The sequence below is a fragment of the Maribacter sp. ACAM166 genome, assembly GCF_005771495.1.
In the GTDB taxonomy this organism is placed as follows: domain Bacteria; phylum Bacteroidota; class Bacteroidia; order Flavobacteriales; family Flavobacteriaceae; genus Maribacter.
On record NZ_VAUW01000008.1, the window covers coordinates 1 to 115,343 of the forward strand.

The window sequence follows — 115,343 nt, forward strand, 5'->3', positions numbered from 1 at the left end:
GTGGTAGATCAACGAAAAAGAATAGGGGATATAGAAGTTGACCTAATGATAGGAAGCAACCATAAATCGGCCTTATTGGTCATGACCGATCGAGCAACGCTTGTAACAATGATAGAGAAACTTACAAGTAAAAATGCGGATGAAGTATATGACAAAATGAACGAGAGGCTCACAAACTTCAGTTCATCTTGGATCAAGACCATAACCTTTGACAACGGAAAAGAATTTGCGTATCATCGTAAAATCGCCAAAGATCTAAAGGCGAAAACCTATTTCACCAGACCATATACTTCTCAGGACAAGGGTACCGTTGAAAATAGAATAGGCGTCATCAGAAGGTTTTTTCCTAAGAAAACGGACCTGAGAAACATTACTGAAAAAAGAATAAAGGAAGTAGAAAGATTATTAAATTACAGACCTATTAGAAAGTTTAATTATAATAACCCAATTGAAGTCCTAAAAAATAAGTGTGTTGCACTTATGGGTTGAACTCAGCCATAATTCGAATACTAATTTAATTACTTTCTTGCAGCTCTGAATTCGCTACCGTCATACCATTTTGGAAAATTAGCTTCATTAGATAATTTCAATCCAACATCATAAAACAGTTGTAAATCTAATTGCACTCCACTTAATTCAGTTGTTTCAGAATTGTATTCATCTGAAGGTTGATGGTATGTATTGGCATTATAATAATCATTATGTTTTTTTACCTCATCAATACTTATATCAAACCCTTCATAAGCGCCACTTGCATACAAGGCAGGAATACCAATTTTCGCAAAATTAAAATGATCTGATCTAAAGAAATATCCCTTTTCAGCTACTGGATCTGGGATTATATACCTGTTTTGTTTAATAGCCGCTTCTTCGGCATATTCATCCATTTCAGATTGGCCATAACCAGTAATGGTTAGATCTTTCATTTTCCCAGGACTATCTAGCGCATCGATATTAATGTTTGCTACTGTTTTCTTAGGATTAAAAATTGGATTTTCAGCGTAATATGCTGAACCTAGTAAACCTTGCTCTTCTCCTGTAAGGGCTATAAATACGATAGACCGTTCAGATGCACCACTTTTCTTGAACGCTTCTGCGATAGCCAATAAGCCCGCAGTTCCGGAAGCATTATCTACAGAACCATTATATATTGAATCACCTTTAATTGCTTTACCGATACCAAAATGGTCCCAATGTGCTGAGTAAATAATAAATTCATCTTTTCTGGTTGTACCGGGTATCGTTGCTACCACATTTTTAGAGACGTCTTTTTTGATATTGTTTTTAATTTCCACAGAAACTTTTACATCTAATGGAATTGGTTCAAAGTTTTTATCCCTGGCTATAGTTTTAAAATCTTGACCTTTCATAGCAGAAGCATCAAATAGTTTATTTGCGCTCTCACCACTTATCCAAGATTCAACATTTAAAAGCGGTAAATCACTTTCAATTGTTAATCGAGCACCCGTCCAACCTGATTCAATTACATTCCAACCATAAGAAGCTGGTTCCGTATCATGAATAATTAGAAGTCCGTCAGCACCCTGTCTTGCAGCTTCTTCGTACTTATATGTCCAACGTCCATAATAGGTCATTTCATTTCCTTTGAATAACGTTGAATCCCCAGATTTAAAACCTGGGTCATTAATTAAGACTACAGCGGTTTTACCTTTCCAATCGACACCTTCATAATCATTCCATCCATATTCTGGAGCAACTATTCCATACCCTGCAAAAACAAGTTCAGAACTTTTAAGGCTAACCTCTGTTTCTGCTTTGTTTGTTGTGGCCACAAAATCTTTTAAATAGTCTAAATTGAAACTTCCCTTTTTTCCGGAAATTACCATATGTTTAGAAGGCGTTCCTGTAATTTCAACCATCGGAACATCTTGAAAATAGCTGTCTTCATTACCTGGTGAAAGGCCTAGTTTTTCAAACTCGTCTTTTAAATAGTTTACTGTGATTACCTCACCCTCTGTAAATGGTTTTCTTCCAAGAAATTCATCTGAGGCTAAACGTTTAATATGATTGGCAATCGTTGTTTGGTCAACTTCAACTACTTCTGTGGTTGTTTTTTTGTCGTTCCCACAACCAATAAATAGTACGATTACTAAAAATTTCAGGTAATTATTCATAATTAATATTTTGATTACGTGTTCGTTAAGGTACCTAGATTACAAATCAAAGAGACATAAATCGTAACAAATTTTTAGGGATACATCTTGATTTTGATTGCTGTATTTTCCTCAAATCAAATAAATTCAAATAGACTTTATTCGCAAACACACTTTAAGAAAATTTAGACAATTAACTTAATCTCGTTCCTTATCGAGTTGAATTTTTCTGTTCTTGGCAATTTGTAGCATCGCATCTAATTCGGCTCTATCAAAATATTCTCCGTCATTGATAACAGCATAAATATCTTGAGTTGCCTTAATATCCAATAGTGGATTACTGCTCAAAATCACCAAATCTGCTTGCTTTTCTGGTTCAATAGTGGCCATTGTACTCAAAGTTCCCATTAATTCTGCCCCGTTTATGGTGGCACTTTGCAAGATTTGGAGCGGAGTCAACCCAGCTTCTTGAAACAACACTAATTCTTCATGAAGCGATTGCGCAGGATACACATAGGTATTTAATGCAGCAGCATCGCTACCTGCCAATATTTTAATACCTGCTTTTTGAATATAGGGTAGTTGTTTTGCTATCAATTCATAACGATCTTTACGTGCCTGCTTGTCCTCGGGTGTATCGTTTGCCATTCTACCAATTCTCCATTGATAATTTGCCGTAAAACGATTGGTCAAATAGTTTGAAAACGCATCATTTTCATGATTGTCTTCATCTAAATAGGCAAGTTGCTTTCCTCCAATCAATGTCGGGGTAATGGCAATACCAGTTTTGCCTAATTTTTGGTACGCTCGATTTGCAATATCTTGATTAAAATTAGCCGTATACAATTCATTTGCTTGCGCTTTTGTAATCTCACCAGATTTCAACTTCTCTACAATACTTTGTTCATCACTCCCTAATCGTAATAGATAACTGGCATGCTCTATACTTGTAAAACCTTCATCCACTACTTCCTGAATGGTAAGGTCTATTGGAATGTGGCCCGACACCATAAAGCCTCGCTTTTTAGCTTCTTGTACACTCTTTAAAAATAACGGGCCTGGTAACGTATTCTCAGTAATTTTGACCAAATCAACGTTATAGTATTCAAGTTTATCTAGCATCTGCGCCAATTCTTCTTCATTGGCTATTTCTAAATCTCGTTTCCAGATAGAATTGATACCTTCTAGTTTTCTACCCGCAGTAAATAGTTGAGGCCCTAGAATTTTATCTTGTTCAATATCATCTCTCCAAGCAAGAACCTGTTCCCCTAAATCACTTGCCATATCACGAACTGTAGTTACGCCATAAGCAATAAACACGGGAAGCAACGCCAAGTTATCCTCAACCAAGTCTTCCCCTTCAATATGAACATGCATATCCCACAGGCCTGGGATAATGAATTTACCTGTAGCATCAAACTGATGTTTAACATTTACTCCAGATTTTAAGGCATCGTAATTTCCAATGGACTTTATCATACCACTATCAATAAGAATGGCCTTGTCTTTTAAGACATCGCCATTTTTGACGTTAATGATAGTACCATTGTGTACCAAGATGGCTTGATCAGATAGTTTGTATTTGGGTTTGTTTTCGGTAGTACAGGATGTTAGTACTAAAGCGATAATTAACGATAGTATAAAAATTGTTTTTTTCATTGCAGTGATTTTTGGTTTGGGTATTATTATTATCAAAGGAAACTTTTATGTATAACAATAATGCGGTTTTGTATGAGAAAATTTACAGCAGTTAAATCAGAATAGTACTAACCTTTGATTAAGCATTAACTATTGAATTATTTTAGGAGTTATTGTACTTTTTCTTTGCTCTATTTTTAATTCAGTTTCTTGTGTCCATAGCAATTCTCTCCATTCGATTACAATTCCTTTTATTTTTAATAAATCCCAATCCTTATCCATTATTGTTAAACCTTGAAAAATCGGGGATTTGTCGAGGTGTTTGATGTTTTTATAACTTAATTCAAAGCTGTCTAAAATATCTTTTGTCCCTTTATGTGGTATACCTTCTTCCTTATATTTTGAATAATTTGCTAATCCAATTATCAATTCAATTGTTGATTTTGAATATTTACTTTTAATATGCTCTAATTTATATAATTTTTGTTTGTCTTCAAGATCACCTTTAAAGTCCTTTATACTTCTATTAATATAGCTTTGAAAAGCTATAAATGCTAAACCGTAAATTGGTTCGCTCTCTTCCATAAACCAAACTCCGTCGTACCAATGAATTTAATCTATTTGATTTTATAAAACAACAATCGCATCTTTTAAACCATTGATTATTATTCCCAAACTTACTACTCGATAATCAACTTTTAAATAATGGATAAACTCAGTCATAATTGAATAATTGTCAAGTTCAATTCTGCTCAATTTTCCCAAAATGAAACAGAACAATTGAATTATTTTATTGATGATATCCAACTTACAATACTCCAAATTAATAAAGTAAGAATTGAAATACACTAATATTCAAAAAATTAGAGTACTTCTAATTCCCCTCTTTTCGCAATACCTGTAACGGCGGACTATTTAAAACTCCTTTACTATTTAATAATCCTATAGAAAGCACTAACAATGTTATACCCGGCAAAACGACCAAAAATGGCACTAATGAGGGTACAAAAGGCGTGTCAAAAATAAAATAGGCGAGCAAAAAACTACTTACTAATGAAAGAAGTACGCCTACCCCGCTGCCTAATACTCCTAAAAATAAATACTCCAAGGCATTTATTTTTAGAATTTGTTTGCTTTGAGCTCCTAATGTTCTTAATAATACGCTTTCGCGAATACGTTGGTATTTGCTATTTCGTACCGAGCCTATCAATACAATAATCCCCGTAAGAATACTGAAAAACGCCATAAAGGTGATCACCCATGAAATCTTATCGAGAATATTTTCAACCAGTGTAACCACTTGTCGTAAATCTATGATGGACACATTCGGAAACTTGCTAACCAATTCTCGTTGTAGATTTGCTGAAGATTTTTTGTCAGGCGCATTGGTAGTCAACACATGAAACTGCGGCGCATTTTCCAATACCCCTTTTGGAAACACAACAGAAAAATTAAGCTGCATACGTGCCCAATCTACCTGTCGAATATTACCCACAACAGTGGTCATCAATTTACCTTGTACATTAAACAGCAGTGTATCACCAACGGTAACAAGCGCATCATTAGCCACATTATCTGCTAACGAAATAGGAATAACTTCGTTGTTTGGATCTACACGTTCTAACCATTCCCCTTCTAATAATTTTTCAGACCCAATCATAGCGTCTCGGTAGGTAGTTCTAAACTCGTGGCTCAAAATCCATTTATTGACTCGCGTTGTGGAATCTAATCGAATATCATTTACACTTCGGTCTTTAATACGTTCTAATCGCATAGTAACAATAGGAATATTATCAATTACCGATAATCCTTTTGGTGTGATTGTCCCTTCTACGGCATCGCGTTGTTCGGTCTGCACATCAAAAAGAATCAAATTGGGACTTTCGGTACTCGATTCAAAAGAGGCCTTGGCGAGTAGAAAGTCCTTCGTAAAATATAAGGTGCTTATCAAAAAGGTTCCAATACCTATTGCCAATATTAATACTACCGTTTGGTTGTTAGGTCGGAATAAATTCAACAAGCTCTGCCGTGCAGGAAAACTCCACGATTTTGGAAAGTAGCGTTTAATCAAGTGCATAAATACAATGGAAACTCCGGCTAGAATGGAGAAAGTCACCAAAATACCCGCTACAAAACTTGCGGCAAATCCCCACCTGCCCAACAGCCAATATGCAAATAGGAACACAAATAATATAATCGCTACTACCACCCATATTTGATACGGGCGTGATTTCTTACCGGTGTCTTCTTGCACGCGCAATACTTGTAAGGGTGATACGAACCACGTATTTATCAGAGGCGAAAGTGCAAATAACACAGACATACATACGCCCAATAATAATCCGACAAAAATTGCTTGAAACGATGTGGAAATCTCTACTTGAAACGGTAGAAATTCTTGTAAAATAAGCGGAAATGATTGTTGTAATAGCAATCCGATAATCGTACCAATGAATCCGCCCAACAAGCCCATTCCGGTAATTTGCAGTAAATAAATCAAAAAAGTTTGTTTACGGGTAGCACCCAAACATTTGAGTACAGCAACTGATTTTAATTTCTCTTTAATGTAAATATGAACTGAACTCGCAATACCAACACAGCCTAATAACAAAGCGATGAATGCTACCAAGTTCAAAAAACGGCCTACATTTTCATACCGCCTGCCCAATCGCTGACTGGTATCGGTATGAGTATCCATGTCCGCATTTTCTGCATCCAACAAAGGATCTACTCGTTTGTTAAGCGCTTTTAAATCTACCTTGGCATTCTTGAAATAATAGTTATATCCTAAACGGCTTCCTTTTTGCAGGAGTCCGCTTTCTTCCATAAATCGAAATGGCACAATAATCAGTGGTGCTGCAGTAGCACCAATACCCGTACTACCGGGAGCAGTAATTAACGAGCCAATAATTGGAAAGGTTGTTGTACCTAATTTTACACTATCGCCCGCTTTAAGGTTGTACTGTAACATAGCGGTAGCATCAACTAAAGCACCGCCCTTTTCTTGGTATTCATTCGCAGCACTAGTGGGTTCGGTTTCTAGTTCGCCATAAAAAGGAAAGCTCCCCTCTATGCCACGTACCTGTACTAGTTTGGTAGCTCCGTTCTTGGGAAAAGCTGCCATAGAGGCAAAGTTGACCTCCCGGGCATCGGCACCACCTAAAGAATCCATTAATTGAGTTACCCGTTCATTGGCAGGTTGATTACTGTCTATTAGAAAATCGGCACCCATTAAGGCCTTGGATTGTAATCCTATATTTTCTTTAAGGTTTTCACTGAAGGATTGAATGGATACCACTGCCGCAATACCCAATATAATGGAGGCCATAAACAAGAATAAGCGTTTACCGCTGGCCTTGCCATCGCGCCAAGCCATTTTCACCAACCAATTAAAGCCTGCTTTTGAAGTTCGTCGTAGGTCGCTCAAGATATCGCCATGGTTTCATCGATTACTATTTTACCACCTTTAAGTCGTAATACATGTTGGTTTAAGTTTGCCAAATCAAGATCATGGGTCACAATAACCAATGTTGTCCCCATTTCTTTATTCAAATCGAACAATAATTTGATTACTTTTTCTCCGGTTTCTTCATCCAAGTTCCCTGTAGGTTCATCTGCGAAAAGTATGGAAGGTTTATTGGAAAATGCCCTTGCAAGTGCGACCCGTTGCTGTTCACCACCCGATAATTGAGAAGGATAATGATCATGCCGGTTGCCAAGACCTACTTTTTCAAGTAAGTCCATCGCATCTTTGGCTGCATTTTTTGCTCCTTGTAATTCTAGAGGTACACTTACGTTTTCTAAAGCAGTCAATGTAGGTAGCAATTGAAAATCCTGAAAAATAAAACCTACTTTTTCATTTCTAAGAAGCGCACGCTGATCTTCGTTCAAGGTGCTTACATCTTCTCCACAAAGGCTTATGGTGCCTTCATCTATTTGGTCTAATCCAGCGCAAAGCCCCAATAAGGTGGTCTTTCCACTACCAGAAGGTCCTACAATGGCAAAACTTGAGCCTGCCTCAATGGAAAAGGAAATATCGTCGAGTACAGTCAAATTTTTTGATCCGCTCGTATAGGTCTTCCTTAGGTTGTGAACGTTTAATATCTTTGTCATAAATCATTTTCTACAAGAGAACAAAATAGGCAAATGATTTGGATTCTAATTAGATAAAGCTATGCTGAAAGTATTAAAGTTTCGTTATTTTTTATGTGCATTATTGCTTGTAGGCTGCGGCGAAAATCAGGAAAAGAAGCATCAAGAAACCAATAATAGTACTACCACAGTTGTAGACAATGAGGTCGTAGCTACCGATGAAAAGGTCATCTTATTTTATGGCAATAGCCTTACGGCCGCATATGGCTTAGATACAAAGGAAGGTTTTCCTAATAGGATACAACAACGATTAGATTCTTTAGGATTAGAATATAGGGTCATTAATTCCGGATTGAGCGGAGAAACCACTTCTGGCGGATTGAATCGGTTAAACTGGGTATTGAATCAACCCGTAGATATTTTTGTTTTGGAGTTGGGTGCCAATGACGGACTAAGGGGTATACCTATTTCAGAATCCATGAATAATCTGCAGACCATGATTGATATGGTGAAGGAAAAAAATCCGGAGACTCAAATCATTCTTGCCGGTATGCAAATACCTCCAAATATGGGCGCTGATTATTCGACTCAATTTAGAGAGATGTATCCCGTTTTGGCCGAATCGAACAAAATTCTTTTAATACCTTTTTTATTGGAAGGTGTTGCAGGCATACCAACATTAAACTTGGAGGATGGTATTCACCCCACCGCAGAGGGACAAAAAATAGTAACTAATAACGTGTGGGAAATTTTGGAAGCGGTAGTATTACCCTCCATAGAGACGGATGTAACTACAGGTGCCGAGGTTGAGGAAGTCAATTAAGCGAAAAGGATTCTTCTAGATCTTGACTTAAAGAGTAAGGCTCTTTTCACCCTAGCATTTTTCACTTTGAAAAATCTTGCCGCTGTTTCGAAACTTTGATGGTTAGTTTCAGACTGTTCTATTTTCTCCGTCAAAGGCATAACAATAGCTTGTACTTTGGTAACCAGTAATTTTTCTTGGGCTTGGGACTGAGTTCCCAAACAGATAACAAGGAATAAAAAAAGAATGGTACGCATACATAGGTGAATTTGGTTTGTAGATAACCCCAATTTGTGGGATGGGGTATTTCGCATTCGACAAGATGTACTTTTTTTACGATGAAAGGATAGCTTTTCGATGTATCACCATTTTTTGTAGTCCCTCTTCCTACAAATACATATACCGATAATCGATATAAAAATACTGTTAATCGGCTCCGTAAACACTTTCCTACAAAATAGATCTGTTTTTTAATTAGCCACCCTATATAGGTTCTTTTGATACTTGAATATATATTATAGCTACTAGTATAAGTTATCAAATAGGTTCTAGATAGTTCTGGTGAGCTTTGCCGAAGTGAACTTTAAATTTAGTCTGCCTACCGAAAAGGAAAGTATCGAGAAGTATTTTGTGTACCAAAAGGGTTGTCCGGAGTGCAACCGAAAGGTTCTCAATACACTTGATTTCAAAAAGAAAAATTTAAACATCAAGTACTCTAACTGACAGTACGTTTAAATGGCTTCCTTTAACTTCGAATGAATTTTTGAGGTACGAGAAAATTCATTCGAGAAGTATTCGTATTCAAAAATGTTATCGATAATACTGCTGAGCTTGCCGAAGTATAGCGGCTTTAAAATTAAAGGATGGAAAATCAAGCACTCGAACTATCTTGGAATCTTAAATCATTAAAAATTGCTTTCAGTCTTAAATAGTAACTGTGAACTGAATACCAAGAATTAAAACTAATAACTGAATATTAAGCCATTTTAGCTTTGTTAGCCTTGGTAATGAAATTCAACTCTCTTTTTATTTTAGAACTTTTTGATTTGTATAAACGTGCAACTTCCGTTTTTGTCTCAAGGTTCAACTCATATGTTGATTCGATTACAATAGTTATTTCAATAGTTTCAACGTTAACATCGCTAGTAGCTGTTTGTGCTTGAGCAGTGATTCCTAAGAAGATGATAAAGATGATGGTGGCTATTGTTTTCATGACTTGCTTTGTTACACTTATATAACGCAGCAGGCCTTGTTTCACTAGGTCGTGAATCGCCAAAAAACACGTATTACTCGTTACGTTGCACGTACTCCGTTTAAGTGTAAAATCTTGTCGATAAACGACATACCGGCAAAAAACACCTTAGCGATTAAAGGTGTCGATAATCGATGTGGGTAAGTTCTTTTCCAATTACTATAGGGCATTAAGATAGATTTGTCATCAATTAAGGTTCTCGATACACTTGATTTCCAAAAAAAAATTTGAACATCAAGCACTCGAACTGACATTGAAACTTAAATGCATCAAAAATTACTTTCAGTCTTAAAATAGTAACTGTGAACTGAATACCAAGAATTAAAACTGATAACTGAATATTATGCCATTTTAGCTTTGTTAGCCTTGGTGATGAAATTCAATTCTCTTTTTATTTTAGAACTTTTTGATTTGTATAAACGTGCAACTTCCGTTTTTGTCTCAAGGTTCAACTCATATGTTGATTCGGTTACAATAGTCATTTCAATAGTTTCAACGTTAACATCGCTAGTAGCTGTTTGTGCTTGAGCAGTGATTCCTAAGAAGATGATAAAGATGATGGTAGCTATTGTTTTCATGACTTGCTTTGTTACACTTATATAACGCAGCAGGCCTTGTTTCACTAGGTCGTGAATCGCCAAAAAACACGTATTACTCGTTACGTTGCACGTACTCCGTTTAAGTGCAAAATCTTGTCGATAAACGACATACCAGCAAAAAACACCTTAGCGATTAAAGGTGTCGTTAATCGAGCTGGATTTAGTCTAACTTCAATAACAGATTAGGGTCTGGGCAGTTTTTACGATAGAAAGGTAATTGAGCCTTGGCACATACCCCTGGGTAATCACCTTGGTTACCTTCTAAATTCCGTATCATCTGAAAATGTAAATGCGGGGCATAATTCACATTAATATCTGGTGTGCCCAATCTACCTACTATTTCGCCAGCTTTGAATTCCTTACCTACGAATAATCCATCCAAAGAATCTAATGACAAGTGACCATATAATGTGTAAAAGGTATGAGTACCTAAAACATGTTTCAATATTATAGTCGGACCATAATCCCCAACTACATTATTATAGTCGAAACTATGTACCGTTCCATTTAAGGGTACGTTTACTATCGTTCCCGCAGCACACCAAAAATCAATTCCTAAATGAATGTTTCTAATAGGGCTACTAGTAGCCGTGAAACTTTCCGTATCATTATAAAGGTTACGTTCTTCTAAATATCCTCCATAAGCAACAATGCCCTGCTTTCGCTTTAAAACGGTATCAATGTAATTCTGGCATATGCTAAAATCCGTAATATTAATTCCTATTAACTCTCCATTATCTTTAGAAAGATCTAAGGGTACATATGTATGAATGGGAATGATAGTATCTAAAATAGGAATGGCATTTTTAGAAATAGAATGTAGATCGTTAAGTAGTCTGTTCATCATCCAAAAATAAATCATCCTTTGTTGTTGTTAACATTTTTTAACCCTTTAAAAAGTAAGGTCTTTGTAAATTACCTACAAACTGCAAAAAGAAAATTACTATGAGACTATTACAGCTAACGTTATTGGCCTGTGCTACATTGCTAGCTACAAGTTGCCAGTCTAAAGTCAAGAAAAATGCGCTATCAGAAAATGCTGAACATATAGAAGCTGAGCATGAAGAGGTCGAGGAAGTAATTAAACTAAGTCCACAACAATTAAGCAGGTACGAAACTGCATATTTTGCGAGTGGCTGCTTTTGGTGTGTAGAAGCTATTTTCGAAAGTGTAAAAGGCGTTAAAGAAGTAGTTTCTGGCTATGCAGGTGGAATACAAAAAAATCCAACGTACGAAGATGTAGGGTATGGAAATACCGATCATGCCGAAGCGGTTGAGGTGTATTATGACCCAAATGAAATTTCTTTCACCCAATTGGTTCAAGTTTTCTTTGGCTCACATGACCCTACTCAATTAAATAGACAAGGTCCTGATCGTGGTAAACAGTACCGTTCAATTGCTTTTTACAAAACTGACGAACAAAAGAAAATAATTGAAGGATATATGCAAGCCCTTACGGATCAAAATGTATATGGTGACGCCCTAATAACGACAGAGGTTAGCCCTTATACCGTTTTTTATAAGGCAGAGGCCTATCATCAAGATTATGAAAAAAATAATCCTACTAATTCATACATACGTAACGTTTCTATTCCTCGGTTAAATCGATTTAAAGAAAACTTTGGAGAATATCTAAAGAAGAGTGCCCATTAAAAGATCTCCCAAAATTTAGTATATTCAAGCGCCCAAAATAGGGCGCTTTTTTTATAAATTATAATTTACCATAACCAATGAATTTAAAAATTAATTATTTGCTTTTTACCCTAGCCTTAGCAACCCTACTAGGCGGTTGTCAACAAGAACCGAAAGATAATACCCCTTGGGTAACTCTTTTTGATGGAGAATCACTAAACGGATGGACGCAACTTGGTGGTGAAGCCACATATACTGTTAAAGATAATGCCATCGTGGGAACGACTGTACACAAAACACCTAATTCATTTATGACATCAGATAAAATGTATGGTGATTTTATTTTAGAATTAGATTACAAAGTAGACCCTAGTATGAATTCTGGTATTCAAATTAGAAGCAATAGTTTAGCACATTATATGGATGGTCGGGTACATGGATATCAAATAGAAATAGACCCTTCTGAACGTGCTTGGAGCGCTGGCATTTATGATGAAGCGAGAAGAGGTTGGTTAAACCCAATAACCGATAATCAAGAAGCTCAAAAGGCATTTAAGCAGAATGAATGGAACCATTATAGAATAGAGGCAATAGGTGACACCTTAAAAACATGGATCAATGAAGTACCTGCCGCATACCTAATAGACGATAAAACAGACAAAGGCTTTATAGCACTTCAAGTACATAGCATTTCTGATGAGCAGAAAGATGGAACCGATATTATCTGGAAAAACATTAAAATACTAACCGATAACCTTTCTAAATACTCAAAAAAGAGTCCGTTAAAACCAATTATCACAAACAACGCCTTAGGTGTTGACGAAGCAAAAAAAGGCTGGAAAATGTTATGGGACGGCGAAACTACTAAGGGTTGGCGAGGAGCTCGTTTAGAAGAATTTCCTTCTACGGGTTGGGATGTAAAAGACGGTATTTTGACCGTTTTATCTTCTGGTGGTGAAGAGTCTGCGGCTGGTGGAGATATTGTCACCAAAGAAATCTATGGTGATTTTGAGCTTATGCTAGATTTTAAAATTACCGAAGGTGCAAATAGCGGAATCAAATATTATGTAGATACCGATATTAATAAAGGCCCAGGTTCTTCAATAGGATTGGAATATCAAATTTTGGACGATGCCAAGCACCCAGATGCTAAATTAGGGAATCATGATGGTAGCCGTACAATAGCTTCTCTTTACGATTTGATACAAGCGGACGTTAACAAACCGATGAATCCACCGGGTGAATGGAATACGGCACATATCGTTTCTAAAGACAACCATGTAGAACATTGGTTAAACGGAATGAAAGTTTTGGAATATGAGCGTAAAAGTGATGACTATCGAAAATTGGTATCTGAAAGCAAATATGCAAAATGGCCAAAATTTGGCGAATCTGACAAAGGACATATCCTTTTGCAAGATCATGGGGACAGCGTCTCATTTAAAAACATTAAAATAAAATCAATCATAAAAGAATAACCTATGACCACTAGAAGAAATTTTATTAAAAAAACCTCAGCAGGAACAGCTGCCGTAACTTTAGGCGGGTTAGTATTCCCTAGTAGTTCTTATGCAAATATTCTTGGAGCCAATGATCATATTAATTGTGCCATTATCGGAGTACGTAGTAGGGCAAAAGCACATGTAAAAGCTATTAATAGAGACAAAAATGCTAAAATTATATATTCGTGTGATGTAGATGATGTCATTTTGAAAGAACATAATGGGTGGTGCCAAGAAAATATTGGGTATATACCAAAAGTAGAAAACGACTTTAGAAAGGTATTAGAAGATAAGGATGTAGATGCTGTATTCATTGCAACACCAGAACACTGGCACGCTCCCATGGCTATTATGGCACTACAAGCTGGTAAGCATGTTTACGTAGAAAAGCCTTGTAGTCATAACCCGTTTGAAAATGACCTATTGGTAGAAGCGCATAAGAAATATGGTAAAAAGGTGCAAATGGGTAACCAACAGCGTTCTGCCAAAACTTCGATCATGGCTATTAAAGACATTAAAGAAGGTGTTATTGGCGATGTTTATAAAGGAGAAGCTTACTATTCAAATAACCGAGGTTCAATTGGTACAGGAAAGGTTATCGATGTTCCATCTACCTTGAACTGGGATCTTTGGCAAGGACCGGCACCAAGAGAAGACTATAAAAATAATATTCACCCTTACAACTGGCATTGGTTCCGCACGTATGGTACCGGCGAAATACACAATAATGGTACACATGAAATTGATATTTGTCGTTGGGCATTAGGAGTAGATTTACCGAAAACCGTAACTTCATTTGGTGGAAAATATACCTTTCAAGATGATTGGGAGTTTGTGGACAACCAACAGATAACATACACGTTTGACAATGATAAATTTTTAACCTGGACCGGACATAGCCGAGGTATAATGAAACCAGAGCGACCTGGCCGTGGTAGCACCATGTATGGTACCAAAGGGACCATTATGTTAGACCGAAATTTCTATAAGCTTTTTGATTTAGATGGAAATCTGATTAAAGAGGAACTAGAAGGTGGTTCAAGTGAAACAACCAATACACGAGGAGAAGGACAATTGGATGTGAACCATATTGCAAATTTCTTTGCAGGAATCAGGGAAGATAAAAGTCTTCATTCTGACATTCGAGATGCAAGTGTATCTACTATGTTATGTCATTTGGGAAATATGGCTCAAGATGCTGGTGAAACCTTAAAAATCGATACTACCACTGGTAAAGTGCTTAACAACAAAAAATCAATGGAATCATGGAAACGTACCTATGCAGAAGGATGGGAACCTAAACTATAAAATACTTCCATTCGAACAAATATATTTAGACCACTTGATTCTGTTTATATCAAGTGGTCTAATCATTTTACCTGTGCTAAAATTAAGTATTTAAAAACAATGAATGACCGATCCGATTATAAACAAGCTCTCTAACTTACTATCTATTAAATATTTACCAAACTAATACGTACGGCTTAATTTTTTCCATACCTTAAAAGAATACGTAAACGTTCTATTGATATGAAAAAATTAAGTTCTATCGTTATCATTGGGTTGCTGAGTTTGCTATCGATTGTTTCGTTTACGAGCCTCCCACAAGAATACCTACTCTTGAAAAAAGTAAAGTCCAAACTTTTGGACTACAGCCGTAATCAGACTCCTGAAAAAACATACCTACATACAAATAAAGATTTCTATACCAATGGCGAGACCATTTGGTTTAAAACCTATTTGGTCAATGGTATTTCCCATAACGGTTCCGAAAAAAGCAATGTTGTGTATGTAGAGTTGGTTGACAAACAAGGCATTGTGGTGGCCCAACGTAAATTATTCGTCGATGAAGTTGGGGCCTCTGGTGATATTGAAATTGATCAAAACATAGCACAAGGCGATTATAGCCTTCGTTCATATACCAAGTATATGCTCAACGAACAGGAATCCGTCATTTATGAGAAAAATATACCCATCTTCGTACAGCAGATAGGTAATACCATAAGCCGTGACCAGATTCCCGTAACGCAATATTTGCAAGGTTTTGAGGAAAATATGGGCAAGGCGGTCTCCGGAAGACCAAGCATCAAATTCTTCCCAGAGGGGGGCCACCTCGTCAAAGGTTTGCCCGCCACAATGGGGTTTGAGGTACTTGACGAAAAGGGTAATGGACTGGCCCTGAAGGGCTTTATTAAAGATTCTAAAAAAAATACCGTAGAGCCTTTCGAAAGTCTAGCGTTTGGCTTAGGCAGTGTAGGGTTCACCCCTTTGCCAGGTGTGCAGTACCATGCCAGTGTCATTCTCAACGGTATCGAAGAAAAGTTTCCCCTTCCCGAAGCATTGCCAAACGGTTACGTGCTTAGCCTGAAAAATAGGGAAGACCATGTTTTGGTACAGGTGGCCAGTACCACCCAAAATGGACTTGAGGGGACCCTGTTAATAGGACACTTGCGGGGCGATATGATTTTTAAGCGCATTGGGAGCGCTGATGACCAAGCAGCCTATGCTACAAAAATCTATACCAAAGAGCTTCAAGATGGTGTGGCACAGTTCACCCTATTCAACCCTAACGGAGAACCCATAAGTGAACGCTTGATCTTTATAGACAACCCTGAAAACGATACCCATTTAACGATTTCCTCTCCCACGACAACCTATGGCATGCGAGAGAAAGTAGAGCTTAATATGCTTTTAGTAGATGGAAACGGCGCTCCCCTTAATGGTGACTTCTCTATGGGAGTCGTGTCCAAGAACAGAAGCAAGGGCTCAGCATCGACCAACAATATAAAGAGTTGGCTCTTGTTAGATTCCGATTTGGGCGGTACCGTTCAAAACCCCGATTATTTCTTTGCCGATGATGCTAAATACCGTAAATTATTATTAGATGCACTTATGCTCACCCATGGTTGGAGAAGGTTCGTCTGGAAAGATATGCTTTCCGAAAAAGTAGACAAGATCCCTGACTACGCCCCTGAAAAAGGGATCATGATCACAGGGAAAACTACTAGGTTTGGCAACCCCAACAAGGCAAAAGAGACCGTTGCTACACTAAACCTGTATGATTGGCCCGATCTCATCAACTCAAAGCAAGAGACCGATGCCCAAGGGGAATTCAGCTTTGGCCCATTTTATTTTAATGACAGTATTGAGGCTACCGTTGAGGCGTATGATTCTGTGCCCAAATGGGCATACAAACAAAAAAACCTCTCCATTCTGGTTTATGAGCAATCTCCCAAATTGGTCTCAAAACCTAGAAAGACAGTGCATACCGACCGCCAGACCATTGAACTGAGCCAAAAATATCTTAGGGATGAATATCTGAAAAAAGTGACCGATTTTAACTACGACCCAAAAAAAGTGACCCGTTTGGATGAGGTTGTTGTCAAGGAAAAAAAGAGAACGAGGGAGACAGTTTTAAGACAGCTTAATTCTACCTCTGTTATGACTACCGACGCATTTACCACATCCGTGTATAAAAATTCTATTTCAGGTGCCGAGGCCATGAGCGCCTTGGATTTGGTTGGGCGTTTGCCTGGAGTATCAGTTTCTGGTCCATATCCCAATCAAAATGTGGTCATACTGGGTATAGGAGTGAATACCTTTATGGGTTCAGACCCTTTATTTTTAGTGGATGGCAACCCGACCGATCTTAGTTTTGTCCAAGCTATGCGGGCAAACGAAGTTTCTTTCATTGATTTGCCGCGTGGTCCAGGGCTCACAATTTTTGGGTCTAGGGGCGGTAATGGTGTAATTGCCCTTTATACCAATGGCGTTTATGATCCAAACAAACAGAACACAGAGGAATATCCCGGTATTGTCAACTTCAAAATTCCCGGTTTCTACAAGGCACGGGAATTCTACAAACCTGACTATATCAAGGAAAACCCTGAAAAACCAGATTACCGCACTACCTTGTTTTGGAAGCCAGAAATTACTTTGGACGAGGAGGGGAAATCAGCGATCGATTTTTTTACAGGGGACAAGACCGGTGAGTACTGGGTAAAAGTTGAAGGTATTACCAAAGACGGAAGGCCAGTCAACGGCTTTTACGATTTAGCGGTAGTCGAATCAAATTGACAAGCCTATGATAAGATAAAGACACACTTGAAAAGACTACACCGCCTTTTGGGTCTTAAAATTCACAAAGTAAATTCGTGAAGAATATTTTTTTCGTAATGCTAAAGGGCATTTAACGATTCAATTAGTATAAAAAAAGGAAGTTCTATCGTTGTCGTTACCGTGCTCTTTAGTGAAAAAATTGTAACAAAACAATCACCAAGCTAAAAGCAAAGACCACTACAATTTTATAGGATAATAAGGTATTCATGGGAAGGTTATATCAAAAGTAGAGGTGCGAAAATATTTTTGGGACATTGAAATTGGCAAAATAATTAGTGAATAACTACTTCACTATAGTCTGAAGTTATAACCACGGATCGGTTACTATTTTCATTTAAATGAAAGCCCTTGCTTATAGTTGTAGTGCCATTTTTAGCTTGTTCTAACTTTAGACTAGCAGGTACTTTCAACGTAGAAGAATTTCCTTTAACATATAGCTTCGTTGCTACTTTTGGTAGCGTTATGTTTAACGCTCCATTCTTAACGCTTACATCGAGTTCTTCAAAATTCGTTCCCATTTCAAGTATATGTACTGCTCCGAAACTGTTTTTTACTAAAGCATTTTTAAGCAATTTATCTATAGTAACTTCAGAAGATGTTGCTTGCAATTGTAACTGAACTACTTCTGACAAAGAAATTTCTTCTGAATACGACGTACTTAATTGACCATAGTTCCACTTCTGAACACTAACGGGTGTATAAGAAGCAGATACATGAGTATCGGCACCATCTATAGTAGACGCCCAAAGGCTTGAATGCGAAAGGTTCGCATTCAAGTTTTTGGTATTCTCGGCCAGTTTAACTTCACCATGGCGTACATCCATTTTTATACGGGTAGACTTAGGTAGTTTAATTTTAATTGTCTTTTTAATCTTATAATTCTTTTGTTCTCCATCTGTAGCGTAATAGAAAATATGTGGTGCGTTAATTAAACTATCGCGACGTATAAAAACCTGTTCCCTAACTGAATCTCTTTCTGCCATACGTTGTTCTCTTTGCTCCGCTCTCTTTTCTAGCCGTTGCTCCATCAATTCAGCGCGTTCTTCCATCTGTTTTACACGTTCTTCATTCTGTTCCTCCATACGTTTTTCCATTTCATCAGCCTGCTCCTCCATTTTTGAAGCCCATTCTTCTAAACGTTTTTGATGCTCCTTATCAAAACTTTTTTCGAAATTCTTTTGCCATTTCTTCATGTACTTGTCCCCATCTTTTTGATATGCCTCATAATCAAAGGAAAAGGCCTCAGTTTTTGGCAACGGCGGCATAGTAGGGAACGGAGCTATTTGAGGCATATTCATTACAAATGATGCAATTTCAGGTATTTCAATACGTAAATCGTTATGGTCAAAATCAAAATGTGAATCATGACTTGTAAACAATCTATTGTTCATAGATTTAGATGTTATTGTAATTTCTTTACTGTTACCTAAGATTTCAAACGGGCTATTTTTAAAGTAATCTTCCGCTTCTTCTTTTGTAGCTCCTTCTAAGGTGATGGTGGCCGTAATGGCCACCTCATCCTTGTCCCACGTTTCAAATTCAATATCAGCATAACTGGTATTGATGTCTAATACGGCATTTTCTGCCACGATAAAACGTTCTTGAAATGTTTTGCTTTCCTTCTGGCCAAAAAGCCCTCCGGTCATTAAAAGTCCTAATGCAATGATGAGCTGCTTAGATACTATTCTCCTTGATCTGTTCATTTTTTGATAATTTTAATTCGTTTAACTTCTTTTTTAATTTCTGTAATAATTGTAATCGTAATTGTAAATTCTCTATAAGAGCCGTTATTGTTTGGTCATTGGGTCCCAACTCTTTTAGCTCTAGGTTTAGGGTTTTATATTCCAGGTTCAGGTTATTAAGCTGTTCCATAAAACTGTCTATCAAATCTTTTGTATCTGGTGACACCTCTAATTTTGATAATTCTATATTTATATTGGCTACATAATAATTCTCTACTTTTTTAAGATCAGGTGAAAGGTCTCCAAAGGTGAATTCCGTTTGTTTCTCATCAACGGAGCCTCTATCTACTACACTAGTCTCAACATCATTAGTACCATTCAAATACGTATAACTAAAACCAACACTCAAAATGACTACTATTAAGGCCGCTATTTTAAGCCACACCTTGGGCGATGTTTTATCCACAGGCATTGAATGCTGTAGCTTCTTTAAAAAGCGCTCTTCATGGCCATTCTTAATGGTATATTGTTTCGCTTCTTTTTGATTCTTAAACATTTCCCTAAGATCCTGTTCCATAATTTCTCCTCTTTAATAGTTCTTTTAACTGTCCTTTACCCCTTAGTAATCGCGTTCTACATGCAGATTCTGATATATTCAAAACCTGGGCGATTTCTTGATGGTCATATCCTTCGAGCAAATACATGAGCACAACATACTTATACTTACTTTGTAATTCGTTAATGGCACACCTAACGTGTTCGATACTTATGGTAGTTGATACATTCCAATTATCATCCGGTTCTACAACCTGCATATATCCTTCATCTAAAGGCACTACCTTTTCCTTTTTCGATTTTAAAAAATCGATACTCTTATTAATAACAATCCGTTTAAGCCATGCTCCAAACGTCACATCTCCTTTAAATTGATGAATTTTTTGAAATGCTTTTATAAATGCTTCTTGCAAAACATCTTCTGCATCATCGCTATTCTTTACAAATCGGATTGCAACGATATACATACCATCACAGTATTTTCTATACAATTGTAGCTGTGCAGATCTATCATTTGCTTTACATTTCTCTACGACATTGCTTTGAAACATCGGTTGAATAGATTGGTTTTGGGTTGTTATTATATTAAAGACGATAGAAAAAAAAGGATGTTGCAAAAATCTTTATTTTTACAGCTTATTTTTAATATTCCCCCTTTGAAACAAGTTACGATTTCGAACAAGTTTATAACCCTTATGGTGCTTGATTATGGCGCTACGATACAAAAATTGCTCGTTAAAGGTAAAGATGGAAACTACACCAATGTAGTTGTTGGCTATAACCACCCAAGCAGGTATCGCCTAGATGACCATGTACTTGGTGCTAGTGTAGGTCGTTACGCAGGTCGTATTTCTAAAGGAGGATTTGAGTTGGATAGGGAAAAGTTTTTTCTTTATCAAGAAGATGGAGTTCATTTACATGGAGGTAAAGAAGGCTTTCATCAAAAATATTGGACAATTGATGAAGTCAGCAAAGATGATAACCCGTTTATAAAACTGTCTTACAAAAGCAAACATTTAGAAGAAGGCTATCCAGGTAATCTTACTGTAAGTGTCACCTATAAATTAATGAATAATGCATTACAGATTATTTATGAAGGGATGACGGACAGAAGTACCGTTATCAACCTTACTAATCATTCGTATTTCAAACTTGATTCAAACCCCTATATAGACGAATGTGAATTACAATTAAACTGCCCGTATAGGCTTGAAATGAATGAAAACTTACTTCCAACGGGAGACTTTATACCTGTGAGAAAGTCTGATTATGATTTTCTATTGCCAAAAAAAATCGGAGTAAAACGCTTAAACACGGTTTATATTAAAGATATTGGGAATGAAAAAGTGGCTGAATTACATTCAAAAACATCTGGAATTAACATGAAAGTATATACCAATCAACCCGCGGTTGTGGTGTACACTCCCCTAGATTTTCCAGGTATTTGTTTTGAAAACCAGAATTACCCCGACGCACCTAATCAACAAGACTTTCCTAAAAGCATCTTAAGGCCTGGTGATATCTATAACAACATCTCTATATTTAAATTTGATATACAAGCGTAACTACTTATTGCATTCCATAGCCCATTAAGTACATGAAGTTGTTAAAAAAATTCTGGTTGGTATTCTTGTACTGGCCACTCTCATTTATTTTGTAGCCATACCTTACTTGCATAATGAGACAAAAAAAATTAGTCCGGCAAGAACTGCTAATTTAGACCTCGATGGTAGTTCATTAGAAGTTGGTTATTCTAGTCCGTCGAAAAAAGGCAGGGTAGTGCCTTTTGGTAAAATATGGCGAACTGGCGTCAATGAACCCACAACATTTACCACAACGCAGCAAATTAAAATAATCAATAAAACACTACCAGCCGGAACCTATTCTTTATGGACGATTCCTAATAAAGAAAGTTGGAAAGTGATTTTTAATACCGAAGTGCCTGATTGGGGCGTTACCCAGGTAGACGGCAAACAAACCACTCATGCAACTAAGAATGATTACGTCACCGTTGACGTATCCGTTAAAAAATTAGCCGTTCCAATAGAGGAGTTCTCTATTAGTTTTGACAACGAAGAGCTGAATCAAAAATCACAAAATTTTTTAAGTTTAGCTTACGATACCACTAAAATTATGGTTCCCATTTACAAGTAGTACTTTTACGATAGTTCTACACTAAATCAATCCGTTTCAATGAATCTAGCCAACCTCAGTACAGCCGATATTATCGAGGGTATTTTCTCTAACAATGTTGCTTTTGTCAGCAAGGCTATAACACTTATAGAAAGCACAAAACCGGCACACCGGATCATTGCCAATGAGATAATAGCGGGTTGTATTTCAAAAAAATCAGATACCATTCGAATAGGCGTTACTGGTGTACCTGGTGCTGGTAAAAGTACGTTTATTGAACAGTTTGGAAGTATGCTCACAGAGCTGGGTAAAAAGGTCGCCGTACTGACTGTAGACCCTTCTAGCAGTAGAACAAAAGGAAGCATATTAGGTGACAAAACTCGTATGCAAGAATTAGTGAAAGACTCAAATGCCTACATAAGACCTTCTGCCTCTGGCACCTCTCTAGGCGGTGTTACCCGAAAAACCAGAGAAAGTATCGTAGTCCTTGAAGCTGCCGGATTCGATACTATTATTATTGAAACCATAGGTGTGGGACAAAGTGAAACTGCCGTGCATAGTATGGTAGATTTTTTCTTACTGTTAAAAATAGCAGGAGCCGGTGATGAGTTACAAGGAATAAAAAGAGGTATTATTGAAATGGCAGATTCTATTGTAATCAACAAAGCCGATGGAAATAATATACAGAATGCGGCACAGGCAAAAATGGAATTCACCAGAGCATTGCATATGTTCCCACCGAAAGAAAATGGCTGGTCTCCTGAAGTTTTGACTTGTTCTGCATTAGAGAATAAGGGTCTAGAAGCTATTTGGAAGTTAATATCCAACTACTGCGAAACGATGAAAGAAACTGGTTATTTCACTAAAAACCGGCAAAATCAGAATGAAAAATGGCTCCTACAATATCTGGAACAAGAACTATTATCCAAATTTTATCTGAATCCGAAAACTAAAAAATTATTACCTCTACTTAAAAAAGAAGTTATTAAAGGCGAAACCTCTCCATTTTCTGCTGCAGAAAAGCTATTAGCCCTACTAACAATAGACTAGGGTGTTTTAAAGGTTACTGGTAGTCATGCCCTTTTTCTTACGAATAAAAAACATAACTTTGTCGCTATTCAAAAAACAACCTAATGCAACCTGTTACCACTTCCCTACTTTCGGTCGTTGTCCCTTTATACAACGAGGAGGATAATGTGACATTATTGACACAGAAAATCCATGAAAGCTTGGTAGGCTACGATTACCAAATTATTTATATAGATGATTTTTCGAGTGACGATACTAAAAAAGTGGTTAAAGCTCTTAAAGATGACAAAGTTCATCTTATAGAACTTAAGAAAAATTACGGACAGAGTTTGGCTTTGGCTGCAGGTTTAGATTATGCTGATGGTGAGTATATCATTACCATGGATGGGGATTTGCAAAACGACCCTTCTGATATTCCAGAAATGCTTACCTATGCGACTACTGAAGAATATGATGTAGTAACGGGAATTCGTCAAAAAAGAAAAGATTCTTTAGTTAAAAAAATTCCTTCTAAAATTGCAAATTTTTTGGTACGCCGTATTACTAAATTAGATATAAAGGATAACGGTTGTGCCCTTAAAATTTTTACAAAGGATATTGCCAAAGATTTAAATCTATATGGGGAAATGCACAGGTTCATCACCCTTTTAGCCCACTTAGAAGGCGCACAAATAAAACAAATACCAGTTAAACATCATGCACGTCACGCAGGTGTTTCAAAATACGGTTTAGAGCGTGTATTTAAAGTTGTTGCAGATATGATGCTACTACTTTTTATTCGTAAATACTTTCAACGTCCCATTCACCTTTTCGGTATTTTAGGTTTTCTCTTAATTCTATTAGGTATCGTTATAAATTTCTACCTCTTAATTGTAAAAGTTGGATTTGGGGAAGATATAGGCACAAGGCCATTATTGATGTTCGGAATGATGTTCATTCTTGCAGGTATTCAATTGTTCACAATAGGTATTGTCATGGAATTATTGATACGCACCTATTACGAATCACAGAAAAAAAGACCGTACCGCATTAAAAAAGTAAGTGTAGGTGGTCAAGTTAAATAAGAAACTAACCACCGGATTAAAGGTACTTATCAGTGCTGTTCTCATCTATTTCATTCTAACGAAAATTAATGTTGGTGAGATAAAGGACATACTCGTAAATAGTAATCCTCTTTTTCTTCTTGTGGCGGCTATCTTCTTTATACTATCAAAGGTTATAGCGGCTTTACGCCTTAATTTATACTTTCATCAACTCAAACTACCACTTACCCGTAAAAGCAACCTTAAATTATATCTTTTAGGAATGTTCTATAACCTTTTCCTACCTGGTGGTATAGGTGGTGATGCCTATAAAGGATATATCCTTAAAAAAAAATTTGATGTACCTACTAAAAAAATTGTGAGTGTATTGGTATTGGATCGTCTAGGTGGCCTTCTTTTACTCTTTATATATGCCTGTACTATATTGGCATTTCTTAAGCTAGAAATTCTAGAGGGATACCACTGGCTTTTCTTTTTGGCGATACCCTTATCGATTGCTGTATTTTGGTTATTGAATCAAAAATTATTTAATTATGTGATTCCCATTTTTTGGAAAACAACACTATTATCCGCATTTGTTCAGCTGGCTCAATTAATCAGTATTTGGTTTATTTTAATCGCCTTGAATATCGAATTAAACCAAATATCATATCTCATTATTTTCCTTATTTCGTCAATAGTTGCCGTAGTACCATTGACCTTGGGTGGTATTGGAAGCCGTGAAGTAACTTTTTTCTACGGAGCAAAGCTTTTGGGCTTAGATCAACATATATCTGTTGGGGTGAGTGTACTATTCTTTTTAATTACCGCCGTCGTTTCATTAGTTGGCGTTTGGTATCATTTCAAGAAAATCAAACTAGAATTGATTGAAACCGCAGCCCTATAGCTATAATACCATTATTTAATAGATATGAAGCAAATGCATTTTACGGGTTACCTTTTTACGTGTATTCGGGTTTAAAAACTTCCCTTGTAGACGTGTGATTCGAAATTGGTCTACAGAAATTTGCGAATCCCAGACCATCCCATTATTCCGCAATAGTTCCATCTCTTCGTCACTGGCATAAACCCAAACATCTTTCTTACTTTTAAGCAAATCAGGGGTTATCATCTGAACGGGATGCTGATTATAAAAATCAAGAGACCAACTATAATCAGTACCGACTTTATAAATACGATCTACAGGTATATCTCGCTGCTTAATTATTTCGGACATCGAAGAGCCACCCTGATACTCCAATAAATTCGGATAAAAGTGTAGGTTCAGAACCGCATTCAATAATAATGAAGAACAGACAGAAATTGTAATCAATCTTGCATAACCACCCTCTCTTTTTAAGGCATAAAAAATAATAATTAATGCTGCCACAAGAAGGCATAGATACGCCAAAACACTTTTTATCTCAAAGACATAAAAACAAATTAATGCAGAAGCAATGAATACTATACAAAGTATAAAGTATTGACAGACCATCAACAATTGAGTAGCACGCTTTTTATCAAATCGATATAAATCATAGAGATATGAAGCCGTTAAAACTGCAAACAAAGGAATAGTAATATTTAAATAATGAGGCAACTTGAATTGCGCAAAACTGATAACTGCAAAAATGAGCGTTATGCCCCCTAGGGTTAATAATTCATATTTAGGATTAAATTCGAACTTCAACTTTACAAAGCTTCTGGCCCTGCACCAAAATGCGGTAACCCCAAGAATTGTCCATGGAATAAAAACCCACAAAAACGTATGAAAAAAGAAAAAGAAATCACTACTGTTCTTTCCTATACCTTCACCACTTAAGCGTTCAAAGCTCTGCTCCCAAAAAATAAAAAAGATTCCGCTTCGATTATTTTTACCACGAATTACTTTCTCTGGATGCAAATCGAATTGAACGTAATAAGCATATAACATTGGGCTAATGGTCAAAGCAAAAACCAGCAATGCCAGCAACACCTTCCAACTCATAAAAACCTTCCATTTTCTGGTATATAAAAGATGACATAGAATAGGTAGTCCAATTACTAATAATGCAATCTGACCTTTGGTAGAGAATGCTATACCAGCGGCAAAAGCACCTATAACAATTCCACGAACAGAACCTTTCTCAATATACTTGGTCAATTGCCAAATCGCTAAAATACTAAAGCCCGTTAGTACAGCGTCTGTTCGTACATCTATAGCTCCCAAAACTATAGTCTGAGCGGTCATAAAAATTAAAGCCGATAATTTACCAACGTGCTTATTATACAATAGGCTTCCTAAACCGTAACAGCTATAGGCAGCAAGAAGTGTCGCTAATATACCAGGAATTCGATATGTCCAATCATGTATACCAAATATTTTATAGGATATAGCTGCCAGCCAATAATGCATATGGGGTTTATCCAGATATTCGTTTGGCCCCTTAAAAAGGCTAAAAAAATCATTCTCTTGCACCATACGCATGGCCATTACCGAAAACTGTGCAGAATCATTTTCAAACAACGTAACAAACATGCCTGCTACGTATACCAAGAAAATCAAAACGATTAAAAACCAATACCTTAGATTAGATATCATAGAGAGAATTTGCGAAGTGAAAATATAAATAACTTTACAAACAACCAGCCGAATAAGGAGCCTAGTAGCGCTCCTGTGATAATATCAAGGGGAAAATGTACGCCGATGTAAATACGACTATAAGCCACCAATGCTGCCCAAATGACTAAACAAACTGCGATATACTTAATACTAGATTGTAATACGGAGCCAAAGAAAACAGCTATTGCAAATGAATTGGCTGCATGAGCAGAAAAATAACCATACTGTCCGCCGCAATAACTCTTAACCAAGCGCATTATCGGTGCGATTTCTGAGTCATGACAAGGTCGTAGTCTTGCCACGCCGTATTTAAAAAAATTACTGAACTGATCAGTTACCGTAATAAGCAAGGCGACAGAAACCAGTAAAACTAAGGTTCGTTTCAACCCAAATTTTCGATAGGTAAGAATTAGCAAAAAGAGGTAGAGCGGAATAGCACTCAATTTATGAGAAATAAATTGGAAAAAATTATCCCATTGCGGGGTTCCCAATCCATTGAGGTATAAAAAAAAATCTTTATCTAACTGTAATAGCTCTTGAAACATAGTACTTACTCTTCATATCTAACAACTTCACGATCATAAAAAACCGTAGCCGCCTCAATTAAGTTTTCTGCCTCATCTTCCAATTCTTTTTCGTCCTCTTTAGAAAATTCTTCAAGCCATTCTACTTCGTCATTTTCAAGGTTTATAATAAACCGTGGAAACTCGGTATGGATAACGAATATTGCCGTTGGAAAATCAGTATTATCACCCAGTAAAAATTTTGGAAACTCCATAATCAATGTACTATATAAGTTGAAATATTAAAACAGTAACAGTATTAATTCTGTTAACCGGCAATAAGTTTTTTTGTTAAATAATTAAATCGAAGGTACAACATAATGGCCGATGCAGTTAAACCTGTAAGTAACCCGATCCAAATACCAGTGCTTTCTAAATCTGTGTATAGACCTAGGTAAAAACTTACCGGAAAACCAATAAGCCAATACGAAATAAAAGTAATTACAGTTGGTATTTTCACGTCTTGCAAACCACGTAGTGCTCCTAATACAACAACCTGAACACCATCGGATATTTGAAAAAATGCAGCCACCAATAATAACTCAGCTGCGATGACCAAAACCTCTGTATTGTCTGCTATGTTAGTAATATCGCCTACATCGAGATACAAGCTAGGGAACCAATGCCTACCTAAAATAAAAAGTGCTGCAAAGAAAATTTCTAACAAAAAGGTAAGAAAAAATATGGACTGTGCAATGCGTCTTAGTTCTTTAAAATTACCCAACCCCTTTTGATTTCCTACCCTTATCATCGCCGTTATTCCTAGACCCATACCAAACATAAAGGTCATACTACTCAAATTTAAAGCAATCTGATTGGCAGCTTGTGCATTCTTTCCCAAAACCCCACTTAACCACACGGCAGATGTAAAAATGCCTACCTCAAAAAACATTTGTAATGAAGACGGAAAACCTAATTCTATAATTTTCCTCATCACCTTTTTTTCAATTTTTGCAAAATTGAACCCGGTAACATAAAACCTGAATTTTTCTTTTCTCTTTAAGATAAACCATAAGTAAAAGACCATTAATATTCTAGAAACAAGTGTACCAACAGCAGCACCAACTATACCCATTTCTGGAAATCCGAAGTTGCCAAATATTAAAAGATAATTCAAGATGATATTGACAACATTGGCAACAATTGTAGCATACATTGGATATTTGGTCTGAGACAGCCCTTCTGAAAATTGTTTGAAAGCCTCAAAAATAATCAGTGGTATTAGTGAAAAAGCTACTAAATCTAAATAGGGCATCGCCAATGCAACCACCTCAGTAGGTTGCTTCATCATATGCATAACGGGCTTAGCCAATAAAATCAATCCGAATAAGGATAAGCCTAATACGGTACACAACACTAATCCATGCTTTAAAGAACTTTTAGCATCTTGTTTATTACCTGCCCCATCTGCTTCGGCTACTAGTGGTGTAATCGCAGTTGAAAAACCTATACCTAAAGACATTGCTACAAACACAAAACTGTTACCCAAAGACACTGCGGCCAATTCTGCCGTACCCAATTGCCCAACCATTATATTATCTGCCAACTGCACGAAAGTATGCCCTAACATCCCTAAAATAACCGGAACTGAAAGCTTAACATTGTAACTAAATTCTTTAGTATATTTTTGGAACAAACCTTATGTCTAAAATTTTGGCAAAGGTACTTCTAATTAGCCAATTTTTAAATGAGAGGATGATGGACTTAAAGTAATCGTCGCAAATTCTAAATTCCTTCCATACAACCTATATTACTTTACTCATATTTTATAAAATTAAATGGATGAGGAATTTTAGTGCATTTCACTGCGAAAACATATTTTAGTAAAAGTGGGCACTATTTTAATAGAATATAACGTTACTATAACAACCTTTAAAAACCCCTCTACTTAAAAGGACTATGAAAGAAGAACCCCTAATTTGGATTATTGATGACGACAATATTTCTAAATATGTTATGAAAAGATATCTTAAGGAGCTAAACATACTAGATCCTGTTGATTGCCCAGATTCTATTGAAGCCTTGGAAATTTTATCTAAAAATCGAAATAACCAGAACGAATTACCTGACATCATCTTTTTAGATTTAAATATGCCCATTCTTAATGGGTTTCAATTTTTAAAAGAATTCAAAAACTTCAACAACGAAATAGAAAAAAAGATTGATATTTTCATGTTAACCTCATCTATGAATGATGATGACTTGACCTATGCTACGTCTGTATTTGAAATTTCAGGATATTTTATAAAACCAATTAAACTAGAGCAATTAGCTCTTGCTGTTGAAAATGAGATAGAAGAATTAAAACAGATTTAGTCATTAGTTTTTGCTTCATTCCAAAAAATATCCATTTCTTCTAATGTCATATCTTTCAACCCCTTACCCATTTTCGCAGCTTTCTTTTCTAAATATTGAAAACGTTTCGTAAATTTTTTATTGGTACGTTCTAAAGCATTTTCTGGATTTACCCCCAAGAACCTGGCGTAGTTAATCATTGAGAATAATACATCTCCGAATTCCGATTCAATTTTTTCATTATTTCCAGAAGCAATCTCAACTTGCAGTTCACCTAACTCCTCCTGTACTTTTTCAAAAACCTGTTCTGGTTTTTCCCAGTCAAAACCAACACCGGCGACTTTATCTTGTATTCTATTTGCCTTTACCAAGGCAGGCAAACTTCTTGGAACACCTTCCAATACACTTTTTTTCCCCTCCTTTAATTTAATTTGCTCCCAGTTCCGTTTAACTTCATCTGCATCGGCAACTTTTACATCGCCATAAATATGAGGATGACGATTAATCAATTTGTCACAAATAGCATTCGCAACATCGGCAATATCAAAATCACCGGTTTCCGAACCAATTTTAGCGTAAAAAACAATATGTAAAAGCACATCACCAAGCTCCATCTTAACCTCATTAAGGTCATTGTCTAAAATGGCATCTCCCAATTCATACGTTTCTTCGATAGTCAAATGCCTAAGAGACTGCATTGTTTGCTTTATATCCCACGGACATTGTTCCCGTAACTCGTCCATTATGGTAAGTAATCTATCCAGTCCTTTTAATTGGTCTTCCCTGCTATTCATGAATACTATTTTTACAAAAATACGTATCCCACGTATGACGCACTAAAATCCTATATAGTTTTCGTACATTTAGGAAGCTAAAAAAACCAACTTTATGGGTAATACTAAGACCAGCTGCAAATCAAAATATATTCTAATTAATTAGAACTAAAGCAATTCACCTTAGTCACTTATTCATTGAAAACAATAATAACACAAAATGAACACTCGAAGAAATTTCCTCAAACAATCTAGTATTCTAGGTGCCGCAACGGTATTGATGCCTCAGTTAAGTTGTGCTTCAATAAAAAAATCAACGTATGGCGTACAACTTTATTCGTTTAGAGATAGTATGCTTGAAAATCCAAAGAAAACATTGGAAGAAATTGCAAGTTTGGGCTTTAAAGAAATAGAGAGCGCAGGTTCTGCAAAAGGATATTACTACGGCCTCACCCCTTCTGAAATGGGTAAAACATGTAAAGAATTAGGTATGAAGTTAACGAGTGGTCATGTAAGCCTCGATGATAAATTTGAGCAAACTATGGGAAATGCCGTTGCCTCTGGCCAAGAGTATCTTATTTGTTCCTCAATGCCTTCTGATGGACAAACAGTAGAAAATTATAAAAAAGTGGCAGAGCAATTCAATGTTGCTGGAGAAGCATGTAAAAAATTAGGCCTTAAATTCGGATACCACAATCATGAGTATGAATTTGAATCTGACAACGGCCAAGTACTTTATGATGTTCTGATGGATAATACTCAGGGCGATTTAGTATATATGGAGCTAGACCTTGGCTGGGTTGTAGTGGCTGAAAAAGAACCCCTATCCTATTTTAAAAAGTATCCAGGGAGATTTCCTCTTTGGCATTTAAAAGATATGGATATGTCTAAAAAAGAGAGTACTGAATTTGGCAAGGGAGGTCTTGACATTGGGCTAATGCTTAAAAACAAAGAACTATCTGGAGTTGAACATATTTACATTGAACAAGAAGAATATGCTAGCTCCCCTTACGAGAGTATGAAATACAATATGAGTTACTTAAATACTCTTTAAGACCGTTCATGAAATCCAACTTCCAAACAATCACCACCACCATACTTTCAATTACTGTTATTACTTGTTCTTCGCAATCTAATTCTATTATAGCAGAGGGCGCAGAATTAGTTCAAATCTCGAACGAATATAGCTTTACTGAAGGGCCAGCTTCTGATAAAAACGGAAATGTGTTTTTCACTGATCAACCCAATAACAAAATCATTAAATGGAACGCAGTAGACAACTCTCTACATGTTTTCAAGGATCCTGCTGGTAGGGCTAACGGCCTATATTTTGACCATAATGGTTATTTGCTAGCAGCGGCCGATGATAACAATGAGCTATGGCGAATTAATACGATTGGTGAAGTAGACACCTTAATAACCCATTTTGAGGGTAAAAAATTAAATGGTCCTAATGATCTCTGGGTAGATAATAAAGGAGGTGTTTATATCACAGACCCTTACTATCAAAGGCCCTATTGGGAACGAACTGCACCAGAAATTAATAAAAATCGTGTGTATTACATATCACCCGATATGAAAAACATCAGCATTGTAGCACATGAATTTGTACAACCTAATGGTATTATTGGCACTCCGGACGGTAAAACACTTTATGTTGCAGATATAGGTGATCAAAAAACATATTCCTTTAGCATTAACGAAGATGGTTCACTTACCAATCGAGAACTTTTTACAACATTAGGTTCAGACGGCATGACGATTGATAACAGAGGCAATGTCTACCTTACTGGCGAAGGGGTTACCGTGTTCAATAGCGCTGGAGAAAAAATACATCACATACCTGTTGATGAAGAATGGACCGCAAATGTAACTTTCGGAGGTGAAAACCAAGACTTACTATTCATTACCGCTAAAGGCTCTGTCTATTCGCTAAAAATGAACGTGAATGGTGTTAGATACGCTAACTAATCGGTCAAAGAATCAAGCATAAAACAACAGACTTATTGTTTTATGCTTGATTTAAGATTCTTGATAAATCATCATTAACATTTTCAGTACATACGGATGCATCATATTCGAAAGAGGTAAATTCGATGAAATTTAACGGAGTGCATTGAAAGGAGTATATATCGGAATAACTAATTGATAATCAGAATATAATATTCTAAAATCGCTCGTTACACTTGTTATACGTAACTCAATTAAACCCATATCACAAATACAGTGGCATTACTTATTAGCACACCATTTGAGCAGGAGGGTTCGTCTAACATATTTACCGAAAAGACACCATCCTTATTGGAATCTTGTGTTATACTTACATTTAATTCAGTAAAATTATAAGCACCAATAACTAACGGACTTTCTTGCACCGCATTAACACTATCGCCTAAGAAATAAGCTCCTAAAAAAAGTAAACTAGATTCATTTACAATTCTTCATAGTACATTTTTTGTTAACATTCAATTTATTAAAAAAGATAAAGAATATTTATATTCTGTTAAATCAATTAAAAAATCAGGGATATAGGAATTTGCAATTGCCTATAAAATCACACAAGGTTGTCTAATTTTAATTGCGATACTTTGTCAGTAATCATTAATCTTCACAAATTTGCCTACAGATAATTATCATTGGTACAACAAACTGTTTTAAATCTTCTTTATTCCTCGTTTTTTTTTTATCTTAATCCGCTTAAAACAACCAAACCATGAATGTTTATATTTTCGAGTTTATCGGAACCGCAATGTTAATTCTTATAGGTAATGGCATTGTTGCCAACCTAGTTTTAAAAGGAACTAAAGGCGGGGACTCTGGTTGGGTAGGTATTTCATTAGCCTGGGGTATTGCTGTTTTTATAGGTGTATTTATTTCTGCCGATGTTAGTGGCGCACATCTTAATCCTGCTGTTACTATTGGGCTTGCCACTGCTGGAAAATTTTCATGGTCATTAGTACCTGGTTACTTTGTTGCACAAATTTTAGGGGCGATGATGGGAAATCTATTGGTTTGGCTTACATACAAAAAACAGTATGAAGCTACGGAAGATTCGGGTGCCATTTTAGCAACGTTTTCTACTTCACCAGCCATTAGAAGTCCATTTTGGAATTTGATAACTGAAATAATAGGCACCTTCGCACTGGTATTCGGCGTTTTCTATATTGCTGGCGGAGCGGTAGGTGACAATCCAGTTTCCTTAGGTTCTTTAGACGCTCTACCCGTTGCTTTATTGGTAATGGGAATTGGTTTTGGCTTAGGAGGTCCAACAGGTTATGCCATCAACCCGGCGAGAGATTTTGGACCTCGTTTATTACATGCAATTTTACCCATCAAAAATAAAGGAAATAGTGATTGGAGCTATGCATGGGTACCTATTATCGGACCAATAATAGGCGGAATTTTAGCCGCAGTTCTATACTTACTTATCGAAACAATTTAATACATAAGTACTCATGAAAAATTTACCACTACTTGTGTGTGTATTTGTATCTATGAATATAATTGCACAAGAAATTGTCGAATTACCCTATGCTAAAAATCCTGAAGTGAATTGGAATACTGCAGAGAAAGAGTATTACTCAGACATTTGGCAAACAAAAGTAATTACCAATGTATCTGTACCACGCCTTGAAGTCTATAAAGCTGATAATCCAAACGGCACTAGTATTATTGTTGCTCCGGGTGGTGGCCTATATGGTTTAAGCATTGACAGTGAAGGGCGAGATGTAGCCAAATGGTTAAATTATAAAGGAATTACAGCTTTTGTTTTAAAATATAGATTGGTACCAACAGGTGTTGATGGAATAAAAGAAATTACGGACGAGGGAGCTACCAATCCGGCTAAAATAGGGAAACGAGTAATACCAGTTTTACCTCTTTCAATTGCAGATGGTCTTGCGGCTATTACCTATGTAAGAACAAATGCAGATAACATGCAGCTAGACCCTAACAAAATTGGTTTTATGGGCTTCTCTGCAGGAGGCGCTGTAACCATGGGGGTAACTTTTAATTACACAAAAGCCAATAGACCAGATTTTATCGTGCCTGTTTATCCTTGGATGACCGTAATCGGAGATTACAACGTGCCAGAAGACGCCCCTGCAATGTTGGTTGTTTGTGCTTCCAATGATCCATTAGGACTAGCAAAGCCAAGTGCAGACCTTTACTCCGCTTGGCTAACCAGCGGTAAAAATGTTGGTTTGCATATGTACTCTAAAGGCGGACATGGATTTGGAATGAAAAAACAAAATTTAGCTTCTGATCATTGGATTGCCCAATTTCACAGTTGGGCGCTTACCGAAGGGCTTACAACACCCACTGTAAATTAACTTTATGCAACATAAAAACAGATTTTATAAACTATTGAACTTTAACAAGCTTAGACTATTATCACTAAGCATACTATTTTGTGGCTTTTTAGGCTTTTCACAAGCAGAGAACAACTTCACTAATGAAGTAAAAAAAATTACCGAAAAATATGACACCATTTGGAATTCGAAAAAAGAGACTATCGTTTTTACTGGTAGTTCAAGTGTTCGTCTATGGAAGAAATTAGAACAAAGTTTCCCAAACCATCAAATACTAAATACGGGTTTTGGTGGATCACAAGCATCTGATTTACTTCATTTTTTAAATGATTTAGTATTGACTTATAATCCGAAAAAAGTTTTCATCTATGAGGGGGATAATGACCTCTGGGCCAAAAAAAGACCGAATCAAGTTATTCATACCACAGAAGAAATCATCCGTCGAATAAAAGCAAACAACCCAACTACTCAAATTATCTTAATTGCTGCGAAACCAAGTATTAGCAGATGGAGAATGCGAGGAAAATATAAACGTTTAAATAGAAAAATGAAACGTCTTACAGAAAAAGACCCTCTTTTATCGTATGTAGATGTTTGGTACCCAATGCTGACTAAGAACAAACTGAAAACTGATATTTTCATTGAAGATGGTCTGCACATGAACCAAAAAGGATATGACATTTGGTACCAAACCATGATGAATTTAGTTAATAACCCACAATAACAAATTAATGATTAAAACCTATTGTATTCGAAGTATATTCTTTTTTGCTATAGCGCTAGCGTTTATAGCCTGCAGTGAAAAGAAGAAAGAACATATTCCCATGCCTAACACTGATTTATCAAAAATTAGTGTTATACCTAAACCGTTGAAAACGGTACCCACAAATTCCGCATTTGCCTTAGACCAATTTACAGCAATTTACACGTCTAAAAATGCTACAGGTTTTGAAGAAGTTGGTACATTTTTGGCAGAAAAGCTAAAGAGCAAAACAAATTTATCAATCCCAGTAAATACAGAAGGGAACAATACAGTTGAACGAGTAATATACCTCAACCAGTCTGACAGTACAGAATTAGCTTCCCCAGAGGCGTATCAACTATACATCAACCAAGATTCCATTATTATAAATGCGAATACCTCAGAGGGTGCATTTAGAGGCATACAGACATTGCGTCAATTAGTTCCTATTGAGAGTAATGACACATTGGCTCCTCAGCAAATTTGGCCAGTACCATCCGGTAAGATATTCGACAACCCGAATTTTGCCTATAGAGGTTCTATGCTAGATGTTGCAAGACATTTCTTTAGTGTTGAAGATGTGAAAAAATATATTGATATTCTATCCTACTATAAGATTAATGTGCTGCATTTGCACCTAAGTGATGACCAAGGATGGCGTATAGAAATCAAATCTTGGCCAAAACTTACGGAAGTGGGTGGTAGTACCGAAGTTGGAGGTGAGTCTGGCGGATTTTATACGCAAGAAGATTATAAGGAGATTGTACGCTATGCTACGGAACGATATATGACAATTATTCCAGAAATAGATATGCCAGGACATACCAATGCGGCATCCGTATCTTACCCATTTTTGAATGGTAATGGAAAAACACCTGAACTGTATGAAGGTATGCACGTTGGGTTTAGCACATTTGACACACACAAGGATACTGTTTATGCTTTTATTGATGATGTTGTAAGAGAAATTTCTGCACTGACACCAGGCCCATATTTTCATGTTGGTGGGGATGAAAGCCATGTCACCAAAAAGAGTGATTATATCTATTTCATCAATAAAGTAGAGAAAATTGTTCAGAAACACGGAAAACGAATGATTGGTTGGGATGAAGTAGCTATTGCAGATGTTGATTCTACTTCTATATCTCAATGGTGGGCAAGCGAAGAAAACGCAAAAAAAGCCGTAGAGAAAGGAATGAAGGTTATTTTATCGCCAGCAAAAAAGGCGTATTTAGATATGGAATACGACACCTTATCTAAATTTGGGCTACATTGGGCAGCTTACATTCCCGTTGACACGGCCTACGTTTGGTCACCTGAGGAATATGGTATACCTGTAGAAAATATATTAGGAGTTGAAGCCCCATTATGGTCTGAAACAATAAGCAATATAGATGAACTTGAATATTTAGCATTTCCAAGAATCATTGGCTATTCTGAATTAAGTTGGAGTATTCCAGCAAATAGAAATTGGGAAGATTACAAAGTTCGTTTGGCAGATCAAGCCCCTTTTCTTGATCGGATGGATATAAAGTATTACCCATCACCGTTGATAGATTGGAAAAAAAGTGACTTTACCTATGAGACCATTAAAAAGGACTAAATAGTGAACCACAAAAAAGCCTTGATTCTAAAATCAAGGCTTTTTATTTTAATTCAAAAAAAACTATTCCTCTTCTGAGACTTCTCCTTTTCCTTCCTTATCATCAGAAAAATCTGTGATTTTGTTATCTGCAAGTATATTGTACCACTGAATAATTTTCTTAATATCACTTACATACACACGGTCCTCATCATAATCAGGTAACACTTCAAAAAAGTATTCTTCTAATTTTATTTTTTCATCCTTGTGGCTAATTGAAGTTTTACCTCCATTTTCTTTAGACTGAATTTTTTGAAAAACCTCCCTTAAGGGCACCTCTTCTTCTAGAGTATAAATGGCAATTTCAGAAAGTACACTAACGCTACTGCGCAAGCTTACTGTAATTCTTTTTCCATCTAACAAAGACTCCGCAACAAATCCAGTTCTTGTTTGGGTAATTAAGGTATATAAACCTGGCTTTCCTGCAACGGATAATATTTTCTCTAAACCCATAAAATATTTTAAAATTTAAGTCGACAAAGATTACACTTTTCTGTTAATTACAAAGGACTTTAACGTCCTTTTTTTAATGCTGGAAATTTCATACGATAGTCAACACTTATCTTTCCTTTAGATATATTGGTCAACCTACCTTTCAACATTCTCTTTTTTAAAGTAGATAACTTATCGGTAAACAAAACACCTTCGATATGATCATATTCATGTTGAATCACTCGAGCCAATAAACCATCAAAGGTTTTAGAATGCTCTTTAAAATCCTCATCCAAATAGGTGATTTTTATCGTGTCTTTTCTATTTACATCTTCACGAACATCGGGTATACTCAAACAACCTTCATTAAATAACCATTCCTCCCCTGTTTCCTCTTCTATTTGGGCATTAATAAATACTTGTTTAAAACCTGCTAACTGTTTTTGTTCCTCTTTTGTGAGTTCTTCATCATCAGAGAAAGGTGTGGTATCTACTAAGAACAAACGAATAGGCAAGCCTATCTGAGGTGCCGCAAGACCAACCCCACTAGCATTATACATGGTATCCCACATGTTGGAAACCAGTTCCGTTAGTTTTAGATATTCGTTATCGATATCATCCGCAACTTTTCTTAATACGGGATCACCGTACGCTATTATAGGTAAAATCATTTATACTGTCTTTAAAAAATCTTGTAAAATAATGGTCGCACTAATTTCATCGATCAATGCTTTATTCTTTCGTTGTTTTTTCTTCATTCCACCATCAAGCATGGTTTGAAAAGCCATTTTAGATGTAAAACGCTCATCGTGCCTTTTAATAGGAATAGCAGGGAATTTTTCTGCTAATTTTTCTAAAAATGGTTTAATATGAACTTCTGACTCAGAGGCTGAATTATCCATTTGTTTTGGTTCTCCAACCACAATGAGTTCTACTTTTTCATTTTGAAAATAATCAGCTAAATAAGCAATGATTTCAGGAGTAGGAACGGTGGTGAGTCCGAATGCAATCATTCGCATTTCATCCGTTACTGCCAAACCAATACGTTTTACTCCATAGTCAATTGCAAGAATCCTTCCCAAACTTAATTTTTGGCAAAAATAAAGGATAATTTGTTATATGTGCTTTTGCAAATGGTGAATTCCTCTACTTCAACTTATATTTGAGAAAATTATCGATGAAAATGACAGAATTGAGAACACAAATTGAAAAAGCATGGGATAACAGAGATCTTTTAAAAGAATCTGCAACCCAAGATTGTATACGAAATGTCATCAACCTTTTAGATGTTGGCAAATTAAGATGCGCAGAACCTACCGCAAATGGATGGCAGATTAACGAATGGGTTAAAAAAGCCGTAGTCCTGTATTTTCCTATTCAAAAAATGGAAACTTTGGAAGCAGGTATTTTTGAATACCATGATAAAATGCCTTTAAAAAGAGGGTACGCTGAAAAAGGAATTCGAGTGGTACCAAATGCCGTTGCAAGACATGGTGCATACATATCTTCTGGTACCATTTTAATGCCAAGTTATGTAAATATAGGAGCCTATGTTGATGCAGGTACTATGATAGATACATGGGCTACGGTAGGAAGCTGTGCTCAAATAGGGAAAAATGTTCACCTTAGTGGTGGAGTTGGTATTGGCGGTGTTCTTGAGCCTTTACAAGCTGCTCCCGTAATTATTGAAGATGGTGCTTTTATTGGTTCTCGTTGTATTGTAGTAGAAGGCGTTAGAATAGAGAAAGAAGCCGTGTTAGGAGCTAATGTAGTTTTAACAATGAGTACAAAAATTATAGATGTTACGGGTGATAAACCTATAGAAACAAAAGGTATTGTTCCTGCTAGGTCTGTAGTTATACCTGGTAGTTACACTAAAAAATTCCCGGCTGGTGATTTCAATGTGCCATGTGCTTTAATAATTGGAACACGAAAAGAAAGCACCAATAAGAAAACCTCATTGAACGATGCCCTTAGGGAGTATGATGTAGCTGTTTAAAACTTATAAAAGTTGTATCACTTTTTGGATAGCTTGTGATAAGAAATAACCTGAAGCTACTTTTGATTTTATTTTTTCAACGTTTGCAATCATGTTGGAATATGACGTAGGGTCAAGGTTTTTTAAAGCATCATCCAATTCATTTAAGGAATTTATAGTAATCCCAAGTTGTTCCTTTTCTATGAATGTTGCGATGGCCGCTTTCTTCCAAACAATTACAGGTAATCCGCACAAGAGATATAAAGATGTTTTGTGCGGGTTATTATATAACAAATACTTTCCAAATTCACCGGAGCACTCATCAAGAATGTTTCCGTTCCATATCAAACCAAAAGAACCTTCTATCTTGTCGATGACTTCATCGGGAGAAAAAACACCCTGGTAGTTTAAAATTGAATCTGCTTGTTCAACATCTACAGCGTTGAACCCGTTACCATATAATCTTAACGTATAGTTAGATGGATTAAGTTTATCCATACTATATAAAAATTCACTTTTTTCTTTTCCTAGTCCACCTGCAAAGACGACATCATAAGGATTATTTAGTGTCGCACGCTTTTTACTTTTATGTAAGTAATCAAACAATTCTAAACTTACGAGTTCTGCCGTACACCCATTTGATTGAAACCATTTTCTCATGGATTCATTATGGACAATTATGAAATCGGCTCTATTAAATTTGGCCATTTCCCCTTCTAAATCAGTGGACTTACCCATCAAATATTTAACATCATGAATTATAATGATGAGCTTACATTTTTTCAACGCTACTATACGTGTAATATACCCAAAGAATTTACTGAGCGGGTACTGCATGCAGAAAACGGATTTTCTTGGCAACAAAAAAAGTCCTTTTGTAATTCCGAAAAAACTGATAATTGCACCTAAGGCCGAACTTGGGTGGTTTGTTTGCTTAAACCCTAGATTCTTAAAACCATTCTTTTCTAAAATAGTTTCACAATCCATCTTAGGCTTAGAGGCAGCATTTTTTGAGAATTTATAGTTTCTGGATATGTAATAGAGATTTGCAGAATTCATTTAAATGATTTTATAAACCATCAACAAGTACAAGTGTAAGATTCTTCTGCAACATTTTTAATATGTAATTAAAAAAATCTGTTTTTATAAAGAGTACACCCTAAGAAATACCTAAATCGTACCTTTAACGCCTTAATTGATAAAACATGAATTCAACCAAAGGTTATGATTTTCTTATTGTTGGAGCAGGACTTTACGGAGCTGTTTTTGCTCATGAAGCAAAAAAAAGAGGAAAGACCAGCTTGGTAATCGATAAAAGAGAACATATCGGTGGTAATACATTTTGCAAAAAAATAGAGAATATTAACGTCCACGCCTATGGTGCACATATTTTTCACACCAATGATAAAAAAATATGGGATTATGTAAATGAGTTTGTTCCCTTTAATAGGTACACTAATTCACCAGTAGCAAATTATAAAGACTCATTATATAATCTGCCTTTTAATATGAATACTTTTTACCAGCTTTGGAATGTTAAGACTCCAGCAGAGGCTAAAAAAATTATTGAAAAGCAAAGTTCACAATACAAAAGCAAAAATCCCAAAAATCTTGAAGAACAAGCACTTTCTTTGGTAGGAGAGGATATTTATCATAAACTCATAAAAGGGTATACGGAAAAGCAATGGGGACGAAAAGCTACGGAGCTACCAGCCTTTATTATAAAAAGACTACCGCTTAGGTATACATTTGATAACAATTATTTCAATGATACTTATCAAGGTATACCTATTGGAGGATACAATGAATTAACGGGAGGTTTACTAGAAGGGATTGATGTTCAATTGGGTGTGAATTATTATAAGGACAAGGAATCCTTAGAAAAATTAGCGGCAAAAACGGTTTTCACGGGGAAAATCGATGAGTATTATAAGTATGAATTTGGCGAACTTGAATATCGCGGACTTCGGTTTGAGCATGAGGTATTGGACCTAGAAAACTATCAAGGTAATGCGGTTGTCAACTATACAGAAGCAAATATACCTTACACCCGAATTTTAGAACACAAGCATTTTGAATTTGGTAAACAGAAAAAAACGGTAATTACAAAGGAGTATCCTTTAGAAGCTTCAACAAACCTAGAGCCTTACTACCCTATTAATGATAAAAAGAACAATACGACATATTTAAAGTACAAGAAAAAGTCAGAAAACGACACCGTTATTTTTGGAGGTAGACTAGCCGAATACAAGTACTACGACATGCATCAAGTTATAAGTGCAGCTTTAGCAAAAGCTAAAAATATTCTTGACTTTTAAACGCAACCTTTTTATAAATTCAACTCTTACTAACAAGTAATAATTTGAAAGGTATAATTTTAATCTTGTAAGAAATTCACCTCTCCATACAATTTTTTAATTCATTTTTTGTTATAACTTTGTTCGCTCCGATTAGAGCTCACCTACCAAATTTGTTTTATGATTACCAAAAAAGAAAAACTAACTGCATTAATTATCACCTACAACGAAATGGGATACATTGAAAAATGTATTGACTCTGTTTCGTTTGCCGACGAAATTATAGTGGTAGATTCTTTTAGTACAGATGGCACGTTTGAGTTTTTAAAGAGCCACCCCAAGGTAAGAGTTATTCAAAATCCGTTTGAAAATTTTACAGCACAAAAATCTTTCACTTTGAAACAAGCTTCAAATGATTGGGTTTTATTTTTAGATGCCGATGAAATTGTGTCTAATGCATTAGAGCAAGAAATCTTAGATACTGTTTCTAGCGGCACTGATATTTCAGCATTTTGGTTTTATCGTCAATTCATGTTCAAGAATGAAAAACTGAACTATAGTGGTTGGCAAACCGATAAAAATTATCGTCTTTTCAGAAAAAGTAATGCAAAATTCTCTGATTGTAAAATCGTACATGAAACTTTAGATATTGATGGAACTTCTGGTATTTTAAATGAAAAGCTTATTCATTATTGTTATAAAAACCATGAAGATTACAAAAATAAAATGTTGAAATATGGTAGGTTAAAGGCTATTGAATCATTTTATAAAGAAAAAAAGTATAACTATATATTAATGGTTGTAAAGACCAGTTGGAAATTTTTCAACCATTACATCTTACGACTTGGATTTTTGGATGGTAAAAAAGGTTTTATAATCTGTCATTTAAACGCTTTGGGGGTTTTAGAACGTTATCAGGAGCTTAAAAAGCTTGAGCAAAAAAACGAACTTGCCTATTATTTGGTAATGCCATAAAAAGTCCAAACGCTTTTCTCCCTTTTTGTCACATTTCGTATCCCTACATTTCTCGCAATGGATTCTGGTGTTTTATACCCTCTCTTATGATCTAAGTGAACGCAAACCGCACTGTAACGTAATTGCTTGGATTTAATACCGAAATTAAAAAGTCGTTCACCTAATTCTCTATCTTGACCGCCATATTGCATTCGTTCATCAAATCCATTTACATTCTCAATATCCTTTTTCCAACCCGATGAATTATGACCATTCCAACTTGCATTAGTGGGTGTTATTGAATTTAGAAATTTAGAAATTAAGCCGTTGGCCGTAAGCTTGTTATTTTTAAAGGTTTGTGGTATCCCCTTATCCTTTAGCCATTGAATATTGAAACAACGTTGATTTTCGATATCCTCTAAGGTAATTAGTTTAGAGATATTCATAGGCAACATATAGTAGCCACCAGAAATGAAAAAGCCCTGTTCTTTATTAATATAATGTACCTGAACAAAATCTTCTCTAGGAATGCAATCTCCATCGGTCATAATGATATAATCGGCAGAGCAAGCAGTAACTGCCTTATTTAATATTCTAGACTTTTGAAAACCATCATCTTCTTGCCAAACGTGAACTATGGTGTAGTTTAACTTTCTTGATATTTCTGCTATCAATTCTTTGGTAGTATTTGTGGAACCGTCATCCGCAATGACAACTTCAAAATTTTTAAAAGTTTGTTGTTCAAAACCCCAAAGTACCTTCTCTAACCATTCTTCGGCATTATATGTACTAACAATGATACTTATTTTAGGAATCTCCATGATGCGTTTCAAATTACCACAAAAATATAAAAGTCTTATCTATCTTTGAACACGAAAAGACTGTCAATAGTATAAATGTTATATTTTTAAAAGACAAATAACAGCAATGTAAAATGAAGTTGAAAGAAATACCCTTATCTATTTACAATTCAGTTAAACTTTCTTTGCTTTCAAACAAAAGTTTACATGCTAAATCTAAAGAAATAATTCCGGTAATTGTCTCTCTAACGTCGATTCCTGCAAGGTTAAAAACACTACACCTAACCATAAAAAGTATTCTAGACCAAGATGTAAAACCAAAAAAAATTATTTTATGGTTACATCATTCGCTTAAAAATGAAATTCCAAACAGTCTAGGTACTTTAGAAAACGACTTATTTCAAATATCATATTCAGAATTGACTTGTTCCCACAGAAAATTAATTCATAGTTTGAAACTTTTTCCCGAGGATATAATCATAACCTGTGATGACGATATGATGTACAGGTCGAACTGGCTTCGATTACTTTACCGAGAACATTTAAACAATAGAGATACAATCATCGCAAATCAAACTAGGTACATTAAATACAATGCACAAGGTGAAATTTTACCCTATAAAAATTGGGTTTTTGAAAACGGAATGACTTTTAACCAAGCAGCAGTTATTCCAATCGGTGCAGAGGGTGTTTTATATCCTCCAAAAAAACTTTCTGACATAACCATCAACACTAAATTATTCTTAGAATTAACGCCAAAAGCAGATGATCTTTGGTTTAAGGTAATGGCACTATTAGAAGGAACTACTTCAGTTGTAGCAAAAAACAAAGCAAAAACTCCAATTCCTATTATTGGATCTCAAAAACATTCCCTTAAAAAAACAAATATCGGAGGTGATAAAAACAGGTCGCAATGGCTGGCATTGACCCATTATTTTAATATTAAACCTGAAACATTTCTTTAATTATTACATAATAAACAATGACAGAAGAAATCAATAAGTGCATCGATGTACTTGAGAATGGTGGACTTATCCTCTACCCTACCGACACTGTTTGGGGAATAGGATGTGATGCCACCAATGAAGCTGCAGTAGAAAAGGTTTTTAAACTGAAACAGCGTGATGATAACAAAGCATTAATATGCCTCGTTGCTAATGACGCCATGCTTGAAAAACATGTAGAAGCAGTACCAGATCTTGCATATGACATAATAGACCTTTCTTCTAAACCTACCACCATAATTTACGATAAACCAAGAAAAGTCGCTAAAAACCTAATAGCGGCTGATGATACATTGGCCATAAGAGTCGCTCAAGATAAATTTTGCAAATACCTCATTGGTAAATTTAAAAAACCTATTGTATCTACATCTGCCAATATTTCTAGATCCCCTACACCTAAAAGTTTCCAAAATATAGATAAAGCAATTTTATCAGGTGTAGACTATGTGGTAAATTTGCAACAAGACAAACAGAATGAATTTGCGTCATCGATTATTAGATTAGCTAATGATGGTACCGTAAAAATCATTCGAGAATAAGAACATGCAAGAGAGCTACAAAAACGCTTTAAACAACTCTATTTTCGGTATTATTTCAGAAGCTGCAGAAGAACTTTCTGTAGATTGTTACGTTATTGGTGGTTTTGTAAGGGACTTCTTTTTAGATAGAAATACCCCAAAAGATATTGATGTGGTTGCCATTGGCAGTGGAATCCAACTAGCAGAAAAGGTAGCTTCAAAATTAAAAGGAAATCCCCAGGTATCGGTCTTTAAGAATTTCGGAACGGCGATGATTAAGAATGAGGGTATGGAGCTTGAGTTCGTTGGCGCTCGTAAAGAAAGTTACCAGCGTGAAAGTCGAAAACCTATTGTAGAGGATGGCACGCTTGAAGATGATCAGAAACGACGTGATTTTACCATAAATGCCTTAGCACTTTCGCTCAACAAATCTGATTTCGGAACGCTTCTAGACCCTTTCAATGGAATAAAAGATTTAGAGAAAAAAATAATTAAAACCCCTCTAGAACCAGGTATTACATACTCTGATGACCCTCTTCGTATGATGAGGGCGATACGATTCGCAACACAACTAGATTTTCAGATTGCGCTTCCTTCCTTACAGGCAATTACCGAACATAAAGAACGCTTGAAAATTGTATCTAACGAACGTATTTTAGATGAACTTCATAAAATAATGCTATGTAAAAAACCTTCATTAGGTTTTTCTCTGTTGCATAAAACCGGACTTTTAGAACTCATACTTCCAGAATTAACTGCATTACAAGGAATTGAGGAAATTGAAGGACAAAAACACAAGGATAATTTTTGGCATACGCTAGAAGTGGTAGATAACATCTCTGAAACCACAGACAACCTGTGGTTACGTTGGGCCGCTTTATTACATGACATAGGCAAGGCTCCTACCAAAAGATTCCATAAAAAAATTGGGTGGACATTTCATGGCCATGAATTTATTGGTTCTAAAATGGTTTACAAGCTATTCAAACGTTTGCGAATGCCTTTGAACGATAAGATGAAGTTTGTTCAAAAAATGGTACTGATGAGTTCAAGACCCGTCATTTTATCTGAAGATTATGTGACCGATTCAGCGGTACGAAGGCTCATATTCGATGCCGGTGATCATGTAGAAAATCTTATGACTTTATGTGAGGCAGATATAACTACAAAGAACCCTAAAAAACAGCGTAAATACCATCAAAACTTTAAACTAGTTCGTCAAAAAATTGAAGAAGTAGAGGCTCGTGACCATATTCGTAATTTTCAACCTCCTATAAGTGGCGAAGAAATTATGGAAACCTTTTCCTTAAAACCATCAAAAGAAATAGGGATCATTAAGGAGGCGATTAAAGAAGCTATTTTAGAAGGCGAAATACCAAATGAATATGATGCTGCCAGAGAATATATGTATATTAAGGGTAAGAAATTAGGTTTGCAAACCTCAAAGTAACATGGATATCACGTTTAGAAAAATTGCTAAAATAGCACTGATTTTAGTTTATTTAGTTATCGTTGCAGGTGCCGTTGTTAGAATGACGGGCAGTGGAATGGGTTGCCCAGATTGGCCAAAATGCTTCGGATATTACATACCCCCTACTGAGGCAATTGAGTTGCAATGGCAACCAGATAGATTATTTGAAAAAGGCCAAATAATTATAAGAGGTGAGGTCTTACAAATATCCAAAGAAACATTTACGACTAGTAATTCTTTTAATGCAACTAATTGGGAGACATACACCAAGCATGATTATGCTGAATTTAACCCATGGCATACCTGGATTGAATATATCAATAGGCTTTTTGGCGCCTTAGCAGGCCTCGCAACATTGGTGCTGGCAATTACATCGATAAGCTATTGGAAAAAGAAAAAACGTATTCCTATACTATCATGGCTAGTAGTATTTGGAATGGTATTTCAAGCCTGGTTGGGTGCAACGGTTGTTTATTCTGTTTTGGAACCGGCAAAAATCACGGTGCATATGTTTATGGCACTAGTTATTGTGGCCATTTTACTTTATATAATTTATCTGGCCAATGCCGAGAACAAACGTATTCGTTTTGACAAACTTACTCTCAACCTGAGTATTCTAGCACTCTGCTTGACACTTCTCCAAATTATAATGGGCACACAGGTACGACAATTTGTTGATGAACAAATAGATATATTTGGGTATGACGCCAAAAGCACTTGGCTAAAAGACCCTCTAGTATTATTTTATATACACAGGTCGTTTTCTATTTTAGTTTTGTTGATCAACGCTATTTTAGCCTATAGAATTATTAAGTTCAACTTGGGGCACTTTAAAATCTATTGGGTACTATTTCTTTTATTTGTTGAAGTACTCACAGGCATGGCCATGAATTATTTAAATTTTCCGTTTGCTAGCCAACCCCTGCACCTTGTAATAGCTTCTATTCTATTTGGAGTACAATTCTACATAGTTTTAGATGCACTAATGCCAAGAAAAAACGGCAGAACTTCGTAACTTTGCCGTCCCACAAAAAACAAGGCATGATCTATAAAATTCGTATAATTTTAGACGCAGATGAGGATATTTTCAGAGATTTGGAAATCGAGGCTCATAACTCCCTAGAAGACTTTCACAATGCCATTACACAGGCATTCGGTTTTTTAGGCAATGAAATGGCTTCTTTCTATACATGTGATGAAGAGTGGAAACAAGATGAAGAAATTGCACTTTTTGACATGAGCGAATCTGGTTCTGATGTTAAATTAATGAATGAATCATTTTTAGAGGATTTTATGTCTGAAGAGAACCCTAAGTTGATTTATGTTTATGATTTTCTAAACATGTGGACGTTCTTTGTTGAACTTGCGGATATTGAAGAAAACGAAGACGGTCGTTCCTATCCTAACGTACTTTTCGCATTTGGAGAATTACCTGAAAACCCTCCGGAACGAAAATTCGAAGCCGAAAATAGTGCTTTTGACTTTGATGATACTTTTGAAAATTACGACGACCTAGATTTTGATGAAAACTGGAACTAGTGAATCACTAGTAAATAAATTTTGCGCTGAAAATCAGATTTCCCTTAAAGAACAAATCTATAAATAAGAACATTCTATGATCAACCTATATGCCACCCAAATTGACAGTATTTCTATACATAGAGTTGGCAATAAAAATAAGAACGAAGGCATTTTTCTATCTGAAGAGCCTTTCAACCTTAATGATGAAACTACCGGTTTATTAAAAGAGTATTTTTTTAAACCATTTCGGGAAAAGGAAGAGAATTACTATAAACTATCTAATGAAGTAGATGTAGAATTTAATGAGCTTTATAAAATAGCGAATGCGGTTTTTGCCGACCCATCAAATGCACATTTGAATTCTAAAAAAATCGCTTCCTTACTTTTCGAACAATCCAATCACCCACATATAAAAAGCGGTGAGGTTTATGTAGCTTATCTCACGGGACTATTATTAGACAATCAAAAAGTAGATGCTATAGGTATCTTTAAGAGTGAATTAAAACATGATTTTATTCAATTTGAAGAAAAAGATAGCAACCTTGATATTGTAATACAACAAGGTATCAATATTAATAAATTAGACAAGGGTTGTTTAATATTCAATGTTGATAAAGAAGAAGGGTATAAAGTACTTTCTGTTGATAGTAATAAATACGACACGAAATATTGGATTGAAAATTTCTTAGGCGTTGCACCACTTTCAGATGATAATTTCAAGACCAAAAATTATTTGAAATTCTGTCAGAATTTTGCGAAAGATGTTGTTTTACCTGCTGAAGACAAACAACAAGAAGTTTTATTCATGAACCGTGCAGTTAATCATTTTGCAAAGAACGATGCTTTTGAAGAATCAACTTTTTTGAACGAAGTCATGGAAAACCCTGAACTCATACCCGAATTCAAGCATTATAAAACCGAGAAAGGACCTAAGTATAGTATTCAGGATGTGTCTAATTTTGACATTGCCAATAAAGCAGTGTCCGATGCTCGTAAAAAAATTAAGAATGTCATTAACTTAGATACCAATATTCAAATAAAACTAGATTTCATTAATCCAGAATCTGCAGAGAAGTTTGTTGAAAAAGGATGGGATGAAGAGCGACAAATGTATTATTACCTAGTTTATTTCAACAAAGAGCAGAAGAGCTAGATTTAGTTAATAATGAAACAACCACTTTTGATTTAACATAAACCAAAAGTGATTGTCCATTTATTCTTTTGGTTATAATTGATTTATCATCTTCGAACAGTCGGCTACCGACGTGATAACTAGATTTCAATATTGTTCTCCATAATCTGCTTCATACTTACATCTTCATAATTACGTCGTACAAAATTTAAGGTGAGATCAAGAATCTCTCCCATAGTTGTGCAGTTTTTAAAATTTATATCCATGGTAAGTTCTCCAATTTGATTTCTTAATAGCTCAATATTATCTTTTGTTGAAATTGAATCTGTCTTGCAAATAGCACGTAATTTTTTAATTCTATTTCCAGAACTTAAAATACGCTTAGCCACAATAGACCGCTCTTCTAATTTATACTGATCGACCGAGTCTCTTTTTAATTTAGCACGAACCAACTCTACCATTTTAAAGTTCTCCTTAAAAAATTGAGGCCGATATACTTTCAATTTACCCTCAAAACATTGTTGATCAAAGTCGATAGCCCTAATTCTATACACTACATGATCAAAATCATGCGTAGGTACGATGACATAATTGTATGACCGCATATCCCCTAATAACCGTATCATGCAACGTTCATTGAATTTTACAAATTCTTTGGCCAGTTGCGCTTTCTCTGGCTCTGTACATTTGGGTAGCATGGTTTTTATGAACTCATCACCAGGAATTCCGGCGATATGTTCCTCTATCAACGTGTCCTTATACACGAGAAAGTTTAGGTGATAGGGAGATAACATGTGTTCTAACTCCAAGCCATAAACACGCGATGCATCGGTTTTTTTAATATAGAAATAGGTGAAGTTATCATTTAGAATATTTCGGATTTTTATCCTAAATGGTTTAGAATTTCCAAACGTACAGAAGTCTACTGCATCAACGTTCAGATATTGGTTAATATTATTACTACCATCAGAATGCAAAATAGAATATACCTTTTTTAAACTATCATCTATTTCTTTTCTGTCATATTCGGAATAATATGCACGGATCCACAACGTATCTTCATCATTACTATCATATACTACAACCGACCCTGAAAAGCGAAGAAGGTCATCATAAAATATAGGTATTTCCGTTTTTCGACTATAATGTTCTAAATAGCCATCTAAAGCCTTACTTACAGGGTAAGCAGGTTTCTTTTTAGACATTAATCGTTCTTCTGACATAGCGTTACTCTAAATTTGATGGTATAACCTGTAACAAAGTTAGGCTTTCTTCGTCAACTAGGTATATCAATCACTAACACCAACTTACTTTGGACCATATTTTAACTGTACAAAATCTTACTAAAAAATTCGGGTATCTAACTGCCGTAAAAAATTTATCGTTTACTATTAAAAAAGGTAATGTATACGGAATATTAGGACCTAACGGCAGTGGTAAATCAACAACGTTAGGTATTGTTTTGAATGTTGTCAATAAAACTAGTGGAGAATTCTGTTGGTTTAATGGACAGACAACCACCCATGATGCATTAAAAAAGGTGGGTGCCATAATTGAACGCCCTAATTTTTACCCGTACATGACCGCTTTACAAAACTTGAAATTAGTTTGTAAAATTAAAGGCGTTGGAGAAGAAAAAATTGAAGAAAATTTAGCGCTAGTCGGCCTGCTAGATAGAAAAAATAGCAAATTCAAAACTTATTCGTTAGGAATGAAGCAAAGACTAGCCATTGCTTCTGCTTTATTAAATGATCCAGAAATTTTAATTTTAGATGAGCCTACCAATGGTCTAGATCCACAAGGTATTCATCAAATACGAGAAATCATTAAATCCATTGCTGCAAAAGGCACTACTATTTTACTAGCATCCCATTTATTGGATGAAGTTGAAAAAGTCTGTAGTCATGTGGTTATACTAAGAAAAGGAGAGAAATTATATTCTGGCAGAGTTGACAATCTTCAAGCGAGTTTTGGCTTTTTTGAGTTAAAAACAACGGATATGGAATCATTGACCTCCTATTTAAGGAGTAATAAATTTTTCGGTGAAATAAAGCAAACGAATGAATTAGTGACCGCTTTTCTTAAAACTGAATTAGATGCCCAAACACTGAATAAATTACTTTTTGAAAATGGCATTATCGTTTCTCATTTAGTAAAAAGAAAAGAAAGTCTAGAGGAACAGTTTTTGGAACTCACTAAGAATACAATCGCCTAAATAAACCAAAAATGATAAGATTATTACATATAGAATTCATCAAGCTCTGGAATAATAGAGCAAGCAAAGTATTGATTATTTCCTATTTCGCTCTATTAACATCGATTGCACTAGTTGCGGCAATTAAATTTGATATTGGTCCTATTAAATTTCATTTGGCAGATCAAGGAATTTTTAATTTCCCCTATATATGGCACTTTAACACCTTTATAACGGCCTTCTTTAAATTATTTTTGGCCATTGTAATCGTGTCTATGATGTCTAACGAGTACAGTAATAAAACAATAAAACAGAATTTAATAGATGGACTTTCGAAAAAGGAATTTATACTTTCAAAATTCTTAATCGTAATTTCATTTTCACTTATTTCTACCCTTTTTGTTTTTATCGTCTCCTTGATTTTGGGGTTAGTTTATTCAGATTTTAATGAGCTATCCATCATCTTAACAGATTTAGAATTTTTACTTGCTTTTTTCGTCAAGCTAACTGGTTTCTTTTCCTTTTGTCTTTTCTTAGGGGTTTTAGTAAAACGCTCAGCCTTCGCCTTAGGGTTTTTAATACTATGGCAGGTTTTTGAGGGTATTTTTAGAGGAATTATTCGATGGAAATTCTTTGATGGTGAAACTACAGATATTATCATGGGCTTTTTTCCATTACAGGCCATGTTCAACCTTATTGAAGAACCATTTTCTAGATTAGGAGCGGTACAATCTGTTGTAAATCAAATGGGAGAAAAAATAACCTTGGATTATCATGTTCATTGGTACGAAATTCTAATTGTTTTAGGTTGGACAGCAATTTTCGTTTACGGCTCCTATACCTTGTTAAAAAAAAGAGACCTTTAATACCACAAACACATCGGATTTTAGTCCTATTTAATCAGAATTCTAAAGTCTAAATTTTCATTTTGTAGTATATTGTAGTGTTTACGAACATGCTATGAAAAATAATTGGGACATACTGTTATCCAAGATATTGGTTATGCCTTTATCTTTCTTGGCCTTGTTCGCTTGTATTTTACAAACATCAGCTCAAGAATGCCCTGAACTTTTAAGCCCGGTTAACAGTGCCGAACAGGTAAACATTAATTCTACAATTCGTTGGGAACCCATTACTGGGGTACCTGGCTATATTTTATCACTAGGAACAAGAATAGGTGGCGGTGACATTTTAAATGAACAAAATGTTGGGGCTTCAAACAATTATACACCACCAATTGGTCTACCCGAGAATACTGAAGTATTTGTAACGATTACCCTCTTCTTTTTTAATCAACCGAATATTGTATGCGAAACTCAAAGTTTCACTACAGCTTCGCTAAATGAAGTTCCAGAATGTACTTCACTGAAAATTCCATTAGATAATGAAGTAGATATCAATACAGCAACAAATATATCTTGGAACTCAGCCCCAAGTGCTACGGGCTATTTTTTAACTATTGGCACATCTTTGAACGGAGGTGAAATTCAAAATAATATCGATATTGCCAATACCCTTAGTTATAACCCTATAATAGATTTTCCGTCTGAAACAACGATCTATGTCACCATTGTACCCTATAACAGAATCGGAATGTCGGTTGGTTGTAGCACGTCTGTTTTCACAACAGCGACCGAAGCTATAGTACCCATTTGCTCCAGTTTAATCACACCATTTAATGGTGAAACCAATGTTACTTTAAGTCCGGTATTGGAATGGAACGACGTACCAAATGCAAAAGGGTACAGAATCACCATAGGCACCTCTCCGCTTGAAAGTAACATTCTAAACAATGCAACATTTTTCAAAACATCTACAGTGGTAATTGATTTTGAACCTAACCGAACATTCTTTGTCACAATAATCCCTTTTAATGAAGCCGGTGATGCTATAGGGTGTACTCAAGAAATATTCTCTACCTTAATAGGGTGTGGCCCATATTTTGAGCCACTAACAGGCGAATTACTCGTATTAAACCCCGAATTGACATTTCCAGAAACAGTTACCATCTGCCTTGATAGTGATTCAAGTATTCTTTCTGCAACAGATAAAGCTGATGGTTACAGATGGTTCAAAATAGATGGAAGTGGTAATGAAACATTACTATCTTCTTCGGTAAATGTAGCGATTACCGCATTAGGCAAATATGCTCTAGAGGCCTACAATATCATCGAAAATGCAGGAAGGACGTTTGAATGCTCATCTACTAAATTGTTTGAAGTAGAAACATCTACAGCACCTACAATTAAGAATATCTTAGTGACGGAACAAGGAAATTTAATCAATTATGAAATTCTAACGGCAGAAGATGGCAGTTTTGAATATACGTTGAATGATGAAAATGGTCCTTATCAAGAGTCTAATAGATTTAACGGAATTACCTATGATAATCATACTGTCTTTGTTCGTGATAAAAAAGGATGTGGAACCGTTCAGCAAACCGTAGAACTAGACCTGAAGGTTAATGGGTTCCCCAATTTCTTCACTCCTAATGGAGATGGTATAAACGATTATTGGAAATTTCTTACTCCTGTAGAAATCGGAGCTAACGATGTTTTAGTCATTTGTATTTTTGATAAATTCGGAACTCTTTTGGCTCAAATCGGTCCAAATTCCGAAGGCTGGAATGGTAGTTTCAATGGAAGGGCACTACCAGAATCAAATTATTGGTTCAAGGCATTATTTAATAAAAATAAAATAGTTAAAGGGTATTTCTCTTTAAAAAGATAAACTAATGAACCAAAGAACAATTCTGTTAGTTTTATTGATATGGTTAGGTATATTTTCTGCTGATAGCCATGCCCAAGAATGCCCTACTATGACCGCTCCACTTAATGGAGACATCAATGTTCCAGTAGATAATCTTATTAGCTGGACAGCTGTCAATGGGGTTATCGGCTACCTAATTTCATTAGGCACAACCCCAGGCGGAGGCGAAATTATCAACAGACGATCGTCTGGTCTAAATAATTTCTATCAACCTGAAGTTGGATTGCCTGAAAACACGAAAATTTATGTCACCATAAGGCTATTTCTTCCTGACGCGCCAATAAAAGTGTGTCCTTTAAAAATTTTCACTACCGTTGAAGTAAAAGACCCACCTGACTGCACTTCTTTGGTAACACCCTTAAATGAAGAAATAGAAGTACGGGTAGATACTAACATTAAATGGAATTACGCTCCAGGAGCTACCAATTACAGAATATCTATAGGCTATTCACCCGGTAATTACAATATCATTGATGATTATGAAACCGGCAACAAACTATCCTTCAAACCAGATCAAAATCTTGAACTAAATCAATTCGTTTATCTTAGAATTATTCCCTTTAACGAAAATGGTGAAGCAACAAACTGTAGTGAAGAATATTTTACAACGGGTGAACCAACAGTGCGTTGCAATACGAATGACTTCCCTACTATTTCCATTCTAGATAAAATTTCACTTTGCACCAATAGTGGTGGTGGCATTTTAACTACCAAAGATCAAGCTAGAGGTTATAGATGGATTAAAATAAATACAAATGGTAGTGAAGAGGTGCTATCGATAACCCGTAGTCTAGAATATGATGAAGTAGGCTCTTATCGCCTAGAATTGTACAATGCAGTATCTGAATTTGGGGCGAACATTGAATGCCTAGTAACAAAGAATTTTGAGATTGTGTATTCAGAAGCTCCCCAAATAGAAAACGTTTTAATATCAAGAGATCTCAATGGACTTCGTTTAGAAATAGTTGCAACTGGTATAGGAGAATATGAATACTCTTATGAAAGTGATATATTCGGATTTCAAGATAGCGCTATATTTACAAATGTAAAACCTGGCGAACGAACGGTTTTTGTTCGAGATAAACTCGGATGTGGACTAACACAACGGTTGGTTGAAAAAAAGTTATCCTCTAAAGACTTTCCATCTTTTTTTACTCCAAATGGCGATGGTATAAATGATTTTTGGCAACTAAACAATAAAATTAGTTCTAGTGAACTTAACATAGAATACCTATATATTTTCGATAAATATGGAAACTTACTAGTACAATTAGATCCAAAATCAGAAGGGTGGAATGGGAGTTTCAACGGCAAACAATTACCCGCAACGGATTATTGGTTCAGGGCAATATCATTTTCACAAAAAGAAGTCAAAGGTCATTTTAGCCTGAAACGCTAATAAAAAAATGAGTAATCAATGAATATCAAAATAATGTCTTTTAATCTAAAGTACTTCGGCATTCTTTTGACCTACTCCTTAGTATGGAGCCAAGATTGTCCAAAATTTAATTACCCTACCAATGGCGAACTGAATGTCGCCGTAGAAGCAACATTAACATGGCCAGAGGTTGTAGGGTATAATGGATACCTATTATCTATCGGAAGAACACCACAAGGCAAAGATATTCTCAATGCAAAACCGATTGGAACAATTACATCATATACACCGCCCTTAGGGTTCCCAGATAAAACAAGGCTTTATGCTACCTTGAGCTTGGTACCCTTTGACGGCCCACCCATCGCTTGCCAAGAAATTTCATTTACAACCACTACTGTAACCACAGCACCACCTTGCTCCATTTTGATTGCCCCAGACAATAATGCCGCTAGCGTGACAATCATAACCGATATCGAATGGGCATATGCCCCAACAGCCACTGGCTACGTTTTATCAATCGGCACAGAACCAAATGGAACCGATATCGTTAACAAATTAGATATGAAAAATAATTTGAGCTATGATCCTCCCGAAGATTTACCTCAAAATTCCTCAGTATATGTTACCATTGTTCCTTATAATGATATAGGTGCAGCAGTGTATTGCATTGAAGAAATTTTCACTACTAGTATGGCATTGTATATCTGTGACCCTTATTTCAATGAGGCCACAGGCGAACTTATTTACCGAGCACCACAAATTAATTTACCTAATATCGTAGGTATTTGTAGTGATGAACTACCCTATACAATTTCGACTGATGATGAAGCAGATGGTTTTAGGTGGTATTTAACAAATAGTGGTAGCGCAGAATCACTATTATCGCAAGCACGAAGTGTAGATGTTTTAATACCGGGAAGGTATAGGTTTGAAGCTTACAATACTATTACCACTGAAGACGGTATTATAGAATGCGTGAGTTCCAAACTATTTGATGTAGTTGCATCACAAGCAGCCACCATTATAGGTATTAATGTCATCAATCTAATAAACGGTAAAACAATTACTATTTCGGCTACAGGCACCGGCCAATATGAATATGCTCTAGACAACCCTGATGGGCCTTATCAAGATACTCCTATATTCACTGATGTCCCAAAAGGTTTGCATATTGCCTATGTTCGTGATAAAAATGGATGTGGAATTACAGAAAGGCCTGTAGATAGAGATATTGCTTCAAAAGATTTTCCAACCTTTTTCACACCAAACGGGGATGGCATCAATGATTATTGGCAATTTGTACCTCCACCAAAAAATTTCGAATCTGTAGTTGATATTATATTTATTTTTAACCAATTTGGTAGTCTTATTCACCAGATTAATCCGAATAACAAAGGCTGGGATGGTACGTTCAATAACAATGCTATGCCAGAGTCAGATTATTGGTTCAGAGCCAGCTTTTTAAATAGGCAAGATATTAGTGGTCATTTTTCTTTAAAGAGGTGATAGAAATCCTGCCGACTTACGTCTAATTTAGAATTCGACTTTTGTATTTTTATACGCTGTTATAGTATGATACGGACTTCCTTATAATTTCCTCATACGCAAAGATTTATAATGAATTCTTAAGCAATTCAGCTTAAAGAACTCAAAAAAGAGAATTACAATACATGAAATTCAAAGTAGTATCAGAATTTAAACCTACCGGTGATCAGCCTAACGCTATTAAAGAATTGGTAAAAGGACTCAATGAAGATGAAAAGTATCAGACCTTATTGGGTGTAACAGGTTCCGGAAAAACCTTTACGGTCGCCAATGTTATAGAAGAAGTCCAAAAACCTACCTTAGTATTGGCCCATAATAAAACACTAGCGGCTCAATTATATTCAGAGTTTAAACAGTTTTTCCCCAACAATGCTGTTGAATACTTTGTATCCTATTACGATTACTATCAACCAGAAGCGTATATCCCTACTAGTGGCGTTTATATAGAAAAAGATCTTTCGATTAATGAGGATATTGAAAAGTTACGGCTTAGCGCTACTTCTTCCCTTCTTTCGGGCAGAAGAGATGTAATTGTTATCGCTTCGGTTTCCTGTTTATATGGTATCGGGAATCCAGTTGAATTTAAAAAGAATGTAATATCAATCAAAAAAGACCAGGTTATTGCCAGAACTAAACTAATGCATCAATTGGTTCAGTCGCTTTATTCAAGAACTATGGCAGAATTTAAGAACGGTAACTTTCGAGTAAAGGGGGACGTGGTTGATGTTTTTCCAAGTTACGCAGATCATGCCTATAGAATCCACTTCTTTGGAGATGAAATTGAGGAAATAGAGGCATTTGATCCTTTTAACAATAACATTATTGAAGTATACGAAACCCTAAACATTTATCCGGCAAATATGTTTGTAACCTCGAAGGATGTATTACAGAATGCCATTCATCATATTCAAGATGATTTGGTTAAACAGATGGATTATTTTAAAGACATTGCCAAGCCTCTTGAAGCAAAACGCTTAGAAGAGCGTACAAATTTCGATTTGGAGATGATACGCGAGCTTGGTTATTGCTCTGGTATTGAAAATTACTCAAGATACTTAGATGGCCGTGAACCAGGCACAAGGCCTTTCTGTCTTTTAGATTATTTTCCCGATGACTATTTAATGGTGATTGATGAAAGCCATGTTACCATACCACAGGTACATGCAATGTATGGTGGTGACAGGTCACGAAAAATTAATTTAGTCGAATACGGGTTTCGCTTGCCCGCAGCAATGGATAACCGACCCTTGAAATTCGAAGAATTTGAAGCGTTGCAAAATCAAGTATTATACGTTAGTGCTACACCCGCAGATTATGAATTACAACTAAGCCAAGGTGTATATGTTGAACAGGTAATTAGACCAACTGGCCTATTAGATCCAATAATAGAAATTAGACCGAGTTTAAATCAAATTGATGATTTGGTTGAAGAAATACATAAAAGAGTAGAAAAGGATGAACGAACTTTGGTGACCACCTTAACCAAAAGAATGGCCGAAGAATTAGCAAAGTACATGGATAGAATTAGTGTTCGATGCAGGTATATTCATAGCGATGTTGACACTTTAGAACGTGTTGAAATTATGCAAGATTTAAGAAAAGGAATCTTTGATGTGCTTATTGGAGTGAATTTATTACGGGAAGGATTGGATCTTCCAGAGGTCTCTTTAGTGGCAATTTTGGATGCAGATAAAGAAGGATTTTTACGTAGTAATAGATCGTTAACGCAGACTGTTGGTAGAGCAGCAAGACACCTAAACGGTACGGCAATTATGTATGCAGATAAGATAACTTCAAGCATGCAAAAAACGATTGACGAAACAAACTACAGGCGTGAAAAACAAATCAAATACAACACAGATAATAACCAAGTTCCAACTGCTTTAAACAAAAGTTTAGACAATGTTTTATCTAAGAATTCCGTTTCAACATATCACTTTATCAAAGAGGAATTGCGTGCTGCTGAACCTAACTTGGAATACATGACCAAAGAGCAAGTCGAGAAAATGATTAAGGAGAAAAGAAAAGCTATGGAAAAAGCGGCTAAAGAACTTGATTTTATGCAAGCTGCTAAGTTAAGAGATGAAATAAAATCACTTCAAGAACAAGAATGACTTATATGTATTAAACATTCTTTAAAGAAATTAAAAATATAAATGAATACTTTATCCTTAAACACTTAAATAATTGATTTTAAATACTAAGTTGTATTTTTTTAGACAAGACTAAATTAAATAAAATCAGTATAAAAATATAAATAAGACTACTTTTCAATCTATTTATAGGTTACTCTTTCAGCGCACCAAACAGTTAGAGTCAAGCCGTAGAAAGCACTAAATTAAAATTTCCAACAAACGAAATTTTCAATGTAGCGATTACTAATTTACATTATTTTTTTAGACTGCAAAATGATGGGAATTTTTCAGAACAAATTAAAGAAAATAAACAATGGCGCAATCGTATTTTTACTGCTTTTAATTTGAAAACTAAGATTATATAAACAGATGAAGCCCCCTACTATTCGCTAAAAAAATATTTGGTTAAAACAGAAATAACATTCTCATTTATATGCAAAGATATGGGCAACTAATTAATAGTTTTATAGGGTCTCAACCTAACCCTTTTGAAGGATTTAAAAATGAAATTTGAAACCTTACAAGTTTCAATTTGTCTCAAAATTCGATTGGTGACAATGGGGAGGTTTTTGCGCATTCGGCTTCCAATTAAAAAAGTCTGCCCATATCGCTAATTTTGAAAGCGAACAATATAATGCCAGATTATGTCATAAAAGTAATCATGGATTATCAAGAAGAATTAGAACCTCCTGATTTACCAAAGGCTGTTTTATAAAAAAAATATTTCCTAAAAACTGAAATGTTTTTTATTATGAATGGAACAAAACACCTCTTAAATCCACTTACACTCATTTTTGGTACACGAGAAATTGTAACTACAAACCAATGCGTATTTGGACCAAAATATACTATTCATGGTGGTCAATGTCAAAACTATGCTCCGCATCCAGGTTTTGAAGCAGCATGTCTAATAGGCAATCTATAGAATGAACAAGACATCGTACAAATACCAAGATTTAACGATGGGGTACTCTTGACAGAACGTGCTAAACAAGTAGTAGGATGATACCTAAAAACACAGATAGTCTAAAAATAACGCTTGGTATTTCTGATTCTGAACACATCCCCCTACCTACCAAGAAACCTTACAATTACCCTCGTTAAATATTAGAGGGTTAAAACAGAAAGGAAGTACGAACCATAATCACCGAAGAAGCCTTTATTGAAATTGACGTGAGATTGGTACAGAGACGCCTACAGAAAGACAAATTAAGCTACTGCGCGATTACATCACAGCACTAGCTATCATTTCAGTCAATTCATAACCAATCAACGAAGAGCGCACTACTATTAAGAAGCTGGCTACATTATAAGAATAGCGTCAAACTCTTTAGAAATGATATGGATATGCCTATTGACACTTTCTTAAATAGCACCCCTGAGTAGGGTATATATAAATCACATTGTAAATATGAGAATCACAGAAGGCCTTGCAACCAATGGCTACTTTTATTAAAACATTGGATGTTCCTACAGTTTCTATACGAATTCCTAAGCCAGATAACAGTATTCATAGTCCGGACGAAAACCTAAAACTAGGAAACTTTAGCAAAGGAGTTATAGCTTGCCTAGCTATTCTAACCGAACGATTACCATAAAAAAGTGCTTTGATTTCTCAAAACACTTTTTTTATAAATAACTTAAACCAACTCAAAAATCTAAACCTTAAAACGCAATACCTTACTTAATTTCAATCATTCTTTTTGGCTTAGGCAATGCTTCCTCTTTTTTAGGAAGGGTGAACTTTAAAATTCCGCCAGCATAGGTCGCTTCAATTTTATTTGTCGCTACGGTTTCCGGAAGAGTAAATGCTCTTTTAAAAGAAGTTATAGCAAATTCTTTTCGAGTATAATTCTCCTTAGAATCTTCACCTAACTCTTTAACTTCAGCAGAAATAGTTAAAACCAAATCATCTATTTCCATATTAAAGTCCTCTTTTTTTCTCCCCGGAACAAAAAGTTCCAATTCAAAATTAATTTCGTTCTCTTTAATATTTACGGCCGGTATTGCCGTTCTAGCATTCTGTGTTCCACCAAACCAATCTGGTCTAAATATTTCATTCATTAAGGCTGGAAACAATACTTCATTTCTTTTTGTCAAACTCATAATCGTATATTTTATTTATAGTAATGTATTAGTTGCTTTAACTAGAGCAAACAATATACCCTTTACTAAACAATGACACTTTGTCACTTATCACTGTTTTATTGATGTCAAATTGTCTTGTTTTGCTAATTTGAGTCTTAAATAATAGCATATAAGTCTCTTTTTAGATGCTACCTTTATTAGATTTATAGCTGAATCCATCACATGAATAGAATTACAAACTTTTTTTATAAAATTCGAAGTAAAATAGCCTTCTTCCCTTCTGTAATTTCATTTGCTGGATTAATGCTAGCATTTTTCATGATCTATCTAGAGCAAATAGATGTATCAGCTTATTTAATGGATGTTGCACCAGGACTGGTTATTGATAATACAGATACGGCGAAAACACTTTTAAGCACTTTGATAGGTGGTCTTATTTCCTTGACGGTATTCAGTTTTTCTATGGTAATGGTGTTGTTAAACCAAGCATCTAGTAATTTCTCGCCTAGGGTGCTGCCTGGTATCATTTCTAATCAAAAGCATCAAGTTGTACTCGGGCAATATATTGCAACGATCTTATACAATATATTTATTCTAGTATCTATTGAGCCCACTGAAAACAAATATCAAACGCCAGGGTTCTCTGTATTGATAGGAATAATTTTAACAGTACTATGTTTGGCCTCTTTCATCTATTTTATTCATAACATCTCACAAGCCATACAAGTTGGAAATATATTGACCAATATTCATAAAAAGACTAAAACCGCAATTGTATCAATAATAAAGGAACAAAAGGAAAATTCCTTTGATTTTCCTCAAACAGAGCATTGGGAAAAATACACCGTCAACAGAGTAGGATATTTTTACGGAATACTGAAAGATAATCTTATTGATATTTGCAAGCAGCAAGAAACTAAGGTTACGATAGAATTATTCAAAGGTCAATTTATATTAGACGGTACAGTGGGCATTATATCAGAAAAGCCACTATCAAAAAAAGTAGAGATTGAAATAATGGAAACACTATTATTTAGTAGAGAAGAATTGGTAGGAGAAAATTACATATATGGATTTAGGCAAATATCCGAAATAGGAGTAAAGGCCATGTCTCCCGGAATTAACGACCCAGGCACAGCCTTGAATACCATTGATTATCTAACCTCATTATTTCTTGTTTTGATGAAAAAATCAGATTTTGAATATATACACGATAAAGAAGGAACCAATTGGGCACGTATTAAATGTGTCAAGTTTTCAGAAGTACTATATAACGTTATGGCCACATACCGCCAATATTGCAAACATGATATTACAGTTATGAGAAAATTGATGCACATGCTACATACCCTAACTTCACATGTGATAAATTCAAATCAAATGAAAGACATTGAAATAGAGATTGAACAATTAAACATAGATGCTAAAATAGGTATCGAAAATAAGAGAGATTTAAGTAAAATTGATGTAGATTTTATTTCTTGGTCTTAATTATAATAGGCTTTAAAAATGTTTATTAAAACATCTGGTGGCACAATTTTATCAGGATATTGATGCATAATTGATAATACTTGCTGAATAGCGCCTGGCGGCAACCCCATACTCAAACCTATATCATGTAATCTTTTAATTTCAATTAATTCTTGCTGATTATCAACATTCATTAGTAAGACTAATCTGTGAAATTGAACAATACGTTCAGATTGCGACTTAGGTATCACATGCTCTACATCATGCTTAAACAGACGATCAAAAGTCAATTTAGTTACTTCTAACTGTTGAGCTACCGAAAATAGAAAATCATATTCCATTTCCTTTATCTCATTGTTCACTTTGGCAAACCCAATCATTTCTGACAGAATACTAAGTTTTTCCTTTTCTGTAGGCATAATCTATTACAATGAATTGATTTTCATAAGTATAACTAAAAAAAAAGCACTAAAGTATTTTTATTTCAATTAATACCTCAACTCAATATACTTTCAACCTGAACAAGTACGATGTAGCGCATACTTTGTAAAATACATATTAATCATACGCTGGCATTCTACAAAATCTTTGCGAAAATATAAATTATAAAGAAAACTTCTGATAGTATTTAACGACAAACCAATCCCTTCTTTATTGAATCCTCTCAATCATTCTAAATATTCATGTTGCACTTATGACTTAGACTTCTATAAAATCTCATAAGTTTACTTGAGCTATTTTTAGATAGAATAACGTTATCCTCGCCCTAATCAATTCATCAATCAAATCCTGGTTCAAATCAATATTCTTTACTAGTAACCAAAGAGTACATAAATTTATAATACCTTGCGGTGCTTAAATAGGTACTATGACCAATAATGATATATTTAAAAAACTAAGAGTAGCCTTAAAATTTAAGGACGATGATATCGTAGCTATACTTACGTTGGTAGATTTTAAAATTTCAAAAAGTGAATTAGGTGCTTTTTTTAGAAAAGAAGAACACCCTAATTATATGGAATGTGGTGATCAGGTATTACGTAATTTCTTAAACGGTTTGGTGATTCACCTTAGAGGAACTAAGGAAAATCCGAAGAACCCAGGTGAGGTTCTTTCAGGAATTTCAAATATTCCCGATAAGTCAAGTAAAAAACCTAACGTGAGGGAAGATTTTAAAACCAAACAACTTAAAAAAGTTGATATGGCTCTTAGCCCTGTAAAATATAAAAACAAAAAAAAATCCTGAAACACTTCTATGTCTCAGGATTTCATATTCTAAGGGCAAGGATTAAGCTTTTACCCGAACAGGTATGGTATAAATCTTACCCTCCTCTACTTTAGTTATATCCACCTTCTTGTAATTCAAGCTTTTTTTAACAAAGCTTTCCATAGTATCAAAATTGGTATCTACAGATAGCACCACAATTTCACCTTCGCTATTTAAGGTAAAGCGGACTTGAGCTGTTAGGTCGGAATTCATTTCCGAAAAATTGTTTTCAGATAGCATTACTGATATCTGCGAAGAAAGACTTTTGGTAGGGCTGACAACTTTACTATCGTTGGCAAAAATCGTACCTGTTGCAAGTAGCATTGCCGCTACCACTACTAAACTTAATTTTCTCATGACTTTTTGTTTTTTCCTCAGGGTTACTGAAGATTGATTAATAAATTGATTGATGATGATTTATTAAAAGACGTCTGAAAAATGGTATTGTTACCAAATAATTAAATTTTAACATTTTTTTAATTAAGGTTCTTCAATGTTCGATGGCAAAACGTCCATTCAACCCCACAGGGAATAAGATTTGAAGGAAGATCTATTAACAGTAGCGAAAAAACTGATTCGCTCATAAGCACAACAGATTATATAGCTTTTTAGGCCGAACAGTGTGAATATCTAAAATTTTTCTTAGAGACGAAATAGAACCTCTATTTTGGTTCTATAAACTCTATAGCTATTTTTGTATACCATAAAACCAAAAGACCTTTTAACGAATTAGTCACTTATTCTAGTAAAAGAAAACAACGTCTAAAAAAAAAGGACCATCCTTATGGATGGTCCTTTGAACTTATAATCTAATAAAACTATTTAAGCCAATACAGCTTTCACTTTATCTGCAGCTTCTTGAAACAAAACTGCTGATTGAACTGCGAGTCCTGAGTTATCAATAATCTCTTTGGCCAATTCTGCATTTGTACCTTGCAACCTAACAATGATAGGAACTTGCATTGCATCTCCCATATTCCTGTAAGCATCGACAACGCCTTGTGCTACACGATCACAACGAACGATACCACCAAAAATGTTAATTAGAATAGCTTTTACGTTTTTATCTTTCAATATAATTCTAAATGCTTCTTCAACTCTTTTAGCATCTGCAGTACCACCAACATCTAAAAAGTTAGCCGGCTCACCACCTGCCATTTTAATTAAATCCATCGTAGCCATCGCAAGACCTGCACCGTTAACCATGCAACCAACGTTACCATCTAAATCTACATAGTTAAGTCCTACTTCCCTAGCTTCGACTTCAATTGCATTTTCTTCCCTAAGGTCACGCATATCTGCATATTCCTTTCTACGGTAAAGTGCATTATCGTCAATAGATACCTTAGCATCTACTGCCATAATTTTATCATCAGAAGTTTTTAATACTGGATTAATTTCAAACATACTAGAGTCACTTTCGACATATGCCTTATACAATGAAGTAACAAATTTTGTCATCTCTTTAAAAGCATTACCAGAAAGACCGAGGTTAAAGGCAATTTTTCTTGCTTGAAAACCTAAGATACCTGTAGCAGGATCAATTTCTTCTGTAAATATTAAATGTGGTGTATTTTCAGCAACTTCTTCAATATCCATACCACCTTCTGTAGAATACATAATCATATTCTTACCAGTAGCCCTATTTAATAAAACGGACATATAAAATTCATTAGTCTCACTATCACCTGGGTAGTAAACATCTTCAGTAACTAATACCTGATGTACTTTTTTCCCCTCAGCAGAAGTTTGAGGCGTTACCAAATTCATACCTATGATTTGGTTTGCCAATTCTTCAACTTCCTTAAGGTTTTTAGCCAATTTGACACCACCACCTTTTCCACGACCACCTGCATGCACCTGCGCTTTAATAACATGCCATCCAGTTCCTGTTTCTGCAGTTAATTGCTTTGCAGCCTCAACAGCTTCTTTAGCATTATGGGCAACTATTCCTCTTTGGATGCGCACCCCAAAACTTGCTAATATCTCTTTTCCTTGATATTCGTGAAGGTTCATATATATGGTGATTTTAATTGTTTGACAAAAATAGGAAACAGGAAGTTATAATCTAAAAATACAGGTGATTAATTGAAATAACTATAAGAATTAGTTGGATAAAACAACAAAGGCAACATAAAGTCATTCAATTTTACGCCAGTTAAATCTTATAATTTCAAATCTTGAAAATCTAAAGGATCAAAATTCTTGAAATGCCCATTGAGTTCAATAACTTTCTTTGTCCTTTCTACCTGTGCCAAAACCGTAATAGTAGACGTTAAATGTAAACTTATAAAATTAAGACGGTCATTTTCATTTGGTATCTGAAGCAACTGATATTCTTGTTCAAATGACAAACCTATTTTGTGAGCCAACGTAAAGCTGTTGAATTCGCTTACGCTTATCTCTTTAAAAGGAACATCCATCATTATATATAGCTGCTGTATACCGTCAATTATAACTTGCTTTTTCCCTACAGTAGCTTCATAATCGTATTCTATAAACTTTACAATTCCACCTGGATACAACTTATCAGGCATATAATTGTCGAATGCTAATACCTTAAAAATCTGCCTAGCAACACACACTACATCCATTTCACCACCATTATATGTACTTACGACTTCCACTAACTGTACTTCAACTCCATATTCCATTTTATTATTAATGAATACTGGTATGCCAAAGGTTATAGCCTCTTCCCTACAATCATTAATTAATTGTTTATAGCGTTCTTCAAAAATATGAAGCGGTACAGTTTCGCCTGGAAAGAATATAGACTGCAGTGGAAAAAGAGGTATTTTCATTATATAAAAATACAAAGGTCTATACGTTATACCAAAACATTCAAAATGTTTCAAATAACACATTTTGTTATTTTTATTGTTTTTATGTTATTATTTTTGTCCCTGTCCAATTAGAAAACTAAATTCGTGTAAAATTTGATAGTATGAAAAATGAGGATTTGTTGCAAATAGCAAAAACCTTTGGTGACCCGGTTTATGTTTATGACTCTGAAAAAATAGTTTCTCAATTCAATAGATTGACTAAAGCCTTTGGGTCAGTAAAGAAATTAAAGCTCAATTATGCAGCTAAAGCACTTTCTAATATATCTATCTTAAGATTAATGAACAACTTAGGTAGTGGCTTAGATACTGTCTCAATACAAGAAGTACAATTAGGACTTTTGGCTGGTTTTAAACCAGAATCAATCATTTTCACACCCAACGGAGTTTCTTTAGAGGAAATTGAAGAAGCATCTAAACTTGGTGTTCGAATCAATATCGACAACCTTTCAATTTTAGAACAATTTGGAAGTAAGCATCCTACTATACCAGTATGTATTAGAATCAATCCACATGTTATGGCTGGAGGAAATTCAAATATATCTGTAGGCCACATCGATTCAAAATTTGGAATCAGTATTCATCAGATACCACATTTACTTCGCATTGTTGAATTGACCAACATGAATATAAACGGTATTCATATGCATACCGGAAGTGATATTTTGGACATAGACGTATTTCTTTACGCGTCTGAAATATTATTTGATACAGCTCGTAATTTTAAAAATTTAGATTTTATCGATTTCGGAAGCGGGTTTAAAGTTCCTTATAAAGAAGGTGATATTGAAACCAACGTAGAAGAATTAGGTAAAAAATTGAGTACCCGATTCAATGAATTTTGTGAGGACTATGGCAAGGACCTAACCCTGGCTTTTGAACCTGGTAAATTTTTAGTTAGTGAAGCAGGTGTGTTTTTAGCTAAAGTAAATGTTGTAAAACAAACTACTTCGACTGTTTTCGCTAGTGTAGATTCTGGTTTCAATCACATGATTCGCCCAATGCTTTATGGTGCTACCCATACCATCAAGAATATTTCTAATCCCGAAGGTCGCGAACGCTACTATTCTGTAGTTGGTTATATCTGTGAAACGGATACTTTCGCCAGCAATAAAAGAATAAATGAAATCACTGAAGGTGATATACTTTGTTTTAAAAACGCCGGAGCATATTGCTTTACTATGGCCAGCAATTATAACTCAAGATTCAGACCACCCGAAGTGCTTTGGCATAAAGGAAAAGCAATTCTTATTCGTGAACGCGAAACTTTTGATGATTTAATTCGCAATCAAGTAGATCTCAAAAATTTATTTACTGTTAAGGAAGTTGCCAAAGTAAAATAAAGAAAGGAAAAATACGTTAGTTCTGATGTAGTTATTAGACTAACACCTCAAAAAATATGAAACGGTCTTCCTTATTTTTCACAAAATCAATACTATTTCTAGCGATATTCTTAATCTCAGCTAGTAGTAAAGCTCAAGAAGTTAAATGGCTTTCTTGGGCAGAAGCTGCTAAATTAAGTGCGACTGAAAAAAATCCTAAAAAAGTATTTATCGATGTCTACACCGATTGGTGTGGATGGTGTAAAAAAATGGACAAAGACACCTTCCAAAATCCTGAAGTAGCCACGTATATGGCTGAAAACTACTACATGGTGAAATTAGACGGTGAAGGAAAAGAACCTATTGAGTATAAAGGCAAGACCTATAAATTTGTTCCCTCGGGAAGAAAAGGATACCATGAATTTGCTGCTACATTAATGCAAGGTCGTTTAAGCTATCCTACAACTATTTTTTTAGATGAGGAGCTAAACATGCTTTCTCCTGTACCTGGGTATCAAAAACCAAAACCATTCTTAAATATAGCACGCTATTTTGGTGATAACATTTATAAAGAAAAGGATTGGAAAGTGTATGAAGGGGATACCGGAAAATAGAATTCTAAAAAATAAATATAATAAAAGAGGTCTCTAGAGACCTCTTTTATTTATGAATTCTATATTTATGTCTATCTACTATAATTAGGACTTTCCTTAGTAATGGTAACATCATGCGGGTGGCTTTCATTGATACCACTTGCTGTAATTTTCACAAATCGACCTGTTTCCTTTAATGTAGCAATATCCTTAGCGCCACAGTACCCCATTCCCGCTCTTAGGCCTCCAATAAATTGGTGTATACTTTCGTATAAATCACCTTTATAAGGTACACGTCCTACAATCCCTTCAGGAACCAATTTTTTGATATCGTCTTCTACATCTTGAAAGTAACGGTCTTTACTTCCTTGCCTCATTGCCTCGACAGAGCCCATTCCCCTATAAGATTTAAACTTTCTACCTTCATAAATAATGGTTTCACCCGGAGATTCTTTTGTTCCAGCTAAAAGAGACCCTAACATTACGGTATCTGCACCAGCAGCAATGGCTTTTGGGATATCACCTGTATATCGAATTCCTCCGTCCGCAATAACTGGTACACCTGAGCCTTTAATAGCATCTGCTACTTCTAGAACAGCAGAGAATTGAGGAAAACCAACTCCAGCAACTACTCTTGTAGTACATATCGAACCTGGTCCTATACCGACCTTTACGGCGTCGGCACCGGCGTCTACCAAATACTTAGCAGCCTCACCGGTGGCAATATTACCTACAATCACCTCTAAATCTGGAAATTTATTTTTTACCGCCTTCAATACCGCAACTACACCTTTGGTATGACCATGAGCAGTATCTATAACAACCGCATCAACACCTGCATTTACAAGAGCTTCTGCTCTTTCAACCGCATCTTCCGTAACACCAAGTGCTGCAGCTACTCGCAATCGTCCGTATTGATCTTTATTTGCGCTGGGCTTTTGAGTCAACTTAGTAATGTCACGAAAGGTTATTAAACCTACTAACTTATTATCTTTAGTAACAACTGGTAATTTTTCAATTTTATACTCCTGGAGAATATCTTCAGCTTCAGAAAGCGATGTTCCTTCTTCTGCAGTCACCAAATTCTCTGAGGTCATTACCTCTGAAATTGGTCGTTCATTATTTTTTTCAAAACGCAAATCCCTATTCGTTACAATTCCCAACAATTTACCTTCAACATCCACAATCGGAATTCCTCCAATACTATACTCCTTCATGTAAGCTTTAGCATTCTTAACTTTAGAATTCAACGGTAAGGTTACCGGATCTAAAATCATTCCGCTTTCGGCCCTTTTCACCTTTCTTACCTTCAAGGCCTGTTGTTCTATGGTCATATTTTTATGCAAAACACCTATACCGCCTTCTTGAGCCATGGCGATAGCCATTCTAGACTCCGTAACCGTATCCATAGCTGCGGATATGATTGGAACATTGATAGTAATATTTCTTGTGAATTTGGTCTGAATGTTTACATCTCTTGGCAGTACATCAGAATAAGCAGGCACTAATAATACATCGTCGTACGTTAGACCTTCTCCTATAATTTTATTTTGGTGGGCTTGCATAGCAATTAAGGATTTAATTGCGTGCAAAGATACTCTTTTTTTACTTAGTCAAATGAATATGAATTGTCTAGATAATTCACTTATCTAGTGTTAAAATTTCAATCTTACTCTTTTGGTTTTGAAATATTAATAACACACTATGTTTATTTATTCTAAATAAGCTTTGCGAAATATAAGAATGAGTATTACATTTGCACAAAATTATGCTATTTTAAATAAGTCTAAATAAGATGAAAGCTTCAATATTCCTTTTTACCCTCCTATTATCTATAGTTGCGTTTGCGCAGAAACCAGCATCTACCAGCATGGATTCAATACATTTAGACGAAGTAACACTTAAAGCCAATTCCATTTTAGGGAGTAAGTTTGAAGCCAAGAACAGAACAGGTTCAGCCTATTACATTTCACCAAAAGAAATTAAGAAGTTTAATTATACAGACGTAAACCGAATACTTAGAAGTGTTCCTGGAGTAAATGTGTACGAAGAGGATGGTTTTGGTCTTAGACCTAATATTAGTCTTAGGGGTACTTCCCCTGAACGAAGCTCAAAAATAACGTTAATGGAGGATGGGGTATTAATTGCTCCAGCTCCTTACAGCTCACCATCAGCCTACTATTTCCCAACGATTGCTAGAATGCAGGCAGTAGAAATACTAAAAGGTAGTAGTCAGGTACAATACGGTCCGTATACTACTGGTGGTGCCATTAATATGATTTCGAATGAGGTACCAGACAGTTTTGGTATCTTTCTAAACTCGAGTTACGGTAGTTTTAACAGTGGTCGTTTACATACCGTTTTGGGGGATAGTAAAAAGAATTTTGGATATTCTATAGAATACCTCAACTACAATTCCGACGGATTCAAAGATTTGGATAATGGTGAAAATACCGGATTTGACAAAAACGACTTTGTCGCTAAATTCAAAGTAAACACCAGTCCTGAAGCTAAAATTGGACAGGCCTTTGAGTTAAAATTTCAATATTCTGATGAAATTTCCAATGAAACCTATTTAGGTCTTACCGAAACTGATTTTGCCGCAACCCCATTCCGTCGTTATGCAAGTTCGCAGGAAGATGAGATGAATACGAAACATCTACAATTTATGGGCACACATACCATGGCCTTTAACTCAAATATAAGAATCACTACAACAGCCTATTTAAATAATTTCAATCGTAATTGGTTCAAAGTAGACAATTTGACTGTTAACGGGCAACGTGAGAGTATTGCTAACATTATTCAAAATCCAGGAGTACTTTCAAGTCACTACGATATTGTAAGCGGAAATTCTAATACAGAAGCAAATGAGGTCATTGCAGTAAAAGCAAACAATAGAGAATACCTATCTACAGGAATCCAAACCAAATTGAACTACAGATGGAATAACAATAATACAGTTCACGATATGGAAGTTGGTTTACGCTACCACTATGATGAAGAAGACCGCTTTCAATGGGTTGACGACTATAGCCTTTACAACGGAACAATGGCAGTAATTACAGCAAGACAAAGAGGCACTGATGCTAATAGGATAAGTGATGCCAGAGCTTTTTCTTCTTACGCACTATATAAACTAAAATACAAAGAACTAACCTTGACCCCAGGTCTTCGTTATGAGAATATTAATTTAGGACGGACAAATTACGGTGGTAATGACCCAGAAAGAACTGGTATAAATCTTGCTGAACGGGAAAACCAAGTAAATGTATTTATCCCAGGAATTGGGTTTAACTACAACTTTCAAAATATTTCTCTGTTTGGAGGCGTCCACAAAGGATTCTCACCGCCAAGTAATCAAGTGGGTGAAAAACCAGAAGAAAGCGTTAATTATGAGCTAGGCACTCGCTTTTCTTATGCAGGCTTTTCAGGAGAATTAGTTGGATTTTATAATGACTACAGCAATCTTTTGGGAAGCGACTTAGCTGCTACAGGCGGTACCGGTTCACTAGACCAATTTAATGCTGGAGAAGTTAAAGTACAAGGCATAGAAGTGTTGTTGAATTACAATTTTCTACCCAACTCCAAAAAATTTAATTTACCTGTAACATTTAGTTACACCTATACCGATACTGAGTTCTTAAATAGATTTGGAAGTGAAAATGATATATGGGGAGAAGTAAACATTGGGGATGAACTACCCTACCTTTCGAAACATCAGTTAAATACCGCCATTAGCTTGGAACACAAAAAATTTGAGATTAATTTAAGTGGTCGTTATAATGGAGCTTTCCGAACTAAGGCCGGCTCAGGACCTATTGCTGCTAGTGAGCAAGTAGCATCTAATATCGTGTTGGACTTGGGAATTAAATATAGGTACAACCAACATTTAACCCTAACTGCTAATGCCATGAACCTCTTAGACGAAACGTATGCGGTTGCACGAGTACCGGCCGGACTTAGACCAGGCCTGCCTTTTGGTGTTTATGGAGGAATAGAAATAAGTTTTTAGAGCTCTATTATTGGTTAGACTGTCCAAAAATCTTAATCTTTAAATAAAACTACCGCTACAACTATTCAAATAAGATAAGTGGTAAGTACTTTTTTTAAAGCAAAGATTATAATTGTTGTTGGACAAGAGTTAAAAAAAACTCCCGTTTCATGAATATCGGCACACTCTTAAAAAAAAAATTCAACATCTAATGGTACTTCAAAAATAGCTCAGAAGCTTTGTTGTAAGATGCTTCAAAAGCCATCCAATTAACACTGGTATCAGCCTTTTGCTCCGTGAAATATGATAACATTTTCTCAGTGGGCATATTCCCCGTTAGCTCGTCTTTGGCCATTGGGCAACCACCAAAACCTTGCACAGCCCCATCAAATCGTCTACAACCGCCCACATAAGCAGATTCTATTTTTTCATGCCACTTATTCGGTGTTGTATGTAAATGTGCGCCAAAATCAATAGAAGGATATTTCGGTATTAGGTTTGAAAATAAATATGAAATAGTTTCTGGATCTGAAGAACCTACAGTATCAGATAACGATAGTATTTTAGCCCCCATTTTCGCCAACCTTTCAGTCCATTCACCTACTATTTCCACATTCCAAGGATCTCCATAAGGATTACCAAATCCCATAGAAATATAGGTTACTACTTCTTTATTGGCGCTTTCTGCCAAGTTAATAATTTCTTGTAATGTTTCTACAGATTGAGCTATGGTTTTATGGGTATTCCGCATTTGAAAATTTTCCGAAATAGAAAAAGGAAATCCTAAATAATCTATTTCCGGATGCAAGACAGCATCCTGTGCCCCTCTCACATTTGCAACGATAGACAAGAGCTTTGTCTTAGTATTGGAAAGGTCTAAACCTGCTAAAACCTCTGCCGTATCAACCATTTGTGGTATAGCCTTAGGCGAAACGAAACTACCAAAATCCAATGTATCAAACCCACATCCCAATAAGGACTGAATATACCTTACTTTTTCTTCGGTAGGGATAAACTCCTTAATGCCTTGCATGGCATCTCTGGGACATTCTATTATTTTAATTTTTGAATCAGACATTATGTAAAAATACAAACTCAAATTAAGTAAGGCTTGTTAATGACTTAAATAAGCTACCCGAAAAATAAAAATATAGCAATCCCCACAAAGACAGTTATTTGCAGCCATTTAAGCACAAGACCTGTACGTTTATTAGTCGTTAAAAAATTTGAAATACTACCGGATAGCAAAGCGATTCCACAAAACACAAATGAAGACACGATGATAAATAACACACCCAGTACATAAAATTGAATAATTGTACTCAACGAATCTGAAAATAAAAATCCTGGAAAAAAGGCAAGAAAAAAAATTGTTACTTTAGGGTTTAGAACATTCATTATAAACCCTTGACGAAATAATGCACTTAAACTTTTACCTGTCTTTTTTTTAGTTTCAAATGATATCGAATCATTACTCCTATAGACTGAAGTAGCTAAGAATAAAAGATAAACAGCTCCAAATATCTTAATTAGATTAAATATATCCGGGTTATCTTTTATTATTGCAGAAACCCCAAATGCCAACAAGGTAGTATGCACTAAACAGCCTGTCATAAGGCCACCGACAACCGCTATACCGAATTTTTTACCGTTTTTGATACTTTGTATAAATACAAAAATATTGTCAGGCCCAGGTGAAATAGCCAACGCAAATGTGGCTATTGTAAATGCCAACAAAGTTTCGTAATTCAATTTAGATATAATTGGTTAGGACCCTAAAATACAAATTACCATTATTTAAGCCTATTTTTAATATCTTGCTTAAAAATTAATAATCTTATGAAAATTAAAATCTTAGTCTTTCTAATTAGTATTTCATGTGTGGCAAATGCTTTTGCCTCATCAAACGAACATTCAAAGAAAAGTACCATAATCGAGAACGATAGCCTTTTAAGGCATGTAGTACTCTTTAAATTTAAGGATGGAACTACTCAGACCCAAGTGAAAGAAGTTGAAGATGCCTTTAGTGCATTACCTTCTAAAATTAAACAGATAAAAGGCTATGAATGGGGATTAAATAATAGTCCCGAAGGATTGGATAAAGGGTTTACCCATACATTTTTTCTAACGTTTGAAAGCGAAGAAGCTCGTGCAATTTATTTACCTCATCCTGATCATAAGGCCTTTGGTGCGGTATTAACTCCGTATTTAGAGGATGTTCTCGTTATTGATTATTGGACTAATAAATAGGTAGCTACTTCTATTTTAAATTCAAATGATATGCCTTTATACGACTAACTTGTGTTGTGTAAAGGCATTTATTCGTATACCTACTAGCTTACTTACGTTTGGTAGAATTTAGTACTTGCGATTAAATAGCTAATTTTTTCAAAATTGCTTTATTAATTTTTTTTACCAATCCCGGTCCTTCATACACGAATCCAGTCCATAACTGAATTAAATCGGCACCAGCTTCAAATTTCTCAAGGGCATCTTCTGCGGAATGAATACCGCCTACACCTATAATAGGGAAAGATTTATTACTTTTTTCTGCTAAGAATCTGATTACCTCAGTACTTCTATTTTTTAAAGGTTCACCACTAAGACCACCTGCCTCTTCAATTAAAAGTGCATGTGATTGTAAATTATCTCTAGAGATGGTAGTATTGGTAGCGATAACACCATCGATTTTGGTGGTGTTCACAATTTCAATAATATCTAACAATTGACTATTGGTAAGATCAGGAGCGATTTTCAATAGAATAGGTTTACGCGCTGTGTTTTTTCGTCCGCTCAATTTTAGATTTTCTAATTGAAGCTCATTTAATAAAGCTGTTAATGGTTCTTTATCTTGTAATTCACGTAAACCTGGCGTATTGGGTGAACTAACATTTACAACAAAATAATCAACATCATCGAACAGCGCATCAAAACAGATTAGATAATCCTTTATGGCTTCATTGTTTGGTGTATTTTTATTTTTACCGATGTTGCCACCTATCAAGACCTTATGTTCTTTTTTTAATTGTTCGGCTGCATCAAAAACACCATTATTATTAAACCCCATGCGGTTAATTATTGCATGGTCCTTTTTAAGTCGAAATAATCTTTTTTTAGGATTTCCATCTTGTGGTTTAGGTGTTAATGTTCCTATTTCCACAAAACCAAAACCAAAGTCTGAAAGTTCGTTATAGAGTACCGCATTTTTATCAAAACCAGCCGCCAGCCCTACAGGATTTTTAAATTTTAAGCCAAAAAGTTCACGCTCCAAACGTTTATCTTCGATAAGAAACATGGATTTAATAAGTCCCGAAAGCCCAATCTTAGAAAAAAATTTTATACTAAAAAAACTGAGGTAATGAACTTTTTCTGGATCGAACAGAAATAAAAAAGGTCTAATAAAAAGCCTGTACATTGATATATTTTAGATGGCACAAAAATACAAAAGTGAAATTGATAATAGATAGAGATTATCCTATCAGTTTTTATTGTTTAAACTATCTGGGTATACTGTTGGTGTTACAATAAATGGAGAACGAGAAGCCTCTTTACAAAGTGAACGGTATAATTCATATTGCTTAGGATTGAATGAGGCCAACATTCGTTTGTCTATCATCATTTGAACCCTACCCATACTGTCCATTACATTTTTGTACTTATCCGCCAATTGAGTCAACTCCGTTACAGTGCTTTGTGGATGACGGTCTGTAATATTTTGTAATTCATTGTTCAGCAAATCATTACGATACTTTAACTCTGCCCCATAATTTATTAATTTTTCTTTCTGCAACGAATTCAATTGAAAAACATTAAAAATAATAGTATCATTTGTAACCCCTACACCTAGAGCACAATCTGCTTGTGCATTTACCGTATATGCAAATCCTAACCAGATTAGTAAAGCTAAAAAACTAAATTTCTTCTTCATGAAATTTTCAAATCTTACAACTCCTAAAGTACAATTTATAACCCTATTTTTGGTGAAATCATTTTTCTATGCAGCATATTATTGAACGTTTCATTAGCTATGTGACTATTGACACTCAAAGTGACCCCTCATCAGAGACCACTCCAAGTACTAAAAAACAGTGGAACTTAGCGAATAAGCTGGTAGAGGAACTCCGTTCTATTGGTTTGAAAGATGTTACAATTGACGACAACGCCTATATCATGGCTACCTTGCCTTCGAATGTACAACATGATGTGCCTACGATTGGGTTTATTTCACATTTCGATACTTCCCCAGATTTCTCAGGAACTAGTGTCAAACCAAATATTATCAAAAATTATGATGGTCTAGACATCGTTTTAAACGAGGAAAAAAACATTATTCTATCCTCAACCTATTTCGATGATCTATTACAATATATTGGGCAAACACTTATTACAACTGATGGCACAACGCTATTAGGTGCTGATGATAAGGCAGGAATAACCGAAATAGTTACTGCCATGGAGTATATAGTTAATCACCCAGAAATAAAGCACGGTACCATTAAAGTTGGTTTTACGCCCGATGAGGAGATAGGCAGAGGTGCTCATAAATTCGATGTAGAAAAATTTGGCGCACAATGGGCCTATACTATGGACGGTAGCCAAATTGGCGAATTGGAATATGAAAATTTTAATGCTGCCGGTGCTAAAATAACCATCAGCGGTATAAGTGTGCATCCTGGCTACGCAAAAGGAAAAATGGTGAACGCCATTCTCATCGCCAATAAGATTATAGCTGAATTGCCTAAACATGAAATTCCCCAAGAAACGGATGGTAGAGATGGTTTTTTTCATGTACATCATATGGATGGGGATATTGAAAACGCCACTATAGAAATGATAATAAGAGATCATGATTTAAAACATTTTAAGCAACGAATAGAACTTTTACAAACATTGGTCAATACATACAATAACTCCTGTGGTGATTGTATTACACTGGAAATAAAAGAGCAGTATTTCAACATGAAAGAAAAGGTTGAGCCCGTATATCATATTGTAGAAATAGCAAAAAAAGCTATGGAAGATGTTGGCATTAAACCTATAATAAAACCGATAAGAGGTGGAACAGATGGTTCACAACTAAGTTTCATGGGGCTACCATGCCCTAATATTTTTGCTGGCGGACATAACTTTCATGGCAAATATGAATATGTGCCGGTAGAAAGTATGCAGAAGGCGGTAAAGGTCATAGTTAGAATTTGTGAATTAACCGCAAATCAATAATCTTGTGGATAAGGGAGAAAAATTAGAATAATTTTATAATGAAAATTATCACTTTAAAGATAGCGTTCACAAACTAAGAAAGTTGGTGCTTACTAGCAGCTTAACAGAAACTGATAAGTGGAGTTTTCCCACCTACACCTTCGACAACAAAAACAAAATAGCCATCTGTAAATTCAGGGCTTATTTTGGTCTATGGTTTTTCAACGGAGAGTTTCTAAGTGATTCTGAAAATATTCTTGAAATGCTCAAAAAGCCAAGGCCAAAACCATGCGACACTGAAAATTTCAAACTCCAGGAGAAATAGACTAGACAATTACTTGCACCTATATTTTAGAAGCAATGAAGATTCATTAAAAAGACTACACCTTACGCCTGTAAAAAGGATTAAAGATAAACTCACAATACCATCACATTTATCCTCGTCGTTTAATACAAATAATGAGCTTAAGGATGCTTTTCAAAAACTATAATATTCGAAGCAAAAAGAGTTTCCCAATTCGATAAAATAGTTCCACTAATTTTAGAAGGTAAAGGTCTTAACGACCTTTACCGAAAATAGATTTTAAATTTTTCTATCATAAACCATTACAGCTTTGGTAATTTCCAACCATTGTTATAGTTCGCTTTTAAAAATTGATTGGCCTCATCGTTTTTGAATTCACCAGAGATCTCATCCCAATAAATTCGATTTCCTGTTTTAAAGGCAACGTTACCCATATGGGAAACCAATGCAGCATCATAACCCACTTTGATCGGTGCATTTAATGCAGAAGCATCCCTACTTTTTACCGCTTCGATGAAGTTTTTAGTATGTAAATCCAAACCGCTTAAACCTCCATTATCATAAGATATAGCTTCCATTTTTGGAATACCTTCTTTACCCCAACCTTGAAATTCCTTTTCAGGTATAACCTCCCAACCACTTCTATCTAAAACCAAGGTCCCATTATTGCCTATAAAAGCAATACCATGATTTCTACCGTAATTTCCACCATCAATACCCGTAGCATGTTCCCAAAGTATAGAGAAACCATCATACTCGTAAACGGTTTGCAAAGTATCAGGAGTTTCGGATGCATCATCAGGGTAAGCGAATTTACCCCCCAAGGCCATCACCGATTTCGGTGTTTCTGCCTTCATACCATAAAGGGCATAATCCATTAAATGAACCCCCCAGTCAGTCATTAATCCGCCTGCGTAATCCCAAAACCATCTAAAATCAAAATGAAATCTATTGGTATTAAACGCTCTATCTGGCGCAGGACCTAACCACATTTTATAATCAACCCCGTTTGGCGCAGCTGAATCTGCAACAACCGGTACTGGTTTCATCCAACCTTGATAGGCCCAAGCCTTAGCCAAACGTATCTCTCCCAATGCACCGGAATGAACATATTTTATCGCATCCACAAAATGGGGTTGACTTCGCTGCCACTGCCCAATTTGCACCATTCTATCTCTGGACTCAACAAAGTCTAACATGATATTCGCTTCTTGCACAGAATTGGCAATAGGCTTCTCACAATACACATCTTTACCAGCTTGCAAAGCATCTGTCAATTGTAGACAATGCCAATGGTCTGGAGTACCAATAATCACTACGTCAATATCTTTATTTTCTAGCAACTTTCTATAATCGCCATACCATTTTGGCTTTTTAATACCTGCCTTTTCTAAGTCTGCAGTTCTAGCTAATAAGACATTCTCATCAACATCACATAATGCAATAACATTGATCTCACTCATTTTAAGAAAAGAAGATAAATCAGAGAAACCCATGCCATTGCACCCTATTAATCCCACATTAATAGTATCATTTGCACCTACTTTCTTTCGCATCATGGATAATAACTCCATAGGAAACATAAACGAAGCTCCCGTCATTAATAACCCAGCGGTTCCCTTTCTTATAAAATTTCTTCTGTTTTGTCGCATGTTGATAATTTAAGTGTTCTTTAAATATACCATTTTTAAACAAAAAAAACACCGATGTATCCATCGGTGTTTTTCTATATGTAACGTAAATTGTTACTTTTCTGGAGCACTTAACTTTTTGCTCATTTCCATGGATATGGCAGATCTATCATATTTTAATTTTCCAGCCATTGTTTCCAATACACATGAAAAATCTTTCTCATTCAAATCTACCACCTTTCCGTGCAGCCCACTCTTGGTAATAATGCGATCACCTCGTTTTAATTCTGCCGAAAATTTTTTTTCATCCTTTTGTTTTTTCATTTGTGGTCTAATCATAAAAAAATATGCGACCACGAAAATCAAAATCATCGGAAGAAACTGCCCTATATCACCCATTTTTGGTATGTATTTATTTTAGTTAACAGGTCCTAATGGAGCTGCGCCTTTTGGATTAACAAAAGCTTTAATTCTTAAAATCTCTGAACCTTTCTCAGTATTCGCTGTAACCGTAATAGTTTTCGTTACTTGATTTTGTCCAGAACCATTAAATTTCACCATTAATTCACTAGACTCACCTGGGGCTATAGCCTCTTTTGGTGGGTTTGGAACCGTACAACCACAGCTACTTTTTGCATCTGTAATAATTAAAGGTGCTGTACCCGTATTTGTGAATTTGAAGGCTGCTTCTTGCGGAGTTCCTTGCTCTATTGTACCAAAATCATGCTCGGCCTTTTCAAAAGACATTACTGGCACCGCTTTTGAAGCTTCATCCCTTACGGCAGCTTCCGCTACCTTTTCTGTGTTAATTTTACTTGATGCATTTTCTTTGCAAGAAGTAAAAGCTACCATTGATACAAGACCAACAATTAAGACTATTTTTTTCATGTTATTTAGATTTATCAATTAATTGTAAAATTATAAAATATTTTTATAACAGACCTCTACCTATTTTATTAAGCTTTCCTTCTGCCTTATATTCTTTCGTAAGCTTATCTAAAATACCATTTATAAATATGCTACTTTTGGGAGTTGAGTATTCTTTTGCAATCTCTAAATACTCATTTATTGTCACCCTTTCCGGTATTGACGGGAAGTGTAACAGCTCACATATAGCCATCTTCAAAAGAATACTATCTACTTCTGCAATACGATCCTTATCCCAGTTTGGGGTTTTACCTTCTATTTCCTTTTCTAAAGCGACATCCTTTAATAATGTTCTTGAAAGTAATTGCAAAGCGAACTTCAAATCCTCATCATCTTTCAATAAACTTGGTAGGAAATGAGATTCTGGATGAGACTCCTTCGTTTTTTTTAAATGCTTTAGAACAAACGTATTTACAATAGGAATGTCATCAACCCAAGTTAATTTGTCATCCTCAAAATAATCGTATATTTTTTCATTTGGCGCAATGATTGTCTTAAACAAAGTTATAATCAACTCTTTATCGGCAGCATAATCACTACTTGGTTCGGACATGTAATCTTTGTAAACTTCGCTTTCCAGAATAGCCTTGTAGATAAGCTTGACATACTCTTCATTCAAATACCAATTATCCAATTTTCTATGGATAACTTCCTCTGCTAACATATTGTTGTTCGCAATTTGCAATAACATCCTATTCTGAATGAACTTTTTAGGATTGGGGTATTCGTTTTTAGTATCGCTAATATATTTATTAGCAGATAGAGAAATTTGGTCAGCAGCCTTTTTATGTAATTCTACAAAAAGACTTAGCCACAACAAATAAAGCGTATAGGTATTATCTATGCTTACTTTTAAAAACTTCTCTTGTTTTTGCAGGGAATCATCCTTGGATTGAATTAGGGCGTAAATACTTTGCATTACCTTAACCCTAATGTGCCTTCTTGTAAGCATTTTAAAGAACTTATTTAATAAGATTATTAATTAAAGCCGCAAAGGTAAGTATCTATTTAAAGGGTCACAATAGCAATTGCATTTATCTTAGGTAATTTATAACATATGGTTTTAGGTCAAAAAACTATCTTTGAGCAGATAAATTTTAATCTTCTTTTTTTGACCAAACCTATGAAAGAACTTAAGCACCTTAATAAATACTTTAAAAAATATTGGCTTAAACTTTTTTTAGGGATTATTATTACTATTGTAGCCAGACTATTTCAGTTAATAATGCCTACTTATGTGAATAAATCGATTTCTGTAGTGGAGCGTTTTCTAAATGCAGAGATTGCCAAGACCGAGGCACAAGATTTATTATTGGAATTTATCTTAATTATAGTCGGTGCAGCTTTATTATCCGGTTTTTTCACCTTCCTCATGCGGCAGACCATTATCAATATATCTAGGTATATTGAGTATGATCTTAAAAATGAAATTTTCGACCATTATCAAAAATTAAGTCTCAATTTTTATAAAAAAAATAGGACGGGTGATTTAATGAACAGGATTAGTGAAGATGTAAACCAGGTGCGTATGTACGCTGGTCCGGCCATTATGTATGGTATACAAACACTTACACTCTTCGCATTCTTGATTCCGCTGATGTTTGTAAAAGCCCCTACCTTGGCAGCATACACCCTTTTACCCCTTCCGATATTATCTGTATTGATTTATCAAATCAGTAAGGTCATTCATAAAAGAAGTACGATTGTACAACAATATTTATCAACCCTATCCACCTTTACCCAAGAAGTATTTTCTGGTGTTTCTGTAATTAAAGCATATGCTATAGAACCACAGACCAATCAAGAATTAATTAATCTTGCCAATGAAGGGAAAAATAAAAGTATTAGCCTAGCAAAAATTAACGCTTGGTTCTTTCCTTTAATGGTCTTATTAATCGGAATAAGTAATATTTTGGTGATTTACGTAGGTGGCAATCAATATCTATCAGGTGAAATTAGTGTTGGTCTTATTGCAGAGTTCATACTTTATGTAAATATGTTGACATGGCCGGTTGCTATTGTAGGTTGGTTAACTTCAATTGTACAAAGAGCAGCAGCTAGTCAAGAAAGAATCAATGAATTTCTGAATGAAAAACCTGAATTAAAAAACACGCGTACCTATAAACACGAAGTTCAGGGAAAAATAGAATTTAAAAATGTGGGATTCACATATGATGACACAGAGATTACTGCTTTAACCAATTTATCTTTTACTATAAATAAAGGAGAAACAACAGCTATTTTAGGTAAAACAGGCTCAGGCAAATCGACTATTTTAGATTTAATAGCACGCCTTTATGAAACAACATCTGGGGAAATATTAATAGACGATGAACCAATTAAAGATATTGACCTTACAAATTTAAGAGAGTCAATTGGTGCTGTACCCCAAGATGCCTTTTTGTTTTCAGACAGTATAAAGAATAATATCAAATTCGGTAAAGAAGATGCAACCGAAAAAGAAATTATTGATATAGCTAAAGATGCCGTAGTACATGAAAATATCATGGGCTTTTCTAAAAAATATGATACCGTATTAGGGGAAAGAGGAATCACCTTAAGCGGTGGACAAAAACAACGTGTATCTATTGCTAGAGCGCTCATTAAAAAACCGAAAATATATTTATTTGATGATTGTCTTTCAGCAGTTGATACGGAAACTGAGGAAGAGATTCTAAATAATCTAAAAAAGGCGTCTAAAAATAGAACCACCCTCATTGTAAGCCACCGGGTTTCTTCGGCTAAAAATGCGGACCGAATTCTTGTTTTAGAAGATGGAAGACTCATTCAACAAGGTACTCATGAAGAATTAAATTTTAAAGATGGCTATTATAAAGAACTTTACGCCAAACAGCTATCAGAGAAAGAAAATTAGAAAATTGTTGTCGGATAGCATTTTTTTTTCCATTTTTGATAGTATCAATTACACTAAACATAAGAAATGAGCGAAAGAGATTTATCAGACCAGGAAGAAATTCACTCCAAAGTTTTACGCGCAGGCAGACGGACTTATTTTTTTGATGTAAGAAGCACCAAGGCTGGCGATTACTACCTTACAATAACCGAAAGTAAAAAATTCACCCACGATGATGGGTCTTTCCATTATAAAAAGCATAAAATCTACTTGTATAAAGAAGATTTTGATGCCTTTAAAGAGAATGTTGAGGAAATGATGGATTTCATCATTAATGAAAAAGGATCAGAGGTAATATCTGAAAGACATCAAAAAGATTTCAAAAAAGAGGAAACTGAAACTGAGCCAGAAATAGAAAAACCTTCAACCAGTACCTCTAGTTTTACCGATGTGAGCTTTGAAGACATTTAAATAAAATAATATGTTGAAAATTCAAAACGATCCTTATTTTTTGGATCGTTTTGAATTTTTATCTATCAGTAGGCATTAATCCTTTTAAGATTGCATCGCCAAACAAAATTTTTAATTGCATCTCTCGTTAAATTCTCCATGAGGTTTACGTAAACACAAAAACTAACATGAAAAAAATCATCCTTTATGCTTTAGTCACACTTTGTTTTAAAGTTGTTGCCCAAGACAAATTGACATTAGACTATTATTTACCCCAAAATATCAGCTATGACCAAAGTATCCCAAAACCAGCCGAAATCATTGGGCATGAAGTTGGTGAATGGCATGTCACGCATGACAAATTAATGGTATACATGCAAACGTTAGCTAAGGCCAGTGATAGAATAACGATTGAAAACCGGGGAGAAACATTTGAAGGCAGACCTATTCTATTATTGACAGTAACTTCCCCTAAAAACCAGCAAAACATTGAAGAAATAAGAAAGAATCATATTGCTCTTACAGAAGATGGAGGGATTACCGATTTATCCAAGATGCCTATTGTGGTATACCAAGGTTTTTCTATTCATGGTAATGAACCGAGTGGCTCTAATGCAGGTTTGGCATATGCCTATTACTTAGCCGCAGCCCAAGGTCCTGAAATAGAGAATTTATTGGAGAATATGGTTATTTTGATGGACCCTTCTTTCAATCCTGATGGGTTACAACGTTTTGCTTACTGGGCGAATAGCAATAAAAGCATCAACTTAGTTTCTGATAATAATGAGCGTGAATATCATGAAGTTTGGCCTGGCGGTAGAACAAACCACTATTGGTTCGATATGAACCGAGATTGGCTACCTGTACAATTGCCAGAAAGTAGAGCACGAATAAAAACATTCTACAAATGGTTACCAAATATTCTTACAGACCATCACGAAATGGGCACAAATTCAACATTTTTCTTTCAGCCGGGCGAACCAACACGGGTCCATCCATTAACGCCAAAGGTGAATCAGCAATTAACCGCAGAAATAGGTACTTATCATGCAAAGGCTTTGGATAAAATTGGCTCACTATATTATTCTGAGGAAGGGTATGATGATTACTACTATGGTAAGGGCTCTACCTTCCCCGATGTAAACGGTGGTATTGGCATTTTGTTTGAACAAGCCAGTTCAAGAGGTCATATTCAAGAAAGTGAAAACGGATTATTAACTTTCCCCTTTACGATTAGAAACCAATTTACCACAGCACTTTCCACTATTGAAGCGGCCAAAACTATGCGTGAAAAAATATTGGGATATCAACAACAGTTTTATAAAGATATAAAGACCGAAGCATCGAAAAGTAAAACAAAGGCCTTTGTTTTTGGTGATGCTAAAGATGGTGCTAAGGCATGGCATTTGGCTGAAATTTTAAAAAGACATCAGATTGAGGTGCATTCATTAAAAGAAAATACAACCATTGCTGGCAAATCTTATACTAAGGAAAATAGCTATGTGGTACCAATGGAACAAAAGAATCCTAGACTACTAAAAGCGATGTTCGAAAAACGCACCACTTTTACAGATAGTCTTTTCTATGATATTTCTGCATGGACATTTCCGTTGGCATTTAATGTAGATTATGCCGAGGTAAGTTCATTAAGCAACGCTGGGGAGGAAATAAAAGATTTGAAACCAATTAAAGGTGGTGTTAGCGGTCAGACCAATTATGCGTATTTATTTGAGTGGAACGAATATTACACTCCAAAGGCATTACATGCTATCATAGAAAATGGATTACGCGCCAAGGTTGCGAAAAAACCATTCTCAGTAGAAGGAAAAACTTATGATTACGGTACTATAATGGTACCTGTTCAAAACCAAGACTTGAATGCATCAGAACTGTTTACATTTCTTCAAAACGTAGCTACAGAAAGCATGTTGAACATAACTGCGGTAGGTACAGGTTTAACTAAAGGAATCGACTTAGGTAGTAATGATTTTGACCCCATAAAAAAACAAAAAGTAGCTATAATCGTTGGTGAGGGCGTTCGTTCGTATGACGCTGGTGAAATTTGGCATCAATTTGATACCCGTTATAATATGCCACTTACTAAATTAGATTTAAGTTATTTGAATAGGGTCAATCTTGATAAGTATACAGATATTATACTTCCTAGTTTTAATGGTAGCGCAATTGACAAGAAAGTTGTAGAAAAATTAAAAGAATGGGTTAAAAATGGAGGAACGCTGATTGGTTTCAGAGATGTTGCCAAATGGTTTAGTAAGAATGAGTTTATGAATTTGGAGTTTAAATCCGATACTTTGGTTGCCAAAAATATAACCTTTGAACAGAAGCAAGATTTTAGCGGTGCCCAAGTTACTGGTGGTGCCATTTTTGAATCAAAATTAGATCGCTCTCATCCTATTAATTTTGGTTATAAGAATGATAATTTAGCGTTATTTAGAAATACCAATGTTTACATTAAACCAGATAAGGATAGTTATAACAACCCTATAACCTATACTAATAATCCATTATTGAGTGGATATGTCTCTGAAGAGAATTTAGAATTGATTAAAAACTCTGTACCGTTCCAAGTACAAGGATTAGGGAAAGGTAAAGTCATCGCATTTACAGACAATACCAACTTTAGAGCGTATTGGTATGGAACCAATAAACTACTAATGAATGCCATTTTCTTTGGTGAAATGATGTAGTATAAAAACAACCCTAAGATTCTAAAATATCTTAGGGTTGTTTTATTTTACACCACCCCTTAATAGGTTTACTCTAATTAGACAATTAAAAACTTGGCACTTAATCTAAAGCGAATTTAACCAACACCATATTTAACATAGTTAATAAAAATACACTTAGTAGTGCAATGTTGAAACTCAAGAAAAAAGCTAGTAAGAGAAGAAGTAGGGTTAGATAAACAGGAAATAAGATAAAGCCTGTTGCAAATCTAAAGGTGCCCATAAATTCAGGTTCCTGTATTTTTGGTTTTATCACTAAACACCAAAAAAGCACAACCGGAAAATTGAAAAGAACCAGAACATAATAGGAAAAAGATATTTTCCCACTCTTTATAGATTGTGGTTTTGAATCACTTAATTTTTCAGCAGTAAATAACTTCAACTTATTATTTATCTCTTCAGGATTTAAAAAATTCGCATTTACATTATGTAAGGTTCTAATAGACGCATCATAATCCAATTCTTCTGGTATATGCGTAGTAAGCCCCTTTAATCGTGAAGCAACGTCGTTTTTAATAGCCAAGCTAGATTCATTCAAATTTGCTTTATCATACAAACTCCTAGCTGATATTGGCTTTCCATAATAAACGGCAACCTCATCTGGAAAATTTGCTGCATTCTTATAATTTAAACCGATAGGCACCAGTTGAATATCCAAAGTAGGATTCATCTCAAAAGCTCTTAAGATGATTCTAGTGAAACCTTTACTCAATGGCCTTACTCTACGCTTAAGGTTGTGATTGGCTTCAGGAAAAACAACCAATGCCTCTCCCCTATTTAACAAATAGGCGCATTCATCAAAAATCAAATTATTATTAGATAGGGTTTTTCTCCCATCCCTCATTCTGTAAATCGGCAACATTCGAAAATAGGAGAAGATACTTTTCAAAAATGGTTTTGAGAATACATCTGCCCGAGTTAAAAAGAATGGTTTTCGTTTGCAGTCTGTACCAATTAATAGCACATCGATTAAAGCACTTTGATGATTAGGTAAAAATAATATAGGTTTGTATTTAGGAATATTTTCCAACCCGAATACCTTTATTCGTTTATGATAAGAATATAGACCCGACTTTACTGCGAGTTTTACAATTGAATACACAAAACCGCTCAAGCTAAAGTTTCTTTAAGTCTAAATTTAAAATTCCAAAAGGCAGCTAATGTCAAGCCAGAAATAATATGCCAAATTCCCCAAAAAGCAGCTAAAAGTGCCATACCACCTAATCCATCAAAAAAGGTAAAAATCAGTAAGAGACCTAAACCCGAATTCTGTATACCAGTTTCAATGGTAATCGCTTTTACATTTTTTTTTGGCAATCGAAATAATATGGCAATACTATACCCAGTGGAAAATGCAATAAGATTATGTATTAAAACAATCCAAAACACGTATTCAATGTAATCCATAAAGATTACTCGATTATTATAAAATGCGATTAGAACCAAAAATATAAAAAAGAGCAACGAAACAACTTTAAGCTTTTTAGCCATTTTATTAGCCAAAACTGGTCTATGATAATTCACATACATACCCAATAATAATGGTACGCCCAAAAGCAATGATACGAGCTTAAACATTCCGACAGACGAAATTGAAATTTCTTGAATTAAATTTAAACTTGGAGCATAAAGCATTGACCAAAAATGAAAATTTAATGGTGTCATAACTATAGCCAAAATCGTAGCAACCGCAGTAAGGCTTACCGATAAAGCTGTATTCGCTTTCGCAAGATAGGATATGAAATTAGAGATATTACCACCTGGGCATGCCGCTACCATAAACATCCCTAAAGCAATACTAGGCATTGGTTCTATGAACAGAACAAGTAGGTATGTTAATGCTGGTAGTAAAACAAACTGACAGAGTAAACCAACTACTAATGACTTAGGCTTTAACCATAACGGTTTAAAATCCTTTATTGAAATTTCTAAAGCAACGCCAAACATGACCAAACCCAAAACAAGGTTCATCACCCACAATGAACCTGAATCAAAATTAATATGAACGCTATCTAATAAATTTTCAGTCAATAAGCTATGAAATTTTTAATCCGTTAGGCACTTTCATTTGTGGCTGAACTAGTACCACTGTCTTGTCCTCTACAGCGCCCAATATAAAACATTCACTCATAAAATTGGCAATCTGTTTTTTAGGAAAATTGACAACTGCGACAACTTGCAATCCTATAAGTTCCTCCTTTTCATACTTCTTAGTTATTTGAGCCGACGTCTTTTTGACACCTAAATCTGAACCAAAATCAACATGAAGTTTATAGGAGTGATTCCTAGCCTTCGGAAAATCAAACACAGCTATGATAGTACCTACCCTCATATTTATTTTAGTAAAGTCGTTCCAAGAAATTTCGTCGTTCATCTAACTATGTTGAGTTTTTTGATTAAATCTCGAGGTACATTACCAGCATACATACCGTAAGCATCTACCAGAAGCCCTTTGACGCCACTTGAAGTTTCAATCACATATAAAATAGTATTATCATCGGGATTACTATCTCCTTCAAACCTATAAAACTTAACAACATCTAACTCCGTTGTACTGTGAATACAATTTTTATGTTTATGTTCCACACCGGCATCACAAAGGTTAAAATCTTCCGTATACCCTTCCCTTTGTAAATCTTGGATTGCCAATGAAAGAGATGAATATGAATTCTTCATAAATTGGTGTTTAATACTATATTGAATTTAGTCAATGTAACGGCAAAATACAAGGTCTTTTAATTTCTTAACTTTGTGTAATTAAATTCTAAATTTATGGCAAGAACAGAGAGCAACATGCTAGCTTTAGGCACCGTGGCACCAGAATTCAGCTTATTAGATACAGTGAGTAAAAAAACGATGAATATTCACGCACTAAAAGGATCAAAGGGAACGGTCATTATGTTTATTTGTAATCATTGCCCTTTTGTAATTCACATAAATCCAGAGATTACAAGATTAGCAAATGAATATGAAAACGAAGGCATAGGTTTTATTGCTATTTCAAGTAATGATGTTGAAAAATATCCTGAAGATGCGCCACATTTTATGAGGATTAAGGCCAAAGCCGAAAACTACCCATTCCCCTATCTATATGATGAACATCAAGAAGTTGCCAAAAGCTATAGTGCCGCTTGTACCCCAGATTTTTATCTTTTCGATGATGAATTAAAACTAGTGTATAGGGGTCAATTAGATGATTCTAGGCCAGGGAACAAACTCCCCTTAAATGGTAAAGATCTTCGTAATGCTTTGAATAATTTATTGCAGGGTAATGTCATTACTGCGCATCAAAAACCGAGTATAGGCTGTAATATTAAATGGAAAGCTACTGTATGATTCAATTACCACCCTACTTAAAAGTTTGTAGTTCAATTAGTCTAAACGAAGAATCATGAACGATAGCGTACTTTTTGAACTGCTTGTACCTAATTTATATGACACCTATATTGGTATAGGTACAATTGCATACAACGAGCATTACCGCCATCTTTGGCCAAATGGCGACACATCCACATATATTGAAAATAGTTTCACTAAAAAGGTATTGCTGAAAGAGGAACTGGATCAAAACACATCTTTGTATCTCATTAGAACGAATAAAAGCTATGCCGGTATTTTAAAAATCACTCTTGACAAGGCTATCGATAAGCATAGTAAACGTAATTCATTATATATTGACAAGATATATATACAAAATAAATATACCCGATTAGGTATTGGTAGAAAAACCTTAGAATTTGTAACAACTCGAGCCAAAGAGCTCTCAAAGAGCGTAATCTATTTAGAAGCTATGCAAAAAGGCTTGGCCTTACCCTTCTACCTATCCAATGACTTTACCATAATTGGAAATACAAAAATTCCTTTCAAAAATGCCATTGAAGTAGAAAAACCGATGTATACCCTACTAAAATATATTTAAGCTAAATTCTTTAGTTAATAGTTCACCACCCTTTTCGTAAGGCTAAATTTTGAATATGCGCAAAGTGATGGTTGCTATGCCAAGCATATTTACCAAGGTTTTCTGCTACCGAAACATTAACGCTTCCATATGGATGGATATAACATTTTTGAAAATCTTCTGATGAGAGGCTTTTTAACATATACACCAATTTTGCATGTAAAGCACTTAGGTAATTTAAGGATAGTTCAATTGGTGCAATTTTAGCATCTATCATATCGCTCCAATCCTTTTCTTCATATGCCTTAATTAACGGTCTATTCTCTGTCAAGGCCCATTTAAAAAGAGTATAACTATGGTGATGACTATCGGCCAAGTGATGAATAACCTGCCTAACGGTCCATCCTCCATTCCTGTATGGTGTTTCCAATTGTTTATTTGAAAAATCCTTTACTAGGTTGGTTAGTCTTTCTGGAAGTTCTTCTAATACAGCTATCCAACTACTAATATTATTCTCTGAAATTCCAACCGGATATTCAAATTGGCCTATAGGATACTTTAATTTTTTTAGCTCTTCCATTTTTTAAAAATAGAAATTTTAATAGACTTTTAACCTAAAATTTTTACCTATAATTGAATAATCTACTAATTTTATAGGATATAATTTTCAATACTAAAAACATACTTATGTCAACAATACGATTAGGGGACAAAGCACCCGATTTTACAGCAGATAGTTCGATGGGAACCATAAATCTTTATGATTATCTTGGAGATAGCTGGGGAATATTATTTTCACATCCTGCAGATTTTACTCCGGTTTGTACAACTGAACTTGGTACCGCATCTAAATTTAAAGATGAATTTGATAAAAGAAATGTAAAAATGTTGGCACTTAGTGTAGATAGCGCAGCATCTCACGCGGAATGGATAAAAGATATCAATGAAGTACAAAACACGGTAGTCAACTTCCCTATCATTGCCGATGAGGATAAAAAAGTTTCTAATCTATATGATATGATTCACCCTAATGCCGATAATAACCTTACTGTGCGTTCTGTGTTTATTATAGCGCCCGATAAATCGGTTAAGCTAACATTGACTTACCCTGCTTCAACTGGAAGAAACTTTTACGAACTGCTAAGAGTAATAGATTCTTTACAACTTACTGCAAATCATAAAGTTGCTACCCCAGCGAATTGGGAACATGGTAAAGATGTTGTGGTTAGCCCTGCAATTTCTACGGTAGATGCAAAAAAAATGTTCACAAAGGGAGTTACAGAAGTAAAACCGTACCTCAGAATGACTCCAGACCCTACATCGTAAGGGCAAAAAGAAGTTCATAGTCAGTAGGTTAGTCGTCGTTATTAACCTAAATATAATGTTAATGTAATGTTAATAATTTTCGCATAATTAATAATAAAATGTTATATTTGCGCTTTAATTAATATTTAATTTTTCTATTATGAGTAAAGGAACAGTAAAATTCTTCAATGATTCCAAAGGGTATGGTTTTATCACTGAAGATGGTTCAAACGAAGATCATTTTGTACACATTTCTGGCTTAATCGATGAAGTTCGAGAAGGTGATGTTGTGGAATTTGAACTACAACAAGGTAAAAAAGGATTAAACGCCGTTAATGTGAAAGTAATTGACTAGGTAACGATTTAACTTTTTTATAGTAAAAAACCCGAACCAATTGGTTAGGGTTTTTTTGTGGTCAAAAGTTAAATTTTAAAAAATGTTTAACATAAACGCAACCTTTTACTTGTTTTAGCATCTCTTGATTAAACAATGATTTGTTCCCCAACCTTATCAATTGATTTATGACCACATTTTTTACAGTATTTCTGGTGTTATTGATTATTAATATCGTGTTGATTGCGAGCAGCATGAAAACCCGAAAAAAGTAACGTTGATTGTAATAACAAAAAAGCTTTTTTCTATTTTTAATAATTTTAAACAAAAAAAACACCTCTATCTTAAAGATAAAGGTGTCCCCATTATTTTAATACCCTCTTAATTAACCAACTTTCATTAATTCTACATCAAAAATTAATGTAGCATCTGGAGGTATTACCCCACCAGCTCCAGCAGATCCATAGGCTAAATTTGATGGTACGACAAAACGAGCTTTATCACCAACTTGCAAAAGCAAAATACCTTCATCCCAACCTGGTATTACTTGACCAATACCTAATTGAAAATCAATTGGTGAATTACGCTTATAAGAAGAGTCAAAAACTTGCCCGTTCAAAAGAGAACCTTCATAATGAACAGATACTTTTTTACCTTTTTCAGCTTTAACTCCGTCACCTTTTTGAATCATTTTATACCGAAGACCAGACTTAGTTGACTCAAAACCTGCAGCCACATTATCAAGCTCTGCTTCTTGTTTTTCCTTTTCAGCAGCTAAACGAACTTCACCGGAGGCATTAAAATCTTCAAATGCTTTTACAGCATCCCAATTTTTAGCTTCCTCGCCTACTCTTACTATCTCTAAAGATTCAATTTTATCGTCTTGTGCTATTTCATCGATTACTTCTTGCCCAGCTTCTACCTTACCAAAAATAGTATGCTTATTATCTAGCCAAGGAGTTGGAACATGAGTAATAAAAAATTGACTCCCATTAGTACCTGGACCAGAATTTGCCATTGAAAGTACACCTGGTGCATCATGTTTCAAATCTGGATGAAACTCGTCATCAAACTTATAACCTGCATCACCAGTTCCCTTTCCTTGTGGGCATCCACCTTGAACCATGAAATCTGGAATAACCCTATGAAATTTCAAGCCATTATAGTAAGGCTCTCCTTTACTCTTTGCATTATTTTCCTTATCACCTTCTGCTAAGGCCACAAAATTACCTACCGTTCCGGGAGTTTTATCATGTGTTAGCTTTACTAATATCTCGCCTTTGTTTGTATTGAACTTGGCGTAAATTCCATCTTCCATTATACCGTTTTTAAATATGGTACAAAGGTAAAGAAATTTAACGGTTTGTGCCTTTTAGCTATTTTAACACCCAGAGAATAAAAGAGTGAGGCGGAGATAAACCATTTTATCAATACTTCTTTCGAGTAGAATACTTTATGCTTAACAATAGTATGTTTTTTTGTTAACTGACAATAAACGTTTCATTTTATATGGTTGTTAAACAACATATTTACCAAATAGACTTATTACGATTTGTTGCTGCCATAGGGCATAATGCTAGCTCATTATTTGTTTAGAGGTCATAAGGCTGATAATCTCACCAATCGTAGTTTTTTAAAACTTGGTAGAGAATGGCTTAAATATTGATTTGTATGTATTGACCTCTTTTTTATCACAAATGGAATTGTACTAACGATGTCAATTTCCAATAAATTGACACCCTATTCATTTTAAAACAGAATAATCGAAATTTACTATGATAATTTAAAATCCATACTTATCTACCAAGTATACTAAACTTGCCATTGTAGCTGCTCCTAATTGAAGCTCACGTTTGTTTACATGTTCAAATGTGTCATTTTCAGCATGGTGGTAATCAAAATAACGTTGTGAATCTGGACGTAGACCAGCCAATACCATATCATTATGCTTTTTTAACGGACCTATATCAGCTCCAGCTCCACCTTTTTGGAAATAATGCACTAGGTAAGGCTCAAACAATTCTTTCCATCCTTTAACTTTCTCAAAATCTTTATCCGAACAATCAAACGTAAAACCTCGTGGAGAGAAGCCCCCCGAATCACTTTCTAAGGCAAATATGTGATTCTCCTTGTTTGAAGCAGCTAGTTCAGCATATTTTATCCCTCCTCTTAATCCATTCTCTTCATTCATAAACAAAACAACCCTAATGGTTCGTTTTGGTTTATATCCTGTTTTTTTAAAAAGATTTAAAACCTCCATACTCTGAACGCACCCTGCTCCATCATCATGAGATCCATCTCCCAGATCCCAAGAATCCAAATGACCACCCACTAAGATAATTTCCTCTGGTCTAGTACTACCTTTAATCTCTCCTATAACATTATAAGATTCAACATCTTCAAATTGCTTGCAATTCTGCTTAAAGTAAAAATTAATTTCTGGATTTAACTTTAGCGATATACTTAACAAATCTGCAGCGTTGGTACTTATTGCTGCTGCTGGTATTCTATCTTCTACTAGTTGCTCACCATACCCCATCGAGCCTGTATGAGGAAAGTCATCTAAACGAAGGTTCATTGACCGTACAACAACACCTAACGCACCATACTTTGAAGCTTCTAAAGCTCCTGAGTAACGTTGATCCACAACATTAGAATAAGCATTGAACGTATTAATTTGAGTAGGATCCATTGGCCTATTAAAAAAAACAATTTTACCCTTAATTTTATCCTTTCCTATAGTGGCCAATTCCTCAATACCACTGACCTCTATAATACTTGCTTTAATACCTTTTGGAGGAGTTGCGACCGAACCACCCAATGCACATATTGCCACGTTTGTAGTCACACCAGGTGTGGTTTCAAAATATGCAAACTCTGGTGTACCCCTCACCCATTTAGGTACCATAACCGGTTGTAACCACACGTTATCCAATCCTAAGGAGTCTAATTGTGCTTTTGTGTAATTAACTGCTTGTTGAGCTTGTACTGATCCTGAAAGTCGCCCGCCGATTTGATTCGACAGATAATTCAACCAATCGTACCCTTTACCCTGCGTTAAGGCTACATCGTACAGCTTTTTAAGCTGTTCTTGATCCGTGTCTTGAGCAAACCCTAAATAAGAAAAGACAATAGCTATTAACAGTGTAAGCCTACTTTTCACCTTGTAATTGTTCTTCATAAGTGCCTAAATTAGCTAATATTTTATCGCTCAACATAGGCTCCTTAATATCTTTGTATTTTTTTAACGATTGAAGCAAAATATTGGCAACTATTAATCTTGTAGCCTTTTTATTATCTGCCGGTACTACGAACCAAGGCGCATGATCTTTGGTAGTTCTTGAAATAGCTTCTTCGTAGTATTTTTTATAGCTCTTCCATAAACCACGCTCCTTTAAATCACTTGGTGAAAATTTCCAATGTTTTTCTTTTAGGGCCAGTCTCCTTAAAAGACGCTGACGTTGTTCCTCCTTCGATAGATTTAGAAAAAACTTAAATATCAAGGTGCCATTTTCAGCTAGGTGGCGCTCAAAATCATTGATTTGATCAAACCTTTTATCCCAAAATTTTTGATCTATATCTTCTACTGAGTGAATTCCAGGAATGTGTTCATTTAATATATATTCAGGATGCACTCTAGTGACCAATACATTTTCATAATGTGTTCTATTAAAAACTCCAAATTTGCCCTTTGCTGGTAAAACTAAATAATGTCTCCATAAATAATTATGACTTAACTCCAATTCAGTAGGTACTTTAAAACTATGCACCTCTACACCACTAACATTAAAATCTTTGAATATTTCCCGTATCAAACTATCTTTACCGGCAGTATCCATACCTTGTAAGCATACTAATATACTATATTTGCCATGTGCATATATAGTATCTTGAAACTCGCCAAGTTTCCTTCTAATTACTGATAATTCTTTTTTTAGTTTCTTATCCGATTTTCCGAAATCTTCATAGGTTATCGTTTCAGACATTTTAAAGTTCTCATTGGCTTTGTATTTTTCTAGATTTATCTTATCCATGCTGAAATATAAAATTTAAATTCTAGTGATACTAATTCAAGTTTTCAACTACACGTTATGACATTTAAATAAATTTCCGTTTATCGAAATTCATAGGTATTGTAACGAATATAATATTTTCTATCCGCTAAACCACTTAAATTCATCGTAGTAAAATCCCAAATTTTACACTGCAAAAACCTACCAATGAAGAAAACTACCTATATTTTCTGCGCTATTGCTGTAGTATTACTGTCATCATATCGGCCTAATTTAGAATGTGAATATGCCAATTCGAATATGGGTTTTGCCAAATCTCAAATAAATACGGCACTGCTTACAGATGATATTAATCATGCTAGGTTTTATACTTATAAAGCTTTAAATGCCTTAGAAAAATCTAAAACTCAATTGGATATTTGTGGATGTTCTTCTGCTAAAACAAGTATGAATGAAAATTTAGCTGTTTTGGTACTTGCTACCAAATCTACAACACTACAAGGCACTAAAAAAATTTTAGACAAATCTATTGAGCTTACTGAACATACAATGCTTGTACTTGATTCTCACGACACTCATAACAGCGCATATTCCAATGACATGTTGTCTATGAACTCTACTACTACAATAAATGCTGCAACAACTGCGAATAACACTAAAACTTCTAGCCTCAATGATAAAATTGATGCTTCATTGGAAAAATACAGAATCTCCCTTGGGAAAGTAGTAGAAACTGTTAATTGTAAAGAAGCAAAGGCTTTTGCTAAAAAAATATTCGACGAATGTGAAAGTCAGTTGCTTCAACCTAATTTATCTGAGGGAACCAAGTATTACAATTTACGCACCAAAGAAATTACCCTTCACGCTTTAAACAAACTTGGAAATTGCGTAACTAAAAATTAAGACCATGATTAACTTATTTACTGGCAAATAATTTCACATCATCTTCAGAAACGTCTTGCCCACCAAGTATGATAAGGCGCTCGACTACATTTCTAAGCTCACGAATATTCCCAGTCCAGTCATATGCCTTTAATAACTTAATTGCCGTATCTGAAAAAGTTTTGGCAGCCATACCTTGTTCTTCTGTGATTTTCTTCGAAAAATGTTGAATTAATAACGGAATATCATTCCTTCTTTCATTCAAACTTGGTACTTGAATAAGAATTACGGCTAGACGATGATATAAATCTTCCCTAAAGTTGCCCTCTTCAATTTCTTTTTTTAAATCTTTATTGGTGGCTGCAATAACTCGAACATCAACCTTTATATCCCTGTCTGTACCTACCCTTGATATCTTACTTTCTTGAAGTGCCCTCAAGACCTTTGCCTGTGCAGAAAGACTCATGTCACCAATCTCATCTAAAAATATAGTTCCCTTATTAGCTGCCTCAAATTTACCCGCTCTATCCTTAACAGCAGATGTAAAAGCCCCTTTCACATGGCCGAACAGTTCACTTTCAATTAACTCAGATGGTATTGCAGCACAATTGACTTCAATAAATGATTCTGCACTTCTTGCACTTTTTTCATGTAGCCAATGTGCTACTAACTCTTTTCCTGTTCCATTAGACCCTGTAATCAAAACACGAGCATCAGTAGGAGCTACTTTTTCTATCATATCTTTAATGATACTAATTTCGCTACTTTCCCCAATCATCTCATAATTCTTACTCACCCTTTTCTTTAATTTTTTATTTTCAACGACCAAACCCTTTCTGTCCAAGGCATTTCTTACTGTTGTTAATAGCCTATTCAAATCTGGCGGTTTTGAAATATAATCAAAGGCACCTAAACGCATTGTATTAACGGCCGTATCTAAATCACCATGACCAGAAATCATTATGAATGGTATTTCTGGTTTTATTTTTCTTGCAGCCTCCAATACTTCAACACCATCCATTTTAGGCATTTTAATATCACAAAGAACCAAATCATAGTCATTGTTCTTTACTGCTTCAATTCCTTTCAATCCATCTTCAGCTTCCTCAACAGAATATGCATCATTTTCTTCAGATAAGATTTTAACCAGCACCCTTCTAATTGCCGCTTCATCTTCTATCACTAATATTTTTGACATAACTACTTTTTAAATTCCTATTCTAAATCCTGTTCTAAAATAAAGGCCAGCTTCATCATTTAAGGTGAAAATATCGTTTCGCTCCATATCCCTCAATACCCCATTCTGAAATAAGGAGTGACCTCCTATAAGGTAAACGGACATATCCTTTGTTATTTTGTATTGATATCCTAAAGTCAATAATAATGCCGTAGAAGAAACATCTGTAGATAAATTATTACCAGGTAGTAAAATGTTGTTCTGAATATTTACATAATAGCCATCTAAGAACAGTTCGGTTTGAAAGAAATGTCCTTTTTTAGTAAAATATTTCATACCTGACTTCGGAGCTCCTAAAACATAAGACCAATTAGGATGAAAACGCTTTTCATAATACACAAAAGGCAACGGCACATCTATAGGTGAAGTTCCATTATAGGAAATTCCTAGAACAAGAATAAAGGGTTTTTCAATATCCTTTATATTTTTGTAGGCACCAATCGTATAGTTCATATTAAAATCATCGTCCTGTAATTCTTCAACAAAATTTGAAGACCACCTTGGTGTAACTACCCCTATCAAGCGCCATTTATCGCTTAATTTATACATGTAAGCCATGTTAATATCTACAACATGAAACTTACTCAAATCATTAGAATTAGGAAATAAATCATCTGGCACTTCAAAATTATACCGATTATATTCCGCCCCTAAAATAATGTAATCTTGTTTTTTACGTAAGGCTAATGGCACATTCAATACCAACTTAATACGAGAAGTTTCTACATCACCACTATTATCTGGCATGAGCATATACTCAACTCTAAATACATCTGGTGTTTGAGCAAGAATTGGATTGATAGCTACAATCCAAAAGAAAAGCCATAGAACTAGTTTGCTATGCTTCTTCATTATTCTCTAAATTTGAAACATTGCTATGCTGAAAAGGACCCTGCTGAAATAAATGTATATCTCTTTGCGGAAAAGGTATGGTAATCTTATTAGCTCTAAACTCCGCATCAATCTTATACCGTAACTCACTCTTTATTCGTGGATCAGAAAAACTATCGATGATATAAAAATTCAAAGAAAATAATAAAGCTGAGTCCCCAAAATCTTCAAATATCACAAAAGGCTTCGGGCTCTTTAATACATTTCTATGCGTCTTAACTATATCTAATAATATTTTAGTCACAAGTTGTACATCGCTACCATATGATACCCCGATTTTAATTGATTCTCTAGTCGTTTTATGGTTCTGTGTATAATTATAAACGATATCACTTATAAACTTGTGATTAGGTATAATAATAACCTTATCGTCTCTAGTAATTGCCCTAGTCGTTCGTAATTTAATTTCAAAGACCTTTCCTATCTTATTATCGATTTCAATGATATCTCCGACTCGCAACGACTTATCTAAAATTATAAAAATTCCACCAATTATATCTTGAAAAATTTCTCGTAACGCGAGACCAAGTCCAACAAACAAAGCAGCAGAAGCTGTAATAAGAATTGTAATATTAATTCCAGCAGCACTCATCGTAAAAAGTATTACTATCACATAGACCAAATATTTGATAAATTTGAAGATGCTTATAAACTTCAGTTTATCATCCACTTCCATTTTACGTGTAAAAAACTTTCTTATGCCTTGAAGAATGGTACTTGTAAGCAAAAAAGCCATTGTAATCAACAGCAACAGACCTATGGTTAGTTCAATTCTGTTATCTCCTTCGCCAAAATGAATCCCAAGCTCTAAAAAAATTTTTATCGTTCCCCAAATATCATCCTCAATAATATCCTTAATCTTTTCTGTATTCTCCTGGATCATGATGAATATTTAAGCCATTTGTACAATTCTTTATAACTAGGTTTTTTACCGTACATAAGGATGCCCACACGGTAAATTTTAGCCGCTACCCAAACAATACCAATAAAAGTAGCTATTAAAATCAAAATAGAACTGACTAATTGCCAAACGGGCACTCCACCTTCCCCAATACCCCAAGGAAGTCGCATCAGCATTACTATTGGTGATGTTAATGGAAATAGGGAAAACGCTACTGCAATTGGCCCATTTGGATTACTGAAGACAGAAAAGAAACCAACGTAAATGGCCAACATTAAAGGTAAAATAACAGGGAAAATAAACTGTTGCGTATCGGTTTCATTATCTACTGCAGCACCTATCGCCGCATATATAGAACTATAAATCAAATACCCAAGAACAAAGTAAACTATAAAGAAAACCAACATTGCGAAAATTGGGATTTCAAAAATCTCTTGGGCATATAATTGTATATTTTGAGTTACGGCATCTACATCTACATTTGTTCCATTAGCCATGCCTTGGGTCATGCCCCCTTTTGTTAATGAAGCCGGATCAATATCAAAAATAGCCAGACCAATAAACAGTAAAATTGCCCCAGAAATAATCCAAATTCCGAATTGGGTTATACCCGCCAATGAGGTCCCAATAATCTTGCCCATCATTAGATGAAACGGTTTTACCGATGAGATAATGACCTCAATAATTCTACTGGTTTTCTCCTCTATAACACTACGCATCACAAACCCACCATAAATGATAATGAACATCATAATCAAGTAACCAAAAGCTCCCCCAATTACTGCTTTTATCTCATTTATTCCTTTTATATTTTGTAGACCATCAAACGTTTCAATATTAATATCATAACGACGATCCATAGCTGCATATTCCTTAGGTGACAACCCAAGTTCCCTTAATCTTTCTTGCCGTAATCTCCCTGTAATAATATTTTCCAACTTATCTAAAATAGTAGCACTAGGCGCATTTTTACTGTAAAAAAAGGCTCGCTGCGCAACTTGTTCCAAATTTGGCTCATCAGGTAAATATATAAGACCATAATACCCCTGACTTACAGTAGAATCTTTAGCCTGTGTTAAAGTCACATCTCTAAAATTAACATAAGATGTAGCTTCTGATGCACTAAATTCATTTGAAAAATAACCACTTTCATTCAATACCGCTATCACCCTTTTCTCATTATCATTCAACTGAGTTAAATACGCAATAAGCAATATCATACCAACCATTAATATAGGGCTCAAAAAAGTCATGATAACGAAAGACTTGTTACGCACCTTTGCCAAGTATTCCCTTTTTATAATTAACGGCAATTTATTCATGCGATAGGTTTCTATTTTGAATAGTCTGAATAAAAATATCATTGGCAGTGGGTGTAGTTTCTACGAAACCCTTTACATTGGCCCTCTCACCTAAAAAGTTTAAAATCTCCCTAGATTCATTTGAAGGAAGTTGAACTGTAAGATCTAACTGTTTTTCAATAGCATCAAAACCATGCGTCAATACCTGAAATTTTAGTTGCATTTCATTAATTAACACATCTGGATTGTCAATTTCAAGACCAATTTTGAAGATATTGCTCTTATAAGCTTTTTTTATATCTGATAGTTTACCATCCAATATTTTTTCGGCTTTATGAATCAAGGCTATATACTCGCATAGTTCTTCAACAGACTCCATTCTATGGGTAGAAAAGATAATAGATGTACCATTATTCTTTAAATTCAAAATCTGTTCTTTAATAAGGTTGGCATTTATTGGATCAAAACCACTAAATGGCTCATCGAAAATTAATAGTTTAGGTTCATGAAGAACAGTGACAACAAATTGAATTTTTTGAGCCATACCCTTAGATAGTTCTTGTACCTTTTTATTCCACCAATCACCAATTTCCAATTTTTCAAACCAGTATTTCAATCTTTTTTTCGCCTCTGCTCTTGAAAGTCCTTTCAGCTGTGCGAGATATAATGCCTGCTCACCGACCTTCATACTTTTATAAAGTCCACGTTCCTCTGGTAAGTACCCTATTTGCGAGATATGTTCAGGTTTCAAAAGCTTTCCATCAAAATAAACAGAACCTTTATCTGGATAAGTAATTTGATTGATAATACGTATAAGAGTAGTTTTACCAGCTCCATTTGGACCTAATAATCCATAAATACTGTTTTTGGGGATTTCTAAGGAAACGTTCTTTAAAGCTGTATGGTCCCCAAACTGTTTGGTGACCCCATTAGCTACCAAAATGTTATTCATGCACGCAATTTATTCAAAGATATTGAATTGTTTTGACTAGGTACATTCTTTATGATTCCTTTAAACATTACGGTCTTTTAATACCACACATAAATAGGACGATCTGTATAAAAAGCAAAACCCACCCTCAATAAATTAAGGGTGGGAAAAAAATTGCTATGAAAAAGAAAATTAATATTGGTTACCCAATATTATCTCAAATATACGTTTTTTATTTAAAAACGAAAGATTTCAAATCTAAGAGAACATATCTTTAACTTTTTCGAAAAATGATTTATCCGATTTCTCAGGTTTAGGCTCAAAATTATCATTGCCCTGCATTCTTTCAAAGAATTCTCGTTGTTCTTTATTTAATTCTTTAGGTGTCCAAACGTTCACATGCACCAAAAGATCACCGGCACCGTAACCATTAAGACTTGTAATTCCCTTTCCTCGAAGTCTTAATATTTTACCCGATTGTATACCAGCTTCTAATTTGATACGAACTTTACCACCTACAGCATCAATTTCTTTTGATGTTCCTAAAACAGCTTCAGAAATACTAACGTAAGTATCATAATGAAGATTATCTCCTTCACGCTTTAAGGTACTATGTTCTTGTGTTTCAATCGCCACCAATAAGTCTCCAGGAATTCCATTACCAGGAGCATCATTACCCTTATTAGGCACCTTTAACTGCATACCATCTTCAACACCGGCAGGAATATTTATTGAAACTGTTTCCTCTACAACCTTTAACCCTTGCTCATCTGTATCTCCCGGCTTACCATCTAAAATCTGACCGCTACCTCCGCAAGTACTACATACTGCAGCAGTTTGCATTCTACCCAAAATGGTATTCTGTATTTTTGTTACTTGACCTCTACCACCACAAGTGCTACAGGTTTTATAGGTAACTCCTTCGGCTTGAACTTTTCTTTTAACCTTAACATTCTTCTCTACTCCATTTGCAACCTCTTCTATAGTCAACGTTACTCTAATACGCAAATTACTTCCTTTAACTCTTCGTTGGCCGCCACCACCGCCAAAGCCACCAAAGCTGCCGCCGCCGCCGAAAATATCGCCGAATTGGCTGAATATATCATCCATATTCATACCCCCGCCGCCAAAACCGCCGCCGCCGCCATCAAAAGCAGCATGACCAAATTGATCATAACGTGTTTTCTTATCAGCGTCACTCAAAATCTCATAAGCTTCAGCAGACTTCTTAAACATCTCCTCTGCCGAATTATCTCCTGGATTTTTATCAGGATGATATTGTAATGCCTTTTTTCGGTATGCTTTTTTAATTTCTGCAGCAGACGCATTCTTGCTTATGCCTAAAACCTCATAATAATCTTCCTTCATGCCAATTTTTTAATTTCCTACTACGACTTTTGGATGCCTAATAATACGATCGCCTAACGAAAACCCTTTTTCGATAACGTCAATAATTTTCCCTTTCATTTTCTTATTTGGTGCAGGTATTTGCGTAATAGCTTCGTGAATTTCTGCATCAAATACATCGCCAGCATTTACCTCCAACATCTGTAGGCCCTTTGATTTTAAGGTCTCCCTCAATTTCACATAAATCAATTCTATACCCTTGAACACTTCCTTATCATCTGACTTTGCTAATTCTTTCATCGCTCTTTCAAAATCATCTAAAACAGGTAACAAAGAAACTATCACCTCTTGACCAGCAGTTTTGAATAATTCCATACGTTCTTTGGACGTACGTCTCTTATAATTCTCAAACTCTGCAAATAATCTTAAAAATTTATCTTTCTCCTTAGCCAATTCAACTCTAAGCGTATCTTCTTCCGATAACTCTTCACCTTCATTTTCTTTACCTTGTTCTTGTGCTATTGTCTCGTCCTCTAAACGCTCATCTTCCATGAATTCACCATCCAACGTGTTTTCTTTATCACTCATAATTTGTTGTAATTTAAATCGCTGATTAAAAGCAGGCAAAAGTACTGCCAATTCTTTAAAAATGTCATAATGTCATATAAGTTTAAAAAAAAATCCGCCAAATGCGGATTCTTATTTAACTATACAGATGCTATTCTATTTTAAGACATAAGCTCTTTAGTTATCTTAGTTTTAGAATCAACACATTTATTTTCCTTATTAAATATATCGGCTAAGGCATGACATATATTGGCATATTGAAAAATATACCCCTCCTCTTCAATTTTTTTACTGCTTACCCGCTGACTAGCAAAAAGAATATAGGCCATATCACCAAGAATTGTATGCATTATAAATTTTGGGATATTTGGTAAGAACAATGGCCTATGCAAATTCTTTGCAATTTCCTTTACCAATTTATTATTAGTTACTGGGTTAGGAGCTACACCATTATATATCCCTTCTAATTCATTTGTAATAGCGTAAAGAAAAATACCCGCCAAATCTGAAATATGAATCCAAGATTGCCATTGCTCACCACTGCCAAAAGCAGCACCAACAAAAAACTTAACAGGCTTAGTCATTTCTGGTAATGCACCACCATCATTTGACATTACTAAACCAATGCGCACCTTAGCAACAGTCAAACCTAAAGGTTTAAATTCATCTACTTTATTTTCCCAAGACACCACTACTTCACCCAAGAAACTATCGTCCACATTTTTCTCATCCTCAGTGTAATAATCACTCAGTGAATCTGGGTATATCCCTATTGCCGAAGCAGAAACAATAGAAGTTACTGTATGATTTATGGTATTCTGAAGTGTAATTTTGAGCAACTCCAACGAATTGATTCTACTTCGCAATATGACTTTCTTGTAATCTTCCGTCCAACGTTTAGATATACTTGCTCCAGCTAAGTTAATAATAACTGAAACGCCATTTAAGCATTCTTTATCAATCTCTGCAGTATCAGGATTCCAAAAATAACCTTGGTAATTTGAATCAGAAACTATTTTATTCTTACTAGTTGTCAGGTAATTAACGGTATAACCTTTTTCATGGCACTGAGACACCAACTCGCTACCAACTAAACCTGTCGCTCCTGTTATCAATACTTTCATTCTTTAAAGATATTGTTTTTGATGCTCCTTGGTATGTTATTTAATTCGGATTTAACATTGTCTTTTAATGCTTTAAGGAATTCAATAGAAAGGATGGAAGGAATTAAATTTATGATTTTTGTGCTCTCAACATTTCTCGCTTACCAGGCGGACCAGGCAAACGTTCTACTAAAAACCCAACGGCTAACATTGCACGTCTGACACTGCCTTTTGCTGCATAGGTCACCAAATAAGCTCCAGGCTTCATAGCTCTAAACATAATTTCAAATATTTCAACCGTCCACAGCTCAGGTTGTACCCGAGCACCAAAAGCATCAAAATAAACAAGATCATATGTGGCTAATTCATCGATATCCTTAAAGTTAATTTTTTCTTTTTTAAGTATAAAATCAGCACTAATTTCAATTTCCTCTTGCCATGAAGATGTATGCATTAAATCAAATTCACTTTTTCGTGAAATTGATTTTAATTCTTCTAAGTAATTTAGCTGGTTCAGTTCTTCGGTTGAAACCGGATACGCCTCTACACCGGCATAAAAAATAGTAAGATTTCGTTTTTCAGATTCTAATAGCGTTATAAAGGCATTCAAGCCAGTACCAAAACCAATCTCTAAAATACTTAAATCACGGTTTTTAAATAAGTCTAATCCAGAATATATAAAAACGTGATAGGCTTCTTGAATAGCACCATGCTTTGAATGGTACTGTTCACCCCAATCCTTTATCTGAATGGTTTTTGAACCATCTGCTGTCGTAATTATTTCTCTTTTCAAATTAATTTGGAACTAAAACTCCTGAAGCTTCAAAACTAAATGTTCTCTTAGGAGTATTGATTTTAGCTATTTCATCTGCAGGCTTACCCGCATCTATCGCATAATGTTTTTGATCCTCTACGCTCATTTCTTCTACAAAAGCCAACCCATTCAAAACCAACTCTTTATCAACAATATCAAAAGGCATAAAGAATCCATAATCCTTAAAACGGACCATAGCTTGTTTACCTTCAGATAATTCAACCACCATCCAACAGCCTTTTACTTTACAAACCTCCTTAACTTTTGATTTAAACTTTACACGTAGGGTGTCACAAACTGCCATAGAAGTATATTTCTGCCAAACTTCCTTTTCCTGATTTAGTTTTTCCAACTCGAAGGTTTCACCATAAAAGGCTCCCAACTCAGTATTCTGTGAAGGCAAGATTTGAGATTTTTTTTGGGCTAGGACCGAAAAAAATGCAAATAATAAGACAAGTAAAATGTTAAATCCTTTCATAAATCTTAAAAATGATGAATTAGCCACAAATCTGGTCAATTTTAATCTAAAAAAGAAGGGGTGATTGGGATATTTGTTTAATTTTAATCAACTAAAGTTACGTATTTCATGAGCATTGGAACTAAAGATATCATTGTAGAAAAGGTGAAAACTTCTAAAATTGACAAAGTAGATTTTGACAATCTAACCTTTGGTTCTGTATTCACAGACCATATGTTAGTTTGTTCATATAAAAACGGTGCATGGGAAACTCCTAAAGTAGTACCATACCAACCAATTACGTTGGATCCTTCTTCAAAGATTTTTCACTACGGCCAATCTATATTCGAGGGCATGAAAGCCTATAAAGATGAAAATGGCGAAGTTTTTTTATTTAGACCGTTAGAGAATTTTAAACGTCTTAATATTTCAGCGGAAAGAATGTGTATTCCTAATCTTCCGCAAGAATATTTCATGGATGGTTTAACAACACTTCTTAATCTAGACAAAAAATTCATTCCTACCAAAGAGGGTAGCTCATTATATATTAGACCTTTTATGTTTGCTTCTGGTAATGGATTTCACGCCTCACCAGCTGATGAATATAAATTCATAATAGCGTGCGCACCTTCTGGCGCATATTTTTCAGGCAAAGTTAAAGTATTGATAGAAGAGAAATACTCAAGGTCAGCGAACGGTGGTGTTGGGTTTGCTAAGACTGGTGGTAACTATGCCGGTCAATTTTACCCTACACAATTGGCTGTTAAAAAAGGATACAATCAAGTTATTTGGACAGACGATACCAATCATGAATTTATTGAAGAGGCGGGTGCCATGAATATTTTCGTCAGAATTAACAACACTTTATTAACCGGACCAACTAGTGATCGTATTTTAGACGGTATAACTCGAAAAAGTATTTTAGATATTGCCAAAGACCAAGGTATTAAAACTGAAATTCGAAAAATTACGGTAAAAGAAGTCGTTGAGGCAGCAAAAGATGGTACTTTAAAAGAAATGTTTGGAGCTGGAACCGCAGCAGTAATTTCGCCAATTTCTAGTTTTGGTTACAGAGATACAGATTACGAATTACCTGAATTGGAAAATAGTTTTGGCAAAAGATTAAAAAAGATAATAACAGATATACAATACAATAAATCAGAAGACAAGTATGGCTGGCGATTTAAAGTTACAGAATAAAAAAAAAGGGCCAATTGGCAGTCATGGTCGGAATTTCTTCCGACCATTTTTTTTTAAGTTTCAAAATGGTCTAAATTTCCTTCGCATACTACAACAATCATAGCAATAGCCAAATTTCTGAGTTCCATTTTAAATCTTCTTTTCGCGGTTTTATATCCTATTTTGTTTGCTTTTTTATAGATTAAGATTAACATGGCTACAATCAGGGTCATGTATAGCATAACTTCTATTCCATTTTTATTTAAAGATACCAGATGACTTACATTGAGTTCTTGCTTTATAAAACGAAAAAACACCTCAATATCCCATCTTCTTCTATAGGCTTGTGCAATTTCTTTGGCGGATAGTTCAAAATCATTGGTAATAAGCCAAAATTCCTTGGTATGATCTGTTTTGGATTTTGCAACAATCAAACGAAAAGGAGTCTCTACCAGTTCTTGCCTGTGATGAATATTACCTTTCTTGTTCTTTATGGCTTTTCCAGTGTAAAGATTGACCTTACTGTCTTTAATAAGGGTTAGCTCTCCTAGATCCAAGTCTTGATTTTGATTCATCAATGATTGTAATTCCACATGCTTTCGGTTTTCTTTTGCCCTAACAATAAAAGAAACTGAATCACCACTAAAACTCTTCATTGTCCTTGTAGATTGAAGCCCTCTATCGATCACATAGATATTTTGATGATGTGTTTCTTGCTTTACATGATTGAGTATAGCCTCTGGTAAAGCGATATCTTCACTAGCATACTTTGGCTTAGTGAACACCTCGGAATGACAGGGCAACAGACCATCAAAAGCGATACTGTATTTAACGGATTTTTTACCATTTCTATGATCAATGCCTTTTAATAATTTACCAGAAGCCTCACTGACCATAGAACTATCTACATGAACTAAATGGTGTTCTTCAAGGCCCTTGTTAGGATAAGCATCGTTAAATCGTTGATAAACACATTGGTAAATTTGTTTAAAGTAATCAGAATCAATTTTAGATAATCTTTTAGAAATGGAACTTCGTCTTATAGTTTCAGATTTATCCAAATCAAAAAGCGTTTTAAACAAATAATCATTAAAAGTATCTTCTAATGTACGTTGGCTTAGTTTTTCATTCTCTAAAATACCGTAGAGCAGTAAATAGAACATTTTTTTGCCATGTAGCACCTTTGCGTAGTAATCTACTTTTGTGGTCGATGATAGCTTAGATAAAAGAGCTTCGGGAATAACTCCCAATAATTGGCTTACTGAAATTTTGTGATTCTTAAATACTGACATAAAAGGCTAATTATCAGACAATAAGATACGAAAAATAAATTAGAAAAACAATTCAAACAACTGATAATCAACTGGTTAAATTACAATTATAAATAATTTTTAAACCAAAAAAGTCGGAAGAAAAAATCTTCCGACCATGACTAGCCAATTGGCCCTTTTTTAATTTTTAAGAATCGTTTCAATATTCGGTTTAAAATAATTTGGCCCTTTTAACACCTTACCATCTTCTCTGAAAATAGGTTTACCGTCTTCCCCTAATTTACTCATATTACTGCACTGTATTTCATTAAACACTTCTTCAATTTTATACTGCATGCCATGTTCCAAAATAGTGCCACATAATATGTATAACATATCGCCAAGGGCATCTGCTACTTCGACAAGGTCATTATTTTGAGCGGCCTCAAAATACTCGGTATTCTCCTCATCCATCAGGTTAAATCTCAACATATTCTTCGCAGCCCCTAAATCTGCAACCATCTTCTCCGAAACACCCAAGCCAAATGAATTATGAAATTCTTTGACAGCATTGATTTTATTTTTCATTCGTATTATATCGTTTTCTATTAGCTTTGCGTAAAAATAGGAAATATGTTCAGCACAGGACAAATAGTTTTTGCAATAGGATTCGCAGTGGTTTTTACCATTATTATCATCTTTTCCTATAAAAAGGATTTTAGATTACATCAAAAAAATTACAAAGGAGTTAAGTGGATTGGCTTTTTCTTTGTGTTATTCATAATTTATCTGCTCTGTATTAAGTTTTTACTTAAGGATTAGTTAATTTTTTACCTACACCACGAAAATTAATATCTTCACAACAAAATAGGCTTTTTACTCGTATAATATACCAAATGATGTAATTTTGCGTTATTCTACCATAAGGGTAATTAATTATGATGACATTTCTTTTAATTTTTTTAGTTTTAGTCGCTGTTAATGTTGCGATGGCAGTTGTTAGTTTATTGAGTGTTTCTCAAAAAGCTAAAACATCATCCCAAAAATCATCCAATCAACCTACTTCGGTAATCTACCCATTAGATTTACTAACAACTAGCTACAAGAAAGCAGTTTAGTTTTTACCTTTATAAGGTATGAAACAATTTTTGCTGGTTTTCTTAGGAGGAGGTTTTGGTAGTATTTTAAGATACTGGATTTCAAAAAACTTAAACTCCTATTACTCAAATTTCTATTTAGGTACATTTTTAGTAAATATAATAGGATGCCTACTGATAGGTATACTCATAGGACTAACGCTAAAGTATAATTACCTTACCCAAAATCAGACCCTATTATTGGCTACCGGTTTCTGCGGTGGATTCACAACCTTTTCTACATTTGCTTTAGAAAGCAATATTCTATTTAAGGAAACTTCAATACTTCAAACCTCTCTATATATGGGTTTAAGTGTTGGCTTAGGCATTCTAGCCATATCAGTAGGTCTTTGGATTTGTAAAATGCTATAGACTTAACATTCACTCTCTACATTTTTATTAATTACTGTTTTTTAGGTATTCCCCGTTTCATTGCACCATTGTCAGGTAAATTATCTATGTCTTAACGATATCGTCATTAATTGAGCATAATTGCTTTTCTACATTCTTCTTTTATTTAAAATTATATAATATAAATACATATACCCTAAATTTTATGGGGTGTAAATTATTATACTCGTAAAAATTATAATTAACACCCAATTAAAAATGGGGTGTTATTACAATTAATATATATTTGGCGATATTAAAAACTTAGTCAAATGAAAAAAATCGAGGCAATTATCAGGAAATCCAAGTTTGACGATGTCAAAGAGGCATTGCATCAAATAGAGGTTAACTTCTTTAGTTACTGGGACGTAACAGGAGTTGGAAATGAGAAACAAGGTCATGTTTATCGTGGTATTTCATACAGTACTGCAGATATACAACGTAGATATTTATCTATTGTAGTATCCGACGACTTTCTAGAAAAAACAGTGACTTCAATTCTTGAGTCTGCTTACTCTGGTAATGTAGGTGATGGTAAAATATTTGTATCAGACATACAAGAAGCTTACCGTATTAGAACCAAGGAAAAAGGTTTGTCAGGTATTAACTAAAACGAAAACAGTAACTAAAAACGAAAAGAAATGGACGCAGGATTATTTACAGCAAATAATGTATGGATGATGTTAGCTACCGCATTGGTATTTTTCATGCATACAGGATTTGCCTTTTTAGAGATTGGCTTGACCAGACAAAAAAATACAATAAACATATTATTTAAAAACATATTTATCATCACCGGAGGATTACTTCTTTATTATGCATTTGGCTTTAACCTTATGTATCCAGGTTTTGAAGATGGTGACATGGGAATCTTAAAATTCAGCATGGATAGTTTTGGAATTACTGCTCCTGAAGGAGGAATGACTGCTGAATATGCCGATGGTGGCTATACATGGTGGACAGATTTTCTTTTTCAAGGAATGTTCGCCGCAACCGCAGCTACAATCGTATCAGGTGCCGTTGCTGAACGCATTAAAATAGGCTCTTTTATGATTTTTACGGTTATCTATGTAGGTCTAGTATATCCTATAGTAGGTGCATGGAAATGGGGTGGTGGATTTTTGGATTCTTGGGGGTTTTATGATTTTGCAGGCTCTACATTAGTACATTCAGTTGGTGGCTGGGCAGCCTTAGTCGCAATAACCTTATTAGGAGCAAGAATCGGAAAATTCGGAAAAGATGGTAAACCAAAGGCAATACCAGGTCATAGCATACCTATGGCAACTGCCGGTGTTTTGATACTATGGTTAGGTTGGTTCGGTTTCAACGGTGGATCGGTATTATCTGCAGACCCAGAATTAACTTCATTAGTATTAGTTACTACAAGTTTAGCAGCAGCAGCAGGAGGGTTTGGAGCAATGATTACCTCTACGATACTCTATAAAAATTTAGACTTAACCATGTTCCTTAACGGTATTCTCGGTGGTTTAGTAGGCATTACTGCCGGTGCAGATTTAATGTCACCAAATGAAGCTGTAGTAATCGGTTTTCTAGCAGGTATTTTAATTGTTGGAGGTGTTGCCTTAGTTGATAAATTAAAATTAGATGATCCTGTTGGGGCGGTAGCGGTACACTTGATATGTGGTATTTGGGGCACCTTGGCCGTAGGTATTTTCGGAAACTTGGCTAGTGGAGCGCAATTCATAACACAACTTTACGGTGTATTGATTGTAGGTGCGTTCTGTATCATAACCTCAGGACTACTACTAGGTTTAGTTAAAGCGACTTTAGGTTTAAGAGTTTCTAAGGAAGAAGAAGTAGAAGGCCTAGATATTCATGAGCACGGAATGGATGCTTACGCCGATTTTAGAATGAATGATCACTAAATAAAAAAATACGGAGCGTTTTGCAGAACGCTCCGTTACATAACCTTTTCAAGAAATTAATCTTTCAAATTAATCAATCCTGTAGTAGGATTTAAAACAAAATTTATGAAAACGATTATAAACACAAAATACGTAAAAAATATCATTACTTCAGGTATTATGCTTTTTACTACAGTCGGAGTAGTTGCGCAAGGGAAGGAAGAAAAAAAAGAAATAAGCATTAGCGGTTCGGTTGATGCCTATTATCAAACTAATTTAAGTTCATCCGATACTACTCCTCAATCTTTTGGTAGTTCATTTGCTGATGAACTAGGGTTTGCATTAGGTATGGCAAATATTATTGCAACTTATGAGGGAGAGAAAACAGGTGTAGTTGCCGATGTAGTTTTTGGACCTAGAGGTGATTCTGCAGTGGGTGATTATAATTTAAACCAATTATATGCCTATTATAATGTAACAGAGTCTACAACACTAACAATGGGTCGATTTAACACGTACTTGGGCTATGAAGTAATCTCACCTGTAGCTAATTTCAACTACAGTACATCATATTTATTTTCAAATGGGCCATTTTCTCACGTTGGCTTGAAAGCCGATTTTGCATTGTCGGATGACTTTAGCTTAATGCTTGCTATTATGAATGTAACCGACACAAACAATAACTTAACTGGTGTTTATTCTGCTGGTGCTCAATTAGGGTATGCTAGTCAATTTTTAAATTTTTACTATGACGGAGGTGAAGTTTTAGGTTTTGAAATAGATTATACAGGCGGATTTGATTTAACCGAAAATTTATTTCTAGGTATAAATGGCGCATATGCTGATAATGATGGCGAAGGTTTTTCTGGAGCAGCTCTTTATCCACAATATTCAACTTCAGATGAATTTACAATCGGCTTAAGAGGTGAATATTTCTCTACTAGATCTGATGCGATTTCAGATAACCCCAGTGTATTAGCATTAACATTAACCGGAAGCTATACAGTTGAGAACTTAATCATAAAACCAGAAATAAGATTAGATTCTTGGGGAAGTGATTTCGAACCATATTTTAACGCAGATGGTGCGGCTACAAAAAGCCTTTCATCTTTCTTAATCGCCGCTATATATTCTTTCTAATTAAAATTAATTTTATTATTTAAGTTTAAAAACTCGGTATTAAATACCGAGTTTTTAAACTTAAATATTAGTGCTCAAATGCCTTCACCCCTACTTTAATCTCAGTATCCAGATTGTTTATCGAGGGCACCAAAGGGCAAGAATATTTTTTATTATAAGCACAATAGGGATTGTAAGCTTTATTAAAGTCCAATATAATTTGATTCCCTTCAGGGATTCTAAGGTCCAAGTATCTTCCTCCTCCATAAGTTTCCTTCCCATTAGTTGCATCGGTAAAAGGAAGAAAAAGATAATCCTTATAGTTCTCTTGTGTTATTAATTCTGGTGTTTGGTATATTTCCAATTGGCGTTCCTCACCATTCAATGTAAATTTTGCAATACCGAACAACACTTCGGTAGATTCGCGTTCAGTAGTGGTAGGCATGAAAAATGGCAGCGCTTCTGGTGTTCTTATAAATTCTGCCAAAATAACATAATTTGTATCTGGTTTGAAAAAATCTAAGGTTTCAAAGTCTATTCGAAATCTATCGGCCAAGGGAGAAGTTTCGGGGTCTTTGAATTCAGCATTTAGCTCTTGTTGAAAGACAAAGATTTCCGTAAGCCTATCAGACGTAGCAGTAGCCGTTTCCATCTGTGCTGCATCATGATACTTTTTCCCTTGTTTACAAGAAAACATCAATCCGATAACCAATACTACTACAAATCGCTTCATTTACTTTATTTTTCACCTCAAAAATACAATATATTCATTTTAAGGTTTTATTATAGTTGTAATTTACGTGCCAATATTACACGACATGAAATTAACTTACTTAATTACTCTTACCGTTTTAGTCACTATCAGTTGTAAGCAACACAAAATATCGACCGAGGCTAATATTCAAAATAAAAGGGTTAAACCAAACCTAAATCAAGAATATTATAATGTAGCATTTCTGATTATGGATGGAACATTCAATACAGAATTTACAGCGCCTTTTGATATTTTTCAACATACCAAATTTCGCAGTAATATAAAGGCAATGAACACCTTTACTGTAGCAAATACGTTGGAGCCTATCACTACTTTTGAAGGTATTCGTATTCTTCCCGATTTTGATTACACCGAAGATGAATTACCCAACATTGACATACTCGTACTGCCTAGTGCAGAACACCATATGGACACCGATTTAAAGGACACTACCCTATTGAACTTTATTAAAAAGATAGATAAAACTGCATTGTATATGACCAGTCATTGCGACGGGGCATTTCCTTTAGCGAAGTCTGGAGTATTAGATGCTGTTCTATCCACTACTTTTCCTAGCGACATTGATTCTTATAGAAAGATGTTTCCAAACCTAAAGGTTAAGGATAGTGTCGTATTTGTTCACGATGGAAAATATATCACTTCGGCTGGCGGTGCCAAAAGTTTTGAAGCGGCCCTATATCTTTGCGAATTACTATACGGGAAAGATATAGCCGAATCTTTGGCACAAGGGTTG

The 115,343-nt window shown here is 35.1% G+C and carries 114 protein-coding genes and 1 pseudogene (1 of these 115 running past the window's edge); 57 read left to right on the forward strand and 58 right to left on the reverse strand.

The features are described from left to right. Positions 1 to 489 (forward strand): IS30 family transposase (locus ES765_RS07715; protein WP_171017256.1); only part of this gene is annotated, 489 nt, incomplete at its 5' end. A gap of 29 nt (positions 490 to 518) precedes the next feature. Here ES765_RS07715 and ES765_RS07720 read toward each other — a convergent pair. The 5 genes from ES765_RS07720 to ES765_RS07740 form a co-directional block, all read right to left on the reverse strand. Then, on the reverse strand, positions 519 to 2,135 hold the full coding sequence (locus tag ES765_RS07720) for a M28 family metallopeptidase (protein WP_171017257.1): 1,617 nt from the start codon (positions 2,133 to 2,135) through the stop codon (positions 519 to 521). A gap of 177 nt (positions 2,136 to 2,312) precedes the next feature. Continuing rightward, positions 2,313 to 3,773, reverse strand: a complete 1,461-nt coding sequence (locus tag ES765_RS07725) for an amidohydrolase family protein (RefSeq protein WP_138112907.1) — start codon at positions 3,771 to 3,773, stop codon at positions 2,313 to 2,315. Positions 3,774 to 3,902: 129 nt separating this feature from the next. Continuing rightward, the gene (locus ES765_RS07730; protein ID WP_138112909.1) at positions 3,903 to 4,337 is read right to left on the reverse strand and encodes a hypothetical protein; all 435 of its coding nucleotides are present in this window, start codon (positions 4,335 to 4,337) and stop codon (positions 3,903 to 3,905) included. Between the two features lie 289 nt (positions 4,338 to 4,626). Continuing rightward, a complete protein-coding gene (locus ES765_RS07735; RefSeq protein WP_138113180.1) occupies positions 4,627 to 7,128 on the reverse strand; it encodes an ABC transporter permease in 2,502 nt (833 codons plus the stop codon). 47 nt (positions 7,129 to 7,175) lie between these two features. Beyond that, the gene (locus ES765_RS07740; protein WP_138112911.1) at positions 7,176 to 7,865 is read right to left on the reverse strand and encodes an ABC transporter ATP-binding protein; all 690 of its coding nucleotides are present in this window, start codon (positions 7,863 to 7,865) and stop codon (positions 7,176 to 7,178) included. Between the two features lie 61 nt (positions 7,866 to 7,926). On the opposite strand from ES765_RS07740, the gene ES765_RS07745 reads away from it, so the two are divergent. Further along, positions 7,927 to 8,667, forward strand: coding sequence for an arylesterase (locus ES765_RS07745; RefSeq protein ID WP_138112913.1), 741 nt, complete (start codon positions 7,927 to 7,929; stop codon positions 8,665 to 8,667). Here the strand turns inward: ES765_RS07745 and ES765_RS07750 are convergent. The 4 genes from ES765_RS07750 to ES765_RS07765 all read right to left on the reverse strand — a co-directional run bounded on the left by ES765_RS07750 (position 8,664) and on the right by ES765_RS07765 (position 11,344). Next, the gene (locus ES765_RS07750; protein ID WP_138112915.1) at positions 8,664 to 8,903 is read right to left on the reverse strand and encodes a hypothetical protein; all 240 of its coding nucleotides are present in this window, start codon (positions 8,901 to 8,903) and stop codon (positions 8,664 to 8,666) included. The two genes, ES765_RS07745 and ES765_RS07750, sit on opposite strands and share 4 nt — an antisense overlap. A gap of 719 nt (positions 8,904 to 9,622) precedes the next feature. Next, entirely contained in the window at positions 9,623 to 9,859 is a 237-nt protein-coding gene (locus tag ES765_RS07755; protein ID WP_138112917.1) for a hypothetical protein, read from the reverse strand. Positions 9,860 to 10,239: 380 nt separating this feature from the next. Further along, positions 10,240 to 10,476 carry a hypothetical protein gene (locus tag ES765_RS07760; RefSeq protein ID WP_138112919.1) on the reverse strand — a complete coding sequence of 79 codons (237 nt, stop codon included), beginning with the start codon at positions 10,474 to 10,476 and terminating at the stop codon, positions 10,240 to 10,242. 181 nt (positions 10,477 to 10,657) lie between these two features. Next, entirely contained in the window at positions 10,658 to 11,344 is a 687-nt protein-coding gene (locus tag ES765_RS07765; RefSeq protein WP_317131402.1) for a peptidoglycan DD-metalloendopeptidase family protein, read from the reverse strand. 98 nt (positions 11,345 to 11,442) lie between these two features. Here ES765_RS07765 and msrA point away from each other — a divergent pair, with 98 nt between their 5' ends. The 4 genes from msrA to ES765_RS07785 all read left to right on the forward strand — a co-directional run bounded on the left by msrA (position 11,443) and on the right by ES765_RS07785 (position 17,708). Beyond that, entirely contained in the window at positions 11,443 to 12,150 is a 708-nt protein-coding gene (gene msrA, locus ES765_RS07770; protein ID WP_138112921.1) for a peptide-methionine (S)-S-oxide reductase MsrA, read from the forward strand. Positions 12,151 to 12,227: 77 nt separating this feature from the next. Then, on the forward strand, positions 12,228 to 13,607 hold the full coding sequence (locus ES765_RS07775) for a DUF1080 domain-containing protein (protein WP_138112923.1): 1,380 nt from the start codon (positions 12,228 to 12,230) through the stop codon (positions 13,605 to 13,607). A gap of 3 nt (positions 13,608 to 13,610) precedes the next feature. Next, a complete protein-coding gene (locus ES765_RS07780; protein WP_138112925.1) occupies positions 13,611 to 14,939 on the forward strand; it encodes a Gfo/Idh/MocA family oxidoreductase in 1,329 nt (442 codons plus the stop codon). Positions 14,940 to 15,161: 222 nt separating this feature from the next. Further along, positions 15,162 to 17,708 carry a TonB-dependent receptor plug domain-containing protein gene (locus tag ES765_RS07785; protein WP_138112927.1) on the forward strand — a complete coding sequence of 849 codons (2,547 nt, stop codon included), beginning with the start codon at positions 15,162 to 15,164 and terminating at the stop codon, positions 17,706 to 17,708. A gap of 314 nt (positions 17,709 to 18,022) precedes the next feature. On the opposite strand, the gene ES765_RS07790 is transcribed toward ES765_RS07785, so the two are convergent. Genes ES765_RS07790 through ES765_RS07800 form a run of 3 tightly spaced genes read right to left on the reverse strand, consistent with a single transcriptional unit; the run spans position 18,023 to position 20,538 of the window. Beyond that, the gene (locus ES765_RS07790; protein ID WP_138112929.1) at positions 18,023 to 19,453 is read right to left on the reverse strand and encodes a hypothetical protein; all 1,431 of its coding nucleotides are present in this window, start codon (positions 19,451 to 19,453) and stop codon (positions 18,023 to 18,025) included. After that, positions 19,425 to 20,009, reverse strand: coding sequence for a hypothetical protein (locus tag ES765_RS07795; protein ID WP_138112931.1), 585 nt, complete (start codon positions 20,007 to 20,009; stop codon positions 19,425 to 19,427). Before ES765_RS07795 ends, ES765_RS07790 begins: the two co-directional genes overlap by 29 nt. After that, the gene (locus ES765_RS07800) at positions 19,993 to 20,538 is read right to left on the reverse strand and encodes an RNA polymerase sigma factor (protein WP_138112933.1); all 546 of its coding nucleotides are present in this window, start codon (positions 20,536 to 20,538) and stop codon (positions 19,993 to 19,995) included. Before ES765_RS07800 ends, ES765_RS07795 begins: the two co-directional genes overlap by 17 nt. A 105-nt stretch (positions 20,539 to 20,643) precedes the next feature. Between ES765_RS07800 and ES765_RS07805 the strand changes: the two genes are divergently transcribed. From ES765_RS07805 to ES765_RS07825, 5 genes are all read left to right on the forward strand, one after another. Continuing rightward, positions 20,644 to 21,552 carry an aldose epimerase family protein gene (locus tag ES765_RS07805; RefSeq protein WP_138112935.1) on the forward strand — a complete coding sequence of 303 codons (909 nt, stop codon included), beginning with the start codon at positions 20,644 to 20,646 and terminating at the stop codon, positions 21,550 to 21,552. 106 nt (positions 21,553 to 21,658) lie between these two features. Beyond that, the gene (locus tag ES765_RS07810; protein WP_249356276.1) at positions 21,659 to 22,141 is read left to right on the forward strand and encodes a DUF2911 domain-containing protein; all 483 of its coding nucleotides are present in this window, start codon (positions 21,659 to 21,661) and stop codon (positions 22,139 to 22,141) included. 39 nt (positions 22,142 to 22,180) lie between these two features. Then, positions 22,181 to 23,170 (forward strand): methylmalonyl Co-A mutase-associated GTPase MeaB, encoded by a 990-nt coding sequence (gene meaB, locus ES765_RS07815; RefSeq protein WP_138112939.1) that lies wholly within the window; start codon positions 22,181 to 22,183, stop codon positions 23,168 to 23,170. Between the two features lie 83 nt (positions 23,171 to 23,253). Continuing rightward, a complete protein-coding gene (locus tag ES765_RS07820; RefSeq protein ID WP_138112941.1) occupies positions 23,254 to 24,213 on the forward strand; it encodes a glycosyltransferase family 2 protein in 960 nt (319 codons plus the stop codon). After that, complete coding sequence (locus ES765_RS07825) at positions 24,197 to 25,078, forward strand: lysylphosphatidylglycerol synthase transmembrane domain-containing protein (RefSeq protein WP_138112943.1); 882 nt, start codon at positions 24,197 to 24,199, stop codon at positions 25,076 to 25,078. Before ES765_RS07820 ends, ES765_RS07825 begins: the two co-directional genes overlap by 17 nt. 15 nt (positions 25,079 to 25,093) lie before the next feature. Here the strand turns inward: ES765_RS07825 and ES765_RS07830 are convergent, their stop codons facing one another. The 4 genes from ES765_RS07830 to ES765_RS07845 are packed head-to-tail and all read right to left on the reverse strand — an operon-like array spanning position 25,094 to position 28,972. Continuing rightward, positions 25,094 to 26,752 carry an ArnT family glycosyltransferase gene (locus ES765_RS07830; RefSeq protein WP_138112945.1) on the reverse strand — a complete coding sequence of 553 codons (1,659 nt, stop codon included), beginning with the start codon at positions 26,750 to 26,752 and terminating at the stop codon, positions 25,094 to 25,096. Then, positions 26,749 to 27,318, reverse strand: coding sequence for a phosphatase PAP2 family protein (locus tag ES765_RS07835; RefSeq protein WP_138112947.1), 570 nt, complete (start codon positions 27,316 to 27,318; stop codon positions 26,749 to 26,751). The genes ES765_RS07830 and ES765_RS07835 overlap by 4 nt, the downstream gene beginning before the upstream one ends. A 5-nt stretch (positions 27,319 to 27,323) precedes the next feature. Beyond that, positions 27,324 to 27,551 carry a hypothetical protein gene (locus ES765_RS07840; RefSeq protein WP_138112949.1) on the reverse strand — a complete coding sequence of 76 codons (228 nt, stop codon included), beginning with the start codon at positions 27,549 to 27,551 and terminating at the stop codon, positions 27,324 to 27,326. 53 nt (positions 27,552 to 27,604) lie between these two features. Next, positions 27,605 to 28,972, reverse strand: coding sequence for an MATE family efflux transporter (locus ES765_RS07845; protein ID WP_138112951.1), 1,368 nt, complete (start codon positions 28,970 to 28,972; stop codon positions 27,605 to 27,607). A gap of 263 nt (positions 28,973 to 29,235) precedes the next feature. On the opposite strand from ES765_RS07845, the gene ES765_RS07850 reads away from it, so the two are divergent. Further along, positions 29,236 to 29,652, forward strand: a complete 417-nt coding sequence (locus ES765_RS07850) for a response regulator (protein ID WP_138112953.1) — start codon at positions 29,236 to 29,238, stop codon at positions 29,650 to 29,652. On the opposite strand, the gene mazG is transcribed toward ES765_RS07850, so the two are convergent. Beyond that, positions 29,649 to 30,425 (reverse strand): nucleoside triphosphate pyrophosphohydrolase, encoded by a 777-nt coding sequence (gene mazG, locus ES765_RS07855; protein WP_138112955.1) that lies wholly within the window; start codon positions 30,423 to 30,425, stop codon positions 29,649 to 29,651. The two genes, ES765_RS07850 and mazG, sit on opposite strands and share 4 nt — an antisense overlap. 199 nt (positions 30,426 to 30,624) lie before the next feature. Between mazG and ES765_RS07860 the strand changes: the two genes are divergently transcribed. The 6 genes from ES765_RS07860 (at position 30,625) to ES765_RS07885 (ending at position 37,059) form a co-directional block, all read left to right on the forward strand. Beyond that, the gene (locus ES765_RS07860; RefSeq protein ID WP_138112957.1) at positions 30,625 to 31,458 is read left to right on the forward strand and encodes a sugar phosphate isomerase/epimerase family protein; all 834 of its coding nucleotides are present in this window, start codon (positions 30,625 to 30,627) and stop codon (positions 31,456 to 31,458) included. Positions 31,459 to 31,466: 8 nt separating this feature from the next. Continuing rightward, positions 31,467 to 32,375: an SMP-30/gluconolactonase/LRE family protein gene (locus ES765_RS07865; protein WP_138112959.1), complete on the forward strand. Its 909-nt coding sequence runs from the start codon at positions 31,467 to 31,469 to the stop codon at positions 32,373 to 32,375. Between the two features lie 742 nt (positions 32,376 to 33,117). Then, complete coding sequence (locus tag ES765_RS07870; protein WP_138112961.1) at positions 33,118 to 33,846, forward strand: MIP/aquaporin family protein; 729 nt, start codon at positions 33,118 to 33,120, stop codon at positions 33,844 to 33,846. 13 nt (positions 33,847 to 33,859) lie between these two features. Continuing rightward, entirely contained in the window at positions 33,860 to 34,735 is an 876-nt protein-coding gene (locus tag ES765_RS07875) for an alpha/beta hydrolase (protein ID WP_138112963.1), read from the forward strand. Between the two features lie 4 nt (positions 34,736 to 34,739). Beyond that, the gene (locus ES765_RS07880) at positions 34,740 to 35,438 is read left to right on the forward strand and encodes an SGNH/GDSL hydrolase family protein (RefSeq protein WP_138112965.1); all 699 of its coding nucleotides are present in this window, start codon (positions 34,740 to 34,742) and stop codon (positions 35,436 to 35,438) included. Positions 35,439 to 35,445: 7 nt separating this feature from the next. Beyond that, on the forward strand, positions 35,446 to 37,059 hold the full coding sequence (locus tag ES765_RS07885; protein ID WP_138112967.1) for a family 20 glycosylhydrolase: 1,614 nt from the start codon (positions 35,446 to 35,448) through the stop codon (positions 37,057 to 37,059). A 63-nt stretch (positions 37,060 to 37,122) separates the two neighbouring features. Here ES765_RS07885 and ES765_RS07890 read toward each other — a convergent pair whose 3' ends face one another. Genes ES765_RS07890 through ruvX form a run of 3 tightly spaced genes read right to left on the reverse strand, consistent with a single transcriptional unit; the run spans position 37,123 to position 38,612 of the window. Then, complete coding sequence (locus ES765_RS07890; RefSeq protein ID WP_138112969.1) at positions 37,123 to 37,551, reverse strand: DUF5606 domain-containing protein; 429 nt, start codon at positions 37,549 to 37,551, stop codon at positions 37,123 to 37,125. Positions 37,552 to 37,610: 59 nt separating this feature from the next. Then, complete coding sequence (gene def, locus ES765_RS07895; RefSeq protein ID WP_138112971.1) at positions 37,611 to 38,201, reverse strand: peptide deformylase; 591 nt, start codon at positions 38,199 to 38,201, stop codon at positions 37,611 to 37,613. Next, positions 38,202 to 38,612, reverse strand: coding sequence for a Holliday junction resolvase RuvX (ruvX, locus tag ES765_RS07900; RefSeq protein WP_138112973.1), 411 nt, complete (start codon positions 38,610 to 38,612; stop codon positions 38,202 to 38,204). It abuts the gene before it with no gap. 101 nt (positions 38,613 to 38,713) lie between these two features. Here ruvX and ES765_RS07905 point away from each other — a divergent pair, with 101 nt between their 5' ends. Further along, entirely contained in the window at positions 38,714 to 39,529 is an 816-nt protein-coding gene (locus ES765_RS07905) for a 2,3,4,5-tetrahydropyridine-2,6-dicarboxylate N-succinyltransferase (RefSeq protein WP_138113184.1), read from the forward strand. Between the two features lie 3 nt (positions 39,530 to 39,532). Here the strand turns inward: ES765_RS07905 and ES765_RS07910 are convergent, their stop codons facing one another. Then, entirely contained in the window at positions 39,533 to 40,567 is a 1,035-nt protein-coding gene (locus tag ES765_RS07910; protein WP_138112975.1) for a beta-1,6-galactofuranosyltransferase, read from the reverse strand. A gap of 146 nt (positions 40,568 to 40,713) precedes the next feature. On the opposite strand from ES765_RS07910, the gene glf reads away from it, so the two are divergent. Both glf and ES765_RS07920 read left to right on the forward strand, forming a co-directional pair. After that, entirely contained in the window at positions 40,714 to 41,826 is a 1,113-nt protein-coding gene (gene glf / locus ES765_RS07915) for a UDP-galactopyranose mutase (RefSeq protein ID WP_138112977.1), read from the forward strand. A gap of 159 nt (positions 41,827 to 41,985) precedes the next feature. Then, complete coding sequence (locus ES765_RS07920) at positions 41,986 to 42,780, forward strand: glycosyltransferase family 2 protein (protein ID WP_138112979.1); 795 nt, start codon at positions 41,986 to 41,988, stop codon at positions 42,778 to 42,780. Here ES765_RS07920 and ES765_RS07925 read toward each other — a convergent pair. After that, entirely contained in the window at positions 42,762 to 43,580 is an 819-nt protein-coding gene (locus ES765_RS07925; protein ID WP_138112981.1) for a glycosyltransferase family 2 protein, read from the reverse strand. The two genes, ES765_RS07920 and ES765_RS07925, sit on opposite strands and share 19 nt — an antisense overlap. Before the next feature lie 113 nt (positions 43,581 to 43,693). Here ES765_RS07925 and ES765_RS07930 point away from each other — a divergent pair, with 113 nt between their 5' ends. The 6 genes from ES765_RS07930 to ES765_RS07955 all read left to right on the forward strand — a co-directional run bounded on the left by ES765_RS07930 (position 43,694) and on the right by ES765_RS07955 (position 49,226). Continuing rightward, a complete protein-coding gene (locus tag ES765_RS07930) occupies positions 43,694 to 44,524 on the forward strand; it encodes a hypothetical protein (RefSeq protein ID WP_138112983.1) in 831 nt (276 codons plus the stop codon). Positions 44,525 to 44,541: 17 nt separating this feature from the next. Next, complete coding sequence (locus tag ES765_RS07935) at positions 44,542 to 45,102, forward strand: L-threonylcarbamoyladenylate synthase (protein ID WP_138112985.1); 561 nt, start codon at positions 44,542 to 44,544, stop codon at positions 45,100 to 45,102. Positions 45,103 to 45,106: 4 nt separating this feature from the next. Next, positions 45,107 to 46,531 carry a CCA tRNA nucleotidyltransferase gene (locus tag ES765_RS07940; protein ID WP_138112987.1) on the forward strand — a complete coding sequence of 475 codons (1,425 nt, stop codon included), beginning with the start codon at positions 45,107 to 45,109 and terminating at the stop codon, positions 46,529 to 46,531. Between the two features lies 1 nt (position 46,532). Next, entirely contained in the window at positions 46,533 to 47,567 is a 1,035-nt protein-coding gene (locus ES765_RS07945) for a COX15/CtaA family protein (protein ID WP_138112989.1), read from the forward strand. A 26-nt stretch (positions 47,568 to 47,593) separates the two neighbouring features. After that, complete coding sequence (locus ES765_RS07950; RefSeq protein WP_138112991.1) at positions 47,594 to 48,091, forward strand: IS1096 element passenger TnpR family protein; 498 nt, start codon at positions 47,594 to 47,596, stop codon at positions 48,089 to 48,091. A gap of 76 nt (positions 48,092 to 48,167) precedes the next feature. Then, a complete protein-coding gene (locus ES765_RS07955; protein WP_138112993.1) occupies positions 48,168 to 49,226 on the forward strand; it encodes a nucleoid-associated protein in 1,059 nt (352 codons plus the stop codon). A 119-nt stretch (positions 49,227 to 49,345) separates the two neighbouring features. On the opposite strand, the gene ES765_RS07960 is transcribed toward ES765_RS07955, so the two are convergent. Then, positions 49,346 to 50,428, reverse strand: a complete 1,083-nt coding sequence (locus ES765_RS07960; RefSeq protein WP_138112995.1) for a hypothetical protein — start codon at positions 50,426 to 50,428, stop codon at positions 49,346 to 49,348. Positions 50,429 to 50,517: 89 nt separating this feature from the next. On the opposite strand from ES765_RS07960, the gene ES765_RS07965 reads away from it, so the two are divergent. From ES765_RS07965 to ES765_RS21705, 7 genes are all read left to right on the forward strand, one after another. Beyond that, a complete protein-coding gene (locus ES765_RS07965; RefSeq protein WP_138112997.1) occupies positions 50,518 to 51,420 on the forward strand; it encodes an ABC transporter ATP-binding protein in 903 nt (300 codons plus the stop codon). A gap of 11 nt (positions 51,421 to 51,431) precedes the next feature. Beyond that, complete coding sequence (locus ES765_RS07970) at positions 51,432 to 52,265, forward strand: ABC transporter permease (RefSeq protein ID WP_138112999.1); 834 nt, start codon at positions 51,432 to 51,434, stop codon at positions 52,263 to 52,265. Positions 52,266 to 52,359: 94 nt separating this feature from the next. Further along, entirely contained in the window at positions 52,360 to 54,129 is a 1,770-nt protein-coding gene (locus ES765_RS07975; RefSeq protein ID WP_138113001.1) for a T9SS type B sorting domain-containing protein, read from the forward strand. Positions 54,130 to 54,133: 4 nt separating this feature from the next. After that, positions 54,134 to 55,567: a T9SS type B sorting domain-containing protein gene (locus tag ES765_RS07980; protein WP_138113003.1), complete on the forward strand. Its 1,434-nt coding sequence runs from the start codon at positions 54,134 to 54,136 to the stop codon at positions 55,565 to 55,567. Positions 55,568 to 55,585: 18 nt separating this feature from the next. After that, positions 55,586 to 57,052, forward strand: a complete 1,467-nt coding sequence (locus ES765_RS07985) for a T9SS type B sorting domain-containing protein (RefSeq protein ID WP_138113005.1) — start codon at positions 55,586 to 55,588, stop codon at positions 57,050 to 57,052. 164 nt (positions 57,053 to 57,216) lie between these two features. Next, the gene (gene uvrB / locus ES765_RS07990) at positions 57,217 to 59,205 is read left to right on the forward strand and encodes an excinuclease ABC subunit UvrB (RefSeq protein ID WP_138113007.1); all 1,989 of its coding nucleotides are present in this window, start codon (positions 57,217 to 57,219) and stop codon (positions 59,203 to 59,205) included. A gap of 772 nt (positions 59,206 to 59,977) precedes the next feature. Continuing rightward, positions 59,978 to 60,151 (forward strand): hypothetical protein, encoded by a 174-nt coding sequence (locus ES765_RS21705; protein WP_171017258.1) that lies wholly within the window; start codon positions 59,978 to 59,980, stop codon positions 60,149 to 60,151. A gap of 755 nt (positions 60,152 to 60,906) precedes the next feature. On the opposite strand, the gene ES765_RS07995 is transcribed toward ES765_RS21705, so the two are convergent. Then, positions 60,907 to 61,332 (reverse strand): Hsp20/alpha crystallin family protein, encoded by a 426-nt coding sequence (locus ES765_RS07995; RefSeq protein ID WP_138113009.1) that lies wholly within the window; start codon positions 61,330 to 61,332, stop codon positions 60,907 to 60,909. Between the two features lie 204 nt (positions 61,333 to 61,536). Here ES765_RS07995 and ES765_RS08000 point away from each other — a divergent pair, with 204 nt between their 5' ends. Further along, positions 61,537 to 62,805, forward strand: a complete 1,269-nt coding sequence (locus ES765_RS08000) for a DUF2254 domain-containing protein (RefSeq protein WP_138113011.1) — start codon at positions 61,537 to 61,539, stop codon at positions 62,803 to 62,805. On the opposite strand, the gene ES765_RS08005 is transcribed toward ES765_RS08000, so the two are convergent. Continuing rightward, positions 62,802 to 63,203, reverse strand: coding sequence for a TerB family tellurite resistance protein (locus ES765_RS08005; protein WP_138113013.1), 402 nt, complete (start codon positions 63,201 to 63,203; stop codon positions 62,802 to 62,804). The two genes, ES765_RS08000 and ES765_RS08005, sit on opposite strands and share 4 nt — an antisense overlap. Before the next feature lie 449 nt (positions 63,204 to 63,652). Between ES765_RS08005 and ES765_RS08010 the strand changes: the two genes are divergently transcribed. After that, positions 63,653 to 64,030: a DUF1456 family protein gene (locus ES765_RS08010; RefSeq protein WP_138113015.1), complete on the forward strand. Its 378-nt coding sequence runs from the start codon at positions 63,653 to 63,655 to the stop codon at positions 64,028 to 64,030. 42 nt (positions 64,031 to 64,072) lie between these two features. Here ES765_RS08010 and ES765_RS08015 read toward each other — a convergent pair whose 3' ends face one another. From ES765_RS08015 to ES765_RS08025, 3 genes are all read right to left on the reverse strand, one after another. Further along, positions 64,073 to 64,408 (reverse strand): hypothetical protein, encoded by a 336-nt coding sequence (locus ES765_RS08015; protein ID WP_138113017.1) that lies wholly within the window; start codon positions 64,406 to 64,408, stop codon positions 64,073 to 64,075. Between the two features lie 465 nt (positions 64,409 to 64,873). Then, a complete protein-coding gene (sucC, locus tag ES765_RS08020) occupies positions 64,874 to 66,067 on the reverse strand; it encodes an ADP-forming succinate--CoA ligase subunit beta (protein ID WP_138113019.1) in 1,194 nt (397 codons plus the stop codon). Between the two features lie 149 nt (positions 66,068 to 66,216). Then, positions 66,217 to 66,855, reverse strand: coding sequence for an LON peptidase substrate-binding domain-containing protein (locus ES765_RS08025; protein WP_138113021.1), 639 nt, complete (start codon positions 66,853 to 66,855; stop codon positions 66,217 to 66,219). A gap of 143 nt (positions 66,856 to 66,998) precedes the next feature. On the opposite strand from ES765_RS08025, the gene lysA reads away from it, so the two are divergent. Beyond that, complete coding sequence (gene lysA / locus ES765_RS08030; RefSeq protein WP_138113023.1) at positions 66,999 to 68,237, forward strand: diaminopimelate decarboxylase; 1,239 nt, start codon at positions 66,999 to 67,001, stop codon at positions 68,235 to 68,237. A gap of 56 nt (positions 68,238 to 68,293) precedes the next feature. Next, positions 68,294 to 68,830 (forward strand): thioredoxin family protein, encoded by a 537-nt coding sequence (locus ES765_RS08035; RefSeq protein WP_138113025.1) that lies wholly within the window; start codon positions 68,294 to 68,296, stop codon positions 68,828 to 68,830. Between the two features lie 71 nt (positions 68,831 to 68,901). Here ES765_RS08035 and guaB read toward each other — a convergent pair whose 3' ends face one another. Beyond that, complete coding sequence (gene guaB, locus ES765_RS08040) at positions 68,902 to 70,374, reverse strand: IMP dehydrogenase (protein WP_138113186.1); 1,473 nt, start codon at positions 70,372 to 70,374, stop codon at positions 68,902 to 68,904. Between the two features lie 230 nt (positions 70,375 to 70,604). Here guaB and ES765_RS08045 point away from each other — a divergent pair, with 230 nt between their 5' ends. Beyond that, positions 70,605 to 72,824 (forward strand): TonB-dependent receptor family protein, encoded by a 2,220-nt coding sequence (locus ES765_RS08045; protein ID WP_138113027.1) that lies wholly within the window; start codon positions 70,605 to 70,607, stop codon positions 72,822 to 72,824. Between the two features lie 187 nt (positions 72,825 to 73,011). Here ES765_RS08045 and ES765_RS08050 read toward each other — a convergent pair whose 3' ends face one another. Further along, a complete protein-coding gene (locus ES765_RS08050; protein WP_138113029.1) occupies positions 73,012 to 73,881 on the reverse strand; it encodes a hydroxymethylglutaryl-CoA lyase in 870 nt (289 codons plus the stop codon). 53 nt (positions 73,882 to 73,934) lie between these two features. Further along, positions 73,935 to 74,555 (reverse strand): LysE family translocator, encoded by a 621-nt coding sequence (locus tag ES765_RS08055; protein ID WP_138113031.1) that lies wholly within the window; start codon positions 74,553 to 74,555, stop codon positions 73,935 to 73,937. An 87-nt stretch (positions 74,556 to 74,642) separates the two neighbouring features. Here ES765_RS08055 and ES765_RS08060 point away from each other — a divergent pair, with 87 nt between their 5' ends. Then, the gene (locus ES765_RS08060; RefSeq protein WP_138113033.1) at positions 74,643 to 75,053 is read left to right on the forward strand and encodes a Dabb family protein; all 411 of its coding nucleotides are present in this window, start codon (positions 74,643 to 74,645) and stop codon (positions 75,051 to 75,053) included. Between the two features lie 121 nt (positions 75,054 to 75,174). Here ES765_RS08060 and ES765_RS08065 read toward each other — a convergent pair whose 3' ends face one another. Together ES765_RS08065 and ES765_RS08070 are read right to left on the reverse strand one after the other, a co-directional pair. Then, a complete protein-coding gene (locus ES765_RS08065; protein WP_138113035.1) occupies positions 75,175 to 76,218 on the reverse strand; it encodes a quinone-dependent dihydroorotate dehydrogenase in 1,044 nt (347 codons plus the stop codon). 63 nt (positions 76,219 to 76,281) lie between these two features. Further along, positions 76,282 to 76,731: a hypothetical protein gene (locus ES765_RS08070; protein ID WP_138113037.1), complete on the reverse strand. Its 450-nt coding sequence runs from the start codon at positions 76,729 to 76,731 to the stop codon at positions 76,282 to 76,284. A 68-nt stretch (positions 76,732 to 76,799) separates the two neighbouring features. Between ES765_RS08070 and pepT the strand changes: the two genes are divergently transcribed. Together pepT and ES765_RS22865 are read left to right on the forward strand one after the other, a co-directional pair. Then, positions 76,800 to 78,023 carry a peptidase T gene (pepT, locus tag ES765_RS08075; RefSeq protein WP_138113039.1) on the forward strand — a complete coding sequence of 408 codons (1,224 nt, stop codon included), beginning with the start codon at positions 76,800 to 76,802 and terminating at the stop codon, positions 78,021 to 78,023. A gap of 67 nt (positions 78,024 to 78,090) precedes the next feature. Continuing rightward, positions 78,091 to 78,327, forward strand: a pseudogene (locus ES765_RS22865) (DUF1801 domain-containing protein); the annotation flags it as partial. Between the two features lie 281 nt (positions 78,328 to 78,608). Here the strand turns inward: ES765_RS22865 and ES765_RS08080 are convergent. The 4 genes from ES765_RS08080 to nusB all read right to left on the reverse strand — a co-directional run bounded on the left by ES765_RS08080 (position 78,609) and on the right by nusB (position 81,816). Then, entirely contained in the window at positions 78,609 to 79,958 is a 1,350-nt protein-coding gene (locus ES765_RS08080; protein ID WP_138113041.1) for a Gfo/Idh/MocA family protein, read from the reverse strand. A 93-nt stretch (positions 79,959 to 80,051) separates the two neighbouring features. Continuing rightward, positions 80,052 to 80,336, reverse strand: coding sequence for a preprotein translocase subunit YajC (gene yajC / locus ES765_RS08085; protein ID WP_138113043.1), 285 nt, complete (start codon positions 80,334 to 80,336; stop codon positions 80,052 to 80,054). An 18-nt stretch (positions 80,337 to 80,354) separates the two neighbouring features. Next, positions 80,355 to 80,825, reverse strand: coding sequence for a DUF1573 domain-containing protein (locus ES765_RS08090; protein ID WP_138113045.1), 471 nt, complete (start codon positions 80,823 to 80,825; stop codon positions 80,355 to 80,357). A 43-nt stretch (positions 80,826 to 80,868) separates the two neighbouring features. Then, entirely contained in the window at positions 80,869 to 81,816 is a 948-nt protein-coding gene (gene nusB, locus ES765_RS08095) for a transcription antitermination factor NusB (protein WP_138113047.1), read from the reverse strand. 171 nt (positions 81,817 to 81,987) lie between these two features. Here nusB and ES765_RS08100 point away from each other — a divergent pair, with 171 nt between their 5' ends. From ES765_RS08100 to ES765_RS08110, 3 genes are all read left to right on the forward strand, one after another. Continuing rightward, positions 81,988 to 83,739 (forward strand): ABC transporter ATP-binding protein, encoded by a 1,752-nt coding sequence (locus ES765_RS08100; protein ID WP_138113049.1) that lies wholly within the window; start codon positions 81,988 to 81,990, stop codon positions 83,737 to 83,739. A gap of 66 nt (positions 83,740 to 83,805) precedes the next feature. Beyond that, positions 83,806 to 84,189 carry a PUR family DNA/RNA-binding protein gene (locus ES765_RS08105; RefSeq protein ID WP_138113051.1) on the forward strand — a complete coding sequence of 128 codons (384 nt, stop codon included), beginning with the start codon at positions 83,806 to 83,808 and terminating at the stop codon, positions 84,187 to 84,189. Between the two features lie 167 nt (positions 84,190 to 84,356). Continuing rightward, the gene (locus tag ES765_RS08110; RefSeq protein WP_138113053.1) at positions 84,357 to 86,876 is read left to right on the forward strand and encodes a M14 family zinc carboxypeptidase; all 2,520 of its coding nucleotides are present in this window, start codon (positions 84,357 to 84,359) and stop codon (positions 86,874 to 86,876) included. A 100-nt stretch (positions 86,877 to 86,976) separates the two neighbouring features. Here ES765_RS08110 and ES765_RS08115 read toward each other — a convergent pair whose 3' ends face one another. From ES765_RS08115 to ES765_RS08130, 4 genes are read right to left on the reverse strand one after another with little or no spacing between them, the layout of a single operon-like run. After that, a complete protein-coding gene (locus ES765_RS08115) occupies positions 86,977 to 88,029 on the reverse strand; it encodes a lysophospholipid acyltransferase family protein (protein WP_138113055.1) in 1,053 nt (350 codons plus the stop codon). After that, a complete protein-coding gene (locus tag ES765_RS08120) occupies positions 88,026 to 88,946 on the reverse strand; it encodes a bile acid:sodium symporter family protein (RefSeq protein WP_138113057.1) in 921 nt (306 codons plus the stop codon). The genes ES765_RS08115 and ES765_RS08120 overlap by 4 nt, the downstream gene beginning before the upstream one ends. Positions 88,947 to 88,950: 4 nt before the next feature. Then, positions 88,951 to 89,289 (reverse strand): tRNA-binding protein, encoded by a 339-nt coding sequence (locus ES765_RS08125; RefSeq protein ID WP_138113059.1) that lies wholly within the window; start codon positions 89,287 to 89,289, stop codon positions 88,951 to 88,953. Further along, complete coding sequence (locus ES765_RS08130; protein ID WP_138113061.1) at positions 89,286 to 89,591, reverse strand: phosphoribosylpyrophosphate synthetase; 306 nt, start codon at positions 89,589 to 89,591, stop codon at positions 89,286 to 89,288. Before ES765_RS08130 ends, ES765_RS08125 begins: the two co-directional genes overlap by 4 nt. A 96-nt stretch (positions 89,592 to 89,687) precedes the next feature. On the opposite strand from ES765_RS08130, the gene ES765_RS08135 reads away from it, so the two are divergent. Then, complete coding sequence (locus ES765_RS08135; RefSeq protein ID WP_138113063.1) at positions 89,688 to 90,251, forward strand: thioredoxin family protein; 564 nt, start codon at positions 89,688 to 89,690, stop codon at positions 90,249 to 90,251. A gap of 55 nt (positions 90,252 to 90,306) precedes the next feature. Then, positions 90,307 to 90,834 carry a GNAT family N-acetyltransferase gene (locus tag ES765_RS08140; RefSeq protein ID WP_138113065.1) on the forward strand — a complete coding sequence of 176 codons (528 nt, stop codon included), beginning with the start codon at positions 90,307 to 90,309 and terminating at the stop codon, positions 90,832 to 90,834. 22 nt (positions 90,835 to 90,856) lie between these two features. Here ES765_RS08140 and ES765_RS08145 read toward each other — a convergent pair whose 3' ends face one another. Beyond that, complete coding sequence (locus tag ES765_RS08145) at positions 90,857 to 91,393, reverse strand: YfiT family bacillithiol transferase (protein WP_138113067.1); 537 nt, start codon at positions 91,391 to 91,393, stop codon at positions 90,857 to 90,859. Positions 91,394 to 91,500: 107 nt separating this feature from the next. On the opposite strand from ES765_RS08145, the gene ES765_RS08150 reads away from it, so the two are divergent. Together ES765_RS08150 and ES765_RS08155 are read left to right on the forward strand one after the other, a co-directional pair. Continuing rightward, positions 91,501 to 92,139 (forward strand): peroxiredoxin, encoded by a 639-nt coding sequence (locus ES765_RS08150; RefSeq protein WP_138113069.1) that lies wholly within the window; start codon positions 91,501 to 91,503, stop codon positions 92,137 to 92,139. Positions 92,140 to 92,278: 139 nt separating this feature from the next. Then, on the forward strand, positions 92,279 to 92,473 hold the full coding sequence (locus ES765_RS08155) for a cold-shock protein (RefSeq protein ID WP_027064347.1): 195 nt from the start codon (positions 92,279 to 92,281) through the stop codon (positions 92,471 to 92,473). Between the two features lie 364 nt (positions 92,474 to 92,837). Here the strand turns inward: ES765_RS08155 and ES765_RS08160 are convergent, their stop codons facing one another. From ES765_RS08160 to ES765_RS08170, 3 genes are all read right to left on the reverse strand, one after another. Further along, complete coding sequence (locus tag ES765_RS08160) at positions 92,838 to 93,770, reverse strand: peptidylprolyl isomerase (protein WP_138113071.1); 933 nt, start codon at positions 93,768 to 93,770, stop codon at positions 92,838 to 92,840. Between the two features lie 465 nt (positions 93,771 to 94,235). Beyond that, on the reverse strand, positions 94,236 to 95,633 hold the full coding sequence (locus tag ES765_RS08165) for a M28 family peptidase (protein ID WP_138113073.1): 1,398 nt from the start codon (positions 95,631 to 95,633) through the stop codon (positions 94,236 to 94,238). After that, a complete protein-coding gene (locus ES765_RS08170; protein ID WP_138113075.1) occupies positions 95,605 to 96,486 on the reverse strand; it encodes a PPK2 family polyphosphate kinase in 882 nt (293 codons plus the stop codon). Before ES765_RS08170 ends, ES765_RS08165 begins: the two co-directional genes overlap by 29 nt. A gap of 186 nt (positions 96,487 to 96,672) precedes the next feature. Here ES765_RS08170 and ES765_RS08175 point away from each other — a divergent pair, with 186 nt between their 5' ends. After that, positions 96,673 to 97,368 carry a hypothetical protein gene (locus ES765_RS08175; protein ID WP_138113077.1) on the forward strand — a complete coding sequence of 232 codons (696 nt, stop codon included), beginning with the start codon at positions 96,673 to 96,675 and terminating at the stop codon, positions 97,366 to 97,368. 13 nt (positions 97,369 to 97,381) lie between these two features. Here ES765_RS08175 and ES765_RS08180 read toward each other — a convergent pair whose 3' ends face one another. From ES765_RS08180 to ES765_RS08225, 10 genes are all read right to left on the reverse strand, one after another. Beyond that, positions 97,382 to 98,545, reverse strand: a complete 1,164-nt coding sequence (locus ES765_RS08180; protein WP_138113079.1) for a sigma-54-dependent transcriptional regulator — start codon at positions 98,543 to 98,545, stop codon at positions 97,382 to 97,384. A 9-nt stretch (positions 98,546 to 98,554) separates the two neighbouring features. After that, positions 98,555 to 99,436, reverse strand: a complete 882-nt coding sequence (locus ES765_RS08185; RefSeq protein WP_138113081.1) for a DUF6268 family outer membrane beta-barrel protein — start codon at positions 99,434 to 99,436, stop codon at positions 98,555 to 98,557. Then, on the reverse strand, positions 99,423 to 100,358 hold the full coding sequence (locus ES765_RS08190) for a mechanosensitive ion channel family protein (RefSeq protein ID WP_138113083.1): 936 nt from the start codon (positions 100,356 to 100,358) through the stop codon (positions 99,423 to 99,425). The genes ES765_RS08185 and ES765_RS08190 overlap by 14 nt, the downstream gene beginning before the upstream one ends. Further along, on the reverse strand, positions 100,355 to 101,698 hold the full coding sequence (locus ES765_RS08195; protein WP_138113085.1) for an ABC transporter permease: 1,344 nt from the start codon (positions 101,696 to 101,698) through the stop codon (positions 100,355 to 100,357). The genes ES765_RS08190 and ES765_RS08195 overlap by 4 nt, the downstream gene beginning before the upstream one ends. Beyond that, positions 101,691 to 102,629 (reverse strand): ABC transporter ATP-binding protein, encoded by a 939-nt coding sequence (locus ES765_RS08200; RefSeq protein ID WP_138113087.1) that lies wholly within the window; start codon positions 102,627 to 102,629, stop codon positions 101,691 to 101,693. The genes ES765_RS08195 and ES765_RS08200 overlap by 8 nt, the downstream gene beginning before the upstream one ends. Positions 102,630 to 102,866: 237 nt before the next feature. Continuing rightward, positions 102,867 to 103,976 carry a molecular chaperone DnaJ gene (gene dnaJ / locus ES765_RS08205; protein ID WP_138113089.1) on the reverse strand — a complete coding sequence of 370 codons (1,110 nt, stop codon included), beginning with the start codon at positions 103,974 to 103,976 and terminating at the stop codon, positions 102,867 to 102,869. 9 nt (positions 103,977 to 103,985) lie between these two features. Further along, complete coding sequence (locus ES765_RS08210) at positions 103,986 to 104,543, reverse strand: nucleotide exchange factor GrpE (protein ID WP_138113091.1); 558 nt, start codon at positions 104,541 to 104,543, stop codon at positions 103,986 to 103,988. 140 nt (positions 104,544 to 104,683) lie between these two features. Next, a complete protein-coding gene (locus tag ES765_RS08215; RefSeq protein ID WP_138113092.1) occupies positions 104,684 to 105,646 on the reverse strand; it encodes a TIGR01777 family oxidoreductase in 963 nt (320 codons plus the stop codon). A gap of 109 nt (positions 105,647 to 105,755) precedes the next feature. Continuing rightward, entirely contained in the window at positions 105,756 to 106,418 is a 663-nt protein-coding gene (gene mnmD, locus ES765_RS08220; RefSeq protein ID WP_138113094.1) for a tRNA (5-methylaminomethyl-2-thiouridine)(34)-methyltransferase MnmD, read from the reverse strand. Between the two features lies 1 nt (position 106,419). Beyond that, complete coding sequence (locus ES765_RS08225; protein WP_249356278.1) at positions 106,420 to 106,842, reverse strand: DUF4920 domain-containing protein; 423 nt, start codon at positions 106,840 to 106,842, stop codon at positions 106,420 to 106,422. Between the two features lie 183 nt (positions 106,843 to 107,025). Between ES765_RS08225 and ES765_RS08230 the strand changes: the two genes are divergently transcribed. Beyond that, positions 107,026 to 108,096, forward strand: a complete 1,071-nt coding sequence (locus ES765_RS08230; RefSeq protein WP_138113098.1) for a branched-chain amino acid aminotransferase — start codon at positions 107,026 to 107,028, stop codon at positions 108,094 to 108,096. A 53-nt stretch (positions 108,097 to 108,149) separates the two neighbouring features. Here ES765_RS08230 and ES765_RS08235 read toward each other — a convergent pair whose 3' ends face one another. Together ES765_RS08235 and ES765_RS08240 are read right to left on the reverse strand one after the other, a co-directional pair. Further along, positions 108,150 to 109,367: an IS4 family transposase gene (locus ES765_RS08235; RefSeq protein WP_138113100.1), complete on the reverse strand. Its 1,218-nt coding sequence runs from the start codon at positions 109,365 to 109,367 to the stop codon at positions 108,150 to 108,152. Between the two features lie 159 nt (positions 109,368 to 109,526). Then, positions 109,527 to 109,913, reverse strand: a complete 387-nt coding sequence (locus ES765_RS08240) for a nucleoside triphosphate pyrophosphohydrolase family protein (protein ID WP_138113102.1) — start codon at positions 109,911 to 109,913, stop codon at positions 109,527 to 109,529. A gap of 350 nt (positions 109,914 to 110,263) precedes the next feature. On the opposite strand from ES765_RS08240, the gene ES765_RS08250 reads away from it, so the two are divergent. From ES765_RS08250 to ES765_RS08270, 5 genes are all read left to right on the forward strand, one after another. Next, positions 110,264 to 110,443 carry a hypothetical protein gene (locus tag ES765_RS08250; RefSeq protein WP_138113106.1) on the forward strand — a complete coding sequence of 60 codons (180 nt, stop codon included), beginning with the start codon at positions 110,264 to 110,266 and terminating at the stop codon, positions 110,441 to 110,443. A gap of 18 nt (positions 110,444 to 110,461) precedes the next feature. Further along, on the forward strand, positions 110,462 to 110,833 hold the full coding sequence (crcB, locus tag ES765_RS08255) for a fluoride efflux transporter CrcB (protein WP_138113108.1): 372 nt from the start codon (positions 110,462 to 110,464) through the stop codon (positions 110,831 to 110,833). Between the two features lie 290 nt (positions 110,834 to 111,123). Further along, positions 111,124 to 111,462 (forward strand): P-II family nitrogen regulator, encoded by a 339-nt coding sequence (locus ES765_RS08260; protein WP_138113110.1) that lies wholly within the window; start codon positions 111,124 to 111,126, stop codon positions 111,460 to 111,462. 30 nt (positions 111,463 to 111,492) lie between these two features. Beyond that, a complete protein-coding gene (locus ES765_RS08265) occupies positions 111,493 to 112,737 on the forward strand; it encodes an ammonium transporter (RefSeq protein WP_138113112.1) in 1,245 nt (414 codons plus the stop codon). A gap of 105 nt (positions 112,738 to 112,842) precedes the next feature. Then, positions 112,843 to 113,856, forward strand: coding sequence for an outer membrane beta-barrel protein (locus ES765_RS08270; RefSeq protein WP_138113114.1), 1,014 nt, complete (start codon positions 112,843 to 112,845; stop codon positions 113,854 to 113,856). Positions 113,857 to 113,923: 67 nt separating this feature from the next. Here ES765_RS08270 and ES765_RS08275 read toward each other — a convergent pair whose 3' ends face one another. After that, the gene (locus ES765_RS08275) at positions 113,924 to 114,568 is read right to left on the reverse strand and encodes a DUF1684 domain-containing protein (RefSeq protein WP_138113116.1); all 645 of its coding nucleotides are present in this window, start codon (positions 114,566 to 114,568) and stop codon (positions 113,924 to 113,926) included. 85 nt (positions 114,569 to 114,653) lie between these two features. Between ES765_RS08275 and ES765_RS08280 the strand changes: the two genes are divergently transcribed. Then, positions 114,654 to 115,343 carry the 5' portion of a DJ-1/PfpI family protein gene (locus tag ES765_RS08280; protein ID WP_138113118.1) on the forward strand. Its footprint extends 48 nt past the window's final position, so the window shows 690 of its 738 coding nt (coding positions 1-690); its start codon is at positions 114,654 to 114,656; its stop codon lies beyond the right edge, outside the window.

What these genes read in the sequence shown, in the direction of transcription:
- ES765_RS08265 (WP_138113112.1), top strand. Translation starts at nt 111,493, where the DNA reads ATGGACGCAGGATTATTTACAGCAAATAATGTATGGATGATGTTAGCT.
- ES765_RS08175 (WP_138113077.1), top strand. Translation starts at nt 96,673, where the DNA reads ATGAAGAAAACTACCTATATTTTCTGCGCTATTGCTGTAGTATTACTG.
- ES765_RS07980 (WP_138113003.1), top strand. Translation starts at nt 54,134, where the DNA reads ATGAACCAAAGAACAATTCTGTTAGTTTTATTGATATGGTTAGGTATA.
- ES765_RS08160 (WP_138113071.1), bottom strand. Translation starts at nt 93,770, where the DNA reads ATGGAAGATGGAATTTACGCCAAGTTCAATACAAACAAAGGCGAGATA.
- ES765_RS07925 (WP_138112981.1), bottom strand. Translation starts at nt 43,580, where the DNA reads ATGGAGATTCCTAAAATAAGTATCATTGTTAGTACATATAATGCCGAA.
- ES765_RS08135 (WP_138113063.1), top strand. Translation starts at nt 89,688, where the DNA reads ATGGCAAGAACAGAGAGCAACATGCTAGCTTTAGGCACCGTGGCACCA.
- ES765_RS08190 (WP_138113083.1), bottom strand. Translation starts at nt 100,358, where the DNA reads ATGATCCAGGAGAATACAGAAAAGATTAAGGATATTATTGAGGATGAT.
- ES765_RS07785 (WP_138112927.1), top strand. Translation starts at nt 15,162, where the DNA reads ATGAAAAAATTAAGTTCTATCGTTATCATTGGGTTGCTGAGTTTGCTA.
- ES765_RS08060 (WP_138113033.1), top strand. Translation starts at nt 74,643, where the DNA reads ATGAAAATTAAAATCTTAGTCTTTCTAATTAGTATTTCATGTGTGGCA.
- ES765_RS08215 (WP_138113092.1), bottom strand. Translation starts at nt 105,646, where the DNA reads ATGAAAGTATTGATAACAGGAGCGACAGGTTTAGTTGGTAGCGAGTTG.
- ES765_RS07730 (WP_138112909.1), bottom strand. Translation starts at nt 4,337, where the DNA reads ATGGAAGAGAGCGAACCAATTTACGGTTTAGCATTTATAGCTTTTCAA.
- glf (WP_138112977.1), top strand. Translation starts at nt 40,714, where the DNA reads ATGAATTCAACCAAAGGTTATGATTTTCTTATTGTTGGAGCAGGACTT.
- ES765_RS08000 (WP_138113011.1), top strand. Translation starts at nt 61,537, where the DNA reads ATGAATAGAATTACAAACTTTTTTTATAAAATTCGAAGTAAAATAGCC.
- ES765_RS07765 (WP_317131402.1), bottom strand. Translation starts at nt 11,344, where the DNA reads ATGATGAACAGACTACTTAACGATCTACATTCTATTTCTAAAAATGCC.
- ES765_RS08240 (WP_138113102.1), bottom strand. Translation starts at nt 109,913, where the DNA reads ATGAAAAATAAAATCAATGCTGTCAAAGAATTTCATAATTCATTTGGC.
- ES765_RS07975 (WP_138113001.1), top strand. Translation starts at nt 52,360, where the DNA reads ATGAAAAATAATTGGGACATACTGTTATCCAAGATATTGGTTATGCCT.
- ES765_RS08195 (WP_138113085.1), bottom strand. Translation starts at nt 101,698, where the DNA reads ATGAATAAATTGCCGTTAATTATAAAAAGGGAATACTTGGCAAAGGTG.
- ES765_RS07930 (WP_138112983.1), top strand. Translation starts at nt 43,694, where the DNA reads ATGAAGTTGAAAGAAATACCCTTATCTATTTACAATTCAGTTAAACTT.
- ES765_RS07840 (WP_138112949.1), bottom strand. Translation starts at nt 27,551, where the DNA reads ATGGAGTTTCCAAAATTTTTACTGGGTGATAATACTGATTTTCCAACG.
- ES765_RS07970 (WP_138112999.1), top strand. Translation starts at nt 51,432, where the DNA reads ATGATAAGATTATTACATATAGAATTCATCAAGCTCTGGAATAATAGA.
- crcB (WP_138113108.1), top strand. Translation starts at nt 110,462, where the DNA reads ATGAAACAATTTTTGCTGGTTTTCTTAGGAGGAGGTTTTGGTAGTATT.
- ES765_RS08230 (WP_138113098.1), top strand. Translation starts at nt 107,026, where the DNA reads ATGAGCATTGGAACTAAAGATATCATTGTAGAAAAGGTGAAAACTTCT.
- uvrB (WP_138113007.1), top strand. Translation starts at nt 57,217, where the DNA reads ATGAAATTCAAAGTAGTATCAGAATTTAAACCTACCGGTGATCAGCCT.
- ES765_RS07955 (WP_138112993.1), top strand. Translation starts at nt 48,168, where the DNA reads ATGATCAACCTATATGCCACCCAAATTGACAGTATTTCTATACATAGA.
- ES765_RS07835 (WP_138112947.1), bottom strand. Translation starts at nt 27,318, where the DNA reads ATGTTTCAAGAGCTATTACAGTTAGATAAAGATTTTTTTTTATACCTC.
- ES765_RS07870 (WP_138112961.1), top strand. Translation starts at nt 33,118, where the DNA reads ATGAATGTTTATATTTTCGAGTTTATCGGAACCGCAATGTTAATTCTT.
- ES765_RS08035 (WP_138113025.1), top strand. Translation starts at nt 68,294, where the DNA reads ATGAAACGGTCTTCCTTATTTTTCACAAAATCAATACTATTTCTAGCG.
- ES765_RS08185 (WP_138113081.1), bottom strand. Translation starts at nt 99,436, where the DNA reads ATGAAGAAGCATAGCAAACTAGTTCTATGGCTTTTCTTTTGGATTGTA.
- ES765_RS08275 (WP_138113116.1), bottom strand. Translation starts at nt 114,568, where the DNA reads ATGAAGCGATTTGTAGTAGTATTGGTTATCGGATTGATGTTTTCTTGT.
- ES765_RS07735 (WP_138113180.1), bottom strand. Translation starts at nt 7,128, where the DNA reads ATGGCTTGGCGCGATGGCAAGGCCAGCGGTAAACGCTTATTCTTGTTT.
- ES765_RS08155 (WP_027064347.1), top strand. Translation starts at nt 92,279, where the DNA reads ATGAGTAAAGGAACAGTAAAATTCTTCAATGATTCCAAAGGGTATGGT.
- ES765_RS08200 (WP_138113087.1), bottom strand. Translation starts at nt 102,629, where the DNA reads ATGAATAACATTTTGGTAGCTAATGGGGTCACCAAACAGTTTGGGGAC.
- msrA (WP_138112921.1), top strand. Translation starts at nt 11,443, where the DNA reads ATGAGACTATTACAGCTAACGTTATTGGCCTGTGCTACATTGCTAGCT.
- ES765_RS07740 (WP_138112911.1), bottom strand. Translation starts at nt 7,865, where the DNA reads ATGACAAAGATATTAAACGTTCACAACCTAAGGAAGACCTATACGAGC.
- ES765_RS08050 (WP_138113029.1), bottom strand. Translation starts at nt 73,881, where the DNA reads ATGTCTGATTCAAAAATTAAAATAATAGAATGTCCCAGAGATGCCATG.
- ES765_RS08235 (WP_138113100.1), bottom strand. Translation starts at nt 109,367, where the DNA reads ATGTCAGTATTTAAGAATCACAAAATTTCAGTAAGCCAATTATTGGGA.
- ES765_RS07775 (WP_138112923.1), top strand. Translation starts at nt 12,228, where the DNA reads ATGAATTTAAAAATTAATTATTTGCTTTTTACCCTAGCCTTAGCAACC.
- guaB (WP_138113186.1), bottom strand. Translation starts at nt 70,374, where the DNA reads ATGCAAGCCCACCAAAATAAAATTATAGGAGAAGGTCTAACGTACGAC.
- yajC (WP_138113043.1), bottom strand. Translation starts at nt 80,336, where the DNA reads ATGGGTGATATAGGGCAGTTTCTTCCGATGATTTTGATTTTCGTGGTC.
- ES765_RS08260 (WP_138113110.1), top strand. Translation starts at nt 111,124, where the DNA reads ATGAAAAAAATCGAGGCAATTATCAGGAAATCCAAGTTTGACGATGTC.
- ES765_RS07865 (WP_138112959.1), top strand. Translation starts at nt 31,467, where the DNA reads ATGAAATCCAACTTCCAAACAATCACCACCACCATACTTTCAATTACT.
- ES765_RS07755 (WP_138112917.1), bottom strand. Translation starts at nt 9,859, where the DNA reads ATGAAAACAATAGCCACCATCATCTTTATCATCTTCTTAGGAATCACT.
- ES765_RS07800 (WP_138112933.1), bottom strand. Translation starts at nt 20,538, where the DNA reads ATGTTTCAAAGCAATGTCGTAGAGAAATGTAAAGCAAATGATAGATCT.
- nusB (WP_138113047.1), bottom strand. Translation starts at nt 81,816, where the DNA reads ATGCTTACAAGAAGGCACATTAGGGTTAAGGTAATGCAAAGTATTTAC.
- ES765_RS08070 (WP_138113037.1), bottom strand. Translation starts at nt 76,731, where the DNA reads ATGAAGAAGAAATTTAGTTTTTTAGCTTTACTAATCTGGTTAGGATTT.
- ES765_RS07795 (WP_138112931.1), bottom strand. Translation starts at nt 20,009, where the DNA reads ATGGAACAGGATCTTAGGGAAATGTTTAAGAATCAAAAAGAAGCGAAA.
- ES765_RS08015 (WP_138113017.1), bottom strand. Translation starts at nt 64,408, where the DNA reads ATGAGAAAATTAAGTTTAGTAGTGGTAGCGGCAATGCTACTTGCAACA.
- ES765_RS08080 (WP_138113041.1), bottom strand. Translation starts at nt 79,958, where the DNA reads ATGCGACAAAACAGAAGAAATTTTATAAGAAAGGGAACCGCTGGGTTA.
- ES765_RS07745 (WP_138112913.1), top strand. Translation starts at nt 7,927, where the DNA reads ATGCTGAAAGTATTAAAGTTTCGTTATTTTTTATGTGCATTATTGCTT.
- def (WP_138112971.1), bottom strand. Translation starts at nt 38,201, where the DNA reads ATGATTTTACCTATAATAGCGTACGGTGATCCCGTATTAAGAAAAGTT.
- dnaJ (WP_138113089.1), bottom strand. Translation starts at nt 103,976, where the DNA reads ATGAAGGAAGATTATTATGAGGTTTTAGGCATAAGCAAGAATGCGTCT.
- ES765_RS08250 (WP_138113106.1), top strand. Translation starts at nt 110,264, where the DNA reads ATGATGACATTTCTTTTAATTTTTTTAGTTTTAGTCGCTGTTAATGTT.
- ES765_RS08025 (WP_138113021.1), bottom strand. Translation starts at nt 66,855, where the DNA reads ATGAAAATACCTCTTTTTCCACTGCAGTCTATATTCTTTCCAGGCGAA.
- ES765_RS07885 (WP_138112967.1), top strand. Translation starts at nt 35,446, where the DNA reads ATGATTAAAACCTATTGTATTCGAAGTATATTCTTTTTTGCTATAGCG.
- ES765_RS08125 (WP_138113059.1), bottom strand. Translation starts at nt 89,289, where the DNA reads ATGAACGACGAAATTTCTTGGAACGACTTTACTAAAATAAATATGAGG.
- ES765_RS08270 (WP_138113114.1), top strand. Translation starts at nt 112,843, where the DNA reads ATGAAAACGATTATAAACACAAAATACGTAAAAAATATCATTACTTCA.
- ES765_RS07945 (WP_138112989.1), top strand. Translation starts at nt 46,533, where the DNA reads ATGGATATCACGTTTAGAAAAATTGCTAAAATAGCACTGATTTTAGTT.
- ES765_RS07850 (WP_138112953.1), top strand. Translation starts at nt 29,236, where the DNA reads ATGAAAGAAGAACCCCTAATTTGGATTATTGATGACGACAATATTTCT.
- ES765_RS07880 (WP_138112965.1), top strand. Translation starts at nt 34,740, where the DNA reads ATGCAACATAAAAACAGATTTTATAAACTATTGAACTTTAACAAGCTT.
- ES765_RS07935 (WP_138112985.1), top strand. Translation starts at nt 44,542, where the DNA reads ATGACAGAAGAAATCAATAAGTGCATCGATGTACTTGAGAATGGTGGA.
- lysA (WP_138113023.1), top strand. Translation starts at nt 66,999, where the DNA reads ATGAAAAATGAGGATTTGTTGCAAATAGCAAAAACCTTTGGTGACCCG.
- ES765_RS07940 (WP_138112987.1), top strand. Translation starts at nt 45,107, where the DNA reads ATGCAAGAGAGCTACAAAAACGCTTTAAACAACTCTATTTTCGGTATT.
- ES765_RS08065 (WP_138113035.1), bottom strand. Translation starts at nt 76,218, where the DNA reads ATGTACAGGCTTTTTATTAGACCTTTTTTATTTCTGTTCGATCCAGAA.
- ES765_RS07890 (WP_138112969.1), bottom strand. Translation starts at nt 37,551, where the DNA reads ATGGGTTTAGAGAAAATATTATCCGTTGCAGGAAAGCCAGGTTTATAT.
- mazG (WP_138112955.1), bottom strand. Translation starts at nt 30,425, where the DNA reads ATGAATAGCAGGGAAGACCAATTAAAAGGACTGGATAGATTACTTACC.
- ES765_RS07985 (WP_138113005.1), top strand. Translation starts at nt 55,586, where the DNA reads ATGAATATCAAAATAATGTCTTTTAATCTAAAGTACTTCGGCATTCTT.
- ES765_RS07910 (WP_138112975.1), bottom strand. Translation starts at nt 40,567, where the DNA reads ATGAATTCTGCAAATCTCTATTACATATCCAGAAACTATAAATTCTCA.
- ES765_RS07995 (WP_138113009.1), bottom strand. Translation starts at nt 61,332, where the DNA reads ATGAGTTTGACAAAAAGAAATGAAGTATTGTTTCCAGCCTTAATGAAT.
- ES765_RS07790 (WP_138112929.1), bottom strand. Translation starts at nt 19,453, where the DNA reads ATGAACAGATCAAGGAGAATAGTATCTAAGCAGCTCATCATTGCATTA.
- ES765_RS08150 (WP_138113069.1), top strand. Translation starts at nt 91,501, where the DNA reads ATGTCAACAATACGATTAGGGGACAAAGCACCCGATTTTACAGCAGAT.
- sucC (WP_138113019.1), bottom strand. Translation starts at nt 66,067, where the DNA reads ATGAACCTTCACGAATATCAAGGAAAAGAGATATTAGCAAGTTTTGGG.
- meaB (WP_138112939.1), top strand. Translation starts at nt 22,181, where the DNA reads ATGAATCTAGCCAACCTCAGTACAGCCGATATTATCGAGGGTATTTTC.
- ES765_RS08210 (WP_138113091.1), bottom strand. Translation starts at nt 104,543, where the DNA reads ATGAGTGATAAAGAAAACACGTTGGATGGTGAATTCATGGAAGATGAG.
- ES765_RS08180 (WP_138113079.1), bottom strand. Translation starts at nt 98,545, where the DNA reads ATGTCAAAAATATTAGTGATAGAAGATGAAGCGGCAATTAGAAGGGTG.
- ES765_RS07720 (WP_171017257.1), bottom strand. Translation starts at nt 2,135, where the DNA reads ATGAATAATTACCTGAAATTTTTAGTAATCGTACTATTTATTGGTTGT.
- ES765_RS07905 (WP_138113184.1), top strand. Translation starts at nt 38,714, where the DNA reads ATGACAGAATTGAGAACACAAATTGAAAAAGCATGGGATAACAGAGAT.
- ES765_RS07960 (WP_138112995.1), bottom strand. Translation starts at nt 50,428, where the DNA reads ATGTCAGAAGAACGATTAATGTCTAAAAAGAAACCTGCTTACCCTGTA.
- ES765_RS08090 (WP_138113045.1), bottom strand. Translation starts at nt 80,825, where the DNA reads ATGAAAAAAATAGTCTTAATTGTTGGTCTTGTATCAATGGTAGCTTTT.
- ES765_RS21705 (WP_171017258.1), top strand. Translation starts at nt 59,978, where the DNA reads ATGAATGGAACAAAACACCTCTTAAATCCACTTACACTCATTTTTGGT.
- ES765_RS07760 (WP_138112919.1), bottom strand. Translation starts at nt 10,476, where the DNA reads ATGAAAACAATAGCTACCATCATCTTTATCATCTTCTTAGGAATCACT.
- ES765_RS07780 (WP_138112925.1), top strand. Translation starts at nt 13,611, where the DNA reads ATGACCACTAGAAGAAATTTTATTAAAAAAACCTCAGCAGGAACAGCT.
- pepT (WP_138113039.1), top strand. Translation starts at nt 76,800, where the DNA reads ATGCAGCATATTATTGAACGTTTCATTAGCTATGTGACTATTGACACT.
- ES765_RS08105 (WP_138113051.1), top strand. Translation starts at nt 83,806, where the DNA reads ATGAGCGAAAGAGATTTATCAGACCAGGAAGAAATTCACTCCAAAGTT.
- ES765_RS08145 (WP_138113067.1), bottom strand. Translation starts at nt 91,393, where the DNA reads ATGGAAGAGCTAAAAAAATTAAAGTATCCTATAGGCCAATTTGAATAT.
- ES765_RS07750 (WP_138112915.1), bottom strand. Translation starts at nt 8,903, where the DNA reads ATGCGTACCATTCTTTTTTTATTCCTTGTTATCTGTTTGGGAACTCAG.
- ES765_RS08130 (WP_138113061.1), bottom strand. Translation starts at nt 89,591, where the DNA reads ATGAAGAATTCATATTCATCTCTTTCATTGGCAATCCAAGATTTACAA.
- ES765_RS08005 (WP_138113013.1), bottom strand. Translation starts at nt 63,203, where the DNA reads ATGCCTACAGAAAAGGAAAAACTTAGTATTCTGTCAGAAATGATTGGG.
- ES765_RS08010 (WP_138113015.1), top strand. Translation starts at nt 63,653, where the DNA reads ATGACCAATAATGATATATTTAAAAAACTAAGAGTAGCCTTAAAATTT.
- ES765_RS08045 (WP_138113027.1), top strand. Translation starts at nt 70,605, where the DNA reads ATGAAAGCTTCAATATTCCTTTTTACCCTCCTATTATCTATAGTTGCG.
- ES765_RS07875 (WP_138112963.1), top strand. Translation starts at nt 33,860, where the DNA reads ATGAAAAATTTACCACTACTTGTGTGTGTATTTGTATCTATGAATATA.
- ES765_RS08165 (WP_138113073.1), bottom strand. Translation starts at nt 95,633, where the DNA reads ATGAAGAACAATTACAAGGTGAAAAGTAGGCTTACACTGTTAATAGCT.
- ES765_RS08170 (WP_138113075.1), bottom strand. Translation starts at nt 96,486, where the DNA reads ATGGATAAGATAAATCTAGAAAAATACAAAGCCAATGAGAACTTTAAA.
- ES765_RS07820 (WP_138112941.1), top strand. Translation starts at nt 23,254, where the DNA reads ATGCAACCTGTTACCACTTCCCTACTTTCGGTCGTTGTCCCTTTATAC.
- ES765_RS07860 (WP_138112957.1), top strand. Translation starts at nt 30,625, where the DNA reads ATGAACACTCGAAGAAATTTCCTCAAACAATCTAGTATTCTAGGTGCC.
- ES765_RS07830 (WP_138112945.1), bottom strand. Translation starts at nt 26,752, where the DNA reads ATGATATCTAATCTAAGGTATTGGTTTTTAATCGTTTTGATTTTCTTG.
- ES765_RS07950 (WP_138112991.1), top strand. Translation starts at nt 47,594, where the DNA reads ATGATCTATAAAATTCGTATAATTTTAGACGCAGATGAGGATATTTTC.
- ES765_RS07920 (WP_138112979.1), top strand. Translation starts at nt 41,986, where the DNA reads ATGATTACCAAAAAAGAAAAACTAACTGCATTAATTATCACCTACAAC.
- ES765_RS08110 (WP_138113053.1), top strand. Translation starts at nt 84,357, where the DNA reads ATGAAAAAAATCATCCTTTATGCTTTAGTCACACTTTGTTTTAAAGTT.
- ES765_RS08140 (WP_138113065.1), top strand. Translation starts at nt 90,307, where the DNA reads ATGAACGATAGCGTACTTTTTGAACTGCTTGTACCTAATTTATATGAC.
- ES765_RS07725 (WP_138112907.1), bottom strand. Translation starts at nt 3,773, where the DNA reads ATGAAAAAAACAATTTTTATACTATCGTTAATTATCGCTTTAGTACTA.
- ES765_RS08100 (WP_138113049.1), top strand. Translation starts at nt 81,988, where the DNA reads ATGAAAGAACTTAAGCACCTTAATAAATACTTTAAAAAATATTGGCTT.